The organism is Shewanella sp. OMA3-2, assembly GCF_021513195.1.
Classification (GTDB): domain Bacteria; phylum Pseudomonadota; class Gammaproteobacteria; order Enterobacterales; family Shewanellaceae; genus Shewanella.
On record NZ_CP090974.1, the window covers coordinates 115,343 to 230,685 of the forward strand.

The window sequence follows — 115,343 nt, forward strand, 5'->3', positions numbered from 1 at the left end:
TTCTATTAATGAAGGAAAAAAGACTCTGGCATCAACTTCATGTGCTGACACGTCAAACCGACGTTCTGCGGGCAGTGGAATTGAAGAGCCAATACTGTTTTGACTATTAAGCTCACGCTGTACATCGGCTGGCATTGCTGCGGGTGGTGGTAACACTAATTTTGGTGCTTGTGCTTGCGCTAATGACTCATTAATTGATTGTTTTGATTCAGTTGGATCTGGACGATTGGTGGTTTGACATGCCATCAAACTTAATGCCAACAGAGGGGTAATATAGTTAATCGCTTTCATTGTTATTATTGTCCTATCTCTCTGTTACCGACTGGAATAGTTGGAGTTTACGGCCATCAGACAAGCTCACCTGGCTTTTCCCTATGGCCACAATACGAACCCCTTGTACCCTATCACCTACTTTCATAATTTTATTATTTATCACCGCAAACGAAGATGCGCCGTTAATGACACTACTTAGCACTAAACTTTCTGCCGTATCCGTTATAGTGACGGCTTGATAGCTCGCGCTGGGTAAAGTCGGATCACGCAATGTCTGTCCATCAGCGGCAAACACCACCAATGAAAGTAAGCTGATCACGACGTAAGGATTAATCTTGTTTAGCAACACTGATAAAGTCCTTATTAATGCTTAACGTGTATAATTCTAATTCGACATGTGCTGTAGGATGCTTAGCAACTTGATAATCTAAACGCTTCCAATAAAGTTTATCTGGCATAGATTCAACCGCTTTAACAAAATTCAAAATAGCAAAATAGTCGCCTTCAATTTGCAGTTTAATCCCATGACTGTATAGATTCATCTGATGCTGCTCGTCGTCACCCACCTTTAAAAGTGCAATGGGTGCGATAGAGCTAAATGAAATAAGTTTGATCCCTTTATCATTCGATAACAGATTAGCCAATACCGTGGGCATATAATCTGCTGGCACCATATCAACCATTTGCGCATCTAGCTCTGCATCAACCTCATGCATTTGCTGATTAAGTAAAGCCAGCCTTTGCTGATAATCCGCATTGGGATCTAACATTAATCTTTGCTGATACAACTCAATCTGCTGTTCAACTATGGAGGTTTCTTGTGCAATGCTATGCAGTTGATTATCTAATTGGTTTATTTTTATCCACTTGGCATCAAGTGGCAAAAATGCCAGCATACCAATAACGATAAGCGTTGCCGCAGCAATTAATACTCGTTCACGTTGAGTTAAATTATTAAATTTTTGTTCAACTAGCTGCCATTGTTGGTTCATTGAGCCATCTCCTTACTCACCACTGGCGTGCTGGTAAGCTTAAAGGCTAAAGGCTGATCTTCGCCTCTATCCATCGTCATAGTGGCAAAGGCAAAACCTTTCAATGTATCAGCCGTATTAAGCCGCTCAATCCATCTGGGGATACTAGCAGGTTGCTGACCAAAACCTTCAAACTCAATCTGGGTTTGATTAAAATAAATTCGACTCAACCAAACTGATGCATCAGATACCGCAGCCAAATCAGTTAAAATAGGAGAATAGCCTTGGCTAATTAACGCAGTGCGTTGTGCTAGCTCATTTTTAAGTAGGCGTTTTAATGTTAAACGTTGCTCCTCAAGCTCAACACGGGCAACTAAATCACGATCGGGAACACGCTGAGTCACCTGCAGCTCTAGCGTGTTTTTGTTTTCTGTTAACATTTGCTGTTGAGCATTAGCCTGCTGCAACTCATACTGCTTATTATTCAATTGATACCAGCCAAGACCATACAAAAGCACGCTTACACTCAGTAACACTGCAAGGGCTGTCATTAACGCCTTAAAGCTTAACCTTTGCTTGGGGGGTAAAAGCGAAGCGGTATAGAGATTAATTCTACTTTTAATCACGCTTCACTCCTTGAAAGTTCTACAAAGGCTAATTTGGCTAAATAAGCGGCCACACCTTGATGTTCAACCATACTGACAGATTGATTAAAGTTAGCCGCAACCAACTTGGCCAATGCTGCTTGCTCACCCTCTGTCAGCAAGTTAATTGCCGAAACCGGTGCTTGGCGCAGCTGACTTTCAAAATAATCCATTGAACGCTGAATCTCTAAACTTAAGTTATCCGCTAATCCACTACTTAAATCTTGTTCTTTAACATCTTGCAACTCATTAAAACCACGTACACGACGTTGCATTAAAGACTCACCTGCTTTAATGACAGTAAACAGTAATTCCTGGTGAGGTAAATGTGTCACTAACATGTGCGCCATATTATCAGCATCAAATAAGTGAGTTAACACTAACTCTTCAATAGTAATACCCGCAATGGCCAAGCCAAGTTCTTCACATGCACTAGCAATGGCAACAAGTTTATCTCGAGCAACAATCACGACATTAATTTTAGTGCTGGCGGCAACAGATGATTCAAAATAATCAAGATGAATATTGGCCACAGGTTCGGACGCCATGTCCTTAACAGCCCAAATTAATGCCTGGTTAATTTCAGCGGCCTCAACATTGGGTTTGTCGGCTTGCAGTAATTGATAATGGCTGGCTGACATAACAATTTGCACAGTAGCGGCGCCAAATTTTTGTTTAATAGCGCTAAAAGTATTGTTCCAGCTTTTTTTTACTAATGGAAATTCGGTATACGATTCGGGTTGACCTGGCATTTCAGCTTGATAGACCCACACTGAGTCCACGTCGACAAACACGCCCAATTTACCGCAAACCTCTGCTGGGCGCCAAAAAGCCAATTTATTAACAAAACCACTATTCATCTAAAAACCTTTTTGCGTGTTAAATGGTGTCGATCCCCAAAATGCTTACTGAGCCTTAAAAAGGCTATCTAACTCAAATTAAGTGTTGGCATCTAATCGCGTGTTAACATCCATTCAAACTTTTGACTATACGGTTTGCCAGTACAAATATTAACCGTTAACATTAATTCAACAAAGACGCTAACTAAAACCGAAAACAGGGCGTTATTCATGGTGAACTTATTTGTTATGTTAGCAGCTAATATTTTCTATTTTATAGAAAAATTCACCAAATAGCCCTATTTAGATAAGATAGATTGCCACGCTAAGATAAACAAGTTTTTCACAACACCTGATAACATATAAGTTTACTGACTCATCACATTTACCAGGCAATAGCATCGCCAAGAAACTGCCCCTGAGCGGCGCTAACACCTAATATTTTCAATGTTTGCCACTCTTCAAACATTTCTACTCCTTCCGCTATCACCTGTGCTTTGGAACGTAACAGGCCACCAATAAGACTACGAATATACAGCTGATTTTCAGGACGTTCATGCACCTGGCGAATAATAGAACGGTCTAATTTTACAAAATCAAAATCTTGATTTTGAATATATTGTGTACCAACAACTTGCCTGCCTACGTGATCAACACTCAACTTTGCGCCCATTTTCGATAGCATAGTTAATGTTTTGGCTAATTGTGGATGTTGCTGATATTTGATAAAAATATCTTCTGACACTTCAAATATTAACCTTGCTGCCAGCGGTCTGTGCTCAAGTAAAGTCGACTGGATCCAGCGTATAAAAGCACGACTTGTTAGTGTGTCCATGCTTAAATTCACACTATAGGTGAGTGTATTGTTTTGCATTAAACCAAATAATACTTTCTCAATAACCTGCCTTTCTACCTGAGGCATTAAGCCACATTTGTTGGCCATTGGGATAAATAGTGTGGCTCTTACTTCATTATTTTTATTATCTCTAACACGGCTAAACACTTCATAATGTAGCGGAATGTCATCACTATCCACCACAGGCTGGGTCAAAACAACAAAGCGTTTATTAACTAATGCGTTTTCTAAAAAGCTGCGCCATCTTACCGAGCCTTTGGCAATTTCCTGATCCACAGCGCCTTTATCATACATAAACCATGTATTAATTCTTTGCAATTGAGCCGCTCGCAAGGCCATTTCGGCCTCTTCAATGATCAGTAATGGCTGCTCTCCGGTTTTATAGAATGCGCCGCCAAAATGGAGATAATTATCGTGGTTGACAATATGATGATGCTTAACCAATAAGCAGTTTCTTAACAACCTGTCGGCCAACAAATCTGCTTCATCTAATGATAATTGAGGAATAACAATAATAAACTGCAATGGGGTTTTACGGGCAAAAATAACATCACTATGTTCATTAATAAGCGGCGAAATAGTGGCAACGATTTGGGTTAAAAATATTCGATCAGCTTCAATATCAGCCTTAACATCCATTAATGCATCATCATTAAATTCAAGTAGAAATATCACCCCATGGGCCACCATTTTATTATCATGGCTTAATGCATCAAGACGATTTTCAAGATACAGCCTATTACCAATGTTCGTGATTGGGTCTAGAAAAGTATTGGCTCGAATAAATTGATCTAGCCTGCCACGCTCTTGTTTGGCATCATCTAACTCATCAAGTAAACGAGATATAGCGCGATTAATGAGCCGCGGGCGCCCATTAGTGGCTTGTGACTTTGCCGCTTTAATATCACCGTCTAGAATTAATTTACTGCGCAATGCAAGTTGCTCTACCCCCTCTAACTCATGGCCAATCCACTTTAAGCCGTATCGAACAAACACACCAATGGCACCAAGTCCGATTAACAGAATTAGCGTTTCATACCACCCCAATTGATATGCGCTAAAAGGGGGAGGCACCGCAAGCGTCATACTAAGGCCACTGTCTGCGTCAATAACATGTTGATATAAAGTAAGGTTTGAATGAGAAATACTGCGAACATCTGTTTGATAAGTAAATAAGACTTTATCAGCAACATTTAAGTGAAAACGCTGAGCATGATAAGCTTTTAATACGACTGGTAACCATGTATCTAACTGGCGCTCACCATGTTGTTGATAGTGAGCCACTATCATAGATTCGAGTTCAGTGACCTTACTTTGTTGAAACCTGTAGGTCAGCTGAATAAAGCTCATCAAGGCACAAAGTAAGAAAACAAAGGCAACGGCAGCCAAAGACACTAACCAAAAGCTGGTTAACTTTTTTGTGAGAATTTGAGTAAGCTTCATTTATCCGCTTTCCTGCTGGATTTTTATTCTTTTGTAAGTATACATAATCTAAAGAGAATATTGTCGCTTTATCCCTATGCATTGTTAAAAACAACAAAAAAGGGGCATAAGCCCCTTAATATAAAATAGTATTTACGTCTATTAACATTTTTATTAGATTAATTAATAGGCTGGTATTTTGTTAATTTTAGCCACACCTGAATCAATTGCAGCTTGTGCTACCGCGCGAGCAACATTAACCAACAATCTTGGGTCCATTGGTTTAGGTAAAACATATTCAGGCCCAAAGCTAAGTGATTTAACATTAGGGTATGCTGCTAACACTTCGCTAGGCACAGGCTCTTTGGCCAAATCAGCAATGGCATAAACCGCTGCCAGTTTCATCTCATCATTAATCACTGCCGCACGCACATCTAAAGCACCACGGAAAATAAATGGGAAACAAAGCACGTTATTAACTTGATTAGGATAATCACTGCGGCCTGTACCCATGATCAAATCTTGGCGGATATTGTGGGCAAGTTCCGGTTTAATTTCAGGATCTGGATTAGAACAAGCAAAAATTATTGGCTTAGGCGCCATCAGCTTAATATCTTCTTCAGTCAGCAAGTCAGCTCCAGATAAGCCTAAAAATGCATCAGCTCCCTCAATCACATCCTTCAAGGTGCGCTTGTCAGTGTTATTGGCGAATAATGCTTTATATTCATTTAAATCATCACGGCGAGTATGAATCACGCCCTGGCGATCCAACATATAGATGTTTTCACGTAACGCGCCACATTTTACAATCATGGTCATACAGGCAATCGCGGCTGCCCCAGCACCAAGGCAAACAAATACCGCATCTTTAATATTCTTGCCCTGAATTTCAAGCGAGTTCAGCATGCCTGCAGCTGTCACAATTGCAGTACCATGTTGGTCATCATGAAATACTGGAATATTACAGCGGGCAATCAGTTCTTTCTCAATTTCAAAACACTCAGGGGCTTTAATATCTTCTAGATTAATACCGCCAAAAGTATCTGCAATAGCCGCTACGGTATTAATAAATTCTGCTGATGTACGGTGAGTCACCTCAATATCAATAGAATCAATATTAGCAAAACGCTTAAACAATAACGATTTACCTTCCATTACAGGCTTTGAAGCCAAAGGGCCTAGATTTCCTAGCCCTAAAATAGCGGTGCCATTGGTAATAACCGCAACGGTATTTCCCTTGTTAGTATATCGATAAGCATTCTCAGGGTCGGCGGCAATTTCACGCACAGGTTCTGCAACACCAGGGCTGTATGCGAGTGCTAAATCATGGCTTGATTGTGCTGGTGTAGTTAAACAAACGGCAGTTTTGCCCGGTACGGGAAATTCATGATAATCGAGGGCTTGTTGGCGAATATCTGACATTTTATCAATCCTGATTGGCTATTATAGTGAACAGTTATCTTATAAATGATGGTTTACTCAACATCAAAGAACCTTAACAATACGCTAATATAAAGTGGATATAAATCAAAAAATCAAACTTTCACCACACATCTTACCATTACAGCATCTAAGCCATTTAATAATAACTTATCATTTATGAACTTTTAAAAATCAACAAGTTAAAAGTGTAGTAAAATAACAAACATTTATCCAATTAAACCTTAAATAGCCACTAAACCCACTAAAATATTGGTAAATATAACAACAATACCGGCCAGGCAAACTAAACTATTGTTTATCACAAAATGATCTTGAAGAAGGAGGTCGTCTGCGGAAAAATTATTTTCAAAAACAAAAAAGGCGCCTAAGGCGCCTTTATTATAATTGCATAAGCAATTACTTTTTACCAAGTGCGCCGAAACGCTTGTTGAACTTGTCAATGCGACCACCAGTATCAACAATTTTCTGAGTACCAGTGTAGAATGGGTGACATGCACCACATACGTCCAAGTGCAAGCTTTTGCCAGCAGTTGAATTGACTTTAATGATGTTGCCACAAGTACAAGTTGCGGTAATTTCTGCGTACTCTGGGTGAATACCTGTTTTCATGGGGGTTACCTTAAATTGAAGGCCATGTCGCTATCTCAACCCGAAGTTGGACACCACATGCAGTTAATAACAATATGTTTTAGGCGCAAGATAATACAGCTTCTACACTTTGCACACAAGCGGTTATTTTCACCACAGAGAACTGTCGACCAAACGCCGTTAATTTGTCGCTAGTTTGCTTGCTGTCTCGCCACCAGTTCATCAAATTTTAGTTTATCTGCTTGGACATTTTGATATTGCTTTAAAATCTCCACAGATGGGCAATCTAAGGTGGCATCGGCTTTTAATTGTTGAATATTCTGAGCTGCAAATGCCTTAGGGTTTACTTCATATATCGCCAATATGGCGCCAAATATATTCGTATTCCACTGTTTATGGTTTGCCGTTGCTATCCGCCACAGACTATCTTCTGGTAACTTATCGATGACACATTCAGATGCTGAGTATGCTTCATCAGCTATCCGTTCATGTTCATTCATCTCAACACTAATAATATTATCCTCAATAGTTTCAATAACTTTTGTGGTATTAGCCACTTCACTATCAATATTAACCCGCTGAGATTGTTGATGATTAAACTGTACTACTTCAACCGGATCCGCAGCATTTTTATGGTTTGTGGTCAGCACATTACCCGCGACTAGCGCATCAAAAGATAATTTATCTTGATTTGGACTTTGAAATTGCGCCAATGTCTCACCAGAGGGACAATTCAGTGTACTGTCAGCCTTTAACTTTTGAATATTATGATTAATAAAGGCATCTGGATTGGTTTCATAAATAGCAATCATGGCACCAAATACATTGGTTCCCCATGATTTAGCATGACTTGTACCCAACTTCCACAGGGTATCTTCGACCGATTTATTAATCGTACAGCCAGATTGACTAGCGTCTGCTGACGATGAATACCTATTATTTGTAGAGGAGTTGGTTACTGATGGGGGGGAACGACTATCCGACTTAGCTGAAACAATTTGATTACGCTGCTTGTAAGCTGTCGAAGACTTCATGGTTTTAATGGCTACTGGCTTATCAGCTTGATGACTGGCGGTATGGTGGCCTACACTGTCTTTAAACAAACTCACTGGTGAATATTGCTGCCACTTACCATTACGATACTCTGACACTATCAGTGAAGAGTTTGGGTCAATTATTTTTTCTTCACCGCGCAAAATAAAGGTATTTTGCTTATGGTCATCAACAATTAGCTTCTCTAATACTATGGTATTTTTATATTTTTGACGTATGTAGAAGGTAAGCAGTGAGAGGTCATTATGATCACTGATCACATTAACATTTAGTTTGGGTAATTCACCAGCTTCAAAGTCCATGGCTTCAATACCAATATGACTTACATCAGCGACTGCAGGTTGAGTGAATACGCTAGCTGCAAATGCCGCTAAAGCGATACATACCTGAAAGGCTTTCATTTATTAATCCTTTGTCTAACTATATTCATACACCAATATTATCGTTGTCATTGTTATCGATGCGTATCCATTATGGCTCTATCTCATTTTTATTATTGATACTTTTTTTTAACAAAGCCTTACAACTATATATAAAGACCCTGATCCGCTGCAACTAAATACTGATTTATTAATGTATTAAGCCCTATAGAGCTAGATGCCTGGCTTCAATCACTTCAAATACTCGACGATCGGCGGACTTATCATTATATTCCGTCAAAACTGCATTCGATGGGCAAGTTAATGGTACATCCTTTAACAATAAGTGAATCCGTTGTTTAGAGAATGCGATCAAATTCGATTCAAATATTGCCAGCATTGCTCCATATACACTGGTACTCCACTGCTCTTTGTAACGGTTCGCTATTTTCCACAGGGTATCACTATTATTACGCTCTATGGTGCAGTTCGCCGCAACATAAGGCTGAGTTTGTAGCGTATTGACTGAAACAGGCTTAATGGGAGTGGATGAAACTGAGTGAGCAATTACTGCTGTGCTATTTTTAGCTGCTGTAGCAGTTTGATTATCCTTAGTAGGTACTATACCTGTTGGCATTAAGGTCGCACTTTTATTTGAAATAGGTGCATCAAATAAGGCCAATGTCATGATGACAGTCCAATGATTATTTTGTAACTTTGACACAACTAACTCAGCATCTGTATCTGTAACCTCTTTATCCCCTTGAACATGCAACAAATAAGGATTCACGGTTTCAGCCGTCAACACCTGCATCACACTATGTTGGTCTTGTGTTTGTTTGATAGCAAACTGATATAAAGATAAATCAATATGTTTATCGATAAAGTTAACCTTTAATACAGGCGGCTGATCTAGTTCAAATTGACGACTATTAATACTTATATGTGATACTTGTGCAGATAGCACTTGGCTATATGTCAGCACTACAACTAGCAGGAATTTACTTATCAACTCCATCATATTCATAGCATCACCTTAGTTTTTATTGTGTTTGTTATATTTATTGCCAGTTAACGGTACACTAAGTACATCTATTGATGAATAACTTAAACTGTCTGTCTGGAAACCTATGCCTGTGTATGTTGAAGTCGCCTTACCTGTGCCCTTGCGAAGAAACTTCAGTTATCGCGTCCCTGAAAAATACCTAGCTGCATTAACCATTGGTTTACGCGTTAAAGTCCCTTTTGGACGACAACAGCTTATCGGCTTAATTACTGCCATTACAGATCAATGTGATTTAGCTGAAAACCAAATCAAAAATATCACCCAGGTACTCGACTCAGAGGCTATTTTACCAGAATCTTTATATAAGCTAACTTTATGGGCTGCACGATATTACTTTACAACCCAGGGACAAATGCTTAGCCAAGCGCTACCAGTAGCGCTTCGCAAAGGGGCGGACACAGCACCACAAGCCATCACTCTTTACGCCCTTAGCGAACAAGGTCAACAAGCTCAAGTCAGTTTACTCAACCGTGCACCCGCTCAAAAAAAGTTATTTGACGCGCTTAAATTACAGTCTATATCCCATGATGAGTTTTTAAGTTTAGAGTATAGTAAAGCCGCATTAAAAGCGCTTGAAGATAAAGGCTGGGTTGAGCAAAAAACACAAGCTATCACCATTGATTTAGCCTGGCGCCAGCAATTAGACATCACCGAAACACCCCATAAACTCAACAAGCAACAAGCCGTAGCGGTATCGATTTTAAATCAACAACAAGGCTTCCACTGTAGTTTGCTCGAAGGTATTACCGGCTCAGGCAAAACAGAAGTGTATTTAGCCGTACTTGAAACCGTATTAAAACAGGGTAAGCAGGCGCTTATTTTGGTGCCTGAAATTGGTTTAACACCACAAACAATTAATCGTTTTAAACGTCGATTTGCTGTCAATATTGCGGTCATTCATTCCGGGCTTACCGACAACCAACGCCTTGATGCCTGGCGGCAAGCTAGAAGCGGCCAAGCCGCAATTATTATTGGCACCCGCTCGGCATTATTTACCCCAATGCCTTTTCCTGGGGTCATTATTTTAGATGAAGAACATGATGCCAGCTTTAAGCAACAAGAAGGCGTGCGCTACCATGCGCGCGACTTAGCCGTTATGCGAGGGCACTATGAAGACATCCCTGTCATTTTAGGCACAGCTACGCCCTCTTTAGAGTCATTGCAAAATGCCATATCTGGCCGATATCATCATCTGACGTTAAGTGAACGAGCCGGTGCGGCGCAAAAGGTTAAGCAAGGGATTATTGATATCACTAACCAGCCGCTTAAGCATGGTATGTCGGCCTCATTGATTAATGAAATGCGCATGCATTTAGATGCCGGCAATCAAGTGTTATTGTTTTTAAATCGTCGTGGCTTCGCGCCAGCATTGTTATGCCACGAGTGTGGGCATTTGCACGAGTGTGATCGCTGCGATGCTTTTTTTACTGTCCACCAAGGGTTGAACGAAATTTGCTGTCACCATTGTGGCAATCAATACGCCATTCCTAAGCAGTGTCATAAATGTGGTAGCACTATGTTAATGGGCCATGGTTTAGGCACTGAACAACTCGAACAAGCATTGACCACATTGTTTCCCAAGTACCCGGTAGTGCGTATAGACCGCGATACCACAAGACGTAAAGGATCGTTAGAAAAACAACTCCACGGTATTCATAAAGGGGAATATAAAATTCTAGTCGGCACCCAAATGTTGGCTAAAGGTCACCACTTTCCAGATGTGACCTTAGTCGGCTTATTAGATGTAGACGGTGCATTATTCAGTGCCGACTTTCGCGCACCTGAGCGGTTTGGTCAGCTGTACACCCAAGTATCTGGCCGTGCTGGGCGTGCTGATAAACCTGGTAAAGTATTACTGCAAACCCACCAAAGCGATAACCCATTACTGCGCAGTTTATTGCGCCAAGGTTACGGTGAATTTGCCCGAGAACAACTCAAAGAGCGTCAACTAGCTTTACTGCCACCGGCTTGGCACATGGTGCTTATTCGAGCTGAAGCGCACTTAGCTGCTGATGCCGACAGTTTTCTTAATCAAGTCAGCCAACTGCTGCCGCAAGATAAAGATTTTGAAATTATAGGCCCTATTCCGGCGCCATTAGACAGAAAAGCAGGCAAATATCGCCGCCAGTTAATGTTTCAAGCTAAGTCACGGCAACGATTACAAATCGAATTTGAAAAAATTATTGAATTCATAGAGCAACTGCCACAAAACAAAAAGTGCCGTTGGAGCATAGATCGCGACCCACAAGACCTAATGTAACGGGTAATATGTAACGTATTTAGGGTAAACCAAATATCAATTCTGAAAAAATTCTGCCAAGTACATAGCAATTTACCCCCATAAGCGGCTAAAATATGCGGTTCTGTCGTGTCATTCATTTACGAATTTAGTGCAAGCAAAGGCCCATGAAATCACATATTGAATCTTTACTACAACAAACCATCGCCTCGTTTATAGAACAAGGTATTGTACCTGCTGATTTTCAAGCCCGTATTCAGGTGGATCGCACTAAAGATAAAAGCCATGGTGATCTGGCCAGCAACTTAGCAATGATGCTCACTAAAGTTATCGGCAAACCGCCTCGTGACGTAGCACAACTGATTATTGATACTCTGCCGAAATCATCTCATGTGGCAAAAGTGGAAATAGCAGGCCCAGGGTTTATTAACTTTTTTATTGATGACAATGCACTGGCGAATCAATTACAGCAAGCACTTAATGACACCCATTTAGGGGTAAAGCTGCCGGCCAAACAAACTATTGTTGTCGATTACTCCTCACCTAATTTAGCCAAAGAAATGCACGTAGGTCATCTGCGCTCAACCATTATTGGTGACAGTGTGGTGCGCGCATTGGAATTTTTAGGCCATAACGTTATTCGTCAAAACCATGTTGGCGACTGGGGCACCCAGTTCGGCATGCTATTAGCGTATATGGAAGAACTTCGTGCCGCCAACGGCGAACAAGCAACATTAGAATTATCCGACTTAGAAATTTTCTACCGTGCTGCCAAAGTCCGTTTTGATGAATCGACAGATTTTGCCACCCGCGCCCGCCAATTAGTGGTTAAGCTGCAATCAGGCGATGAATATTGTAATAAGCTATGGCGTGAGTTTAATGATATTTCATTAAGCCATTGTTTAGAGGTATACCAACGTTTAGGCGTAAGCTTAACCCGTAACGACGTACACGGTGAAAGTGCTTACAATGCTGATTTAGACCAAGTGGTTGCCGATTTAGATAGCCAGGGTTTATTGACCGAAAGTAATGGCGCTAAAGTTGTTTTTCAAAATGAATTCAAAACAAAAGAAGGTGAGCCACTGCCGGTTATTATTAAAAAAGCCGATGGCGGTTACCTGTATGCCACCACAGATTTAGCTGCAATGCGCTATCGTTCAAGTGTATTAAAAGCTGATCGCGCCCTCTATTTTGTTGATTTACGTCAAGCTCTTCACTTTCAACAAGTGTTCAAACTTGCTCGTTTAGCCAAATTCGTTCGCCCTGAAATGACCTTAGAGCACACAGGTTTTGGCACCATGAACGGTGAAGATGGTCGTCCATTTAAAACCCGTAGCGGCGGCGTGGTTAAATTAGTCGACTTACTTGATGAAGCCAACGTACGCGCCCTTGAGTTAGTGCGCAGCAAAAATCCAGACATGGACCAAGCCACATTAACTGAAATCGCTCGCGTGGTTGGAATTAGCGCGGTTAAATACGCTGATTTATCTAAAAACAGAACCAGTGATTACATCTTTAGCTTTGAGCAAATGTTAAGTTTTGAAGGTAATACAGCGCCTTACTTACTATACGCTTACACCCGTGTAGCGGGTATTTTTAAACGCGCTGACGACATAGACCTAAGCCAAGCTAAAGTTGTATTAGAGCATGAAAAAGAAAAAGATTTAGGTACCAAACTTGCCCAGTTTAATGAAGTACTAACACGCATGACAGACAAAGGTCAGCCACATGTGTTATGTGCTTATTTGTATGAATTAGCAAGCGAGTTTTCTAGCTTTTATGAAGCTTGCCCTGTACTTGCTGCAGACACAGATTCACAAAAACAAAGCCGCTTACTGTTAGCACAATTAACCGCTAACACCTTAAAAACAGGTTTGTCGTTATTAGGCATTGAAACCTTAGAGCGCATGTAAATATGAGCCGAGATTACGCTAACCGTAAACCTAAACCTGTGGCAAAAGCAGCTAAAAACACGCGGGCCTCAAAACGCAAAGACGCACGCACTATGCCAATCATCCCATGGTTATTGGCAATAGTATTAGTTTCCGGTTTTGGCTATTTTTTATGGACGATTAATGGCAGCTCTGCAACAGGCTCGTCAACGACTAATAAAGCTGACAAGCCAATGACTAAACCGGCTGCAGCAAAAAAAGATCCTAATGAACTGCCGCCTAAACCTCAAGAGGAATGGACCTATCTTGAAGAGTTAGAGAACAAACAGGTGGAGGTTGACGTACCAAACTCTGGGGTGGTGTCTAGCGGACTATATCAAATGCAATGTGGCTCATTCCGTCAAGAAAGCCAAGCAAATGAGATGAAGGCGCGTATTGCCTTTATGGGTATGGAAGCACTCGTTAAGCGTTCAGAAGGCGCTAACGGAATTTGGTATCGAGTCGTTTTAGGGCCTTTTGAAAGCAAACGTGATGGTGAGCGCGGTCGTCATAAAATGCAAAAAGGCGGCATAAATACCTGCCAAATTTGGTTATGGCAATAACGCTACCTTAACTGCCATTCTAATAGCCCGAGTCATCGGGCTTTTTCATAAATGAATGTTCATCTTCTTCACTTGAAAACCTTCATCTTCTACCCCATATCCTTTATATCAATCAGCGCCCTGTTTAAAGGTTGCTGAGTTTAGTGAAGAGGATTAACCGTGACTACAATCGTATCTGTTCGCCGCAATAACCAAGTTGTCATCGCAGGTGACGGCCAAGTTTCCTTAGGCAATACTGTAATGAAAGGTAATGCGCGTAAAGTGCGTCGTCTGTATCACAATAAAGTGCTGGCGGGTTTTGCTGGCGGCACCGCCGATGCATTCACCTTATTTGAGCGCTTTGAAACCAAGCTAGAAATGCATCAAGGCCACTTGCTTAAGTCTGCTGTCGAGTTAGCCAAAGATTGGCGTACCGACAAAATGCTGCGTAAATTAGAAGCCATGCTAGTGGTAGCCGATGAAAAAGAGTCATTAATCATCACAGGTAACGGCGATGTGGTGCAACCAGAATATGATTTAATTGCCATTGGCTCAGGCGGCAACTATGCCCACGCATCAGCACTTGCCCTATTACAGAATACCGAATTAAGCGCGCAAGACATCGCAGAAAAATCACTGACCATTGCTGGTGATATTTGTGTATTCACCAACCAATTCAAAACTATCGAAAAGCTAGATTACTAATTCGAGCGTTAATAAAGGAACAGTTATGTCTGAAATGACCCCTCGCGAAATTGTCCACGAACTCGATTCGCACATTATTGGCCAAAAAAATGCTAAACGCTCAGTCGCTGTTGCCCTTCGTAATCGCTGGCGCCGCATGCAACTTGAAGTGTCATTGCGCCAAGAAGTCACCCCAAAAAATATTTTAATGATCGGCCCTACCGGTGTCGGTAAAACCGAAATAGCCCGCCGTTTAGCTAAATTAGCTAACGCACCTTTTATTAAAGTTGAGGCAACTAAGTTTACCGAAGTCGGTTATGTCGGCAAAGAAGTCGAGCAAATCATTCGTGACTTAACCGACTCTGCGGTGAAAATGACCCGTGAACTGCAAATGAAAAAGTGCCGTTTTCGCGCGGAAGAATTAGCTGAAGAACGCATTTTAGATGCACTCCTGCCTAAGCCGAAAGAAGACTGGGAAGCTGACAAAAAAGAAGATTCGGGTACCCGTCAAATTTTCCGTAAAAAGTTACGCGAAGGTCAATTAGACGACAAAGAGATTGAGATAGATGTTACCGCGCCGCAAATTGGCGTGGAAATCATGTCACCACCAGGCATGGAAGAAATGACTAATCAGCTACAAGGGTTATTTCAAAATTTAGGTCAAAATACCTCAAAGCGTAAGAAGATGAAAATCAAAGACGCTTACAAACAGTTAATTGAAGATGAAGCCGCGAAACTGGTGAATCAAGAAGATTTAAAAGAACAAGCTATTGAATTGGTAGAACAACATGGCATTGTGTTTTTAGATGAAATTGACAAAATTTGTAAACGTGGCGAAACCTCAGGCCCGGACGTATCCCGTGAAGGTGTACAACGTGACTTACTGCCATTAGTTGAAGGCTGTACTGTTAGCACTAAACACGGCATGGTGAAAACAGATCACATTTTGTTTATTGCTTCTGGTGCATTCCAGATGTCAAAACCATCGGACCTTATTCCCGAACTACAAGGTCGTCTACCTATTCGCGTTGAGTTAGATGCGCTAACGGCCAATGATTTTAAACGTATTCTCACTGAACCTCATGCTTCATTGACCGAACAATATATCGCGTTGATGGGCACTGAAGGCGTTACAGTCGAGTTTGCTGAATCAGGTATTGAACGCATTGCCGAAGCCGCTTGGCAAGTTAACGAGCGCACAGAAAACATTGGTGCTCGCCGTTTACATACTGTGATGGAAAAACTGATGGAAGAGATCTCATACGAGGCATCTGAAATATCAGGTTCTAGCTTTGTCATTGATGCAGAATACGTTAATAAGCACCTAGATGCCTTCGTACAAGATGAAGATTTAAGCCGCTTTATTCTGTAATTGGCATCATCGATAACAGGTATAAATAGTGGCCTAAGCGAAGCACATCACGTTTAGACATGACAGAAATTGGATTAACGCTAAAATCGAGTATGATTAACATATTCGGTTTAACGTTAATCCTTTTTTATGGCTAAAGGGTTTATGGCTCAATATTTTTATAAGCCTACAATGGTTTTTTATGACGAGATTTTTTAAAAGGTAATCATATGTCAGCTGCCGCACCTGATGTCACGGGTATCAAACTTAAGCGTAAGTCCAAACTATTAGAAGTCAGCTTCGACAATGGCCAAACCCACAGTATTAGCTGTGAAATGCTACGTGTTCACTCACCATCGGCTGAAGTACAGCGCCATGGCAACCCAGTATTAGTGACTCATAAAAAAGAGGTTAACATTACTGCCATTGAACCTGTTGGTAATTATGCGGTAAAAATTATCTTTGATGATGGCCATGATACAGGCTTGTTTTCATGGCAGGTTTTATTTAATTTATGCACAAATCAGGTTGAACTTTGGCAACAGTATTTAGCCAGACTACGGGCAGAGAAAGGATCACGTGAAGCCTTGATTTCGATGAATATTAAGTATTCATAAGATTCTAGTAGGCCTGAACATTGAAGCTGCTTCTTGTATTAACAGGCCTGTTTTATTTCGAAACATTACCGTTAACTTAGCTTTGAATCAAAAACTGTAATAACAATATCACAGCTTTTTGAATTCAAGATTGATTAAAGCTGACAAACTGAAATATCAATTTCAGGTGTATAGGCAGGTTGAGCAACTGCTTTTCTTAACACTTCTGCTCCTGTTTCATGATCAATGCTGATAATTTCCCACTTTTTAAATTTCTCAGAACTTACTAGTACTCTTATTTCATTACCGCAAACCTGAGGCAAGATATCTGTACGAGTCCAATAAACTGGAATGTCCCAGCTATTGTTAACCTTATAACAGCTACCTAAACGGGAAGTCGCCGCCTTAAATTGATTGCCTTGGTTACAAGCGATGATATTTGGCTGGGTATCAATCACTAAGGAGTTTGGCTTTAATGTAAGGTCAGTTTCTATCAGACCTGAGCTTTTCACCAATAAAGATGAACCGGTTGAAAGCAATACATAAACGTCGTCATTCATTTCGAAAAATTGCGAAACATAGCCTTCCTTAATCGGCCAATATTGGGCTGGTGCATCTTTTTCTGGAATAAGCCCTACATACGGCTCATTATTACCTTCATCTGTTAATTTATAGCCACCAATTAATAGACCACGTTTAGTCATTAATCCTGCGGCACTAACACTGTCTAATTCGGTTGTAACAACAGCTCCTGAAGGTAGCTCAAACTCCACAGAAGAAACGCTAAAATTAACCAAAAACAGCATTGTTACTACTTGAAATGACATGCAAAACATATGCTTAATTTGCTTTATGTGTTTCATGATATTTATACACCGTAAATAATGTTCCGCGAGTAAAAGCGCCAATAGTAAACAACCGATCTCTATCATTGGGTTTTAAATGAATGCAACCATGTGAAGGTGCAAGCCGTACAGGTAAACCTAATGCTGTTTCAGCTTCATTATCAGGCGTCGTATGAAACATTTGACCAGAAAGAACCTCTTTACCATCTAATACTTTATTGCCATTTAAATCTTTGTACCAACGAATGGCTACAGGTCCAAAATCATTAAATACCCATCTGCTTGGTACAATCCTTTTACCATATAGCTGATGATTCATGTCCATAATGGCATCTCGAGTTACTGTATTAAACAGTTGATTTAAGCTGCCCCATTTTCCACTTGGTAATGCATACCATATATCCCTCTTCAAAGGCATATCCATTAACTCTGTTCCCCAAGTGAGTTTGGACATTGGCCAAGTGGGAGTTCTATATGCTTCAGCCTTATCAATTATGTATGTTCCTGGCCAAGTCGGTTCTTCTGCCATCTGAGGGTCATTACCCATTTTTGAGGGGCCGCCCATTGCTTCAAAACGAGCAATGTCTCTGCCATCTCGATTAATAATCAACAAATTTTGACCAGGGTAAAAATGAATATCCATATAATTCGAACTCCATTTGATGTTTCAAACAACTAATAATTTCAATTTATTACGGTAGTTATAACTTGATTTTATTACTTCAAAAGGTTTTTATCTATAATCACAAATAGCTATATAAAGTATAAATTGGGAGCGAGAAGTTGGGAGGCTTAAATTACCAGCGAGTCCAATTTATACTCCAACATTTAAACTCTATGCAAAATTTATTGCATTAACCTAAATCGATAATTATTTAAGTAAAGTGATGAGTCCATCTACAGAAGTTGGGGGATTAGCACCACAAAACAAAAATGCCAGCATTTCTGCTGGCATTCTTAATTCAACTATTAACTAGTTCAAGCTTAAACCGCTGATTGAATAATCACGCTGCCTGCTTTCTTAGTATAAGAGTCGATTTGATCGAAGTTCAAATAACGGTAAGTATCAGCTGCAGTAGCATCTAATTCTTTAGCGTAAGTTTGATACTCTTCAACCGAAGGTAAGCGACCTAACAAGGCTGCTACTGCGGCTAACTCAGCTGACGCTAAGTAGACGTTTGCACCTGTGCCTAAACGGTTAGGGAAGTTACGAGTAGAAGTTGAAACTACCGTTGCACCTTCAGCAACACGTGCTTGGTTACCCATACATAGAGAACAACCAGGGATCTCGATGCGAGCACCAACACGGCCGAAGATTGAGTAATAACCTTCTTCAGTTAACTGATCTCTGTCCATCTTAGTTGGTGGGGCAATCCATAAACGTGTTGGTAGTGTTTTAGCAAACTTGTCTAACATCTTACCGGTTGCACGGAAGTGACCGATGTTTGTCATACAAGAACCCACGAACACTTCGTCAATCTGAGTTTGTGCAACGCTTGATAATAATACGGCATCATCAGGATCATTTGGTGCACAAAGAATTGGTTCTTTGATGTCATTTAAATCGATTTCGATAATTTCAGCATATTCTGCGTCTTTATCAGCTTCCATTAACTCTGGGTTAGCAATCCACTCTTGCATCGCTGTAATACGACGCTCAATGGTACGACGATCGCCATAACCTTCACTGATCATCCACTTTAACATCACGATGTTAGAGTTTAGGTATTCAATGATAGGCTCTTTATCAAGCTTAATAGTACAACCTGCTGCACTACGTTCTGCCGATGCATCAGATAACTCAAATGCTTGCTCTACTTTTAAGTGCTCAAGACCTTCAATTTCTAATACGCGACCAGAGAAAGCATTGATTTTGCCTTTTTTCTCAACGGTTAACAAACCCATTTCTATCGCTTTTAACGGGATAGCATGTACTAGGTCACGTAATGTGATACCGGGTTGCATTTCACCTTTAAAGCGGACTAAAACTGATTCAGGCATATCAAGTGGCATTACACCAGTTGCTGCAGCAAACGCTACAAGGCCAGAACCCGCAGGGAAAGAAATACCAATAGGGAAGCGAGTATGCGAGTCACCACCAGTACCTACGGTATCAGGCAGTAGCATACGGTTTAACCACGAGTGAATAACCCCATCACCTGGACGCAATGCTACGCCGCCACGGTTCATGATGAAATCAGGTAACGTGTGGTGCGTGTCAACGTCAACCGGCTTAGGATAAGCCGCGGTATGACAGAATGACTGCATAGTTAAGTCAGCGCTGAAGCCTAAACAAGCTAAATCTTTTAGCTCGTCACGGGTCATTGGGCCAGTGGTGTCTTGTGAACCCACTGAGGTCATTTTAGGTTCGCAATATTGACCAGGACGAATCCCTTTAACGCCACATGCTTTACCGACCATTTTCTGTGCAAGGGTAAAACCCTTGTTTGTGACAACAACATCTTGTGGACGTACGAATACGTCTGACGCTGGTAATCCTAATGTTTCACGGGCACGGTCAGTTAAACCACGACCAATGATCAATGGAATACGGCCACCTGCACGAACTTCGTCTAATAGTACGTCTGTTTTCAGTTCAAACGTAGAGATGACTTCATCAGTGCCACCACGCTTAACAACGCCTTCGTATGGATAAATGTCGATTACATCGCCCATTTCCATATTATCAACGTTTAACTCGATCGGTAATGCACCCGCATCTTCCATAGTGTTGAAGAAAATCGGTGCAATCTTGTTACCTAAACAGAAGCCACCAGCACGCTTGTTAGGCACATAAGGGATATCATCGCCCATGAACCACAATACTGAGTTAGTTGCTGATTTACGTGAAGAGCCGGTACCTACAACGTCACCGACATAAACAAGCGGATGACCTTTTTGTTTTAGGGCTTCGATTTCTTTAATTGGACCCACTTCGCCAGACACATCAGGGACGATACCGTCACGGGCGTTTTTCAGCATAGCAAGTGCATGCAATGGGATATCTGGACGTGACCATGCATCTGGTGCAGGTGACAAGTCATCAGTGTTGGTTTCGCCAGCCACTTTAAATACCGTTAACGTCACTTTGTCAGCAAGTTTAGGACGGTTTAAGAACCAATCTGCATTTGCCCAAGCTTCTACAACTTGCTTTGCTGATGCGTTACCAGCTTGCATTTTCTCTACCACGTCGTGGTAAGAATCAAACATTAATAAGGTGTTTGATAATGCTTTAACTGATAATGGCGCTAATGCTGGGTTATCTAATTGAGCAATTAACGGCTCAATGTTATAACCACCCTGCATAGTACCAAGTAACTCTACGGCACGATCAGCTGATAATATAGGTGATTTTACAGTGCCTTTTGCCACTGCATCTAAGAATGCCGCTTTCACATAGGCAGCTTCATCAACACCTGGTGGAATACGGTTTTCTAATAAGTCGAGAATTAACGCCTCTTCACCCGCAAGTGGAGTCTCAACTAATTTTACTAATTCAGCCACTTGTTGTGCATCTAATGGCTTAGGGACTACACCCTCTGCAGCACGCTCTGCGACGTGTTTACGATATGCTTCTAGCACGGCAACATTCCTCTTTGTTTGACGCCTAACGGCGAAAGTCAGCGTACGTATTGTTACGCTGATAATTCCACAGGTTCGGGCTTGAAATCCGACATTTAGTATACTACAGCTTTATAAAAGTATGAATCTGCTCACCCTGTTACTAAGATGAAATCTACGTGATTTTTTTGCACTACCGATAATGTAAAGCCTAATTTAAACAATTAAAATTAGACAATAGTTTGAAAAAACAATAAAAAACATAAAACTCAAATACTTACACCTACACCACTGATTCAAATCATCTGTAATCTATCTCACACATTAAAAATAAATATTTTTAATAATTTGTATTTTTAATGAACTCATTTAGGGAAAGCGTTACCCTAATGGCTCTTTCTGACCAATATTGAGTTTTTTATGGCAAATGTTGATATCAAAGCGATCATTTTTGACATGGATGGTGTACTTATCGATTCCGAACCCGCATGGCAACAAGCTGAGATCGCGATTTTAAACGCACTCGGGCTATCACTTACGTTAGAAGATGTGGAAAGTACCACTGGGTTTCGCATTGATCAAGTCGTGCGTTATTGGCATCAGCGCTACCCTTGGAACAACTACGATAATGCCCATACAGCTAATGCTATCGTTGCAGAAGTGGTGAATATTATTCGCCAACAAGGTCAAGTGATGGACGGCATTATCGCCACGCTCAATTTTTGTCAGCAACAAGGGTTAAAAATAGGGCTAGCAACCTCTTCCCCAAGTCTTATTATTGATGCTGTGTTAGATAAGCTTGGTATTCAGCATTATTTTGAGGCGATTACCTCAGCGGAGTGTTTAGCAAGGGGCAAACCCCACCCTGAAGTATATTTAAATTGTGCTACCGCACTCAACATTGATGCAGAAAACTGCTTAGCAATTGAGGATTCATTTAATGGATTAATTGCCGCTAGAGCGGCCTCTATGCAAACGATTGCGATCCCTGCACCGCAATTAGCAACACAAGCTAAATGGGTTATTGCGCATCATCAAGTGGCTGATGCTAACGCAATTACTGATATACTCAAACAGCATTATCGATAAGTGTTTATCACTAATACAATCAAGGCAGCTTAAGCTGCCTTGATTAAATGCTTTTAGAAGTTCTTACCAATGAATAAGTAAAATGCTCGGTCACCGGTGTCACTAAAACCAAAGCCTAATGCCGCAGGCCCCCAAGAAGTATCCGTACCTAAGTATAGACTTCCTGAAAAAATAAGATCTTTAATATCAACATCGTCACGCACATACCAGACATTTCCCGCTTCAAAACTCGTGCCTAAATATAATGGCATATCGGTAATCAATACATCTCGGCCTAAATCATACTGGTAAATCACCGCGCCAAAAACTTTATGTGCTCCAGCAAGCGCACCTTTATGAAAACCGGATAAATTTAAAAAACCACCTAAATTACTTAAGTGAATTGAAAAATCACCGTCACTTTCTACTGTAGATAAAGCCATCTTACCCACAATCGCATGATGTCCTAAATTAAGTGCCCCTTTCCAATCGGCGTCGACTTGCCAGGTTTTATCACTCGCATCAGCAAAGCTTGAGGACATGTAGTTTTCGTGTCGATAGTAACCCGCTAAGGTAAAACGATTACCGTCTGTCGGAAAACTAATACTGTTTAAGGTGTCGTAAGCCATTTTTATATAGCCACCATAGGTTTCATAATCAAACTTGCCCGTAAACACGGCGTTATTGGTAATTTTCCCTAGCTCGCCTATGAAACCCAGCTCGATAACTCCTGATGAAGAATAGTTGTATCCTAAACCTGCTATAAGCGTGGATACGTCGTTATCTAATTTATAAAGCAACTGATTTTCATCATATAAGTCCCAGCTTTTCATCTCATATTGATATCGAGTAATAGCATAGGTATCTTGATCTCTATCCAATGGCTGATAAAATTCAGTCGCTATACGTTTTTGAAAGCCGAGCTCTAATTCATTACGCCATTCACCACCGTTCTCCGTTAAATCCGTCATTGCATAGGCTAAATTTAAGGTTACCGCTGAATCTAAGCTAAAATCATCTTCCCAATTGAAACCTGCATCAAAATAATTTGGCCCCCAAGATTTCGCTTTAGATTTAACCGTCAAAATACGGCCAAGTTCTGTATCCTTGAATTCGATGTCGACACTTTCAAAACGGTTTAGTGCATAAACACGTTTTACCGCCGCCTCTAATTCCTCTTTGGTAATTATCTGACCTGGCTTTATCTGTAAACTATCGTGGATCAATTTATCATTAACTTTAGATTCATTATTTAATACAACTTGATAAATCGGTTGTTTAATTGGATTATTCCAACGTAAACGTTTTTGCTGTTTGGCGTTGAGATAAGCCTTATATTCCGCATCAGACACTGACAATTTAGCCAGTTGATCATATTTCAACTGCGCGGCTTGCTCACCTATCACCAGAGCCTGGGGCATAATCGAAAAGTCTGTCGTGCTAAGATTATCAATCCAAGGTCTGATTAAAATATCGTTTTCTTTTAACAGCTGCTTTTGACGTGCGGTACTGGCTTGAGTCAAGATAGTTGACAATTGTTCAAGCACTGCAATAGTGCTGTTTAACTGGCTTTGTTGAGTTAAAGGCGAGCCAATATCAACCGCAATGATGATGTCTGCACCCATGCCTTGCACGACATCAATGGGCATATTGTTCGCTATACCGCCATCGACTAATAACATACCATCAATATTAGCAGGCTGCAGTGCACCTGGCACTGTGGCGGATGCTTGCATCGCTTTGGAAATACTGCCGTGAGCGATAACAACAGCTTCACTAGTGGCTAGATTTGTCGCAACGGCCCGGAAGGGAATAGCCAGATCATCAAAGTCACCAAATTGCTCAACTAAATCTGTTGAGTGGCGTAACAACTGCGACATAGTCTGACCCTGTAACAGTCCTGATGGCGAGGTAATTTTGCCGTTATTAAATCCTACACTCAGTGGAATATTGTATTTATCTCTTAATTGTTTATTACGATAGGATAAGTTTTCTCTAGGAATTGTATCTGAATAGCCGGTATCCCACGCGCCAGATAACATAATAGATTCGATTTCATCAGCACTAAAACCTAAAGCGTACATGCCTGCGACATAAGCGCCAATACTGGTTCCTGCCACATAATCTACAGGGATATTATTGGCTTCTAATACTTGTAACACACCAATATGGGCAGCGCCTTTAGCACCTCCACCACTGAGCACTAAGCCAATTGTAGGTCTTTCTTTAAATGTTTTTTGTGGTGCAACGTCAGCATGTGCCGAGCCGAAAACAAATAGCGCCATAACAGTGGCACTAATCAATCTAACCGGTAGTATTGACCTAAAAATGACCAACTTAGTTATCCTAAATACAATTAAAATCGTTAATATTCTAGCAAAGAATCACTACCTCCCCCTAATTCAATTCTGAAAAGTGAGCGCTTTTTCTTTGATGTTAATGCCAATAAAAGTATCGAAATCTGATCGAGGCATCGGCTTAGCAAAATAATAACCTTGGATAAGGTAACAACCACGACTAAATACTTGCTCTAATTGCTCTTGAGTTTCAACGCCTTCGGCAACAACTTGTAATTTAAGATTACGTGCCAATTCGATAATACTCGATACGATCGCTTGATCAGCCTGATTCTCAGCAATGTGAATTAAGAATGAACGGTCAATTTTAAGCGTATTAACCTCAAACGATCGCAAATAGGCCAACGATGAATATCCTGTACCAAAGTCATCAATCGCCACTTGTACACCTAGGACTTTTAATTGAGATAAATGTTGAGTAGCAACATGTATCTCTTTCATTAACACTCCTTCAGTAATTTCAAGACATAGGTTTGTTGCCGGAAAGCCCGTTTCAGCTAATGCTGTTTCAACTGACTCAATAAAGCCACTTTGCCTAAACTGTACCGCTGAAACATTGACTGATAATTTAAATTCTTGACCATAATGTTGATACCAATGGACACCGTCAAGACAAGCTTGCTTAAGTACCCAGGTATCAATATCGATGATTAATCCACACGATTCAGCTACGGGTATAAAAATGTCGGGACGAATATAACCACCCATTGGGTGCTTCCAACGAATTAACGCCTCCATCCCCATACAATGGTCATTATGCAGAATGTCTATTTGAGGTTGATAATGCAATTCAAACTCATCTCGTTCTATTGCTTTACGCAAATCAGATTCTAAGCGTAAATGGTAAAGAGCTTCAGAGTTTCGCTCTGCTGAATAATATTGAAAATTGCCTCGGCCTTCATCTTTAGCATGATACATGGCTAAGTCTGCATTTTTAATCAGCACTTCTGAATCTTGACAGTCTTCAGGCCAACAACTAATTCCTATACTGGTTGAAATAAAAAACTCACGTCCACATAGCTTAAATGGCTGTTCAATTTGCGCTAATAATTGACTAGCCAGACGATTAATTTGATCAATATCATCCACATCACGCAATAAAATAACAAACTCATCACCGCCAAAACGGCATAACAAATGGTCTGCATGTAGACAAGATTGAAGACGGTTTGCGGCCTCAATGAGTAATGCATCCCCCATACTGTGCCCAAAGGAATCATTAACTGATTTAAAGCGATCTAAATCTAAAAACATTAACGCTAACTTTTCATCACTACTTCTAGCATTTTCAATTACTTGATTCAATAAGGTGACAAATTGCGTACGATTTGCAAGGCCTGTAAGCGGATCGTTATTGGCTAATCGCTGTAATTTAAATTCACTTTGTTTTCGCTCAGTCATATCAGAAAACACCACCACATAATGCTGGGCCGCGCCGGTAAAATTAAGCATTTTAGAGATATTTAACCACACTGGGCAAGTTTGATTATCTGCACATAATAGTTCGCGCTCACCACTCCAAAACGTGTTCTGGCTAAACAATTTATCGACATTTAACGATTCTTGGCTAGATAAGACTAAGTCAGCGAATTGTTTACCTAATAATTCTGGCCCCCGTATAGCCAGAATTTTATTTGCAGCAAGATTACTAATTTTGACACATTTATCAGCATCAAGAATAAGCATACCTTCAGATGTATTTTCAAAAGCTTCAGCTAATAAATTCACTTCGCTTTCTAATTCACGCTGTAAGGTAATATCAGAGTAAATCCGGCTGCACGGCTTAATCGACCGTTAGCTAACCAGGATATAGCGCGCCCTCTTACTCTAAGCCAGCGCCAACCTTTCGACTCATGACGATATCGAAAATCCACATCAATCATCTCTGCTTTAGACTTTAGCAACTCGTACCAAGCTTGGGTAACACGGTCCATGTCTTCTGGATGAATTGGAATATCGATAAGTTTCGAAAAAATATTCGGCTTATCTCCCAGTAAACCACCACGATTCTCTAGGGAAAAGATCTTGCTATTGTCACACCATTCCCACAAATCGGAGCCACTGCCACGAAGTGCTTGAGACAATCTATCATCACTTTCTATTAATGCCTGATTCACTTTTTTAAAGCGCATCACTTGACGATGACGATATAAAGATAAAATAAATGCCAAAAACAGAATAATAAACAGCAGCATTCCCTTAAAAATCTGAGATTGCCACCAATACTCTTCTACTGTGAAACTAAATTGAAATGGATGCGTTGACCATATGCTATGTTTTTTATAATGCAACTCAAGAGTATATTCTCCTGCACTTAAACCGCTAACATTGATTTGGGACTGACCCTCCAACAATACAAAGCTGGATTTTTTTTGGCCACGTTGCAGTAAACGATATTTTAAGCTCATGGGACTTTCGTCAAGATAGTCTAGATTAGATATTTGAAAACTAACCAAACTTGCCCCAGGCTCGACTGTTTTGAGCTGTTCTGGTAATAAAAACAAATCCGTTTTATCACCGTAATAAATCGAAACAGACTCAAGAAACACTTCTTTATTAACGATGCGATTAACTAATAACTCAGGCGCAATGAGCATTACGCCATTAGGCGTACCAATGTATAAACCGACAGAGGGCTGGTAAAGCACTGCACCTTCATTAAGTTCATCTGAAATAAACCCATCATGTTGGGTAAATGACACTGGAAGTTGAGTCTGCTTGTTAACTTTAATGATTGCTCTTGAACAACCGATTAAGAAGTCATCTTCGGTTTCATTCAGAAACATCACCACGTTACATTCAATATGCCACTTATCATTGAAATTAGTCATCTGCGCGGTAGCAATATTATATTCAAATACCCCATTCTGCGCGGTACCAATCCATAATATATTGGGGCTAACCTCAATAAGATGAGTAATACTGGGTTGCATCTCTAAGGGCAAAAACGCATCTTTAATTGGGGTAAATTTGAAGCTACCATCTACATAACCAAAAATATCTCTACCACCTAACCATAATCTATTACTCGCATCACGGCTCATAGTTCGAAATAGAATTTTACCTTTCGGGGTTTGTAAGTCTGTCACTGGCACAGCCTGAATATCTGTCGCGCCATCTTGCCAGAAATAAAGTCCTTGATTAGTTGAAAACCATATGCGGCTTGGTATATCAGGATCAAAATAACTCATGTAAACGACACTTTGCCTCAATGACTTAGTACCGCCACTCCACTGATGAAAGTCTCGGGCTACATGGGTCTGTTTATTAACCACAAACAAACCATTTGTCGTTGATAACAATATATGATCAGTATCAAGGTCAGATATTTGATAAATACTATCATTCAGCTCAAAACTATCAGGCACTACTCTGACAGACTGCTTAGTCGCCGTATCAACCACTTCCAAACCACCATCAGTCCCTAGCCAAACTGTATTATCTTGTTGATGTATTGACCAAATCATTTCATTTTTAAGTTTATACGGTGGAGACTTATTAAACGTATCGACAATAAAACTAGGAGACAATGCAGCCAATGCAAGCCCATCTCCAGTACCGCCAATCCAGAAAAGATTATTATTATCAATAGCAAGTGCTTGAACATAATCAATATTGGCAAGACTTTTTAATGAGTCATGATAATTAATAGTTTCATCTGTATCGACATTCCATGAGATTAATCCAATGCGGCTACCGAGCCAGAGCAAGCCTTTACTGTCTTGTACAATTTTTTTAATATAGAAAGATTTTCCATTAACTGGAGCGATTGTTTTTTGCGCTAAATCAACCTTAAATAATCCCTTAGAACTAATAAGCCATATACGTTTTTGGGAATCTTGTATTAGACCCTTAATAAAGCCACGCTCCTTGCTCCACCCCAGATCAAACACTTCACCGTTGGCAAGGTGCCACTCTGCTTTATGATGTGAGGTATAAATACTCGTTTGGCTGTCTAACACCAGTTGGTACTGCCAATTCATATCAGGCTGTAATGGCCCTTTAGGATCAAGTAATAGAGTCTTGCTGGCTACATCAAATAAATAGCGCTGGCCATTATCAGCAAGTACTTCGAACTGGTTAAGTTGATTTTCTACAATAGAAACAATACGAAGGCTAGCCTTGCTTTGCGCTTCACCAGGAAGGATAGGATGGTATAACTGCGTAAATTGATTCTCGCGAGTACTGTATAAATAAAAAGCGCTGCGCGAAGCCAGAAGTACATATTCATCAGCGACAGATTGCACCAGATATAACATGACATCATTCAATACAGAGTCATTGCCTGCCTTATCCATACGTCTAGTTGAGTTATTACTAATACGGTAAAGCCCTTGTTCAGTAGCAAGCCATGCATATCCGTAACGATCAAAACTAATGTCACGGACTGTACTATTAGCAAGACCATCCTTGGTATTAAATACACGCTGAATAAAGTCGTCTCCCTTCACAGGCGCAACTGATATCAACATAATGGTTATTATAAGGATGTAAAGGCGATACATTTAAGGTGAGATGCTCCTATACCAATATGGTTTCACGGCTCATAAAATAACCAATGAACTGTCTTTGTGCTTATGTGATTTAGAAGTCCATTCCAATCTCAAAAATCATTTAACATAAAATATTAATCGTACACACTAACAGACTGTTAAAGATATATAAAACAGTCATTTCACTGCGTACAGCATATAGCTGAAAATCTTAGTTTTGCTTATCTACTCAATACTCAATTAATAAACTGATGTTTTGAAGAGGCTCAACGATATCAATTACCATTAAAATGAAGCTAACAATATGCGATAAGTGTAGACCAAAAAAAGCACCCAGTTGGGTGCTTTTTACAAATGATTATTAGATAATTACTTCTTCTTAACCGCTTTTGGGTTAGGTAAATCAGTAATTGAACCTTCATAGATTTCAGCAGCAAGACCCACTGATTCATGCAAGGTTGGGTGAGCGTGAATCGTTAATGCTAAATCTTCAGCATCACAGCCCATTTCAATTGCTAGGCCAATTTCACCTAGTAACTCACCACCGTTAACACCCACAACAGCACCACCGATAACACGATGAGTCTCTTTATCAAAAATTAACTTGGTCATACCTTCACTGCAATCAGAAGCAATTGCACGGCCACTTGCAGCCCAAGGGAAAGTCGCAGTTTCATAAGCAATACCTTGCTCTTTCGCTTCTTTCTCTGTTAGACCAACCCAAGCCACTTCCGGATTGGTATACGCTATCGAAGGAATAACTTTCGGGTCGAAGAAGTGCTTAAGACCAGAAATAACTTCAGCAGCCACATGACCTTCATGCACACCTTTATGCGCTAACATTGGTTGACCAACAATATCACCAATAGCAAAGATGTGTGGCACGTTAGTACGCAGTTGTTTATCAACATTGATAAAGCCACGCTCATCAACGTTAACGCCGGCTTTTTCTGCAGCCAATGACTTACCATTTGGTGCACGGCCAATCGCCACTAATACTGCATCATAACGAACAGGTTCTGTTGGTGCTTTTTTACCTTCCATTGTCACATAGATACCATCATCTTTTGCTTCAACAGCGGTCACTTTAGTTTCAAGAATTAAGTTAAACTTCTTCTTAATTTGCTTAGTGAATACGCGAACAATGTCTTTGTCAGCAGCCGGAATAACTTGGTCGAACATTTCAACCACGTCAATTTCACTGCCAAGAGCCTCGTAAACTGTACCCATTTCTAGGCCAATAATGCCGCCGCCCATAACAAGCAGTTTACCTGGTACTTCTTTCAATTCTAATGCATCAGTCGAATCCCAAATTCGTGGGTCGTCATGCGGAATGAAAGGCAATTTAATTGGGCGAGAACCCGCTGCAATAATAGCGTGCTCAAAGTTAACCACTTTAACGCTACCGTCTTCAGCTTTAACTTCTAAGGTGTTTGGGCCAGTAAATGTACCAAAGCCATTAACCACATCAACTTTACGCATTTTAGACATTCCGCCTAAGCCGCCTGTTAACTGGCCAATCACTTTCTCTTTAAAGCTACGTAATTTGTCTAGGTCGATTTTAGGTTCGCCAAAAACAACACCGTGATCAGCAACCATTTTGGCTTCTTCAATCACTTTTGCTACGTGTAATAATGCTTTAGATGGAATACAGCCGACGTTTAAACACACACCACCTAAGGTGCTGAAGCGTTCAACGATAATAGTATCTAAACCTAAATCTGCTGCGCGAAAAGCTGCAGAGTAACCTGCAGGACCAGCACCTAATACAACTACCTGAGTTTTAATTTCGTTACTCATGTTTTCCTCTATTCTTTTGCTTGAGTTGGCGGCAATACCGTCTTTACAATCATTGTGATCACATCATGTTAACTGGCAGCAGTTTACACTTTGTTGGATGACGATCACAATCCTAGGTTTTAGTAATTCTGTGTTCTATGACAGAGTATCGTTTAATCCAATTGTTACTTCAATTTAGTGGCTTAGGCTTAGTGCCCATCGTTGTGTAATCAAGTCTTTACTGATTCAACCATTTAAAGACAACACATTCCACTAACAAAATAGGCTACTTGAATCATCAAGCAGCCTATGAGTTACAACACTAAAGTACGAATATCTGATAAGCAGCTATTCAGATAAGTAATAAATCGCGCACCATCTGCACCATCGATAACTCGATGATCATACGACAATGACAACGGCAACATTAACCGTGGTACGAACTCTTTGCCATTCCAAACAGGCTTAAAGTCTGACTTAGACACACCCAGAATGGCAACCTCTGGCGCATTAACAATCGGCGTAAACGCCGTACCACCAATGCCACCTAAACTTGAGATAGTAAAACAACCACCTTGCATATCTGCCGCCGTTAGCTTACCGCCACGGGCTTTTTTAGACACTTCTTTCAGCTCGTCAGATAATTCATGGATACCTTTTTTGTTCACATCTTTGAACACAGGCACCACAAGACCATTTGGGGTATCAACCGCAATACCAATATTGACATACTTCTTCAAAATTAAGCTTTCGCCATCTTCTGATAATGAAGAATTAAACGTAGGGAATGCTTCAAGTGCTTTAGCGACTGCTTTCATGATAAACACTAATGGCGTGATCTTCATGCCTGAATCTTTTTTCGCTTCCAAGGCATTTTGTGCCTTACGGAAGTCTTCAAGCTCAGTAATATCCGCATCATCCCACTGAGTAACATGTGGAATTTTGACCCAGTTACGATGTAAGTTTGCACCAGAGATTTTTTGAATCCGCGATAATGGCTTCACTTCTGTTTCGCCAAACTTACTAAAATCAACTTTTGGCCATGCAAGTAGGTTTAACTCACCGCCTGCGCCACCAGCAGATTTCACACTGCCTGACTCAACTTGTTTAACCGCCGCTTTCACATAATTTTGAACATCGTCCTTCATTACGCGATTTTTACGGCCTGTGCCTTTCACATTTGCTAGGTTAACACCTAGCTCACGTGCCATACGGCGTATCACTGGTGATGCATGGGCATAAGCATTGTTTTCAACAAAGTCTTCTTTCGCAGCTGCTGCAGGGGTCGCTTGAGTAACAGCAGGTGCTGCAGTTGCGACAGGAGCCGTCACAGGTGCTGATGCAACAGGTGCACTACCTGCAACTTCAAAGGTCATAATCAACGAACCCGTTGATACCTTGTCGCCTTGCTTAATAGTAATGGCAGTTACTTTACCGGCAAAGGGTGCAGGCACTTCCATTGCGGCTTTATCACCCTCAACACTAATAAGTGCTTGCTCTTCAGTAACAGTGTCACCCACTTTTACCATGATTTCTGTGACTTCAACTTCGTCACCGCCAATATCAGGTACGTGGATATCTTGTACCGATGGCGCAGAAGAAACCGCAGGAGCCGCAACTTGGGCTGGAGCGGCTGAAGTGGCAGATGGTGCAGCAGAGCCTGCAACCTCAAATACCATGACAAATGATCCAGTAGAAACCTTGTCACCCACAGCGACTTTAATTTCTTTAAGCACACCCGCAAAAGGTGCAGGCACTTCCATCGCGGCTTTATCGCCTTCAACACTCAGCAGCGATTGATCTTCAGCAACACTGTCGCCAAGCTTAACCAAAATAGCGGTCACTTCGACTTCATCGTCACCAATATCAGGCACATGAACTTCTTTCAATGCTGCGGCTGAAGGAGCTTCCGCAGCAGGAGCAGCGGCTGGGGCAGATTTAACCTCAGCAGCTGAGTCCGACTCGAATATCATAATGGCTGAGCCAGTCGCGACTTTATCACCGACTTTGACTTTAATTTCTTTTACCACACCCGCCTCAGAGGCCGGTACTTCCATTGCGGCTTTATCGCCTTCAACAGAGATCAGTGACTGTTCTAGCTCAACCTTGTCGCCAACGCTAACAAGAATCTCAGTTACTTCAACCTCATCTGCACCTATGTCAGGTACACTAATTTCGATTGTCATGTTATTGCCTCTTACGCGTATAGCGGATTTGTCTTGTCAGCATCGATATTGAATTTCGCAATGGCTTTAACCACTACCGATTTATCAATATCACCACGTTTTGCGAGTTCACTTAATGCCGCTACAACGACATAACCAGCATTTACTTCAAAGTGACGACGTAAGTTTTCACGGCTATCAGAACGACCGAAACCATCAGTACCTAATACCTTGTATGATACAGAAGGCATAAATGCACGTACTTGTTCTGCGTAGTTCTTCATATAGTCTGTTGCTGCAATGGCAGGTTCAGTACCCAGTATGGTGGTAATATACGCTTGTTTTGGCTCAGCCTCTGGGTGCAACATGTTATAACGCTCGGCATCTTGGCCTTGACGCGTTAATTCATTAAACGACGTCACAGAGAACACGTCTGATCCAACATCGTATTCTTCACTCAATATTTGTGCTGCTTTACGCACTTCATTCATAATGGTGCCAGAGCTCATTAATTGAACTTTTTTGCTACCTTTATGCGACTCAAGTTTGTAAATACCTTTACGAATACCTTCCTCGCAGCCTGCTGGCATTGCTGGCATTGCATAGTTTTCATTCATTAAGGTTAAATAGTAGAACACGTTCTCTTGATCGCCATACATACGGCGAATACCGTCTTGCAAAATCACTGCAAGTTCGTACGCAAATGTTGGGTCATAAGAAATACAGTTTGGAATCGTGCTGGCTTGAACATGGCTGTGGCCATCTTCGTGCTGTAAACCTTCACCATTTAGTGTGGTACGACCCGCTGTGGCACCTAATAAGAAACCACGTGCCTGCTGATCGCCCGCCATCCAAGCCATGTCACCAACGCGTTGGAAACCAAACATTGAATAGTAGATATAGAATGGGATCATAGGTAAATCGTTAGTGCTGTATGACGTTGCCGCAGCAACCCATGAAGACATAGCACCTAACTCATTAATACCTTCTTGCAATACTTGACCTGATGTCGCTTCTTTATAGTAAGACACTACACTGCGGTCTTCTGGGGTATAAGCTTGGCCTTGAGGGTTATAAATACCCACTTGGCGGAATAAACCTTCCATACCAAAAGTACGTGCTTCATCTGCAATAATTGGCACAATATTTTTACCAATACCTTCATGCTTAAGTAAAGTATTTAAAGCACGAACAAACGACATTGTGGTAGAAATTTCACGCTTTTGCTCAACAAGCAATGCGCCAAATTCTTCTACAGTCGGTAACGATAATTTCTCACTGAAATTAGGCAAACGTTGTGGCGTATAACCATGTAAGGCTTTACGACGTGCATGCAAATATTCATATTCTGCTGAGCCAGGCTCAAGCTTTAAATATGGCAGCTCAGACACTTGCTCATCGCTCATTAGATCTTCAAGACCTAAACGATTACGCAATTGCAATACGTGCGTCATGTCCATCTTTTTCACGCCGTGTGCAATGTTTTTACCTTCTGCAGCTTCACCCATGCCATAACCTTTTACGGTTTTAGCTAAAATAACCGTAGGCTTGCCTTTAGTGTCTTGTGCATTTTTAAACGCGGCATATAGCTTAGAAGAGTCATGACCACCGCGTTTCAGTGCAAAGACTTGCGCATCGGTCATATCAGATACTAACGCCGCTGTTTCAGGATACTTACCGAAGAAATGCTCACGCACGTAAGCACCATCTTTTGACTTAAAGGTCTGATAATCACCATCAACAGTTTCGTTCATCAACTGAAGCAACTTACCACTGGTATCTTTCGCGATTAGCGAATCCCAGTTGTTGCCCCAAATCACTTTAACCACGTTCCAGCCAGCGCCTCTAAACAAGCCTTCGAGTTCTTGAATAATGCTGCCGTTGCCCATTACAGGGCCGTCTAAACGTTGTAAGTTACAGTTAATTAAAAAGCATAAGTTATCGAGTTTTTCACGCGAAGCAAAAGAGATAGCGCCACGAGACTCAGGCTCGTCCATCTCACCGTCACCTAAAAAGGCATAAACACGTTGGGCTGAGGTATTCTTTAAGCCTCGACCATCAAGGTACTTTAAAAAGCGTGCTTGATAAATCGCTGACATTGGGCCTAAACCCATTGATACAGTAGGGAATTGCCAAAATTCAGGCATTAACTTTGGATGCGGGTAGGACGGTAAACCTTTACCACCGACTTCTTGACGGAAGTTGTCTAACTGTTCTTCAGTTAAACGGCCTTCAACAAACGCACGAGAATAGATACCAGGAGAAATATGACCTTGGTAATAAACTAAATCGCCACCATCGACTTCGTTCGGAGCACGGAAGAAATGGTTAAAACACACTTCGTAAAATGATGCTGCCGACTGGAAAGAGGCCATGTGGCCACCAAGATCCAAATCTTTTTTCGATGCACGCAACACGATCATAATCGCGTTCCAACGAATAACAGAACGAATACGACGTTCAATTGTCGTATCGCCAGGATACGCCGGCTCTTGGGTCGTCGGGATAGTGTTGATATAGTTAGTATTAATCCCCGTTGCCATATCGACACCGTCTAAACGGGCTTTATCTAACACTTTCTCGAGTAAATACTGAGCGCGCTCTACGCCCTCTTCACGAACCACTGATTCAAGAGCAGACAACCACTCATTCGTTTCTAGCGGGTCAACATCATTTAGCATATGTTCAGACATTGCAGTCTTTTCCTATACGTTATACCTAAGACACCATTGAGAGTGTTTAGTGTATGTTAATAATAAAAATCTTGTTAGCGACAGGCTTGGGTCTTGTTTAACTCACCTATACGCCGCTTTTTAACCGGCGCAAACTACGCTGCAACCGACTATCTTCTTCTCTTACAGACAACATAACTTCTTCGATGTAGCTTAAATGTTCATTCGACGCTTCACGTGCCGCATCAGGGTCTCGACGCACAATCGCTGCCAATAATGCTCGGCGATGATCATTTGCCATAGTGGAAGCTTCTTCACAACGACTAAGAAGTTCCAAATTTTGCGCCACATTTTTGTGTAGCACAGGGGTTAAACTTAATACTAAATGAAGCATAGCCACGTTATGTGATGCTTCAGCTACGGCGCGATAAAAACGGACAATCGCATCAGCCTGTTCTTCAATGCTAGGGGCGTTTTCTACGTCCAAAATACTATTCTGAATATTTTGCATGTCGGCATCAGTGCCGCGCAGCGCAGCAAAATACGCCATCATGCCTTCAGTTGCATGACGAAATTCAAGTAAATCGTATTGGCTTTCAGAATCGTTATGCATTAACTCAACAATAGGGTCAGCAAGGCTTTGCCAGAGTTGTTCTTTAACATAAGTGCCACCGCCTTGACGGCGCATTAATAAGCCTTTGGCTTCAAGCTTTTGAATCGCTTCACGCAATGAAGGACGCGACACTTCAAACTGAACCGCAAGTTCACGCTCAGGAGGTAACTTCTGGCCAGGCTGCAAACTGCCCTCAAGGATCATGCGCTCAAGTTGCTCCATGATCACATCAGAAATTTTTGGCTGGTTAATCTTGCTGTAAGCCATAATTGCGCTCAAACTCCCTTAAAAGCCCTATTGTAAATTGGTCTTACCAATTTATGTGAGAGCGCGCACTTTATCAAATCATCCTATTGATGTCTAGCTTGTAGCTTAGCCAACAACTTTCACACTCAGATTAAGCAGCATAAACGAAAATAATCGTTAAGGGGTCAGACCATTTGACAAAAGCGTGAAAAGTATAATATTTAGCCTAACTAATGATGCCAAATATCGTCAAGACCGACACAAAAGTCAGCAACAAGGTAAAGTTACGCTTACTCAGCGCTAATAAGGCTAATGTTGGCTGTACGCTAACAGGTGCAGGGCCAGCTTCAGGTAAAGACTCAGCGGCTAACGCGGTTTCAGTGACCACCAATTTAGCACTGCAGCGGGTATCGAATGCTCGTTTTCGCCATGCTGTTAGCCCTTGAGAAAACTGCCCACTTAATACATATCCAAAACTGAATATTCTGCTAGGCAACCAATCAAATAATCGCTGCAGGTGATCAATTAGCGGTAAAGATAAGCTTTGTTTAATGTTTAAATCATAATAAAAACGAATGCTACAATACAATACTGCGCCGACTGGACCAAAACACACTAGAAACAAGGCTACAGCACCGTAATAACGATAATTAATCCATGCTACACTTTGGCCTACTTTAATGCCCAAATCACGCTCATCTACCGCATCAATACATTCACTGCAATCAAGCTCAGCGGCGTAGCGATAACACGCTTGTACATCGCCTCGACATGCCGCTTGCACGTATTTCTTAAAAATGTCGCGCAAATCCTGATGGCTAAAACACACTAAAGTTACGATTACCCATAGCAATAAACTCAGTAAATCGAACACCAAGCCATTCACTAACAACCCAATAGCAAACACCACAAAAGACGGCAAAACCACCGCTATCGCCACACCCAAATCGGTTGATAATGATTTTTTGTCCCAAAACTGTTTGTGATAACGCAACATCAAGGTGTCAAACTGTAGACTTACTGGAAGTAGTTTTAGTCGCTCGACTAAAATAGCGACCAGTAGTGCAAATAAAGCCATCTTGTATCCTTAGGGTATAAATAAAAGCATTTATCATTAGCTTGAAGCTAGTGAGGTTAACTCATTGCCTGAACCAAGCGCTTGCCGATACTTTAGCCAATCAAAACTTTTGCCTGGGTCAGTTTTACGACCTGGGCAATATCGCAATGCCCAACTATGCGTGCAGGGTTAATCATAGGGTATTGCGCCATAATCTCCAGTGTTAGTTGTTCAAGGCTAAGGTATTGCGCATCCGTATAAGCAATATCATCGGTACCCTCTAGTTCAATACCAATAGCAAAATCGTTACAATTGGTTCTACCATCAAACTCCGACACTCCCGCATGCCAGGCCCTGTCATCGCAACTAACATATTGAACAATCTCACCATCGCGACGAATTAAAAAATGTGCCGACACTTGCAAACCCGCTAAATCGACAAAAGAGTCGTCAGCATCAGTATCTAAGCAACCCTGAAATAATGCATCAATATAAGGTAAACCAAAACAGCCCGCTGGAAGACTAATATTATGAATAACCAATAAACTCACCTCATTATTAGGTCGTGCATTAAAATGCGGCGAAATACAGCGGCGCGCGCTAGGCAACCAACCGAAAGACAGACTTGTGTGTGATTTCATATTATATAATTGCCAATGTTAAGGGCTATTGCATTGCGCCAGGGTTCAGTATCATTCTAGTGAATAAGCCATTTAATCGTGTTACCGCTGATATTAAGTGATGCCATTCACAATACTGAAATGAGCAATGCCGTAAGCGAATAAATTAACAGTAAAATAGCCTTAATACCACGTCCGCAACACTCACAACCCATTCAAAGTTATGTTAATCTATTAGCTTATACAGTGTTTGTGTGACCTCTTGTCCAACACCTCGTAACCCAATATTCGCAAGGATTTAGCTTATGTTTGAAAATGATATCCGCCATGCAGTGAAAACAGCATTAAATGAAGACTTAGGGTATAGCGAACATCAAAATATTGAACAAATGCTCAAAGCCGATATTACTGCCCAGCTTATTCCCGCTGACAAACACGTCGAAGGTAGCCTAATCACTCGTGAAGAAGGTGTATTTTGTGGTAAAGCATGGGCGGAGCAAGTGTTTAATCAACTCGGTAGTGAAGTCGTGTTGCATTGGCACGTTGACGATGGCGACTTAGTCGTACCCAACCAAGTATTGTGTGACTTATCCGGCCCTGCACGCGCTATATTAACCGGCGAGCGCACCGCTATGAACTTTATTCAAACCCTATCAGGTGTTGCCAGCTTAACTAAATTATATGTAGATAAGCTAGCAGGCACCCATACTCGTTTACTTGACACCCGTAAAACGATTCCAGGGCTACGTACTGCACAAAAATATGCGGTAACCTGTGGCGGCGGTAAAAACCATCGCATAGGCTTGTTTGACGCCTTCTTAATTAAAGAAAATCACATCATGGCCTGTGGTGGCATTACCCAAGCAATTCAAGCTGCCCGCAAACTTCACAACGACAAACCGGTAGAAGTCGAAGTGGAATCTATTGCCGAGCTCACTCAAGCATTAGACGGCGGCAGCGACATCATCATGCTAGACAATTTTGATATCACCATGATGCTTGAAGCAGTCACTTTGAACCAAACTTACAAAGATGCAGGCAAAGGCGCAAAATTAGAAGTGTCTGGCAATGTCACCATTGACACCTTAGCCGACTTTGCTAAAACAGGGGTTGACTACATATCAGTAGGGGCACTGACTAAACATGTTAAAGCGTTAGATTTGTCATTACGACTCAAAGGGTAAAACCGCCACTTTAGCTCACCGCTTCGCTTAAGCGAGAAGCGGTGAGCTAAAGTGGCACCTTAAACTTCACAAACCATTTACTTGTGGTTAAATGTCGATAGTTAAATCTGATAGTTTACCAACCGCCTCTGACAGTTTGTGCGTCATTTTTATGACCTCGTACTTTCGACTGTCAAAAATCAGCCCGTATAATTCAATAGTCAAAAAACAGTTGCAACATTTCATCCTAAAAACTGCCAAGTACAGAATATTTAAACATTTATTTTACTTTCATCTGATAAAAGTATTCCATTTCAGGTCACTTTATACTAACGTTTGCATTAGGCGAGTGGCCTTTCGGCCAGAACTTGACTTATTGCGAGTGTATTTTGCAAATAAGGACCTATTTGTGGCAAAGTTTACTGATAAATAATGTTACAAAATTGTGTTTTTATGAAATAATTGCTCCAGAAATAAGCAAATCAGCCGAAAAGTCATGTGTAGTTGGCTGTAAATACTTATTGGCACTTTGTTAAAAAGTGGCATAGGCTTTAAAAGCCCTAAAAAATATTTACAGTCCAATTAAACTGATTTGAACGTTCACTGAACCAAAGTTGATTACAACAAAACTGAATTCATTACTTTCAATGACTTCAACAATAGCAAACTATATGTGCCCGTAAGGCTTCGGCAACGATGGATGCCACTGATATGTCACAAGCTGCAATGAGTTTAAATGCATTGTAGCTAGCCTCATTCAGTACCTAGGATTGGAATAGCTAAAGCACATTTACGGAGAAATAAAATGAAAAGCATTAACCAAATTAAAAACGCTAAGGGTTTCACCCTTATTGAATTAATGATCGTAGTAGCGATTATCGGTATTTTAGCAGCAATCGCATTGCCTGCTTATAAAGATTACGTGACATCTGCACAAGGTGGCGCGGCAATGAAAGGTATTACTTCTTTCTCAACTAAAGTCCAAACGTGTATCACCACAGGTATTGCTTGTAATGGCATTGCTGCTGAGGTTGCAAAGAACTCTAAATTTGACACAGTCGCAAATCCAACTCAAGATGCAGCCGCTGCCTATGTGCTCAAATGGACGGAACCCAAATGCGTCCTTTCGGCGTCATTTGATAAAGATGGTGGTGTTGCATTTACGATGGCCAAAGGTGCTGGCGCAACGGATGATGATTTAGCACTTTGTTATAAAGGCGCGAACTTGAAAAAACCTTAAGGTTTATTTTAGATTTTTAATATTTAAGTTGCTCAAATAACAAAAAAGGGTAGATACTAATTAGCATTTACCCTTTTTTATTGGTAACCAATAGCCATGTCAAATAATGCCCTGAATTTAGGTTTGTCGACTTTATTTATCCAAAAGCGTCTCTTAACTGAGGAGCAAATCACCACGGCGATTGCCAGTTCCAGAAAAAATAAAGCCTCCTTAGTCAGCTCAATTGTTTCGCATAAGTTATTGTCTGCCCGCGAGATAGCAGAGTTATGTTACGAAGAATATGGCACTCCGCTTCTTGACTTAAATGAATTTGATATTACCAGTATTGCTGAAGGGTTATTAAATAAGAAGCTAATCAGCAAACACAAATGTTTACCACTTTTTAAACGTGGTAATCGTCTGTATATCGCCACCTCTGACCCTACTAATATTACCGCATTAGAAGATTTTCAATTCAGTTTAGGTCTGCATGCAGAAGCTATACTAGTTGAGGATGATAAACTTGATGCTGCATTAGAAAAGGTGCTTGAAGAGGATCTCAATAGTTTAGGCTTAGAAGGCATTGATGAAGAGGCATTAGCAGGCATCGACGTTGCTGATACTGAACATCAAAATGAAGATCCAACAGGTGAGTCAAGTGACGATGCACCCATTGTAATTTACATCAATAAAATACTTACCGATGCCATTCGTAAAGGCGCATCTGATTTACATTTTGAACCCTATGAAAAACGCTACCGCATACGTTTTCGCATTGACGGCATCTTACATGAGGTATCACAACCGCCAGTCAATCTCTCTGCGCGTATATCTGCCCGTTTAAAAGTCATGTCAAAACTGGATATTGCTGAGCGCCAGGTGCCACAAGATGGCCGGATTAAAATGAAACTATCACGCACTAAATCTATCGATTTTCGTGTCAGTAGTTTGCCCACCATTTGGGGCGAAAAAATTGTAATGCGTATTTTAGACTCATCCTCTGCACAGCTGGGCATTGAAAAGCTCGGTTATGAAGATGACCAACGTCTATTATATGAAGAAATGCTCGCCAAACCCCAGGGGATGATTCTAGTTACCGGCCCTACAGGCTCAGGTAAAACGGTATCCTTGTATACTGGTCTTAATATATTAAACACCGAAGAAAGGAACATTTCTACCGCAGAAGACCCCGTAGAGATTAACCTGGAAGGGGTTAACCAGGTTCATATTAACCTTAAAGCAGGTTTAACCTTTGCTTCAGCGCTACGCTCATTCTTACGTCAAGACCCTGATGTGGTCATGGTCGGTGAAATACGCGATTTAGAAACCGCTGAAATTGCCATAAAAGCGGCACAAACAGGTCACTTAGTATTATCAACATTACACACTAACTCGGCAGCAGAAACCCTAACCCGTTTAATTAACATGGGCGTACCAGGCTATAACATCGCCAGCTCAGTGAATTTAATTATTGCTCAGCGTTTAGCCAGGCGTTTATGCCCTGAATGCAAGCAAGCTGAAGATGTACCCGTTGCGGAATTATTGCGCCTTGGCTTTAACCAACAAAACATTGATGATGGATTTACTGTTTATAAACCCTGTGGTTGTGATTTATGTTCTGGTGGTTATAAGGGGCGTGTCGGTATTTATGAAGTGATGAAAATATCAGATGCTATTGCGCGGACTATTATGGAAAGTGGTAACTCATTACAAATTGCTCAGCAAGCAAAATCTGAAGGCATGCGCGATTTACGTCAATCAGGATTATTAAAAGTTGTCCATGGTGTCACCAGTATTGCGGAAGTTAATCGCGTCACCAGTTTTAACTAAAGATACTGACTTGGTTTTAATTTAGATATTCGTTCACTACACGCTTACAATTAAACAAATAATCAATATGTGAGCCTAATTTCAAGGAATCGCTTTATGGCTACGGCAGCGGCGAAAAGAAAATCCCGTTCAAGTAAAAAGGCTGTTAAACACCAACCAAAGGTGTTTACCTTTGAGTGGAAAGGCACCAATAACGATGGTAAAAAGACTTCGGGTGAGCTTAGAGGTCACACAATAGCAGAAATAAGAAGTATTCTAAAAGGCCAGGGGAGTTTCCCCTAAGAGTGTTAGAAAGAAAGCTGCACCTCTATTTAAAACCGAGAAAAGTATTTCCGCAATGGACATTGCGATGATAACCCGTCAAATAGCCACCATGCTAGCCGCTGGTGTACCATTAGTGACCACCATAGAGTTACTTGGCCGTGGTCATGAAAAAGCAAAGGTGCGTGAGCTACTAGGCGGCATTCTATCTGATGTGCAATCAGGTATTCCATTGTCTGACGCACTTCGCCCTCATCGTCGATATTTTGATGAACTTTATGTTGATTTGGTTGGCGCAGGGGAACACTCTGGTTCTCTTGATGCGGTATTTGACCGCATTGCGACTTATCGTGAAAAGTCTGAAGCACTGAAATCAAAAATCAAAAAAGCCATGTTTTACCCCGCAGCTGTAATCATTGTTGCCATAGCAGTAACATCGTTACTACTACTGTTTGTGGTTCCACAATTTGAAGAGATTTTTAATGGCTTCGGCGCTGAACTACCGGCATTTACTCAATTTGTTTTAGGGATATCTAGAGCGCTGCAATCGTCTTGGTATATTATTGGTGCTATGATTTTTGCTGTGATTTTTTTGTTTATTAGAGCACACAGAAATTCGCAAATTGTGCGGGACAAGGTGGATGTATTAATTTTAAAAACCCCTGCTGTTGGCGATATTTTGCACAAGGGTGCCATGGCACGTTTTGCCCGGACCTTATCCACTACCTTTGCTGCCGGTGTACCACTGATTGATGGCCTGGAGTCATCAGCAGGTGCTTCAGGTAACGCTGTGTATCGTAAAGCCTTGCTAAATGTTCGCCAAGAAGTCATGTCTGGCATGCAAATGAATGTTGCTATGCGCACTACAGGGTTATTTCCTGACATGTTAATTCAAATGGTGATGATTGGCGAAGAATCCGGTGGCTTAGATGAAATGCTTAATAAAGTCGCTGATATTTATGAAATGCAAGTGGATGATGCCGTTGATGCTTTATCGAGCTTAATAGAACCCATTATGATGGTAGTGATTGGTACCGTTGTTGGTGGCTTGATTGTCGCTATGTATTTACCTATCTTCCAAATGGGTAAAGTGGTAGGTGGTTAAGCGATTAGCTCTGTCATTTATTTAAATTTGTTGCAACAAGACTAAGAAAAACATGACCGAATTTATTTCAACTTTCATTACCATAATGAGCCAATATCCTTGGCTCTTTGTGTGTATCAGCTTTATCTTTGCCGCCACTATTGGCAGCTTTCTCAATGTCGTTATCCACCGTTTACCGGTAATGATGAAACGTGAATGGCAAAGTGAATGTAACTTTTACTTAACTGAATATCATCCTGATATCGTCGAGCAAGTCGGTGAACAACGCTTAGCTAAGCCTATCGATGCATTCCCAGTAAAATATAATCTCATTGTCCCAGGTTCAGCTTGTCCGAAATGTAAGGCTAGTATCAAACCCTGGCATAATTTACCCGTTTTAGGTTGGTTAATCTTAAAAGGTCAGTGTGCCAGCTGTAAAACCGCTATTTCAGCTCGTTATCCAGTGATGGAATTTATCACTGGTGTAATGGTAGCAACCTTAGCCTTTTATTTTGGCCCTACAACTCAATTTCTGTTTGCCGCAATACTGACGTTTTTTCTGGTAGCGTTAACCGGCATTGATTTAGATGAAATGTTATTACCCGATCAACTCACCTTACCCTTACTCTGGCTAGGGCTGCTAATCAACTTGCAAGGGGTGTTTACCAGTTCTAGCGATGCATTAATTGGCGCAGCTGCCGGATACTTAAGTCTTTGGTCGGTATTTTGGCTATTTAAGCTAGCCACAGGCAAAGAAGGTATGGGTTATGGTGATTTTAAATTAATGGCGGTATTCGGTGCATGGCTAGGTTGGCAAATGCTACCACTGATCATTTTATTATCATCGTTAGTGGGCGCTATTATGGGTATCACTATGATAGCGACTAAAAAACTCCATGCAGGTAAACCGATTCCATTTGGGCCTTATATTGCCATAGCAGGCTGGATAGCACTTATTTGGGGTCACGATATTATTAACTGGTATTTGAGCACACTTATTTAATGTTAATTAATATGTCTAAACAGTCCCATGCCTAACTTTATTGTTGGTCTTACTGGCGGCATCGGCAGTGGTAAAACCACCGTTGCTAATTTATTTGCAGATTTAGGCATCACTTTAGTTGATGCTGACATTGTCGCCAGACAAGTCGTTGAACCCAACTCAAGCGGTTTGCAACACATTATCCAACATTTCGGTACTGAAATATGCTTGGCTGATGGTTCCTTAAATCGCAGCAAGTTAAGGGACATTATTTTTAACCAACCAGAACAGCGCGACTGGTTAAATGCCTTATTACACCCAATGATCCGTAATACTATGTTACAGCAGGTAGAAGAGGCTGTATCTGACTATGTCATTTTGGTTGCTCCCTTGCTATTTGAGAATGGGTTAGATAAGTTAGTCAATACAACTTTAGTTGTGGATATTTCGCCTGAGTTGCAAATTTCAAGGACGAAAAAACGTGATAGTGTGGCTTTTTCGCAAGTTGAAAAAATTATTCAAAGCCAAATATCGCGTCAACAGCGATTATCTCTAGCCGATGATATCATTGATAATCAAGGAGAGTTAAACGTGCTTCGGGACAAAGTCGCTTTGTTACATCACAAATATTTGAAATTGGCGAAAACATTCAACTCTGATGACTGAACTTATATACGAACAACCACTCAATGAAAAAATTCGTAGCTATCTACGGTTAGAATACCTGTCGACACAATTACAGCGTAATTTAACCCAAGATCATCAACATCGCTGTTTTTATCCCCTTTTTTCACTTTGTGAATTAACCGACCGTTGTGACTACCGTTCCGATATATTAAAAGATATCGACCGCCATATGGTTATGTTGTCAAAATGGCTCGAATTGTCCCATGTTGATAAATTACAAATTAATGAGTTGATTGATCGTTTAGTACAAGCAAAAGCACAATTACAAACCTCAGACCGCATTGGCACCCATCTTAAAAAGGATAAATTCATTTCTGCTTTACGACAGCGTTTTGGAATGCCCGGAGCTTGCTGTAATTTTGATTTACCTCAATTACACTTTTGGTTAGCGAAACCATGGAAAGAACGTCAAATTGATCTTCAATGTTGGATTGATCAATTTCAACCACTGCTTACCCCAATCAACTTATTGCTCGAACTTATTCGCAGTACTGCAGAGTTTTGTCCTACTGAAACCAAGGCAGGTTTTTATCAAGGTGATAGCGGCCAACCACTTGCGTTAATTCGCGTTAAAGTTGACGTATCTCAAGGATGCTATCCAACCATTAGTGGCCACCGTAACCGTTACGCCATTCACTTTGTTGATTTTGACCAACAGCGCCATACAGATAAAACAATTCAATTCTTGCTGGCTACTTGCAGCTAAACCTTTTAAGATCTTGCAGAATCTTACTTCATCATTCAAGTATCTAAATTATGCCACTGACTGTTAATTGCCCCATCTGTAAAACCCAAGTTGAATGGGTAGCGGAATCTAAATTTAAACCCTTTTGCAGTGAGCGCTGTAAATTGATCGACCTAGGTGACTGGGCTGATGAAAAACATGTGATTCCAGTTACGACGCCACTAGATCCAGATATGTATGATGACCTAGGTTATGACGAATTGGGTTTAAATGAATCCTCTTTCTTTAAAGAAGACTAACTCTACCTAAGCGATATTGGAATACACATTATGCAAAAGCGAATACATGTGGCCGTAGGTGTCATCATTAACCAAGATAATCATATTTTATTGGCTAAAAGGCTCGGACACCTTCACCAAGGCGGTAAATGGGAGTTTCCAGGGGTAAAGTGGAAACAAATGAAACAGTCACTGAAGCATTAATTAGAGAGCTTAAAGAAGAAGTCAATTTAGATATAACCACTTCAACTCCTTTCATGGATATTAGCCATGACTACCCCGACAAGCATGTCAGATTAGATATTCACTTAGTGACCGAGTTTTCGAACCAAGCTAAAGGTTTAGAAGGACAGCAGATACAGTGGGTGCCAATAAATCACATTCAACAATTTGATTTTCCAGAAGCGAATCAAGCAATTGTTGATAAAATTTTAGCTGAATTAATCTGATGTGATATATGGCCAGATGCTTTAAGATAAATTCTTCTTCTACTGGTTCGAAGTCATCCACACCTTCAATAATGTCGCTTTTTATAGCCTCGTTCACATTGACCTATTTAACCCGTTATAAATAACAGGCATAAAAAATGCCGGTCAAACCGGCATAATTAACTAGACTAAGTTGTGATTAATCTTGGTTACAAATCTAGCGCCAATATTTTTGAGCGACGTTGATAATTATACAACTGCTTTTTCTTACCGGTAATGCTTCCACTTCAACAATGTTGAAGCCATGCTCTAAAAACCAGTGAATACTACGAGTCGTTAAGGCAAATAGACGTGAATAACCACGTACACGTGCCTGGCCAATAATATTGTTTAACAACACACTACCACGGTCTGCATCACGATAATCAGGGTGAACAACTAAGCAGGCAAACTCACCGGCATTATCTTCTTCAAATGGGTATAACGCCGCACAGCCGATAACTAAGTTATCGCGTTCGATTAGCATAAACTGTTCAATTTCCATTTCTAATTGTTCGCGTGAGCGACGCACAAGAATGCCTTGCTCTTCTAATGGACGAATAAGGTTCAATACCCCACCAATGTCACTAATCGTCGCACGACGTAAACGCTCAGCACTTTCTGTGACTATTTGGGTACCTATACCTTCACGTGAGAACAACTCTTGTAGCAGGGCACCATCATCTAAATAACTGACTAAATGACAACGGGGTACGCCGTTACGGCAGGCATCAATGCTCGCTCTAATGAACGCAGTAGTTGCAGTGCATGATGAACCATTTTGTTCCATTAGCTCAAGCTGTTGTTGAGCTTGATTTGGCATCAATTCAGCGATCGCATTGCCGTTTTCATCTAACAACCCGTTTGTTTCGCTAAAACCAATAATTTTATCTGCTTTTAATTTTACAGCGACTTGAGTTGCCACTTCTTCTGCCGTTAAATTAAAACTTTCGCCAGTAACAGAAGCTGCTATCGGTCCCATTAAAATAATACAATTACTTTCTAACTGACGTTTCAAACCTTGGCTGTCGATACGGCGTACTTTGCCACTTAAACAAAAATCAACACCATCATCTACCCCTAAAGGCTGCGCAATCACAAAATTACCGCAGACTAAGTTGATTTGCGCATTTTGCATTGGCGTATTGCCAAGGCTCATAGATAGGCGCGCGATAATATCAAACTGCACTGCTCCGGCAACTTGTTTAATAACCTTTAGTGTATCTTCATCTGTGATACGCACACCATTGTGATACGCAGGCTCAATGCCCGCAGCCTGAAGGCCAATATCTATTTGCGGCCTAGCACCATAAACCAGAACAATTTTAATCCCGAGAGAATGTAATAGCGCCACATCATTCAAAATGCCGCGAAAATGATTATTCGCTAGCGCTTCCCCACCTAACATCACCACAAACGTTTTACCGCGGTGGGCATTAACATATGGAGCAGAATGACGAAATCCATCAACCAGTTCTGTAGTTCTCACAGGCAAATTCACCTCATTAAATAATTAAGTTTCGATATTGCGATGCAAAGTTATTCCTAGCCATCACACTTTATGCGATATTATTGCATTTTAATTCACTATAAAAGCATTTATTTTCACTTAGGGTAAAATAAAAATATGCTAACAAGTGTAAAAACTTTAAGACAGCAATTAAATTAAACCCTTTAAGTCATTAGTATAGCGTACTTTATTGCAGGCATAAAAAAAGCCCCAATAAAGGGGCTTTTTAAAAGAGTCACAAATCAATTACTTGATTTTAGCTTCTTTGTACATAACGTGCTGACGAATAACAGGATCAAATTTCATGATTTCCATTTTCTCAGGCATATTACGCTTATTTTTTTCAGTAGTGTAGAAGTGACCAGTTTTAGCACTAGAGACTAACTTGATCTTCTCACGATTACCTTTAGATTTAGCCATTTTCTATTATACCTTTTCGCCACGAGCACGAAGTTCTTTAACAACAACTTCAATGCCTCTTTTGTCGATAATACGGATACCTTTAGTAGATACACGTAGTTGCACGAAGCGTTTTTCTTCTTCTAACCAAAAACGGTGGTTTTGTAGGTTAGGTAAAAAACGACGACGAGTCGAATTTTTAGCGTGCGAACGGTTGTTACCAACCATAGGCTTCTTGCCAGTTACTTGGCATACTCTTGACATGTCAATCTTCTCCAAAACAAATTTTTAACGCTCGAGCATTAATGTGCCTCGTATGGCCGTCGCCCGAGGCACAAAGAGGGCGCATTTTATACACGATTAGCTATATAAGATCAAGTAGTGATTAACACATCCATCCTCGCTCAGCGAAGGATACTATCTCTTTATCACCCACAACCATATGATCTAACAAAGAAACATCGATAGTTTCTAATGCAATTTTTATTCGCTCAGTTATTCGCCGATCAGCTTGGCTGGGCTCTGCAATGCCTGATGGATGGTTGTGGCATACTATTACAGCCGCGGCGTTTTTTTCCAACACTAAGCTCACCACCTCACGGGGGTAAACCGAGGCTGCATTAATAGTGCCGCGGAATAATTCTACAAATTGAATGACTCTATGTTGGTTATCCAACAATAGTAAGGCGAACACTTCATAGGATCGGTCCGCTAATTGTCTCATTAAATAGTCTCGAGTTAAATCAGGATTTGTCAAAATTTGCCCTTTTTGTAGATTTTCTCGTGCAATTCGCTTAGAAATCTCCGCTGCGGCCTGTAATTGGGCATATTTTACCGGCCCAATACCGGCAATTTTACATATTTGCTGTTTAGGCGCTGAAAATAATTTACGCAACCCGCCAAATTGCGTAATCAATTGACGTGATAAATCCAATGCATTTTGCCCCGCTAAGCCATTACGTAAAATCACCGCTAATAATTCAGCATCAGTTAATTGACCTGCCCCATTAAGTAATAGTTTTTCTCGCGGTCCTTCACCTTGCGGCCAATCTTTAATCGCCATAAACAGTCCTTGTTTTTAATCGGATAAAATCTGTTCAAATAATTTATTGTCATCACAGTATGGTCGAATATTTTGATAATGGATCTTCACCCACTTTTGATTGCTTTGTGGTATCGTTAGCCGCATTACGATTTGAAGCGAATTTTATCCATGCTGACAGATAAGAAAGTGTTATTAGGTATTGGTGGTGGCATTGCGGCATATAAAAGTGCCGATCTTATTCGCCGCCTAAAAGAGCGTGGCGCTGATGTGCGCGTTATCATGACTCAAAGCGCAATGGAGTTTATCACTCCTTTAACCATTCAGGCTTTATCTGGCCATCCTGTAGCAGCCGATTTACTTGACCCTGCAGCAGAAGCCGCGATGGGGCATATTGAATTAGCGCGCTGGGCTGACGTTGTAATATTAGCACCTGCCACAGCAAATTTAATCGCCCGCATTAATGCCGGTATGGCGGATGATTTACTGACCACGACCTGCCTAGCAACAAGCGCACCGGTGATTATTTGCCCAGCGATGAATCAACAGATGTATCAAAATGTCGCCACCCAAGAAAATCTAGCGCATTTAACCAGAAAAGGCTTTACCCTTTGGGGACCAGCATCCGGAAGCCAGGCCTGCGGTGAAGTGGGTCCAGGGCGGATACTTGAGCCATTAGCAATAGCTGAGTTATTAGTGCAGTTTTTTGCCCCTAAATTACTTGCGGGTAAAAAACTGTTGTTAACGGCTGGCCCCACCCGTGAAGCCATTGATCCTGTAAGATACATTTCCAACCATAGCTCGGGGAAAATGGGCTTTGCTTTAGCGCAAGCAGCAACAGAAATGGGCGCTGAAGTGACCTTGGTTTCTGGGCCCGTTAATTTGACTACCCCAGCGAATGTTTGTCGTATTGATATAGAGTCAGCCGAGCAAATGCTCACTGCTGTTATGGCGAATCTTAGTCAGCAAGATATTTTTATTGGTTGTGCCGCGGTGGCGGACTATCGTATCGCTGATATCGCCACTGAGAAAATGAAAAAATCGGCTGATAAAATGCAACTGTCTATGGTGCAAAACCCCGATATACTCGCCAATGTAGCAGCTTTGCCAAACAAACCTTTTACCGTTGGTTTTGCGGCAGAAACAAGTAATGTTGAACAATATGCCCGTGGCAAGCTTGAGCGTAAAAAACTGGATATGATTGCCGCCAATGATGTGTCTATTCAAGGCTTAGGCTTTAATGCCGATAATAATGCACTACAGGTATTTTGGCATGATGGGCAACATTCATTACCCGCAACAGATAAACTCTCGTTAGCGCGCCAACTACTGACTTTAATCAATCAACAATTACCGACAACATGAAAACACCTATTGAACTAAAAATTTTAGATTCTCGTATTGGCAGTGAATTTCCACTGCCGGCCTATGCCACCCAGGCAGCGCTGGCATGGACTTACGTGCCATGATAGACACGACTATGGTGATTGCCGCGGGTGAAACCGTGTTAATTCCAACTGGTATAGCCATTCATGTTGCAGACCCAAGTCTGGCAGCAATGATATTGCCACGCTCAGGATTAGGTCATAAACATGGCATTGTATTAGGCAATTTAGTCGGTTTAATTGATTCTGATTACCAAGGCCCTTTGATGGTGTCTTGCTGGAATCGAAGTTCGACAGCTTTCACGATAGAAATCGGCGATCGTTTAGCACAATTAGTGTTTGTCCCTGTCGTACAGGCGCAATTTACGCTAGTAGATGAATTTAATCACTCAGATCGTGGTGAAGGCGGATTTGGTCATTCTGGCACCAAATAATCCACATTAGCAGTCACTGAGTCAAGGAACATAAGAATGGCGGAAAGCCCTAAAATCAATCGTCGTGAACACATTTTACAATGTTTAGCTCAGATGTTAGAAACCAGCCCAGGTCAACGCATTACCACAGCCAAACTGGCTGCTGAAGTCGGGGTGTCAGAAGCGGCACTTTATCGCCATTTCCCGAGTAAGGCGCGCATGTTTGAAGGCTTAATTGAGTTTATCGAAGATGCAATTTTATCACGTTTAAACATCATCATGGACGAAGAGAAAGACACCATGAAGCGCTGCCAATTGGTATTACACCTTTTATTGGTATTTTCTGAGCGCAACCCAGGCATTTCACGAGTGCTTAATGGTGATGCATTACTGGGCGAGAACGAGCGTCTACGCAGCAGAATAAGTGTGCTTTTCTCTAAGATAGAAACGCAAATTAAACAGATCCTCCGTGAAAAAACAGTGCGTGAAGGTCATGGGTTTAATTTAGATGAAGCCATTTTGGCCAATCTGCTGTTAGCTTTTGCTGAAGGGCGAATTTCGCAATTTGTGCGCAGTGAGTTTAAGCAAAAACCCACGTTACACTTTGACGAACAATGGACATTTATTCAGCAACAACTACTGCGTAGTTAAGTCACGACTTTTAATTTTAATCGTAATATAATGATAATATTAACGAATATTTATTGATGTACTGGGCATATGACATGTAAATATGCCTTAGTGATTTCAAGGACAAATACACACAAGGATGAATATGCAATATTATCGATTTTTTCTACTTTTTTTATGGTTACTCTCCCCCCTTACATACAGTAATACTGTTACTGAACTATTCAGTAAGAGTGCCCAATATGCTCAAGTAAAACTATCACCCACGGGTGAATTTCTTAGTGCTATCACTAGTTATGACGACAAAAGTGTCTTAGTGATTATGGAAAGTCAATCCAAAAAACTAATCCATATGGTCCACTTTGCTGACAACGCTCAAGTAGGCCATTACGAATGGGTTAATGATGAACGCATAGTCCTGCAAAAAGTTTACTTAAAAGGCTGGAGTGATCACCCGTTATATTATGGCGAATTATTTGCTGTAAACGCCGATGGTTCAAGGGAAGTGTATTTATTTGGTTACAACAGTGGTCAAATGCAAACAGGTTCTCATATTAAAAAAAATACAGCCATGAGCGCTTCTGCGTACATTCTTGACCCTTTGATTGATGATAAAAAGTACATGTTAGTCAATACCATTCCTTGGAATAGCACTCAAGGTATTGAAGCCTTCCAAACCGTCTACAGGGTCAATGTTTATAATGGCAAAAGAAAGCGTGAACTTGTTGCTCCTATAGGACGTACGCGCTTTCTAACTAATCACAATGGTGAGGTTAAATTTGCATCAGGTGAAGACCAAAATTATAAAACTAAGCTTTTTTATCGCAACAACGGTGATTGGATAGACAGCGATAAACTGAATATCGACTTAACCGACGTTAGCCCAATATCATTCGCTGAGAATGATAAAATCATTTATGCATTGGGCCGCGAAAGCGATCAAACTCAAGGTATCTATAAAATCAATCTTACTACAGGTGAAAGCCTAAAAGTGATACAAGATCCTAAAGTAGACCCTAATCAAGTTTGGATTAATAAATCAAATCATCAGTTATATGCTGTTGAGCTATTTGATGGCTATCCAACCTACGCCTTTGTTAATCCTGACGACAGTCACAGTAAGATCTTAAAACAGCTAATTGCAGCATTACCAGGCCATCATGTGCAGTTAGTCAGTGGAACCCGTGATGCCAGCAAATTCATTATTAAAGCATCAAATGATCGCAACCCAGGTGATTACTATCAGTTTGATAATAAATCCCTAAAGCTGGAATACTTAGTATCTAGTCGTTCATGGCTTAATCCGGATCTAATGGCAGAAGTTAAACCAATTTCTTTTACTAACCGAGATGGTCAGATCATTTCTGGCTACATCACCCTTCCCTATGGCAAACAAGCCAAAGACTTGCCATTAGTGGTTAACCCTCATGGTGGACCACATGGGGTGCGAGATTGGTGGGAGTTCGATCCTCAAAACCAAATGTTAGCCCACGAAGGCATAGCCGTACTACAAATTAACTTTAGAGGTTCAGGTGGTTATGGACTGGCTTTTGAAGAGGCTGGTTACCTGAAGTGGGGCTCAGATACTCAATATGACATTATTGATGGTACAAAGTATCTTATTGAACAAGGCATGGTAGATAAAGCTAGAATTTGTATTGTGGGCGGCAGTTTTGGTGGCTATAGCGCATTGCAAAGTTCTATACTCGCACCCGATTTATTCAAGTGTGCAATCGGTTTTGCTGGGGTATATGACCTCGAATTGATGTTTAACGAAGGCGATATTGCAGATACACGCTCAGGCACTAGCTATTTAAAACAAGTATTAGGCCAGGATCCTCAAGTATTAAAAGCAATGTCACCTGCGTTAAACGTGGATAAATTGACAGCAAAATTAATGCTAGTTCATGGTGGTAAGGATGATAGAGCACCTATTGAGCAACTTGAATCATTAGAAAATGGGTTAAAACAACTAAATTATCCCTATGAAAAACTAGTAATGGATGATGAAGGCCATGGTTTTTATAACGATAAACACCGTGCTAAGTATTACCAAAGAATGCTTAACTTCCTCAAAGAGAACCTAAACGTAAAATAGCAGAAACTTTAGCATTTACACACAACCAGCCGATACCTGACTAAAAGGGTCGGCTTTTTTATGCCAGCAATATTAATTTAGCTCAAACCACGTTATTATCGCCGTCCAGCTGCAGTTAGCAGCCCACTCACTTTTAGCGTACACTTTAGTGATACTTGTTGTAGGAGAATATGATGGCACTATCTGAAACCGCCAAGAAAGTTCAAGCCGCATTAGCTGACAGAGGGCTTGAAACCCCTATGCTGCCACAAACCTCTACACCAGAAGAGCGCAAAGTTAAAATTGAGCATCATATGCGTGAAATTCTAACCCTAATGTCGTTAGATTTAACCGATGACAGCCTAGCAGATACACCACGCCGTATCGCCAAAATGTATGTCGATGAGATTTTTTCAGGCCTTGATTACCAAAACTTTCCCAAAATCACTGTCATTGAAAATAAAATGGGCGTTGATGAAATGGTGCGCGTGCAAGACATCAGTTTAACCAGTACCTGTGAGCATCATTTAGTCACCATTGATGGCTTTGCAACTGTGGCCTATTTACCCCGAACTAAGATTATCGGCTTGTCCAAAATTAACCGTATAGTGCGATTTTTTGCACAGCGCCCGCAAGTACAAGAACGCCTAACTCAACAAGTATTAGTGGCATTACAAACCTTGCTTGAAACCAAAGATGTCGCGGTAAAAGTCGATGCGGTGCATTACTGCGTTAAATCCCGTGGCGTGATGGACTCAACCAGCTCAACCACCACTACAGCATTAGGGGGTATTTTCAAATCAAACCCTGCTACTCGCGCTGAGTTTTTACATCTAGTAAAATAGCTTTTAGCTTATTGCCAAGCGAATAAAAACGCAGCCAACTAGGGCTGCGTTTTTGTTTATAATCAATAGCAAAGATGCATAAGCAAAAAATTAAATCCCGTACTGCTGACGATAAGCACTCACTGATGCTAACTCGGTTTCCATGCCCGATTTTTCAGAGAGATAATTAATCAAATCAGCTAATTTAATAATCGACACAATCTGACAGCCAAAATCGCGTTCAACTTCTTGAATAGCAGACAATTCGCCCTTACCTTTCTCTTGACGATCAAGCGCAATCAATACCCCAGCAAGCTGTGCATTATGGGCATTAATGATTTCCATCGACTCACGAATAGCGGTACCAGCGGTGATCACATCATCAACCAACATCACCTTGCCTTTAAGCTCACTGCCTACCAAGCTGCCACCTTCGCCGTGAGTCTTTGCTTCTTTACGGTTAAAACAATAAGGAATATCAACATCATGGTGATCGCAAAGAGCAACGGCTGTAGTAGTCGCAATGGGAATGCCTTTATAAGCTGGGCCAAACAACAAATCAAACCCGATACCTGAATCAATTAAAGCGGCAGCGTAAAAACGTCCCAAACGGGCTAAATCTTTGCCGGTATTAAATAATCCAGCATTAAAAAAGTACGGACTAGTACGGCCAGATTTTAAGGTGAACTCGCCAAAGCGCAATACTTGGCGTTCTAGGGCAAATTCAATAAACTCACGTTGATAAGCTTTCACTTTCATTCCTCTATAATCAAATTTTAGATTAAAAAAAGGACCACAATAGGTCCTAATTTTTCGACAGCATATTAACTTAATGCGGCTTTCTGTACATCGACAATTTCACGAATACTGTTTTTAGCCAAACCAAGTAATTCTAGTAACTCTTCATGACTGAATGGCTCACCTTCTGCAGTCCCTTGAATTTCAATTATTTTACCTGTTTCTGTCATCACAACATTCATATCGGTTTCAGCAGCACTGTCTTCAATGTATTCTAAATCACTGATCGCTTCGCCCTTATAAATACCCACACTTACCGCAGCAATTAAAAACTTCAGTGGGTTAGCTTTAATAATGCCTTTACCACGTGCCCAATTAAGCGCATCAACTAATGCCACACAGGCCCCTGTAATAGCAGCGGTACGTGTACCGCCATCTGCTTGAATCACATCACAATCGATAACTAGAGTGTTTTCACCTAACAGCTTCATATCAACTGCAGCACGTAATGAACGACCGATTAGGCGTTGAATTTCTTGTGTACGACCTGATTGCTTACCACGTGCCGCTTCACGGTCCATACGGCTATGGGTTGAACGCGGTAACATGCCATATTCAGCCGTTACCCAACCTTGTCCCTGGCCTTTCAAAAAGCGCGGTACACCTTCAGTAAAACTGGCGGTACAAAGTACTTTAGTATCACCAAACTCAACCAACACAGAACCTTCCGCATGGGCAGTAAAGTTACGGGTAATAGTAATAGGGCGAGTTTGAGCGGGTGTACGATTGCTTGGGCGCATGAAAAGTCCTGTAGTCGAATTCGTATTTAATTTGGGACAATATTATAGTCGCATAAGCTTACATATGCCATGTAAAGGCATCATTGTGTGAACGAATCCTTTAACCCCTTGTGATAAAACGGCTATAATCGAAAATCAAATTGGTTAATATCATATAGGACACTTCATGATCCAAAGCATGACAGCCTACGCTCGTATCGAGCATAAAGCAGATTGGGGCACCGCCTCATGGGAAATTCGTTCGGTAAATCAGCGTTATTTAGAAACCTACTTACGCTTGCCAGAACAATTCCGTAGCTTCGAGCCCGTGCTACGTGATCGCCTGCGTAAACGTTTGAACCGCGGCAAAGTGGAAGTTAACCTACGTTATGAATTAGCCGACAGCAGCAGTAATGCTTTGCAGTTAAATCAAGATCTAGCCAAACAATTACTTGATGCAGCCAATTGGTTAAAGCAAGAAGCTGGACAAGGCGAATTGAGCCTTACCGACGTATTACGTTGGCCTGGTGTGTTAGCCTCAGCGGAACAAGACATGGACAGCATAGGCGCAGAGTTAATGAAAGCGTTTGACAGCGCCATCGATCAATTCATTGAAGCCCGCGGCCGTGAAGGTTCAGCTATTAAAGATATGCTATTAAGTCGTTTAGATGGCGTGACCGAACAAATCAAAGTAGTACGCGATCATATGCCTACCGTCATGCTATATCAGCGTGAGAAACTGACTAATCGCTTAGCCGAAATCTCTGGCGAACTCGATCCCGCTCGTATCGAGCAAGAAATGGTTCTACTGGCGCAAAAACAAGATGTGGCCGAAGAGATGGATCGCCTTGAAGCACACGTTACCGAAGCCTGCAGAATTCTTAAAAAAGGTGGCAGCGAAGGTCGTCGCTTAGACTTTATGATGCAAGAATTTAACCGTGAATCAAATACTTTAGCGTCTAAATCAATCAGTGCAGAAATCACTTCTGCTGCGGTTGAGCTAAAAGTGCTTATCGAACAAATGCGCGAGCAGATCCAAAACGTAGAATAAGGTCCATCTAGGTCCAGATATGCAGTATAACCATTGTTTTAAAAGGATTTATACTTAACCTCAATCCATAGAGGTTCCAAAGATACCCACCAATTTCTCGAACTAACTGGTGGGTAATATGGTGAGTATGCTAGTATCTAGTCAATGTGTAGTGGTGGGTAAAATACCCACCCTTATAATTGGCTGGAGAACTAGAGCTAATGGGGAAATTAACCGCAAAGGAAGTAGCAGCAAAATCCAAGGGAGAGCCTGGTCGATTCGCCGATGGTGAAGGTCTGTATTTTGTTGTACCCAAATCCGGCAAAGCGTTTTGGATGCTCCGCTACACGGCCAACAATAAACGCAAAGAAATGACACTAGCCAAATACAGTGATCTTTCTCTTGCTGATGCTCGTGCCGACGCTGCAATTAAAATGAAGCAGTTTCGAGATGGCTTAGATCCTCTTGTCGCTAAGAAACGCGCCGAACAAGCCGAAATTAAAACCGTCGATGACCTCTTCGCCGATTGGCATATCGGTAACGTTAAAAGACTCAAACACCACGAAATCCCCGAACGCATCTACCGCAAAGACATTGCGCCACATATAGGCACCTTTAACGTCAATAGCGTCAACGCTAGGGACATAAGAGAAGTATTGAAGGCCATTGCCGCTACTGGCCGTCCAGCGATCGCTAACGACGCTCTGATGTACTGTAAACAACTTTTCAATCACGGCATAAAACTGGATTTGCTTGGTGCAAATCCAGCGAGTGCATTCTCTGTTACTGATGCTGGTGGCGTGGAAAAAAGCAAAGACAGAGCATTAACCATCGAAGAGCTCACTCAGTTCTTTCATACGGCACGAGACAACAAAGACAGTTTTAGCCGTGACAATTATCTAGCTTGTGCATTACTGGTTACATTGGGTATTAGGAAGACTGAATTAGCAGAAGCGCCATGGAAGGAATTTGATTTAGAAAAGCAGGTTTGGAACTTATCGAAAGAGCGCAGTAAATCAGGTGTTGGCATTGTTATTCCATTACCTGAAGTTGTCATGAGCTGGATACAAGAGTTAAAGGTTAGAGCTTGTGGATCTGAGTATGTGTTTCCTAGCAGACGTTCAAGCAAGAACCCACACATGGGTAGAGATACTCTAAACCGTGCCATAACCAAACTATTCGGCCATGAACCTGGTAAGAAAAAGCAGCCGCCCAACGCGATGGGTGATATGGCCCACTTCACCGTTCACGACTTACGCCGCACTTGTCGTACTTTATTAGCCAAGCAAGGCACACTAGGGCATGTAGCAGAGCGTTGCCTGAATCATAAGCTTAAAGGTGTAGAAGGGATTTATAACCAGCATGATTATTTTGAAGAGCGAAAAGAAGCTATCAATACATTATCCAACTCATTACAGACTATGATTAACAACTAAAACTAATAATAATGAGAATTATTACAGATAATTAAGGAGATACTGATGTTATACAAAAACGAATTCGGTGCTGATTTTGACTTAGGATTTAACTTAAGCGATTACCCTTATCTTAAAGATAAAAGCTGGCACAACGATGTTAGTCCAAGCTTTTACTTTAGCATTGGGCCACAGCACTACGTCTTATGGGTTGATCATGCTTACCCTGCCGAACGTGAAGACTCAAACAGTCGTTACTTAATCCAAGAAGCCACAAACGAAGGTAATGAAACACATCCAGAAATATACAGCTCTGACGGTGACATAGTATTTGAAGGCGAACGGTTCATAGATGTGAGTAACTTTTTAAGAAGCCTTAAGTGTCATCAAGGCAATATTATTAGTTAAGGCATTGATTAAAAAATATCGTTGTGACTTATAGTCTGTGGATTTCTAAAGCAAGATATAAGAAGATCAAATCTGAACCAGTATAAAGGAGATACGAAATGAAAGAATTACAAATACAAGATCTTCCCTATGAAGAGTCTTACCTTGGGTTTGATATTTATATTGAGCCTAATCCAGATAATTATCGTGATGGTTTTTGTTGGTCAATCAGTAAAGTCGAACAAGAGCACAATTCTGGGCTCGAATTTGACATACATATTGCACTAAAAACCGCATACGAAGCCGTGGAAAATGAAATCAATGCAGAAACCTAATTTTTAGATACATCAATATTTAACTGAATTTGAAGTGATTCGATAAATTCTATTTGAGTAATTCCCAAAGCTAAAACTATCGTCTCCAATGAGTCTAAAGTAATATTTCGAATACCACGCTCTACGCCTGATATGTAAGTCCTATCTATACCAGACTGTCTCGCTAACTGCTCTTGGCTTAAACCGGCTTCAAGACGAAAATCTCTCAACACTAATGCAGTTGCCTGTCTCAAAATCAAATTTATACTCCTTATCTATATTAGCTGTAATCAACTACGTTGAACAATTCATCGGTTAACTCAGTCAATTGGTGATTTTTAACATAAGCTTCAAGTAACTTAATAGGATCTTGATAATGGCAATATATCGTTGGATACAGCTCACCAAGACAATCAGTCTCAGCCGTTACTATTACTCCCCGCTCAGCTACATGCGCGGCTTTGAGCTCTCCACTCCCACCCGGAAATACGAAATGATTAGATACAGAAGCATTTACACCTTCTAGAAGAGATACCGCTTTCTGATAATAAAATTGCTTCACAAGATCTGACCACCCAGGGGCTGTATTAGGTGAGTTCGCTTCATAGTACTTAGCATCTACAACAGCAAACCTATTAGACTCAGGAAATTTAAGTACAGTATCTGTTCTCTGGCCTTTCTGGGCTACAGGGATAAACTTATCATCTATTGTTTGATATACAGGAACTGGTAATTTATTATTTACGGCGTACTTTCCAACTAGGCACTCATCTAGCATCAACTCCCACATATGGTGAAATTTTCGAACACCAATTAACACCTTACTTGCATTAGAGCCTTTTTGAACACGAAGATATTGAATTAGACTTTTAATTAAAAACATATCTCGTTCAGAGTAGGTAACCTGAAGCTCACGCTGTAAGTAAGCAATTTGTACTTCAATACTACCTAACGGCTTTGATAAGAGCTCAAGTCGTTCATCAAAATAACTAGATACCCCTAGCCAAAGCACTCCGTAGTTACTGAATAATTCTTTGATGACTTGAGCATGAATCTTTGCTGTTTCACAATTTGAAATATAACGAGATCGAGAAGCAAAAAAGTCGAGATATATCGGACCATTTTCAGTTGGATAAGAAGTGCTTCGAGCAATTGTTCGTGCCCAATTAACTTTACCAGAATTAATAGTCTTTTCTTTTACACGACGAACATACAAGCCATTTGAACGATAATCATCGAGTAGCGAAGTAGCCAACGTGAATGATCTTCCCCCGATAACTTCATCGCCATTCTCTTGCGCGTAAATAGCACTGTCTTTATTCTGATAATATTTCAACAACGCTTGGATAAGTAGGTGACTAGATACGTCCAATTTTATATTTGAAGTATTATAATTTCGAGGAAAAAAAACAGCTAAACCATCGCAATAAGATACTACTCCACAAAAATTCACCTTGAGCATATCAGGTGCAATCAGACCTAAAGTGCGCATCTCATCCAATAGAGTTTTTGGAATATTTTTATCGGATAAAAAAATGCGGTCAGATAAATAAAGTATATTATTTTTCAGCATCTTGTGATGCCTCAGCTACCTCAACTTTCATGCCCTTTGCTTCGACTTCTCTTTCTATAGCAGAACTAAACACAGCAGAGCCTTGGATATAAGCTCGAGAAAGAGTTCCAAATGTTTTATAAGTTGAAGAAAATACTTTATGTGGCCCTAAGTGACGTAATACGTCATCCCAAAGATAAACAAATAACTTACTATTTAGCACTAATTTTGCTGAGTCTGAGTCAATCAGCTCTGTAGGGCTTAAGAAAAATGGTCCTATCAAGCGATCTTCTGTAACACCTGTTTCGATTAAAACATCATTAATGCTTTGAGCTAATTTAGGCCACTCAATTGAAAATTGGCCATTAGCAGTTTGAATATATATTAAAGTATTAGGAACAGCTGGATTTGCAAAATTAATTTCCAGATATTCAAAACTCCAACGTCGCTTGAATGCAGTATCCAATGGCATTACAGCCTGATCACTGCTGTTCATAGTTGCAAGAATTGATAAATTCGCGGGGATTTCTAACTGTTTTAACTCGGAAATGCCTGCAACTCGCAGTTGGTCGTTGATATGCGTAAGCATATCAGGATCTGCAGCATCAATTTTATAAGTACTTTCCCCTGTTGTATTTCTATCGAGTAACTGAAATAACTCACCAAATACAGCTGCTGCAGGAGCGCGATTGATTTCTTCGATAACTAAACAGATATGAGTATCTGGATGAGCTTTAGCTTTCACTAAGGCATTAGTAAATGGGCCAGGGCGAAAGAGATAAGTAACACCAGAATTACCTTCATTTTCTTTTAAAATATGAGGTTTTAAAGCACCAACAAAGTCGCTGTACTGCGTGTCAGGATGAAAAACAGTAACAATTTTTTCAGCAACTTTATATTCTTCTGTATGAATTCTGTGACTCTTACCAGTTCCAGGAGCACCATAGAAAATTTTATTAGTAGCCCCCTTAAAATCAGGTCCAATAGATAGTATGGATGACCTAAAAAATATCTCAGTGCCACTTCGAATAATAGACATCTTTGGCCACAGAGGTGCAATAAGCGCAGATAAAGCAACAATTGATGCATCTGTATCTAATAAGCCTTTCTTTATATGAACATATTGATTTAGCAACGTTGAGTAGTGAACAGGCTTTTCAATATATTGATTATTACCAGATACTGGCGTCTTACTCAGAAGAAATGCATCTACAATACTACCCCATCCAATGAATCTAACCGTCGACTTACTACCTAGTAATGAGTCAACTTTGCCTTTTAAAGCTAAGGTTAAAATAATCATGAAAAGTAGGTCATCTGCTGAAGAAGATCTAAATACATAAGGGAGCTTAGCACTATATTTATCGGCTAGTGTTTGGTATGCGGTAGGATTCCGTGAAAAAGCATAAATTAAGTCACCTAGCATACTAGAGCTAGCATCAGGAACAGGTAAGGCTTTTAATATAATGGAGCACATAAAATCATCATCCGAACGATATTTCTTCCCTTTTTTAGGGTCTTGATTAATTATGTTCTTCCCACCTAGTCGGTTTTTATCTGAACGGAAAACATCAAAAAAATTATCACGACTATAATGATCTAACACATCTAATACTGGATTCGATGGTGAACTACTGTTAATCAATTTATCGAAATCAACTGCTGAAGATGTAGAACTTTTTACTTGACGAAAAATATCCATATAGAGAGTAAGCAGCGAAACTAGAGGCTGAAGCTTTAATGCATATAAAAAGTAATGGCTTGGAATATAGCAATGATTGTTGTTGCCAGAAACATCAACTCGTGCTGAGTGCTCAAATACTTCAATATCTAAATCCAGCAATTCAAAAGCTCGTTTTGCCTCATCATCAAACTTAATCTCATCAAACCGCCATCCTGCTTCTGGTTCATTTTTAAACCAATTACCAACCATATTTAATACTGAAAGCATAATTATCTCTTGCCTTGATATAAAGTGTAACTGTTAAATGAGGGGCCGATTAATCGTGCTTAATCCATAAGCTGCGAGAAACGGTTTGACGAAGATTTTCTATTAGCTTCTTATTTGTTTCAGAAAACTGTCCATTCTCAAACTCGCCTAAAAAGAATAAGAACTCAGCCAATGGTTTAGACTCAACTTCGGATAGATGCCTAAGTAAAGGATGTTCATTATTTAATGTTATGTAATGGTCATCTTCATAACCAGGCTCCCAGAGCGATCCATCTGACGTTTTACCAATACGAATATCTATATTCTCAATCATAGGCGCAACAATACGGATTTTTTGCAAATGCTCTCCACGCCCTGAGCACAAGATACGAAACTCTAATAGCGCATTAAATATAATAGCCAATGCATCACTAAAACCTGCTCGATAGATGTTGTAACGATCAGAAATGACATTACCAAACATATCGGTATTGTCTTGACCAACATCTTCGCTGCCGGAAATGATATCAAACTCCTTTCTTACTTCACGCGGCATAAAAATTCGAGCATATTTTTTACCTTGATGCTGAAGCGCCTCTGCAACTTTATCACTAGAGAACTCAAAATTATCAAGCCCCAAAATATCTGCAATTTCATAGGTCATACGGCTGGTGGCCGAATTTCTTGTTAAGTGATTTTTAAGCCACTCTTCTAACACTGAAACCTGTTTTTTTAAATCTCCATTAGGAAGATTTTTAACCTCAATACCTAAAGTGTCTTCGAAAGATGCATACTCGAGAAATACGATTGAACTTGCCGCGACGTGATAAACATAATCTGTCACTATTTGATCAGACTCGTTAAAAATACGGTTAAACAAATCAATTGGCAGAGGGATTCGATTCTGCCAAAAAATCAGCCCATCAACTCGATACTTAGAACTCTTTTCATTCAAATAACGTTTAAAATCAGATAGATCGTATTGATAACTCATTAATCTTCCTCTGCATCTGGCAGTTCTATACTCAGGTAACGCAATGTTTGGCTTACTTTTTGTCTAAACCCCTTTAAGGTATGTTGATTGGTTTCTGAGAACTCACCGTGCTCTGCATTTGACAAGCTCCATAGAAGCATATCAAGAGCTTTCATAGCTTCAACATTATCCTTACAGACGTTATACATTTTATGAAAATATGGATGTGACTTACCTAGCGTTACACATGTATTACCTTCCTCATCACATGAAGGTTCCCATAAGTCACCACCAATTAAAGATTCTTCCTCATGAACTCGAACGGTTCTATCATCATAGACTCGGATACCCTCAATGACAGTAGGTTCCATTTGATTCTGATTGCGAATAGTAACAATGTCACCATCAACCTTAATATCCGAATTTTTAGTGCTCTTTTTATGTTTATCAATCGCCTTGTCTGCGGGTCCGTGAACACGGTTTGTTGACGCTGAGATTAAACGAACTTGGTCTTTAAGGAGCTCCTGTCTCCATGGAGAAATTAATCGTTTTAATTCATCTCGAATTTCAATAGGAATAATAACTCTACTCTTTCTAAAATCGATATTAAAAACATCATCAAGCTCATGGCTAAAATTTAGTTCTACTCGAAGCCGAGTTATCTTACTTTCCTTCTTATACATTCGATGCGGCCAGCCATCATGCCATATCAAGCGGCCCTCCCGATAGATGTAAAGCCCTTGATTATCAAGGCTATATCTCGCATAGTCTCTTTCGCTAGAATCAAGTTCATTCTGAGACGGGATAATGGCGCCTTTCACAGTAAAAGATAAAATTTTATTTGCTACCTCAATTGGAACCGTTTTCTCCCTTAACACCCGAGAACGAACCCCTTTAGTTGAGTTGTTTAATTCAGAACATAGTGGATCCCAACCTTTTAAGTTAAATACTGGTGCATCCACGACCTTCATTGAAATAGTAACGTCTCCAGAATTTAAAAATTTAAAGAATACTGCGCTAAGCTCTGAAGATAGTTCTTTACCTAGAGACTTTATCTCTTCTCGCATTTGTTTATCACTGCCCATTTTGACTAAACGATCGATATTCTCCCAAATAATCATCGTTCCATTGGGCTCTTTAAAATCAGTTAGCGCATCATAATCATCGTAATACAGGCTAGGGTCAGGGGTTTCAAGCTCCCAGCGATCAGACGTAATAATTTTATCTATATCCCAAGCGCGGCCTTCATTACGTCCATCTTGATGAGTCAACACTACTAGGCGACGGCAAAATGCTGTTGATGCTGTTTTAAGCCCCATTCCAAATTTGCCTAAAGACTTAGGGTTAGTTCGTCTTGGAGAGCCATAGCGCATAGCACTTTTCAACTGTTGTTGAGACATGCCATCCCCATTATCAGTGATTATTACCCTAAATTCCCCCATCAAATACTGAAGCTCAACTTCTACTTTGGTAGCGTTTGCTGCAATTGAATTATCAATGATGTCTGCAAATGCAGCTTCTTTTGTATAACCGGTATCTCGGAGGCTCTCGACCAATCTAGCCGCTGATGGACGAAAGTCATCTTCCTCTGGCAAATCTATCTTTTGATTCATGATTCTAACGCTTCCAAATATGCAAGCATGATTTGCTTGTCTGTTTCTTTATCATCAGTAACTGAAACGACTCGTTCACTAAGCTGCTGCTTTAAACGAAGACGCTCATCAATTTTTTCTTCTATGGTATTGGCATAGAACATGTAGTAGACATCTACAACTTGCTCTTGGCCATTTCTCCACGCCCTAGCAGTGGCTTGTTCTTCAAGGGCCGGATTCCACTGCCGACTGTAATGGATCACATTTGTTGCGGCCGTAATATTGAATCCCATTCCAGCTGTTTTAGGATGTAAAAGTAATACGTCGAAACCATCCGATGCAGAGAAGTCGTCGATTAAGGGTTGTCGCTCTTCATTAGGCGTTCTTCCATCAATAATGCCAGGTGAAACTTTATATCTTTCTTTGATAGCATCTTGGATTAAATCAATCGCCTTATGGAATGTCGCAAAGATGATCACTTTACCTTTAGCATTAGCAATTTTGTCGAGTTGAAGAATTAACAATTCAAATTTTGCACTATTGGCCTTGAGCGATCTCACATCACGGCTAATCGATGAATCAAGCAAAGCTGGATGAGCGGTAAACTGCTGCAGCTTATTAATCAAAGGCAGAATCCCACCAGCACCATTAGCTGCATCATTTTTCATTTCATCAATGATCAAGTCATAGCCGATAGTTTCTTTTTCGCTAAGCGATACTGCAGTATGGATATCTAACCTTTCAGGCAATTGTTTTAAGACATCTTTTTTCATTCGCCGTAATGTAATTTGTCGAAGACTATTTTCGAGTTCATCCAAATTTTTATTTAACGTGTCAGCTATATTTGAATCAACATAGGTACTTTTGAAATCTTTTTCAGTTCCAAGGAAACCAGTGAACACTAAGTCAGACAATGCCCATGCATCCATCAGACTGTTTTCAACAGGAGTTCCCGACATTGCAACAATAACACCGACGTCTAGACGCCTAGCTGAAAGTGAACGACCTGATTTAGGATTCTTTAACATGCTAGCTTCATCAAACAATGCAAGGTCGAAGTATATTTCTTCAAACATAGTAATGTCAGAAGACATAGTGCTGTATGGCGTAATAATCACGTTGTAATTATCGAATGCAGAAACGACACCTCTCCTTTGATTACCGTAATGAAGATATGGAGTAATACTAGGTGCAAAAAACCTAAATTCCCGAACCCAGTTATCGATAAGAGGATTTGGAACAACAATAAGAATTTTACTTTTAGGGTTCTTTTCTAACACATCGCAACATAAAGCAATGACTTGGGCTGTTTTCCCTAGCCCCATATCGTCTGCTAAAATTGTACCCACTGCATTTTCGGCACAAAAACTGAGCCAATTAACACCAGCTTCTTGGTATGGATAAAGTGATTGAACAAACAGTTTTTTGTGGTGAGATTCTTTTTGTTGATTAGTTCTTAGTTGCTCAATAAGATCAGAAGGAATTTCAATAATTAGCCCCTCTTGAAAAAGGGTGCGAAGAAGTTTAATTAGTTTAGATAAAGATAAATCACCGAATGCAGCTTCCAAGCATTCATTTATCCTTGAGCTAACAAAACAAACTCGGCCTTCGTCTGGAATAAAGTAGCCATACTTTACTAAAGCATTAGTTTGCTTCACATCCAAAGGTCGGTCTCTAAAATGTAGAGTAAAATTAGGTATAGGCGCAAGCTCAAACACAAATTGTATTTGAGCAGGACGTTTCGAAATAACAAATTCGGTATCGATTCCATCAGATAAAGCAGAGAATCTTCCAAGTCTAAATACAGCCTCTGGAGCTACCACCTTACCTTTTTCTTCAATTATGCCTTCATTGATCTTGTAGCTCATTTACAATCCCTATAAATGCCAGGTTAAAAACCGGATAAACCTTGCATTTAAACATGTATGAATATACAGTGCTTTAATTGCCAGGTCTAAAACCGGATACATTACAAGTAATATGGTGCTAACATTGAACACATCAAACTATATCAAAGAGTTACGAAATAATCTCGCATTAGGTCAACGTGAACTAGCAAATTTGATAGGTTTAGGAAAAGACGGTGAACGGACAGTTCGAGGCTGGGAAGCCGGAGAGCATAAACCTTCGCCACTAAAATGGGGGAAAATTGTAGATCTCGAAAAAGAAATGCAAAGTTTCTATGATAACGCCCCCTTAAAACAAGGAAAAATTGAAGACGCTGACTTTCGCTTTATTGACCTTTTTGCTGGCATCGGGGGAATCCGCTATCCTTTCCAGCAACTAGGTGGTCACTGTGTATTCACTTCTGAGTGGGATAAGTTTGCACAAAGAACCTATCTAGCTAATTACGGTGAAATGCCAAATGGAGATATCACTAAAATTGCAGCTAAGGATATTCCAGATCATGAGATTCTTCTTGGCGGTTTCCCATGCCAGGCATTTTCTCAAGCAGGTTTAAGACAAGGATTTAGCGATACTCGTGGAACGATGTTCTTCGAAGTTCAGCGTATTTTGACAGAAAAAAGACCAAAAGCTTTTTTACTTGAAAATGTGAAGCAACTTAGAGGACATGACAAAGGTCGCACGCTCAAAATGATCCTAGATATCTTACAAGGTCAAAATGAACAAGACATTCCAGAAGATATTCCGATGAGCGAAGAAGCACGTAATGCTCTAGCTGATAAGTTGAATTACTGGGTGGATGTTCGTGTATTAAGGGCAGGTGATTTTGGTGTGCCACAAAACAGAGAGCGAGTATTCATAATCGGTTTTGATAAGAACCAGTTTCCAAATGTTGATTTTGATAAAGCATTTTGTTGGCCAGAGCCACCAAAGACCCCTACATGTGTTGGAGAGATACTTCAAACCGAACTAGAACTAAAAACTGATCAAGAAAAATATGGAAAAGACCGTTTTACTATTTCAGAGAAACTCTGGGAGGGTCACCAAAAACGCAAAGCTGGACACAAAACAAAAGGAAATGGTTTTGGTTACTCATTAGTCAGTGGGTCTAGTGAGTACACTAACACCATTAGTGCACGATACTATAAAGATGGCTCTGAAATCCTTTTAGACCAAAGCCACTTAAACAAAAACCCTCGGATGTTAACACCACGCGAATGCGCTAGGCTTCAAGGGTTTCCAGAGAGCTTTAAAGTTGATGCAGTATCCCAAAACCAAGTTTATCAGCAGTTCGGGAACTCAGTATGTATGAAAGTGATTGAGGCAGTGGCTGAACAAATGGTAAATGCTTTATCTACCGCTGAAAGTTTAAGTCAAAATACCCCACAAACTAAAGCGGGTTAAATTATGAAGCCTCTAAAAATGTTCTTTTTTGACATGGAAGGAACCTTACTCAAAAAAAATAGCCATTTCGATAATGGAAAAGTAGCGCCAAGCGCATGGACCGTATTAGCAAAAATTATTAGCAACGAATGCTACTTAGAGGAAGAAGATAGTAAAGATAAATGGCTTAATGGTTACTATTCTAGCTACACATCTTGGATGATGGACACGATAAGGATTCAGATGAAACATGGAATGCGAAAAAACCATCTGGATCAAGTTATTCAAACAGCAGAGTTTCATCAAGGTGCATACGAGTTAATCGATTACCTAAAAAATCAAGGTATTGTAACAGTCCTTATTTCTGGAGGTTTTAAAGAGTTAGCAAATATTGCCCAAGTTGAGCTTAAAATAGATCATGCTTATAGCGCTTGCGAGTATTTTTTTGATAGTGATGGCAAAGTAAAACATTTTAACCTTTTGCCAACTGATGAAGAGGGAAAGTTGATTTTTATGCAACATCTAGCACAAGAATATAATGTTGCGTTGGATGAGTGCGCATTTATTGGAGATGGAAAAAATGATGTATACCTAGCAAAAGCTTGTGGTACGTCAATAGCCTTTAATGCTCAAAGCGAACTAAAGGCTGTTTGCAATATTGTTGTTGAACAGGAAACTCCTGATTTATATAAAGTGATAGACTTACTTTATAGCAGTTGATTTACTGATAGTTTCCTTCCTCGTCTATTTGAATAGCTTTTACTTGGTCAGGTGACGCCTGCATATTTTGTTTAGTTGCTGGCTGGGCATTAAGTTGATAAGTGGCTAAAGGAGTTTTATTGCTTTTTAGCCCTTCAATTTCACGCCTCAAAAGTTCAAGTTCCTTACCTAACGAATCAGTTTTATATTTATTTTCTGTTGTCTGCTCTGAAAACCTCTTCAAATCAAAGTTCCAAGTAAAAAACCAATCCCTTCCCATAGAAAGAAGACTAAATAAAAAACCTACAATAGCTACATAAATCAAAAGTCTTCCTAAGCTATACTCTTTAATTTTATCAGTAACGGCCTTCTTTACTCGTTCTTCAATTTCATTAGTATTTAAGAAGGTCTTAGGAAGAAATGCTAACTCCTGTATCCGATGGCTTATATAATCTTCATATTCATGCTTTTTTGTTGGGAATTTGAGATTAGTTAAAGCATCGGGTGTGTCATCTATTTTATGGAAGACGATACGGAAAAATGACAAGTCATGGGGAGAATCAGGATTAGGAATTTCAGTAACTTGATTAGATAAGTTAAGAATAAGTGTAGATACTGGCCCATAATAATTTTGATCTATGATACCGGTATTAAGAGCAAGCAGACCTCTTTGTGACATTCTATTCTTTAAAAAAACATAGGCAATATATCCCTCTGGGACACGAATATACTGCTTCGATATAAGGTATGCAGAGTTCTGAGGTTTAAGATTATCTATCGATGGCCTTCTCTTTACCTTATCGTTGTCATCTTTGTAGATAATCTCCTTGACCTCTACGTCAAAGCTAGATTTATTCATGTACGGTTTAGGATTTATTATGTTTTGATGTTCATCTAAAACGAAGCCCAATTCAACAGCTCTAAACGTAGTTAACTGCATATAAATCCTTTAATAAAAAATATCCATTCTTCTTAAAATTACAACATAACTAAATCTAGAGCAACAGAATGTAAGTTTAGTTTTTTTTATCAGACTCACATAGGTACCTAATCATCATCCCTTGCTTCTATCCTTTCTAAAATCCAATCTTGTACTTCACTATCTACCCAGGCTACCGCTCTTAAACCAAGGCTTACCGGTTTTGGAAAGGTTTTATCTGCAATGTAGTTATAAATAGTCGAACGCCCTAGCCCAGTGCAATCCATCACTTCTTTCAGTTTAATTAGTCTCATTGTGAATTCCTCATATTTGATTCACAACATGGGGAACTCTGGTAAATTTTAACTTTGCAGATCATCGTTCTCGAACGGATTTCAGGTATATATCACCTATGTGCATAAGCAAACTAACTCATCAAAGGAATCTCGTTATGCACAAAAAATCAAATACAAACTCGAGTGAAGCTTGGCCAAAAACCTCTTTAGAGATACTTCAGAGCGCTGCAAATATCATTGCAGAAAAGCTCAACTATCAAGACGCATACACCAATCCACAGACAACAAAAGACTTTCTGACATATAAGCTAGGCGGTTATGAAAGAGAGGTCTTTGGCGTAATGATGCTGAATGCACAACACCAGCTAATTGAATTTCGTGAGCTGTTTTTCGGCACGATTGATGCTGCTAGCGTATACCCTAGGGAAGTGGTGAAGGCTGTACTTGAAGTTAATGCTGCTGCAGTTATCTTTGCTCATAATCATCCCTCAGGTGAGCCAGAACCCTCACAGGCAGACAAACAGATAACAAAGAAGCTGACTGATGCTTTAGCGCTTATCGATGTCAGAGTATTGGATCACATCGTAGTGGGCACGACTCCAGTGTCTTTTGCCGAGCGAGGATTAATATAGCCATTGCCTTGCGCTCCCTGTGCTAACGACCGCTGATAACACGTCATTAGCAAACACATCTATATCTTTTCTACTCCCACAACTTACCCGCCACCAGCAAACAAAGGATTAAGAGCGCATGCCCTTAATCCTTTGCTGTGCCGTGTGTGTTATTTAAGGAACTCATATGACGATTTCAATTGATACCAATCAAAGACCAGCAATGCCGATACCGTTCTATCAATTGCTGACCCAAGAACTGCTGAACACCAGTCCAAAAGATGCAAATGCAATCACCTTATATTTTCGTGATCCTGACTATTCACCTGAACGAGGTGGATTTCATCCTGTTGAGGTAAGGCTTGAAAAGCAATTTGATCGTTGGCGTTTAGTCTATGTGACTGATTTTGCCTTTCACGGTTATGAATTAATTAAGGACATTGATATCTGCTTTAACAGCAAGCAGGTCTATAGCTCACTTGGTGGGTGGATAAACCATGATGAGGGTGAAGAGCTCATTGAGCTATTTAGCGACAATTTCATCAGTTATCACCATATGGATGTTTACCAAGTTCAAGTCGCATTGGGTTAAATATCAGATTCAAATCCAAGTTCCCATATTGGTAAAACGGGAACTTGGGAACCCAGCAATATCAAGGGGTGTAAGCAATATTACCTTTTGAAGTACTCAAATCGTCTTTATAGCCCAAATAAGGAACTTGAACATGGCGGAAGTACAAGCAATCAAAAAGCATGAAACCATTCAACTCATTGGCCATTTATTAGAAATGCGCTGTAGTAAGCAAATGGCCGATATTTGGAATATCGGCCTTAATCTTGCGCTACGGATTTCTGATTTATTGGCTATCCAATTTGATGATATCCAAGGAGAACGCCTCATTGTCAAAGAAATGAAGACAGGCAAGCAAGCTAACATCAAGCTCAACCACAAGGTGTTAATGCATATTCAAGATGTCAGGGCTGAATACCCACAACATATCTACCTCTTTCAGTCCTTCCGTAATCAACAGTCTAAAAATATTAAACCTAGGCCACTCACTCGACGTGCTGTTACCAAAGCATTTGCGTTAGTAGGTGAAGAACTAAAGCTAGCGCTTGGCACACACTCAATGAGAAAGACTAGAGGCTACCATCTTTACCAAAACACTAAAGATATTGGTCGTGTAATGAAGATGCTAAGACATAGCTCTGAGGGAGTAACACTGCGGTATATCGGCATTACTCAGGATGATGTTGATAAGGATTTTGTTGAACTGGAAATTTAAATATTTGTTATTACAACCACACTAACCATTAACTCACATCACTGACAAAAACCTTACAGCTAATAGCTCTGCCTCATGTGACTGAAGCCTAATATCTCCCCTCTAAAACTGATTAATAACTTCACTTGTACTACATGCGGTTATTGCTATTAGCTCATTAAACTTTTGATTAAGGAAAGCATATGAACTCATTTCAACCTGGCGATCACCTTGTCACTAATCTCGATACCCTTGGGTTAACAAAGCACCATGGTCTCTATATTGGTAACCATAGAATTATCCACCTAGCCAAGAGCGGCACCATAGAAGAGATAGACATTGGGTCCTTCTCCAATGGCAACTCTATCTGGGTGAAGAAATCGACTTATTTTCCAGATTTAGCAATCGAATATGCGCTAAGTAAACTAGGGTGTACTTCATATAATCTAGTCACTAATAATTGTGAACAATTCGTCAATGAATGCTTAGATGAACAAAGAACATCCAATCAAGTAAGTAATGTCTCGCATCTTGCCATTCAAACTGCTGCAAGGTCAGGATTACTAGGCAGAGCAGCATCAAAGGTGGCTAAAGGTACGATAGCAAACGTCACTTTAGCCTCTACTGCAGCTAAGATGACTGGTGAATACATAGGTCTACCCGATAACATCAATACGGTATTGGGTACGCCTGGTGACCTTGTGGGTAAGCCATTGGAATGTTTATTCACTGGTACAACTCGAACACTAGAAGATAGTTATGATTGTCTAACTAAAGGTGAGCTGTCGAACGCAGGTATTAAACTAGTCACTGGTGCGATAGAAACGGGTACCACAGCGTTGATATTTACCCCTGTTGTCGTCACTGTGACAGGAGCTAAAGCTGGTGTCGAATTAGTATCAGATGCCTGGCATTGGTTATGGGATTAATGTCTATATAACATTAAGAGAGAAAGTGGCTATAAGGCCACTTTCTCTCTATTTGGTTTCTTTTACTTCTGACTCAATAACTTGAAATATTGAGCTCTGTACTCAGTTACCAATGCCTTATATACGACTATAACCAAATGAACGAGTCCTATCACCATAATGCTTAGTCTCTAACTTGGCAAAATAACTCAATCGATAAAAGGCGGCATTAAATATCAGCGGGTAATCCAGTGCATTCTTATTAATATAGTAAACGGGCTTATCCCTGGGGAAGTGTACTAAACCTCTGGCATTGTATGCATCTAGGCCTAACGCACTGGCCCAGGCTTCAACTATCTTGGTACTCAAGTTTTGCCCACTATGATTGAAATCACCTAGATGATTATAAGCATCGTTATTAAGCAAGATAGCCACATGGTAATGGTCCGTATCAGCATCAGCTCGCTCCCTTGCCCAAATATGACGCAGAGTACAACGATGCACCCGCTTACCCTCACGTTGCTTGATAAGCCTATCATGTTGGATTTTAGCGTTCAGAGATTTAAAGAACTTGCTGATCACTGTTGAATCATAAACCGTTGGTGAGTCGTGAAAATTAAGCTGTGGTAGATGCAAATCAAACCGCACCATAAAAGTACGAGAGTGATCATTCTGAGCAGTCTGTAAGGTCTGTAGAATAACGCTTAAGTATTCAGCGCTTAGTGGCTTTGGATAAACATTGAGGCCTTGATATTGACCATTATTGATGACACTAAGGTTAGTGTTAGAGATGTGACGTGTTTGCATTTTGAAATTCCATATAGGTTATTGATTCATAACTTATATGGTTCGAGTATTTTTCAACCTGCTCGGCCTCTTTACATATTCTTCAGAACGTACGGTCTAGAACACTATGTAACTAGATAAGACAATAGTATTAACAAACCGACAAACCTAGTCCCTTAAACACAAGGCATGCTTGGACATTTGAGCATTCAAGACAAGGGATCTATGGGGTTACGTTACTCGACAATTAAACTAGGAAAGAATTATACGATATCTAGTCGACACGGGTACTTTTACTCGAATTAGAAAATGAAATATCAGATCTCAAGTAACTTTATTGAAACGAATTCTTTTTATCACCCAGTACTAATGAATCGTTATCGATTAGTTCATTATCAACAACAAGAGCTAAACGAGGGAGAGATTGGCTAGACTGACTAGCTATTTCGAAGATAGCGTTGCTGACATAAAAGCCACCAGTCTCGTTTACTTTACTAGATTTGTCTTTATCCTGAATATCTAAATTAGTGTCAATGTTGCTTAATCTCTTTTGCGCTATTAGGTATTTAGTAGGGCAATAAACTATATCAATAATTGTTGAGTTATATTCCTTCTTAAAAAATGCAAGTTGAGCAATGATCTCAATAAGTTGATAGGATATATTGCGAGCTAGCCGTGTATAGAATTCGTCCACAACAGCTAAATTTGCTTTATTCGTTGCCCATTTATTAAAGGCCTCAAAAGAAGTGGGCTCCTTGTCGTCCAAGATAGACGACTCTCCATTGTGAGATTTAACTGGAAGATATAATTTCAGAAATTCGACAATCTCCTTTGCTGACTTGGGCTGATCTTTGTAATGTGGGCCTGTAAATAACCTAATGATAAAGTGAAACAAAGAAATTAAGTGAGGTCTTAAAGTGTGATGATTTATAGCTGCATGACAAAAAGCACTCATCGAACATAAATCAGGCTCAATCCGTCCGCCATCAAATGCCTTTTTGACATTTTTAGAGTTACTTGTTAACAGCATGAATAAGTTAGCAGAACTGTACATATCTGGAGAGAACAACTGGTTTTCAAAGGATAATGGTGGTGGTAATGGTAAACCTATATGAGTAACTTGAATATTTCCATTAAATTGATTGATACAGTAAATAAATGGACTTTTCGCAAACAAACCACAACCACGATAAGGTCTTAGAGCAAAAACACCTGACAGCTTCAGGGCTTTAGAGGCATTTTTCTTAATAGAATTAGTATCCATACCCGTAAGCACTTTGAGCACTGATAAATGTCTAGTTAAATCAATATATGGTTCTTGGAGTAAAATACTAGCCAGTACCAATATTCGTGTATTAAGAGATTCGTTCAATTGCAATGGTTTCACTAGCCAAGCCTCAAAAAGTCCCAAGACCTCTGAATTTATTTGGCTAGCCAATTGCAGGTTTACAGTTGCCTGTGAAAGACGATAAGTGGGGGCTGAACTTGAGTTATAAAGGTGTGATGGCTTTAGGCTATTAATATACCCTTCATTCACAAGATAGGTTAGTGAGCGATTAAAAGTTGTTTTAGATACCCCTATCTGGAGCCAACTCTGATTTTGTTTTGGTACTATGACTTGTGCACCATAGCAAATGTACCATCGCAATAAAACAAAACGCGTACTAGGCGTAGCGCCCGTCATGCTATCAAGTAAATTTTTCAACATTCATCCCTAATTCAGCACGTATAACACTCTAAAACCCTATAAAAATGCACCTTACACACTTTTAAGACACTAGTAATTCTACTAGTAATTTTGTAAAGTATCAAAATTACTAGACGATATCACATAAGATTATGGAAAATAATTTACTTCATCAGGACTTCGGATCTCTATTTTATTTTCTAAATTCAGATACACCAAACGAAGTCGAGTGGCTAAAGAAATACATAAGAAAGCAAGGTTATAATGAATCTAATTATAACCTTACCAATGTTACTCAAATTATTGATTACTTACTTAAATCAGGAGTACCAACACACTGCAAAAACTGGCAAACTTTTGCAGATAAAATGAAAAAAGCTTATCGGACTCGCCAAACAAGAAAAGGCAAAAATAGAAAAAAAATGCTGAATGTAACATTAGAACCTAGTTTACTAAAGCATCTAGATACCGAATGCAAAAAGCATGAACTTTCTAGAAGCCAATTCATAGAAATAGTTCTCGAAGGGACAATACAAGATCTAATGAAGATTCAGGAACAGAAGCATATAGATAATGAAAGAAGAAAAAACATTCAAGAATACAAAAAAATAAGTGATTTAACTCTAGAATCACATAAAAAACAACTACGGATCAATGAGCTAACTTGCGAACTAGATAGAGTGAATAATTCATTAGAAAAAGTTCAAGAAACACTAAGCTACTTCTTTGAAACTATTCAACAACGCGCAATACATAATAATGAGTATGATATTAAAGCAATATGTGAACTTCAAGACCGCTATCTAAATGCAATTTCAATAAATATAAAGCAAACCTAAACGGTGGGTAATTTGGCGAGTAACAATCAACAACACAATAAAAACAAAAAATAAATTCATGTTTTATATCATATTTTTTAAAATTACAACATTCAGATCCAAAATGTGGAATAATGTTAAAACGATAAGCTATTAGAACAAAAAAACCTGCCGCGGCAGGTTTTTTATTAAGCTTGATAAATATTAGATATCCATACAGCTTTTAAGCTTATTCATGGCATTTTTTTCTAACTGTCTTATACGTTCAGCAGACACTTGATAAGTATTTGCTAGCTCTTGTAGCGTGGTCTTATCATCATCTAACCAGCGAGAACGCAGAATATGCTGGCTACGCTCGTCCAAGGTTTTAATCGCTGATAATAAACGGTCCTGCGAGTCTGACTCCCAGTTATCATCTTCAATGTTTTGGGCGATGTCTGAGGCGTGATCTTGCAAGTACAATGCGGGTGCATAATCGGTTGTGTCATCGTCACTGTCATTAATCAAATCAAATGCAGGATCCTGAGCCGCCATACGAGACTCCATCTCGGTCACGTCCGACTTAGACACACCTAAATTTTCGGCCACCATTGACACTTCGTCATCGCTGAACCAGCCTAAGCGTTTTTTAGATTTGCGAATATTGAAAAATAGTTTGCGTTGGGCTTTGGTTGTTGCAACTTTCACAATACGCCAGTTTTTGAGCACGTATTCATGAATTTCAGCTTTAATCCAATGCACTGCAAATGATACTAGACGAACGCCAACATCAGGATCAAAACGTTTTACCGCTTTCATCAAACCGACATTGCCTTCTTGAATTAAATCCGCTTGTGGCAGCCCATAACCAGAATAGCCTTTAGCTATGTGTGCAACAAAACGAAGATGCGACATAATAAGTTGTTTCGCCGCTTGAAGATCGCCAGTTTCTTGTAAACGCTTGGCGAGATCAAACTCAGTATTAGCATCTAACATTTCAATTTTAGATACTGACCGAATATAAGCTTCTATGCTACCACTGCTTTGGGGTAACGCTAGCGCCATTGATTGCGTTTGATTAGTCATTCGCTCTCCTACTGCTTTAATAAAACCATGCTACAAAATCTTTGAATACAATGAGATAAATTAAAAACTCACAAGATATTGGCGAATGAACTTTCTATTTTTAAGACATCTTATGTCAAATAAAGTTCATCCGAGCGGTTATTTAACCCGTTAATACACTACTTTGCAAGTAAACTAAGCTTCATTTACTCATTTTACATAGATTAACTTAATCGGTAAATTCTGTTAGCGCCTGATATCTGTGTTTATATTAATTAACTGTTACCACTCTATTTACGATGGAACTCTTTTGAATCAAGTTACTTGCCATAGGCAATTAACTACCGACGGTTTATGACGGTTCGATTTTACGCAAATGTTGACGCACAGATAAGTAAGAGCCTAACCAGCCTAAAAATGAAGCCAGTAAAACCAGCTGACCTAATTCGGCAAAAGTCAGTGACTCTAAACTTAGTTGACTACCATATAGCCCCATTAAGTCTGCTAATGCGCCATCTAAATACCAAACTAATAAATTAATAATGATCCATGCCAATAGCCCACCAATGACCCCGTACCATATACCAGTGTACAAAAATGGTCGCTGAATAAAGGCTTCTGTGGCGCCGACTAATTTCATAATTTCAATTTCGGTACGACGATTCATAATAGCCAGTCGAATGGTATTACCTATCACTAATACCACAGCCAGTACTAATAATGCCGCGATTGCCAGTACGGTTTTCTCAAGCAAACGTACCATGGCTTGTAAACGCTCTAACCATTCAATATCTAAACGGCCAAAACTAACCTCAGGTTCACGTTCAAGCTTACGTAATAATTCTCGCGCACCTGTTGGGCTTGAATACTTTAACGATGGTGTGACTGTGACCACTGCTGGTAATGGGTTTTCATCGAGGTAAGACAAGGCCTCACCAAAACCAGATAAGCGCTGAAACTCTTCTAAGGCTTGATCACGGCTAATATAGTCAACCGACTCGACTTCTCGAAACACTTTAATGCGTGAAATTAAACTTTGAATGGATTGCTCGCTACGCCCTTCGTTAATAAACAAGGATATCTCTGCAGCGCTATTCCAAGATTGGGTGATATTTTCGGCATTTTTAACTAATACTTGCAAGGCGGCAGGTAAGCTTAAACTGACCCCAAGTACTGCCATTGTCATCACTGAAGATAACGGATTACGCCACAACTCACCCATGCTCGACATGCCTTGTTGAACATGACGAATAAAAAACATCACTATTCGGCCACTCATAGGTAGTTTGCTTTGAGTAATATTATTGTGTTTAGCCATTAGCCTTCTCCCGCTAAACTGGAGTGCGACTCACCGCCAATCATTTTGCCCTGTTTAAGGGTAAAGGTTCGATATTTCATCCGCGCAATTAACCCTAAATCATGGGTGGCAATTAACACGCTAGTGCCAGCATCATGGAAGGTTTCAAATAACCTTAAAATATCCATAGACAATTTAGGGTCTAAGTTACCTGTGGGTTCATCGGCTAATAAAATAGGTGGCTTATTCACAATTGCGCGGGCAATACCCACCCTTTGTTGTTCACCACCAGACAACATAATAGGGCTATGTCGCTCTTTGCCATATAGCCCTACCATATCTAACGCGCCTGCAACACGCTTTTTAATTTCGCCATGGGAAAAGCCTTCAATCACTAATGGCAATGCCACATTATCGAAGACACTTTTGTCCATTAATAGGTGATGGTTTTGAAAAATCATCCCTATATTACGACGCAAATAAGGTACGTGTTTAGCACTGACATTGGCAATGTCATGCCCATTGATAGCCACTCGACCTGCTGATGCACGCTCAATAACAGTGATCAATTTAAGCAAGGTACTTTTACCTGCACCAGAGTGACCGGTTAAAAAAGCCATCTCACCTTGACGAAGATGAAAATTAACATCCAGTAAGGCTTTTTGCCCGCCTGGATAGACTTTACTGACCTGCTCAAATTGGATCATGTTTTGTTATTCTGCCTTTTCTTGACTAAATAATGCTTCGATAAAATCATTGGCATTAAAAGTACGTAAATCATCAATTTGTTCGCCAACACCAATGTGACGAATCGGAATATTAAACTTATCTGCTATGGCGAAGATAATGCCACCCTTTGCAGTACCGTCTAACTTGCTTAAGGTAATACCTGTCACGCCTACTGCTTCTTGAAATAACTGCGCCTGACTAATCGCATTTTGTCCCGTGCTAGCATCTAACGTTAACATGACTTCATGGGGAGCATTGATGTCGAGTTTTTTCATCACCCGAACCACTTTTTTCAACTCTTCCATTAAGTGGCTTTTATTCTGTAAACGGCCCGCAGTATCGGCAATTAGCACATCGACTTTACGCGCTTTAGCAGCTTGTAACGCATCAAAAATAACGGAAGCACTGTCGGCACCTGTGTGCTGTGCCACAACCGGAATATTATTGCGCTGTCCCCAAACTTGTAGTTGCTCAACAGCAGCGGCTCGAAAGGTATCACCAGCGGCTAACATGACAGATTTACCTTGTTTTTGATACTGTTTTGCCAATTTGCCTATAGTCGTTGTTTTGCCTACACCATTAACGCCTACCATTAAGATAACAAATGGACCGTCGACATTATCAGGCACTAAAGGAACGGCTACAGGGGCTAACATTTTGTGCATTTCATCACGCATAAGATCATACAGCGCTTCTGCATTTTTAAGCTGTTTACGCGATGCTTGCTCAGTTAAGCTTTTGATTAACTTGGTAGTTGTTTCAACACCCACATCGGCGATTAACAGTTGTTCTTCAAGCTCTTCAAATAAATCATCATCGATTTTTTTGCCGCTAAACAGACCAATGAATCCAGAACCGATATTTTCACTGGTACGCATCAAACCACGTTTTAATCGAGCAAACATGCCTTCTTTTTTTGGCTTTTCTTGAGGCTCTGGTTCAACTTGGGTAACCACACCTTGCGCACTATCCTCTGCAGCCTGAGCTTCAGCGGCAGCTAATACTCTAGCTTCTTCTGCAGCCTGAGCTTCAGCGGCAGCTAATACTTTAGCTTCTTCTGCTGCCTGAGCTTCAGCGGCAACTAATACTCTAGCCTCTTCTACTGCCTGAGCTTCAGCGGCAGCTAATACTCTAGCCTCTTCTGCTGCCTGAGCTTCAGCGGCAGCTAATACTTTAGCCTCTTCTGCTGCTTGAGCTTCAGCGGCAGCTATTACTTTAGCCTCTTCTGCTGCTTGAGCGTCAGCGGCGGCTATTACTCTAGCCTCTTCTACTGCCTGAGCTTCTGCGGCAGCTATTACTTTAGCCTCTTCTGCTGCCTGAGCTTCAGCGGCTGCTAATACTCTAGCGTCTTCTATTGCCTGAGCGTCAGCGGCTGCTAATACTCTAGCGTCTTCTATTGCCTGAGCGTCAGCGGCAATTTTTGCATCACTCGCTTGACTAGCGTTATTTTGAGTAAGATCTTGAGCAACGTCTTGGACAACTTCTTTGGAAGTTTCAACCCCCTCTTGCTCGTTCTTGTCTTTACGAAACCACGAGAAAAAACCTTTCTTTGCCATGTTTACTACCAGTGCTCAATATAAAATAAGTTCAATTACAGCGAATTTTTTACGCCAATAGCGGTTATTGGAGAATACTCAGTATTTTGGTTGAGTTTAATATAAAATATCAGCTGTTTAAGGTGAGCATAGTCTACCACTTTCTTTTTCTTTGTTCAGACAAAATCACGAGGAACACATGGCACGACAAAATAGCAGCAGTGGACAGGTCAGAATTATTTCTGGCCAATGGCGTTCTCGCAAGCTGCCGATCCATGATTTAGAAGGCTTACGCCCCACAACAGACCGCGTACGTGAAACCTTATTCAACTGGTTATCGGTAGATATTCGTGGCGCTAGAGTATTAGATTGTTTTGCCGGAAGCGGTGCATTAGGCCTAGAGTCGTTATCACGTTACGCCGAATTTGCGTTAATGTTTGAATTACAAAAAAGTGCTGCCAACCAACTGACTAAAAATCTGCACACACTTAACTGCACCAATGCCAAAGTGATTAATGGTGATAGCTTGCAGTTATTGACTAAAGGAACAGATCAAGGCTTTGATGTGGTTTATATTGACCCTCCCTTCCGTAAAGGTTTGGCAAAACAGACTATTGAGTTATTAATGACCCATGGCTGGTTAAATAACGATGCACTCATTTACCTTGAAACAGAAACAGATCTTACTGAGCTAGTTATTCCCGCAAGCTGGCTGCCCCTGAAACAAAAAACAGCCGGCCAAGTGAGCTACCGCTTATATACTTATCAACCAGAACCATAAACTAACTCAACATAGTTAACCGCACTTTAGCACTCATCCATAAAAAACCTCGTTCACTTGAACGAGGTTTTTTATTCAGTAGCCTAAATCAAGTTACTTTTTAGGGTACGGATGGGCGACACCTTTATGACAATCAACACAGGTTTTTCTGTCTTCGGGTGATTTTTTGAAATTATTGTCATGCATTTTTTTCGCCATTTTTTTCATGCCTTCTGGCTGGTTCTCATAAATGCGAGTATGGCAATGACGACAGTTGGCTGAGTCATTGGATTTAAAATACTTTAGCGCTAAATCTGCTTGTGCTTTACGGTTTTCATCTAACCATGCCTGGGTATTGAAATCATCAATCACCATAAAACCATATAAATCTTTAGAAACGATGATTTTCTTGATCAAGTAATCAACTGGACCATGGGGTAAGTGACAATCCTGACATTGCACTGTTACCCCTGCATTTCCTCCGCCATGAGCTGACGCTAACACTTCATCTTTTAAAGAATGGTTACTGTGACAAGACATACAGAAGGCATCTGTACTTGTTGCATGTAAGGTTTGTTGAGTTGCAAAGTAGCCAACTACCCCTAAAATCACACCGACAACAATCAGTACGATAATGGAATATTTTGCACTTGGTTTAAATAGGGTTCGCCAGTTCATCACACATCTCCGTTTTACAGCATTTTATACATTATTAATTTTGAGTAAGTGTAGAGTGTTGTGGTACGAAAAAAGCAGATATGCCTCTAGATTTAGATAAATAGATACAACTCATTACGTAAACTTTGAAGTTGATCCATAATCGACTCACTATGACCCATTCCAATCTTAAACTAAACTCAATACAACTGAGGTGACTTAACAACAAGACACAAAAAGTCAGCTGTATAATTGCAATACAGATCCCAAAACGAGCATAATCACATAAATTAACCTTGGGACAATTAATGTCTACCGCTTTGACTTAGCGCTAAAATTAATTATTATTTCATATTGATAGGGATTATCTTATTTGACAGGATTGTCGTGACCAGAAAGCGAAAAACAAAGCCGCCTCGACACAAGACTTGGCTAGTTTCAATATCGATATATTGCATATTCATCGCGATATGCTCAATCCCCAAAAACACCCTCAGGGTTATCAGCAATGTATTGAACAACTTATTTTACGTCGCAAAAATGGTGATTTTAGCCAATGGAATAAAGCGTGAAAAGCGACAATTCGACAAGAATATGGTCGTCATGGTGGGGGGCTATTTGGCTGGGACTTTAATAATCATCGTGATTTTTGCGACCAAACAGAAAACCCTTTAAGACTTATCTATTTGATCGCATTTTTTTGCATAAACTTAGCTGCTCTAGCGATATTGTTCAGTAACAATCAATATCTCAATAATTGTTAGCCTTTAGCCAAAATGTGCTGTTTTTCACGGGCAAGCTTAAACATACTTAAACCAGCCCAAAGCATAATGACACCGCCTACAGCGAGCATAGCGTAGATGATCTTTTGATCAGCAAGCATAGGTAAAAAGTTTTCATCAAAACCAGCAAATACGCCATATAAGCCTAAGCCAAACAGCAGACTGCCCGGTAAGTCGATAATCCCTACCATCAGCATTTTATGCTCAATGGCTTTAACTTGTGTTGGTTGTATATCTGACATCACGACCTCATCCTTGAATTAAAAAAGCTAACCTAACAACAGAAACCGTTTGTTATCAATATTTTACATCCACTCAAACTAGCTTACTGATAAACGGGTAAAATATCCGCCATGGCCAGTAAGTGACACGTTGCCGTTAGTGCACCAAATAACACCACAATAATGATCAACATATTGCCCCCAGGAACTTTAAAGCTTTGGCTATTAGGGTATAGCTGGCGGGTTTTATAAGCCAATAGGGCTGGCACAATAACCGCCCAAATCGTTGCAGCTAAAGCCGCAAAACCAATGGCCATCAAAAAACCATTAGGAAAAAGTAACCCTAATACGGTTGGCGGAATAAACGTAATTGCGGCGGTCTTTAATCGACCAGTTCGTGAATCATCAAAACCAAATAAATCAGCTAGATAATCGAATAAGCCTAAAGTCACACCTAAGAAAGATGAGGCAACCGCCAGGTTGGCAAATAAAGTCAGTACGCGTGATAAATTTTCACTGGCGATGGATTCAGATAACGCCGCCACTAGGACTCCCATATTACCGCCCTGGGCAATAATATCTGCGAACATAGCGCGTGAAATATTACCCATAGTAACCACTAACCAACAGGCGTATATCACCAAGGCAATGCTTGTGCCTAACACAATCGCTTTGACAATGGTTTTTGCATCTTTGCCATAATATTTAACCAAGCTTGGTACATTGCCATGATAACCAAAGCTGGCTAGGCCAAATGGCAATGCGGCTAACATATAAGGTAAATATCGCGCTTCACCATCAGGTTCGAACAATCGGCTAGGCTGTATTTCAATTAATAAATTACCCGTGGCTAAAAAGAAAGTAATCACCATACCACCAAGCATAACAGTGGTAATTCTATCAACCGCTTTGGTACTAATTAACACAATCAGCGCTAATACAAGTGCAAATACTAATCCGGCTAGACTTTGCGGCAAGGTAATACCAATGGCTTGCAAGCTATGATTAACAATCGAACCACCACCACTAATATAGGCATAGGTTAAAATATACAGCACAAAAGCAATTGATAAGCCATTGACTATTCGACCAAATTGGCCAAGCGTATCGCGCGTTAACGTATCAAAGCTGGCGCCAGGCTCGAAATGCAAATTGGCTTCAAGAAGCAGTAAACCAGACATCAGCATACAAAACCAAATGCCGATCAACATCAGTAAAGAATAACTAAACCACATGCCTGCCCCAACAACAGGTAACGAGAACATTCCCGCACCAACAGTTGTGCCAGCAATAATCATAGCCCCACCAATAAGGGACTTACTTTTGGGGCTATTTTTAGCCGCATTCATGTGGTTTGCCATTAATTTAAATGCTCCGCGTTGACGCTATCTTGAATGGTTTGTCGTACTGAAGGACGTAATAATCCATTCGCATGGTCGCGTATGCGGAACACATCATCTAATGGCTCGCGGCTGCATAAATACCCTAGCTCTTTTAACTTCACGCTGAGGGTGTTGTACAATTTTTTATCATAAAACTCTGGTGCGGTAATGCCGTGTAACGCCCCTAACCTTTGAGCCAATAAATGACTGTCTCGCTCAAGCTCTGCACGCTCTAGTTCAGGTTTAATACCCAGTAAATTAAAGATAATGGCGTAACGCTGTAATGTTTCACTAACCGTTTCAGCCAATAGCTCTAACTGGGTAATATTAGCCTCGACAACAACACAACGTTTATCACCACTGATTAGATTCTCCTCAACCATTTGATCAAGTACTAAATCAACATACGCTGGAAGATCAACAATACCCATGAATAATTCCGCTTTCATCAGCGGATAAAAGTCCTCGACCACTGCCAGAATTTGTTCACGGTTACACTCTTCATAACGCACTAAGCAGCTGGCAATTAATGAAGGTACAATCATGATATGAATAATATTATTACGGTAATAACTCAAAGTAATTGTATGGTTAGGATCTATGGCGACAATATCCCCAAGAAGATCTTTCTCTAAGGTAAATTTATTGAGTGATAAACAGTGCTTAACAATAGATTGACCATCACCTTCAGCAACAGATGTATAGTCTGAATAAGGTGCTTGCTTTAATAGCTTTAAATAGAAATTTAACTGACGCTCAAGCTGATGACGCTCCAACGCATTCTGCTCTGAGGCCAATAATACTAAACTGGTTAATGTCACTGAACTGGCTGCCGCGGCACCATTAATGTTGGTCATCACTTGATTGGCAAGTAAATTAACCGCTGGCGTGACCCATGATGGCTTTTGGTCAGGATCTTTGGCAATTTCTTCACGCCAGTCAGGAGATTGTTGTTTCAAAAAGTTCTGTAAATTAATTGGTTCACCAAAGTTTACGTAACCTTGACCAAAATTACCCAGTTTACGGATAGCGCCAAATACCTGCCAAAGCGATTCCTTCTCTTTTTTCTTACCACTCAATTCTTTATGGTAAGTAGCGACTTCCATTACATGGTCGTAACCCAGATAAACTGGCACCAAAGTCACTGGCCGCTCAATACCACGCAGCACACTGTTAATCGTCATGGCTAACATACCGGTTTTAGGCGCAAGTAATCTGCCAGTGCGTGAACGACCCCCTTCGGTAAAGTACTCGACGGCATAACCCTTGGCGAACAATTGATCTAAATACTCACGAAAAATAGCGGTATACAATTTATTGCCATTAAAACTACGACGAATGAAGAAAGCGCCGCCACGGCGGAACATAGGGCCAGCAGGCCAGAAGTTTAAGTTGATACCAGCTGCAATGTGCGGTGGCACCATACCTTGGTAATACAAAATATAAGACAGTAATAAATAGTCCATGTGGCTGCGATGACAAGGCACATAGACAATTTCATGGCCATCATGATGCAGTTGACGAACTTGCTCAGCACCTTTGATGTTAATACCACTGTATAGCTTATTCCATAGCCAGGTTAAAAAGCGCTCAGCAATGCGCACTAAACTATCTGAGTAGTCGGCCGCGATTTCGTCCAGATATTCAATCGCAGTTTCACGCGCTTTTTGTTTAGAAATCTTCTTGTTTGCCGCTTCTTCTTCAATCGCCTTATTAATTGACTCAGACTTTAATAACGAAGCAAACAGCGCTTGACGGTTAGGCAGTTGCGGGCCAGTCATGACTTTACGTTGACGACGAAAATGTACCCGTGCGACACGAATTAATTTATGGGCAATGGCTTCATCAGTCCCATGCTCATCGGCTAAATAACGTAATGACATTGCATTAGAAAACTGCACAAAATTATGCCGACCTAGAAACAGGATCATTAACCATTTACGTAACCAGGTTGGACTTTCACGTTCAAGCACAGCGGCTTTCATCGTGTCATCTTCTTTGCCTGGAGTACGGCCCCAGTATAGACTCACTGGCACTAGTTGAATGTCTAACCCAGGCTGCTGACGATGGAGAGCTAATAAACTGGTAAAACAGTTTAAAAACTTTTCGCCACCTTCACGCTTACCAATAATGGGTTTTCGCCCTTCTAAACAAACCACTCGTGGCACTTTCATACCATCAAGTTGTAATGGTGCATATGGACTTGGTAAGCCTAAGCCTTGGGTCATTTCGCTTAATGCGGCAGTGTCGCTAATTGACTCTGTCTTCATGACATAAACAATGGGCTTATCTGGATCGAAGTTTAGATCTGCAAATGGGTCATGTGGCACAACTATCGTTTGCACCATCAGCTTTTGGACCCTGCGCAACACTCTAAGCATGATTGAATCTGGTTTTGACATAATAATATTCGCAATAAAGCCCTTTTAATATGGGCGCATAGGATACCAGAAACTGGTTACCTTTCACTATATGCTGTACACATCCAGCAGCGCTTTTAAATTCAATAACAAATAAAGTAAAACATACAATTGATAAATATAGTAAAAAAATCATTTCCAATAATAAAATTAAAAAATAATTGGTGAATACTTGCGCAAACACAAACACTGTATATAATGACAGTTACTGTATAGAAAGACAGGAAATAACATGAGACCCTTAACACCACGCCAAGCTGAAATTTTAGAGCTTATTAAAAACAATATCTCTGAAACTGGTATGCCACCTACTCGTGCAGAAATCGCTACACGTCTAGGTTTTAAAAGCGCAAATGCCGCTGAAGAGCATTTAAAAGCCTTGGCTAAAAAAGGGTTTATTGAAATCATGCCGGGTACATCTCGCGGTATACGATTAACCCAAGAAGATGAGCCAGAAGAAACTGGTTTACCTTTGATTGGCCAAGTCGCAGCAGGTGAGCCTATTTTAGCGCAAGAGCATGTTGAACAATACTATCAAGTCGATCCGAATATGTTTAAACCTGTCGCAGACTTCTTATTAAGAGTTCGCGGTGACAGCATGAAAAACATCGGCATTTTAGAAGGTGATTTACTCGCCGTACATAAAATGCAGCAAGCCCGAAATGGTCAAGTCGTTGTTGCTCGTGTTGAAGATGACGTTACAGTGAAACGTTTTGAGAAAAAAGGCAATATCGTGTATTTGCATGCTGAAAATGAAGCATATGCACCTATTGAAGTAGATTTAAGTTACCAAAGCCTGACTATTGAAGGGCTTGCAGTTGGTGTAATTCGTAATGGAGAATGGTTATGAACAAACTAATGGGTACATCCCCGCGTCATCCTGGTTTATGGGTAGATATGCCAACTGCAGATATTAATTTAGTGCAGCCTATCACCACACTCCAAACTGAAACCAACGGTAAAATAGAACTCGGTCAATATGCTAGCCAATTAGCGCAATTAAGCCAACAAGGCCGCTGGATTGTGCTAATTAACCCCGCCAATATCAATTACAAACAGATGTTAGCTAGTGCAGGGGTTAGAATGGACCGCGTATTGTTAGTGCATGCGAAGGACGAAATTGAAACACTTTGGGCAATGGAAAAAGCATTAACCAGTGGTACATCTAGTGCAGTTATTTCATGGACTCAACCTTTAGATGCGCGCGACAGTCGCCGATTAGAGTTAGTTGCAAAAAGTGCCCGAGCATTAGGTGTCGTGATTGAGGATGTAAGCACTCACTTAGGCACTAGTTTGGCAACCAAAGCGCTTATTTCAAATCAAAATAATGCTGTTAAAACAATTAATTTCACTTCATTTCATTAATAGTAAATGGCGTGTTTACTGAGCCCTGTCTATGTACAGGGCTTTTTTATGCAAACTTTCAGCTAATTAGCAATAAAAGTGATCTTGATCAATGTTTAATCTACAAGTAATGTATTTAACAGGGTTGAAACATTTTTAACCTAATTAAAACGCTACAGTCTAGATTTTATCTGACAGATAAAAGCGTCAAATCAGAATTGATAAGTTCAGTTGTAGGTACCGGCGTGGTGCACATAAATACAAATCAGTAAGCCTTAACGCTTACAACCACCAAGGTACTTTGAGGTCATCAAGCTTTTTTGGGAACCGAAGAGTTTACATAGAGCAGAGACTTACTGTGTGGCTCTTCTTTGTAGTTGCTATTCGCAATTGGCAGAGGAGAAGTCTTGTGAAGCAATGGTTGTATTGTGTAATGGCGGTGTTACTGGCACCTCCACTTGGGGCAAAAGAAATGCCCCTCAACATGACAAAGGGTGTAACGGATATCAGTGGTCAGGTTTATGACCTCCATATGATCATTCTTTATATTTGTTGTGCTATTGGTGTTGTGGTGTTTGGGATCATGATTTACTCGATGATCTATCACCGTAAATCCAAAGGCGCTGTCGCGGCAAATTTTCATGAAAGTACCAAAGTAGAAATTGCTTGGACCATGATCCCATTTGTTATTCTAATTGGTATGGCCATTCCAGCCACTAAAACCTTGATCGCTATGGAAGATCCGTCAGATGCGGACTTAACCATTAAAATCACCGGTTCGCAGTGGAAATGGCATTACAGCTATTTTAATGAAGATGTCGAGTTCTATAGCATTTTATCCACCCCACGTACCCAAATTGAAGGTAATGAAACCAAAAGTGCAACCTACTTGTTAGAAGTCGATAAACCTTTGGTATTACCCCTTAATCGTAAAGTGCGTTTTTTAATGACATCCGATGATGTTATCCACTCTTGGTGGGTACCGGCATTTGCCGTTAAAAAAGATGCTAACCCAGGCTTTATTAATGAAGCATGGACACGAATCGACAAAGCTGGCATTTACCGTGGCCAATGTGCCGAATTATGCGGTAAAGACCATGGATTCATGCCCATCGTAGTACAGGCGCTGCCTGAAGCTGAGTACGATGCCTGGCTTATAGATCAGAAAAAACTTGCCAGTAATGCTGCTGCCGCTGCGCAAGCTGCATTATCAGAAACTCTTTCAAAAGAAGAGTTAATGACTAAAGGTGAGCAAATCTATCTATCTACTTGTGCAGCGTGTCACCAACCTAACGGTGCTGGCTTACCTGGTGTATTCCCTTCTCTTATTGGCAGCCCATTGATTAAAGGCCCTTCTGATGGTCATATTGACATTGTGCTCAATGGTAAGCCCGGAACGGCAATGCAATCATTTGCAAAACAGTTGAGCGCCAAAGATATTGCCGCTGTTGTCACTTATGAGCGTAATGCTTGGGGCAACAACACTGGTGATGTAATTCAGGCTGTTGATGTAAGCAATGTTGCCAGTGGTGCAGCCGCTAATACCACAGAGCCCAATGCACAAGATGCTAGCACTCCGCCCGTTGCACCTACCGATGTGGTAGAGCAAGTCAATGATGTGGTTGAAAAAGCCGTCGAGATTATCGCCGAGGTTAAAGAGATAGATTTATCAGAATTAACCCATGAGCAATTAATGACAGAAGGTTTACAGGTATACACATCCTCTTGTGCAGCTTGTCACCAAGCTACAGGTGCAGGTTTACCTGGTGCATTCCCATCATTGATTGGTAGCCCTATCATTACAGGCCCTGTTGATGCGCATATCAATATCGTTCATAACGGTAAGCCAGGTACTGCAATGCAAGCTTTCGCGAGTTCTTTGACACCACGCCAAATGGCTGCGGTGATCACTTACGAGCGTAATGCATGGGGTAACAACTCTGGCGATACGGTGCAAGCTGCCGATGTTAATAGCCATGGACAGTAGGGGATAATTAATGAGCACAACTACGCACGATACTGCAGTCCATGACGATCATCATCATGGTGCCCCTAAAGGCATTATGCGCTGGCTGCTAACCACTAACCATAAAGACATTGGTTCTTTGTATTTATGGTTCAGTTTTATAATGTTTTTAACCGGCGGCGCCATGGCAATGGTGATCCGCGCCGAGTTATTTCAACCTGGCTTACAGCTAGTTGAACCTAACTTTTTCAATCAGATGACCACAGTTCATGGTCTTATCATGGTATTTGGTGCTGTTATGCCAGCCTTTACAGGCTTAGCTAACTGGCTAATACCTATGATGATTGGTGCGCCAGATATGGCATTGCCTCGCATGAACAACTGGAGTTTTTGGATTTTACCCTTCGCCTTTGCCATGCTACTTAGCACATTATTCATGGAAGGCGGTGGGCCTAACTTTGGTTGGACATTCTACGCACCGTTGTCAACAACCTACAGCCCAGATAGCACTGCACTGTTTGTATTTTCGATACACATTATGGGGATAAGCTCGATTATGGGCGCAATCAACGTGATTGTGACCATAGTCAATATGCGTGCACCGGCATGACATGGATGAAGTTACCTTTATTCGTGTGGACATGGCTTATTACCGCATTCCTGCTGATTGCAGTAATGCCGGTACTGGCTGGCGCAGTCACTATGGTATTAACCGATAAATACTTCGGCACTAGCTTTTTTGATGCCGCGGGTGGTGGCGACCCTGTTATGTTCCAGCATATTTTCTGGTTCTTTGGTCATCCAGAAGTGTACATCATGATTTTACCTTCATTCGGTATTATCTCTGCCATTGTGCCCGCCTTTAGCCGTAAAAAGCTATTTGGGTATTCGTCAATGGTATATGCAACCGCCAGTATTGCGGTGCTGTCATTCTTAGTGTGGGCACATCATATGTTCACTACTGGTATGCCGGTATTTGCTGAACTGTTCTTTATGTATTGTACTATGCTGATTGCCGTACCAACGGGGGTGAAAATATTTAACTGGGTAGCAACCATGTGGCGTGGTTCTTTAACGTTTGAAACGCCTATGTTATTTGCTATCGCCTTTATTATTTTATTCACCATTGGCGGTTTCTCTGGACTCATGCTGGCCATTACACCAGCGGACTTCCAGTACCATGACACCTATTTTGTGGTGGCCCATTTCCATTATGTACTGGTCACTGGGGCAATATTCTCCATTATGGCCGCGGCTTACTATTGGCTGCCTAAATGGACCGGTCATATGTACAGCGAAACTTTAGGTAAATGGCATTTCTGGTGCTCGGTTATTTCGGTTAACGTACTGTTTTTCCCTATGCATTTCTTAGGACTTGCGGGTATGCCACGTCGAATTCCTGACTACGCTATTCAGTTTGCCGACGTTAACCAGATTGTCTCTATTGGTGGATTTGCCTTTGGATTATCTCAGCTTATTTTCTTAGCCGTAGTGCTTAAATGCATTAAAGGCGGTGAAAAAGCACCAGATAAACCATGGGAAGGTGCTGAAGGATTGGAATGGACTATTCCAAGCCCTGCTCCTTATCACTCATTTACCACTCCACCAGAGGTAAAATGAGATGACTCAGCCAACAAAATCGAATCGTAAATTACTGACCATGCTTGTTTTGGGCGCTGTGGGTATGTTTGGCTTTGGTTTTGCGTTGGTGCCTTTGTATGACGTGCTGTGTGATGCCTTGGGAATCAATGGAAAACCCCAAAACACCGCCAGCACTTATCAAGCGGTCGTTGTAGATAAAAGCCGCACCGTTACCATTGAATTTGTCGCGCAGGTGCAATCTGATATGTCGTGGGAATTTAAGCCTCAGGTCAATCGCATTACAGTACACCCTGGTGAGCTTACCCATGCGAAGTTTTATGCCAAAAACTTATCGACAAAAGACACGGTTGGCCAAGCGATACCTTCGGTATCGCCTGGTCAAGGTGCTGCTTATTTCAATAAAACAGAATGCTTTTGTTTTAATCAACAACCGTTAGCGGCATCAGCAAGTGCTGAACTTCCACTGGTTTTTTACGTGGATCCTGACTTACCAGAATCCATTAATACATTGACTCTCTCTTATACCCTTTATGACATTACCGACAAAGTCGGTGGTGGTATAAAGCAAGGAGCAGCAAAATGACCACAAAGCATGAAGCCTATTATGTGCCAGCACAAAGTGCCTGGCCTATCATTGGTGCAATTGGCCTGTTTTTGATCGCCTTTGGCGCAGGCAGCTACGTACAACAACTATCAACCGAATCTAGCTATGGCGGTTATATTTTAATAACCGGTATCGCTGTAATCATATTTATGATTTTTGGTTGGTTCAAAACCGTGATTGATGAATCGATGTCCGGCTTGTACTCGGCACAAATGGACCGCTCTTTTCGCCAAGGAATGAGCTGGTTTATTTTTTCTGAAATCATGTTCTTCGGGGCATTTTTTGGCGCGTTATTTTACGCCAGAATGATTGCAATGCCCTGGTTAGGTGGCGCATCAAATAATGCTATGACCCATGAAGTATTATGGCCAGCATTTGAAGCCGTATGGCCACTGGTTAAAACTCCAGACGGCACAACCACTGAAGCCATGCCGTGGACAGGTTTACCCCTTATCAATACGATATTGCTATTAACCTCTTCAGTGACATTACACTTTGCTCACACGAGTTTAGAAAAAGCGAAACGTACACCATTGAAAATTTGGTTAGGACTAACCATTCTTTTAGGGATCGCGTTCTTGTTTTTACAAGTGGAAGAATATAGCCATGCTTACCATGAAATGGGCTTAACGCTTGAGTCGGGTATTTATGGCAACACCTTCTTCTTGCTAACCGGTTTTCACGGCATGCACGTCACCTTAGGGACAGTGTTTTTAATTGTACTGTTTTTAAGGGTATTGAAGGGTCACTTCACCCAAGATAAACATTTTGCCTTTCAAGCAGGTAGCTGGTATTGGCACTTTGTTGATGTGGTTTGGTTATGTTTATTTGTGTTTGTTTACGTGTTGTAGCAACGAGTAAATAGCACATATTAGTAAGGCCGTGGGTTAGGATCGATAATGCCTAATCCCATGGCAATTAATAATAAAATAACCACTAATGCAGAAAACATCACCCTACGCCCTAAAAAGCGACTCATAGGCTGACTGTTTTCACCTCTCACCATAATAAATAATGCGCGAGCTAAATTAAATAGAATGAATACAAGCAGTAGCACTAATACTAATTTAACGAACAGAGGGGCTGTCACAGGCAATCCTTTGGCGGGTTTAGGTTGGGCCGCGTTTGTTTTTGTTGCTATTACTGTGAGCGTGTTTAGCATTTTGGTCAAGTTAGGTTTATGGCAGCTTGAACGAGCTGAATTCAAACAGGCTTGGGAACAAACGTTAATTGAAAGACAAAATCAGGCCGCCATTAACTTTAAGTCCTTACAGCATATTATTGCTTCGCAAATCGCCGATGCGTCTGAGACAAATATTTTAACCGGCTACCGTGTTGCCGTGTCAGCCTCACCGGTTTCTGACCAAGTATTATTACTCGACAATCAAGTATATCAAGGCCAGGTGGGTTACTTGGCCTACCAGGTATTTCAAGTAAAACCGACTGCGCCTAGATTATTAGTCGAACTTGGCTTTACACCTGCCAATAAAGATCGTCGTATTTTGCCCCAAATTAACCCTATCCCAGCTGGACGTTACAAATTACTCGGGCGAATTTATCAAAAACAAACTAATCCACTTAGCGACCATCTTATGGCTGAAAGTGGTAATCCTATGCGCTTTCAAAATATCGCCATAGAAGAGTTATCACAAACACTGGGGTATCCATTATTACCAGTGGTTTTACAACCTGACAATGTGCCCCATATGGATTTACCACAACCTTGGCAACCCATTCCGTTATCGGCAAACAAACACCAAGGATATGCACTGCAATGGTTCACTATGGCCGCTGTGTTTTTAGGATTAATGACTTGGTTGACGCTAAAAAAGTGGCGGCAATTAAGACGTTAAATATTTTCCCATTATATAACAAGTAATAAGAGGAGAGAGAATGAACTCCCAACCTAAAAAAAGTAATAAAACATTAATACTCTTGTTTGTAGTATTTCTAGTGCCAGTGGCATTAGCCAAGCTAGTGTTAAGTATGGATTGGTATCATGGCGGCGCAACCAACAAAGGTGCTCTGCTCAATACAGAGCTTAATTACAGCACTCTAGAGATGGACAACCCTAAACCGCATTTGTGGCAACTGGTGTATTTACTGCCAGAAAAGTGCAATGAGCAATGTGTAGACAGGTTATATATCATTAACCAAAGTCACATTGCCCTAGGGCGAGACCGCGACAGAATCGTTCCTATGATACTGCTGCAAGATAACAGTGATATCGACGCGCTTAAACAGTTACACATTCCTTTTGATACCGCCGCAATTAACAGCAAGATGGCTGAATTGTTAACATCACAACAAATGATTATCGTCGACCCCTTAGGTAGCCTAGTCATGCAATATGACGCGGTATTAGGGCGTGATGCTAATATCGTTCAAGGCAAAGCGATTATTGCCGACCTACGTAAAATGCTTAAGCTGTCGAGGGTGGGTTAATGCATATTCCTCAACTGATTAAATTCACCTTAGTATTTACCTTAATGGTGATTCTAATGGGCGCTTATACACGGCTTTCTGATGCGGGTTTAGGCTGTCCAGACTGGCCAGGCTGTTATGGTCATTTAACCGTACCCAGTGAAAGCCATGAATTAGCTAAAGTCGAAACCCACTTTCCTGAACACACTGTTGAACCAGAAAAAGCCTGGTTAGAAATGATCCATCGCTATATTGCCGGCACATTAGGCCTTATGGTGCTGGTGATTTTAATCATGTGCTTAAAGCAGCGCGAAGCACCAAAAAAGTTACCTATATTTATCTCAGCCTTAATCATTTTTCAAGCTGCGTTAGGCATGTGGACTGTCACCATGAAGCTCATGCCGATCGTGGTAATGTCCCACTTAATCGGTGGTTTTGCCCTCTTTTCACTATTATTCATTCTGTATTTACGTACTAAACCTTTGCGCATTCCTGGTGGTGATATTTATGCGCGTAAACTCGCGCCACTGGCAGCTTTAGGCTTAGTGATATTAATAGTGCAAATTATGCTGGGCGGTTGGACATCCTCTAACTATGCGGCGCTGGCCTGCACTAGCTTGCCTATTTGTGAAGGGAATTGGGTAGATAACCTGCGCTTTGCCGATGCATTTTCACCTTTTCAAGGTGAGCACCCCAGTTTTGAATATGGTGTATTAGATTACCCAACTAGAATGACAATTCACATTACTCACCGTATTTGGGGAGTATTCACCGCTGTAATGCTTGTTTGGTTAGCGTTCAAATTATTAAAAGCGCAATCATCCACCATGCGCAACAGCGCCTATTTACTGATGTTAATGGTAGTTGGGCAAGTGGCGTTAGGCATCAGTAATGTGGTGATGAATTTACCCTTAGGCATTGCAGTTTCACATAATGGCGGCGCAGCGTTATTGTTGATCACCATGGTATTTATTAACTACGCCCTATGGCGTAAAGCGTAACGAGAGGACATAACAATGACAAAACCGATCATCCTCAACGCCCCAAGTGCGGCTATCACATTACAGTGGCGAGCATACTTTGAAATGACTAAACCCAAAGTGGTAGCATTAATGCTACTAACGGTATTAGTCGGCATGTGTTTAGCATTACCGGGCGCGGTGCCACTGCAACCGTTAATTGTCGGCATGGTCGGCATAGGGTTAATGGCTGGCGCAGCCGCGGCTTTTAATCACCTTATTGACCGAAAAATTGATGGTCTAATGGCGCGAACCTATAACCGCCCACTGCCAAAAGGTAAAATATCTGGCGTAAAAGCGGCGATATTTGCAGTCTCTATTGGGGTACTAGGATTTGTTATGCTGTATGCCTGGGTTAACCCCCTTACAGCCTGGCTTACCTTTGCCAGTCTAATTGGTTACGCCTTGGTCTATACCACGTATTTGAAACGTGCCACATCACAAAATATTGTGATTGGCGGTTTAGCAGGGGCAATGCCGCCTTTACTAGGCTGGACAGCTGTCACCAATGAAATGCATGGTCATGCGTTATTGTTGGTGATTATTATTTTTACCTGGACCCCTCCTCATTTTTGGGCTCTAGCGATTCATCGACGTAAAGAGTACGCAAAAGTAGATATCCCTATGCTGCCGGTGACTCATGGGGTTGAGTTCACCAAAACCTGCATTTTGTTATACACAATCCTGCTCGCCATAGCGTGCTTATTACCTGTGTTAGTCGGTATGTGTGGCCCAGTATATTTAGTTGGTTCAACCGTACTCAGCTGTGGCTTTATCTATAAAGCTTGGCAACTTAAGTACCATGACTACCCAGGCTTAGCGATGAATGTGTTTAAGTTTTCTATTTATCACTTAATGGTTCTATTCATCGTGTTGTTAGTAGATCATTACTTGTGGGTCAATTAATCCATTGGCTTTAATTGTCATGTAAAGTGGCAATTAAAGCTAAACGGACAGTTAACATTCATATCTGGGGAAGTCGTAAATGGGTAAGCGCAGTATTATCGTCGCACTGGTGATTATGGCATTGGGGGGCATAGCCGCCAATCAATGGTTAAGTCCTGTCAGCAACATGCCTACAAAGTCACAGGCTAAGTCGCAATACGACTCAATAAATTTAGCCACCAGCTTTATTTATGACAACCCCCGTAAGCTAGCACCGTTTAGTTTAAGTGATCAGTATGGCAATACGTTTACCAATAACGATTTACAAGGTAAATGGAGCCTATTTTTTATCGGTTTTACCTCATGCCCTGATGTATGCCCAACAACCCTTAATAAATTAGCCGCTGCTTATCCAGCATTACAGCAAATATCTGACGCCATACAAGTGGTGTTTGTATCCGCAGACCCTGACCGTGACACACAAACCAAGCGTTTGGATTACATCAACTTTTTTAATAGTGACTTTAAAGCCATTTCCGCTGAACACGCCCAGCTATTTCCCTTTAGCCGCGATCTCGGTTTTGCTTATGCCATGGTAGGCGATGGTGATAATTATCAAGTCGACCACAGCGCATCATATGTGTTGGTCTCACCTACGGCGGAAAAAATAGCGGTATTTAAAGCCAAACCTAAGCCAGGTGAAATACCTCAAATACTCAATAATGAGTTAATTGCCGATTTTAAAAAGATAGTCGATAACACTTAACATCAATTAATTGCGTTTAAATGATTTTTACAGCAATTATAGTCACTGACTTAAAAACTCAAACACTTGATGCTGGTCATAAAGGCATCTACTCTTCAACAGAGCTTATTGTTTAACAGTGCTATAGGTTATTTGGATGAGTGCTCAAGCTGGCAGGTTGAAGCACGTGACTCACAGTTCGACAGGTATTATTTGAACGGCCTAGTACACGACTGATACTCAAATTATAGGCCGCCGACAACCTGTAATAATCTGAATGGAGGCTAGATGATTAAAGTGTTGGTTATAGATGATTCTGCCTTAATGCGTCAATTACTGACTCAGATGCTTGATGCTGACGATAATATTATCGTAGTAGGTGAAGCTGAAGACCCTCATCAAGCTCGCGAACTTATCAAGCAACTTTCACCCGATGTATTAACCCTTGATATTGAAATGCCCAACATGGATGGACTGGCTTTTCTGCGTAATGTAATGCGTCTAAGACCCATGCCAGTCGTTATAGTCGCTTCACTCACACAAAAAGGCGCAGATGCCAGCTTAGAAGCGTTATCCTTAGGCGCGATAGACTATGTTACTAAGCCGCAAAACCATCATCAAAATAGCTTGGCATTATTTCAAAATAATATCATCCAAACTGTCACTGCAGCGGGACAAGTGTTCTTTGATGCTCCGCCAACAACACGTTATCGCCTTGCTGACGCCCCTGCGGTGAATCATCAATTTAAAGATGGGATCATTGCGATAGGTGCATCGATGGGCGGTATTGAAGCGATTCAAACCATTCTGATGTCACTGCCAGCCAATATGCCACCTATTGTTATTACCCAACATATACAGCCTGTATTTAGCAGTGCATTTGCAGCTAAACTTACTAACAATTGTCACTTAAATGTGACTGAAGCACAGGGCGGTGAAACGCTTACCGCGGGTAACGTGTATATTGCTCCTGGATCTCAACATTTAGTCATCGAACCTGAAGGCGATCACTTTAAAACAAAACTGCTTAACGCTGAGCCGGTAAACCGTCATAAACCCTCGATAGACGTTTTATTTAATAGCGTGGCTAAACATGCTGCTAAAAACGCTATTGGTATTTTACTGACGGGCATGGGCGCCGATGGCAGCACCGCTCTGCTTGCCATGAAACAAAAAGGCGCTTATACCATTGCCCAAAATGAGGAGTCATCGATTGCTTGGCAAATGCCGGTGCAGCGGTTGCCATTGATGCCGCCAGTGACATTTTACCCCTGTCTCAAATTAGCCAAAAACTACTCACCTTACTCACCATCACTTAATCTATTTCTATTGATAGTCCCTTACTCTTCACGCCAGCTGCCATCGTTGTTTGGTCTTACCCAAGCTTGTGAAAACCAATAATAGCCAGCTTGGTTTTTGCTGGGCACAGTACAGTTGTAACGTTTTCTTCCTGCGGGTAAATCACGCTTCGCCTGCACCGAAAAAGTATTATCGTTAAGCCAAATAGCGGGCTGACTGCCCTCTCCTTGCACAAAACACATCATCTGGCTTTTATCTATATCAGTGGTGTCGACTGTCACCTCAAGTAAAGGACGCCACTGGCCATTTTTCAGCTGTGGATCGGTAACATTTTGCTTAATCACCGGCATATTCAAACTGGTAAATTTGGGCTTCAGCTGAGCCAGTTCGGCATAATCAAACGCCACCGGAAAACGCGGCAAAGCTGTTAACGATGAATACTGACCTGCGGCGCCTGATTGCTGGCCAAAACCAACAAAGCCTAGCTCATCTAGCAAGGCTGTTAACTCGGTATTATATTCACCGTATGGATAGGCCAACATTTTCACACTTTGACCTGTTTGCTGTTTAATTTTGACTTCTGTGGCTAACAAATTCTGCTTAATACGTTGGTGCCATTGTTGAGTCGTTTCATTGACAAGATATCGAATTAAATGCTCGTGGCCCCAACTATGATTAGCAATAGTCGCCCCTTGCTCAGTTAATGTTTTTATTTGCTGCCAGCTCATCATGCCCTTATAGCCAGCTTCAATCGGTTTTACCGAAATAAACACCGTAAAGGGAATTGATGCTTAGCTAGAATAGGCGCTGCATTATTAATAATGCTGTCATAACCATCATCAAAGGTAATAACAATTTGCTTTGGCGATTCAGCTTGCGGCGATTTTATTTGTGCGACGGCTTGAGCCAATGAAATCACTTTAAAGTCATTATCAGCTAAATATTGCATTTGTTCGGTAAATTGAGCGGGAGTCACCGAGGTACTTTTGGGTGTGCTGTCAGACACATGGTGGTATTGTAATATCACCACGGCATTGGCCAAAGGCGATATAAAGCCTGTTAATATTGCGCCTGCCACCAACATCACTTTTTTAAGCATAGTGTTTTTCCCAATATGTCTGTATTTCGTTTACTGTTAAATGGCGATAAAAACCGCCAATTGATGGCGCTCGCCATTCCAATGATTCTATCTAATATTACCGTACCACTATTAGGTTTAGTGGACACGGCAGTCATTGGCCATCTTGGTGAAGCGTATTACTTAGGTGGCGTCGCACTTGGCAGTACCATAATTACCTTAATCATATGGTTATTGGGCTTTCTACGCATGTCGACCACGGGGTTAGTGGCACAAGCCTTTGGCGCAAATGATCACCACACTCAGCAGCAATTACTGGTTCAAGGGGTCAGTTTAGCGCTTTTACTGGCCTTTTTCGCTCTGATATTCCAGCAGCCAATGCTGTCATTAGCATTACACCTCACCGAAGCAAGTGAACAAGTACAATTTTATTGTCGTCAGTATGTGGAGATTCGCATTTGGTCACTGCCCTTTGCACTAACCAATCTTGTTTTACTCGGTTGGTTACTTGGCAGGCAACAACCCAAAGCCGCTATGTGGCAGCTCATTATTGCTAATATCGCTAATATTATTTTGGATGTAGTCTTTGTTATCGGTTTTCAATGGAACGTGCAAGGTGCTGCGTTAGCATCAGTTATCGCCGATATGTGTGCGTTTAGCGTGGCAGTATTCATGGTGAAGCAACAATTGCAAAAACAGCCCAATTTTAGTTGGCCGCAGTTAGCACAACACTTCACTTTTACAGGTTTATCACGCTTACTCACGTTAAATCGTGACATTTTCATACGCAGTTTATGCTTGCAAGCGGCATTCAGTTTTATGGCTTTTTATGGTGCAGGATTAGGTGATAACACTTTAGCGGCTAATGCAGTATTACTGAATTTACTCATGCTAATTTCTTATGCGCTAGATGGCGTGGCTTATTATGCTGAAGCTGAAGTGGGCCGCGCTATAGGGCAAAATAACCCCAGCTTATTATTTGAATCTGTTAGCCTAGCATTTGCCTGGTCAGCTATTATCGCTGTTATTTTCAGTGTCTTCTTTTGGTTACTGGGTAATCACATTATCAATTTACTGACTAACATTGCCAGCGTGCAACAAACGGCGAGTACTTATCTTATTTGGCTTATCGTCATGCCTATTTTAGCCTTTGGCTGTTATCTATTTGATGGCGTATATATTGGTGCCGCCCAAGGTCACACTATGCGTAATAGCATGATACTCGCGACCTTTGGAGTTTACTTCCCCCTCTGGTGGAGCTTTCAATCTTTAGGTAATCACGCCTTATGGGGCGCATTATGTGCATTTATGTTATTTCGCAGCATAAGTTTAGGGTGGCATTATCACTACCGACTCAAGCGCAAATTAAGCTAGTTAGCGGTATAAAATAAGCCCTGCGGTTTTTCCTGAACTAAAGCTAACGGCTTTAATTATGTCCGTATCAACTGCTATGATATGAGCATATTTTTTGACTTTTCAGTCTACCGGCTAACATCGGGCGATCAACAAAACGATCAATAACATAACCAATCAATTAATAAGAACTCTATGACCTCACCAACATTGACCGAATTAATCATCAACGACACCCACATCGGCACAGGTAAAGCCGCTGAAAAAGGCGCATTAATCACATGCAAATATACTGGTAAGCTAGCCGATGGGACTGTATTTGATAGCTCAGAAGCGTTTCAAGTGGTGATCACCGCTAAACGCGTTATTCAAGGTTGGTATCAAGGCGTTATTGGTGATAACCCGATGAAGGTCGGTGGTAAGCGTCAACTGTCGGTTCCTGCAAACCTCGGTTACGGTGAACGTCAAATCGGCGATAACATCCCGCCTCATTCAGATTTGTTTTTCGACATTGAATTGCTTGAAGTATTAACCCGTGATGATTAAGCGCAGCCTTTAATGACATCGCCCTTTTCGCCTCAACAGTGGTTACAGATAAGCCTGCAACAGCAAGGCTTATTGCAACCATCAGGCTCAGTTGCGCAGGCCATACAACAGCTCAGTTATGTGCAAATTGACTCTATCAATGTGGTCGAACGGGCTCATCACCATGTTTTATACTCTCGCTTAGCCAATTATTCTTCCAACCAACTTGATAGCGCGATGGCCAGCCAAAGCATATTTGAATACTGGTCACATGCCGCGGCTTATCTGCATATCGACGATTATCGATTTAGCTTATACCGCAAACAACAACTGCTACAGGGCGATAAACATTGGTTTGAACCTGAACATAAAGTCATGCGTGACGTTAAAGCCCGTATTGCGGCTGAAGGCCCTTTAAAAGCCAGCCAATTTCAACACCAGTCGGATAATAAAAGTGGCACCTGGTGGGACTGGAAACCAGCTAAAAAAGCCCTTGAACAGTTGTTTATGCACGGCGAGTTGATGGTGGCTAGACGTGATAAGTTTCAAAAAGTTTATGACTTAACCGAACGGGTATTACCCCGCCACATCAATACAGTTATTCCAAGTGATGATGAGTTTGCCAGGCACTTGATCAACCGCTACTTATCCGCCCATGGATTTGGCAATTTGCAGCAAATTCAATACTTACGTAAAGGACTTAAACCTTTGCTCAGCAAAACATTGGCGCACATGGGCGAACACGGGGAAATATCACTCTTTTCAGAATCAAACCAAGATTATTACTATCTAACAAACTTATCGTTACCTGCTGAAATCCCCAATAAAGTCTGGCTGCTGAACCCGTTTGATAACTTAGTTATTCAACGTCAAAAACTAAAGCAATGGTTTGGTTTTGACTATCAAATAGAAGTCTACGTGCCTGAAGCAAAACGCCAATACGGTTATTACTCGCTCCCCATACTATGGCGCGACCGCTTTATCGGCCGAGTCGATGTCAAAGCTGATAGAAAACAACAATGCTTGTTACTGCAAAACCTTTGTTTTGAAGCGACTGCATTTGATGCATCAATCAGTGGGCTCAAAGCTAAAGAAGCGTTTATCGAGCCATTTATCGACGCAATTAACCATTACAGCCAGTTCAACCAATGCCAACATTGGAAGCTGATTCAGTGTAATGATAAATGGATAAAACAGCAGTTGGATAAATCGACTTAGAGCTAGAAAACCCAGATGAAAATGAGTGATTAAAGGTTTGTGAGTTAATCCGCCAACCACATCGTCCTCTGCAACACGCCATAAACCCATCCATGGAGGCTTGACGAAAACATCCTGTTTTCAACAGTTGCCGATGCCAATATGGTTAGCTACCCGACAGCTAATTTTGCAGTCTCATGCCACATAGAATCAGGCATCGGCTCATCAAGTTTCCATGTAATATTCATCGGTTGTGAGCCTGAATGTTTTACATATGTCACAAGACCAAAATTAACAAAACCCATGGTGCGGCCGTTTTCATCTTTAGCTTGTTCTCGTACAAACAAAATCAATTTTCGTCCCGTCTTTTCATGCTCAATATAACTTAAACCTTTACCATGATCTGGCCGTGCACTATTTTGAGATTGCCAGTGGAATAGCGATTCATTGATCGCATAATCATGGTACATAGTCGTTGGAGAAAACTGCTTAACTGATTTTTTCAAAGTCACAAAAAGGAGCTCTATATTAAGATCCCTTAAGACTAAGACACCTTCAAGTGCTATCGACCTTTTGTTGAAGGAACTGGCACCACTGGCTGCGAGTATCTGCTCTCTGGTATACCTTGAATGCACTTTTAAAGCAGATATGTCAGGGATATGCATCTCAATCTCACGATGATGGATCCGCTCGATAAGTAACGAGATGACATCAAGGAGTTCAGTTTGCAATTGAGCATGTCTCAAGGCCGCTAGGCTTTGTTTAAGGCTGGTAAAACCTAGCTCAGGGCCAGACTTATTCCAAAAATTATAATGGCACATTAATGCCAGTTGGCATTGAGCTGCACTCTGTTCATCAAAGTGGAAGTTATTGATAATTAATTGCTTTAAAAACTGTAAATATGAGATAGAACTGCAGGCGAATAAATGATTATTTATCGCGCGATAATATGCTTTCGCCAGACTTGTATCTAAATTTGGCTCATTTATTTGATTTCTATTTGCGCTCTCAACAAGCTCTAGCCAACTCATTTTTAGCTTATAAACATCTTCTAAACTCACATTCGGGTTAAAACATAAAAAATTAACTAAGGTCAGGCTTAACGTACTCTGATGCTCAAAATTATTAATCAGCTGTCGTAGCCTGCTAGCATTCATGGTTGCACGGCTAATATTTCTTAAAATCATTGCCTGCGTCTGTTCTTCTAGCTCAATTCGACAGCCTAATGGCAAATGCGGAAAATCATTGGTTATCTCATCTTTAATAGATTGATTCGTTTTTCCAACCAGTGCGCGAAACTTTTGTGAAAAGTCATATTCATCACGAGAATTACCCACAAAGTCCAATACAGTGCAGCACTGTTTATCATCGGTTAAACGCAATCCACGCCCTAACTGCTGCAAAAAGATGGTTAAGCTTTCGGTTGGACGTAAAAACAATAAGGTATCAACGTCTGGAATATCGACGCCTTCATTAAAGATATCAACCACACATAAAATCTGTAGCTTACCGCTCACCAAACTCTGGCGTTTTTGCTGTCGCTCATGGCTATTATCACTGGTGAGCACATCTGAACGGATGCCTGCTAGATTAAACTTCTTCGCCATGTATTCCGCATGCTCTTTACTGACACAAAACGCCAAAGATTTTATCTGACGAATATCAGTAACTGTGTCATTAAGGCTTCGAATAATGCGTGCAACTCTTTGTTCATTATGAGTATATAAATGGCTTAGCTCTGCGATGTCATATCGCCCTTGATGCCATTTTATACTCCTAAGATCTGTCGCATCATCAATAGCAAAGTATTGAAATGGACACAAATAGCGTTGATTGATTGCTTCAGGCAAACGAATTTCGGCCGCGATTACGCCACAAAAATCATCCAGAATGTTTTGTCCATCATGACGCTCTGGCGTTGCCGTTAAGCCTAGTAAAATGTGAGGAGAGAAATGTGCTAACAATCCGCGATAACTACTGGCAGCGATGTGATGTACTTCATCTATCACAATATAATCATAAAAGTCAGCTGTGAGCGGTAAACTGGATAATTGCAGATTCAAACTTTGTATTGAAGCGAATAAGTGTTGGTAGCTATTAGGTTTATGCTCAGCAACCCACAGCTCGCCAAATTGATTATTCTTCAATACACCACGGTACGCAGATAAAGCTTGCTTAAGAATTTCTTGACGATGAGCGACGAATAAAAAATTAGCTTCAGGATTCTGTTTATAAAAACGTGCAAAATCAAAGGCAGAAATCAATGTCTTGCCAGTGCCCGTAGCTGCAACCACTAGATTTTTATACCTTTGATGAACCGTGCGCTCAACATCCAACTGTTCAATAATTTCTCGCTGATGTGCAAAGGGCTTTATATCAAAATGGAATGCACTGCTTTCACTGTAACCCCCTTTAGCCTCCCTCAATGCCTCACGAAGCTTGTTTTTAGATTCAATATCACCTTTAAATAATTCAAATTCATTGGACTGCCAGTATGATTCGAAGGTATTGAGGGACTTATCTATAATGTGGGGAATTTCTTGGCTGGTTATTTTTAAATTCCATTCAAGGCCGCTTGTTAGCGCAGAATGAGACAAGTTCGATGACCCTATATATCCGGTGTGAAATCCCGTATTTCGCAGAAATAAGTAAGATTTTGCATGCAAGCGTTCGCGCTTGGTGTTGTAACTCAATTTAACTTCGGTGTTCGGTAAGCTAGCCAAAAACTCGACGGCCTTAGCATCTGTCGCCCCCATATAGGATGTGGTGATTATCCGCAGTTTTTTCCCACTTCGAGTGAACTCTTCAAGTTCATTTTTAAAAATTCGAATGCCTGCCCATTTAATAAAAGAGACTAACCAGTAAATTTTATCTGCCGAGCGGATCTCACGCTTAAGCTCTGTTTCAAGTGAAATGCCTGCGTTACTGCCACAAAACAATTCACTTTGGCTTAAGCCTGTTAGGGGATAAATGGCCTTCGTAAACTCTGGGAAGTCTGTCGATATTGGGTTGTTCTTTTCAAACAGCGCCGTCAAAATACGACCTTGACTATCAAGCAAGTTTTCAGATATCAACTGTTCATCACTGACATGATCTTTTAACCAAAAAACCAATTTGTTAGCAAGACTAATTTGATTAACTAACTGCTCATCGCCTTTTGGAACGGCTTCTATCGCATACTTAATGATGTTTGTTAAAAATCTTGATATCCATACACTTGCTTCAGCACTATCAAGCGGCCTTTCTCCTAAATAGAAAACATCACGATCTATGTTTTTATCAATAAGTTGAGTAATAAGCTTTTCATAAATGCCAACTTGCTCCATGTCGGATATGCCTTTTCAAAGTACAGAAGATAAAAATATACTATAACAACACTCTTGTATGAGTAATCTAAATTTTAATATTTATCAATTGAATACAGTAACGTATATCGAACTTACAATGCCAACACATACCTTGTACTTCTACCACCCGCGCCAGTCTTGACCAAACATTGTTGCTCAACAAGCTGGGGCAAATGTCGGGTAGCGGTGGCGCAGCTGACTTTGGTCACTACAGTTACAACAATGAAGTACGAGGCAGAGAATGAGGCTGAATCGATAACGGCTTTATCCATTGAAAAATGAAAAGATAGTTTCACTTACTCACTAAACGTTAAACGCAGATTGTTTCATGGCTAGCTCGGCTCGGCTGATCCCTATGTGCTTAGCAACGGCTTGCCATTGCTTAACCGCAATTAATACTTCATCGTAAATTTGCGTGGCTTGGGTTTGAGAAAGCCGAAAGAAGTCTTTTACGTCAAAGGCTAATTGGTAGTCTAAAGCATTGTCTGTATCCGTAATGTTCAGATGCAGTCCGTGCTTACCAACTATTGGGTTTAAGTCATAAGCTGGTGATAACTTCCAACCATTCTTTGTTAATAAAAACCCATGGTTACGCAGGTGATCATCTGTGTTGGACACCGCAATATTAAACACGATACGACGCCATAGCTGTGCTAAATCAGCTTCTGTTTGTGCACCAGAATTGGAAATAAATTCAGCAATCTCTAAGTAGCTGGCACCTTGAGATTGTTCACCATCATAGTATTGGAGCTGTGTCATGGCCGATGAAAAATGCAGCCGTTGATCGCCGTCGCGGTCAAACCGTTTTGTTAAAAAGGTATGGTGCTGTGAGGAAAACTGCCTAATCTCACTTGGAAACATGTCAACACCTGCCGCCAAAGCCAATTCATAACAGACCATCTCCCACGCCCCGACATCGTGGGTATCGTTTATATTAGGAAACTTGGCAATCCACAAGTGGCCTTGCTCATCTGTCACACAAGCCTTAGGCCTTGCACCACCTAATGATGAGCCAGGAGAAATCAGCATCTGCAACCAGCGGTAATACTCGTCACTGTCGATGTTATCGTCTTTTTCAATCTGCATTGCAGCGTGCTCTAACTCTCGTAGAGACGCCATTGGCGGCGCAGCAAATTCAGCATTGTTATCCAAAAAAGAGGGGGCTAATAAAGCATCAAAACCCGCTCGCTTAAATCGAATACCACCCATTCGGTAAGAATCATGTACGCCCAGCAGGTAATCCAACTCGTTTAATCGACTTGTTGCTCGAATGCCCTTGCGAGCCTCAATGGCCGCACGTCGTTGCATTAAAATACGTCCCCATCTATCAGGCGATGAATCGAGAAATGCACGAAAGTTTTTATCGGCTTCATCGTTGTAGAGTTCACCGGAGTGAAGCGTCAGGATTGGATCGATTTGCAAGCGATAGGCTGAGGTTAAAAACGCTTTATCGTAGGCAAAACTAAACACGCCCCCTCGGCTTGAGTCGCTATAAGTAAGCCTCCCTATTAGCAGTGGCGCTTCAATTGGTTTCCAGTCGGCATAGACTTCGACGATTTCACGGCTCATCTTGAACCTTCCAGCAATTTTATGTTTTGCAGCTTGATGCCAACTTCATCATGAGCGGCCATTTCCGCAAAGTTGCTTTCCATCCCAAGTACGGCCATTACTTTTAAGTAAGTGCCTATGGCGACGCCCGGATCACCTGCGAAGACTTTGTTCACGGTTTTATGATCAAAGCCAGTGCGCTCACACAGCAGCTTTTTAGTAAAACCACGTCGTTTCATCGCCAACAACAAGTCCTCTCCAAAATGAGTCAGGATTTTGCGCTGCTTTGGAAACAGTACATTGTGTAAATCACGCTTAGCCATATCACCAACCAAAGGGACTATGTTCCCATTATTCAATCATTACTGGGAATATAGTCCAACCCTAAAATTAAAACAACTCTAATGCACAATTAATGGGACTATATTCCCACTTTAATGATTATAGTTGGATTAATATCCCACTTTTAGGTTTGAATTGCGCGTTATCTAAGGCGATGATACCAGGCCCTGAATGCCAAACGCCACCAAATAACACTTTTATGCGCATAAAAATGATGAAAACAACACTTTTATGCGCATAAAAATGTAGGTTAAGTTATAGTATTGGTCAGTTAATTACCTTACAGGCAGGACAATACAATGCAGCGCACTTTACTCAATGCTTTAATGGCATGGAAAAACCAGCCTATGCGTAAGCCATTATTGATTGATGGTGCTAGGCAAACAGGTAAAACTTATCTGCTGCAAGAGTTGTTTGGTAACACCTTTGCCAACATCCTGCGTATCGACTTTCTAGAAAATCCTGCCTACAAAGAAGCGTTCGATGGCTCGCTTTCACCTAACGAACTGTTGATGAACATTGAGCTACTGACCAATCAGGTATTCAATCCAGAAACTGACTTGCTGATCTTAGATGAGATTGGCGAGTGTGAGCGCGCCGTTACCTCATTAAAGTATTTTGCCGAAAAAGCGCCGTTGTATTTTGTCGCGGCCAGTGGCTCAAATATTGGTTTGCTAAACACTTTCCCTGTTGGCAAGGTAGAACAATACAATTTACGGCCATTAACCTTTCAAGAATTTATTTATGCATCAAAGGAACAAGCTTTGATCAAAGCCTTTGATAACCAAGCGAACACACCAGCTGTACATACTAAATTGATGGATAAGCTGACAGACTATTTTTTTACTGGCGGCATGCCTGAAGCCGTTGCGGCTTGGTATCAATATAAAGAGTCGAGTATTTTAGAACGCGTTGAAAAGGTCTCTAAAATTCATGCTGATTTAGTCGAAGGTTATCGCCGCGATTTTGGTAAATATGCGGGCAAGGTCGATGCGACGCTGATTGAATCTGTCTTCAATAGCATTCCATCACAACTATCACTTGTGAGCGATGAGTCCGTTAAACGCTTTAAATTTAAACATGTGCATGAGCGTAAATCTCGTTATAGTGATTTTGAAACAGCCATTCACTGGTTAACCTGTTGCCGTTTGGCCTTGGCAAATTATCCTATTGAAGGACAGCCAAAATCGCCTCTAGCGGCTTATAAAAAAGAGAATATGGTCAAGCTTTTTCTGTTTGATGTAGGCCTGCTCAATCACATGTTGGGCAGTAGTTACAAAGAAATAAAACAGCAACGTTATGAGTATAAAGGGTATATTGCTGAAAACTTTGTCCAGCAAGAGCTGACTGCAATAGGTGTTGACCCGAGTTACTCTTGGAATGATGCCCGCGCTGAAATTGAATTTATCATGGCAACGGATGAAGGTGATATTGTCCCAGTTGAAGTTAAAAGCGGAAAACGCACACGAGCTAAATCACTGGCGTCCTACATTGAAAAGTGCGCACCAAACAAAACGTTTAAGTTAACAGGCACGCAAGGTTCTTCGCTATTAGAGCAAACACATGTAGTCATGCCGTTATATTACACTCAATATTTACCAACCAAGTGGTAGCGTTAGGTTACTACTCATAAATTGTGTAACCCGTAATTTATATGGCTGATTAATAAGTTTACCTTTCAATAACCCAATGCGATTGTAATTAATGACATCCAAGCTGACTGAAGTATCGACATCACCACAAGCCGCTTTGCCTAAACCCACTGTGACGAATAAGCGGACCCATAAAGTGTTTATTATCGGCCTACCGCGAACCGGCACGACGAGTGTGAGTGTGGCTTTGCTTGAACATGGCTTAACTGTGGCTCACCAGGCGTTTACTAAGCAGGCGTTTATGCTGGCCGATGTGGTGTCTGATGCGCCGTGTTTTAGTGATTATCAGCAACTTGATGCGCTATTTCCTGGCGCGCAATTTGTCTATTTAGACAGACCATTAGATAAATGGCTACCGTCGATGCAGATGTTATTAACCAAGATGATGCTGCATTTAGACAAAGACAATGGCCGTTTTCATCCGGTGATGAAGCGCAGTTTTAATCATTGTTTTGATATATGGCAGGTTGAAGATGTGCTTGATGAGGCACATTTAACAGGCTGTTATTTACGCCACCAGCAGCAAGTACACGACTACTTTGCAGGGCGGGATAACTTTATCAGTATTGATATTAGCCAAGCTAACAGTTTGCCAACCTTGCTGACCTTTTTAGACATAAAAGATGCCACAGCTATCGACTTCCCTATATTGAATGTGGGTCGCAACGTCGCCAGTTGGGATGAATATAAACACCCGAATAAAGTCAGTAGCAATGCAGCCGGTCCCGATAAGCGTAAGTTTTTTAACTACACCTTAAGCAAACCATAATAGTCATAGCTTAAGTCACTTCAGCTCAATGTATTATTCATCGGCATTTTTATGCGGTTTTCGCTTTACGATTCTCTTTGTCACCGTAAGCCAGTCTAAACTCACCCCTGATATGGCGCTAAAGCCCTTAATGCGGAATATCAGTTGTAAAAACTGTGGTCTTGGCCGAATTTTAGGTTCAATAGAGCGTGGAATAAACCACAGCGTAACCATACAGCGCATAACGGTAGACACAATAAACACCACAAATATTGGGCTAGACAACCATTGATTAAGTCCGGTAAATACTAGAAAGTCATTCGCGTATGTGGCAATAAACCCGCCGACCATGGCGCCCACAAACACAAAACCGGCACTTAATGATGCTTGTAATGCAGCATAGGTTGCAAAGTCACTGCGAAAAGGTCGTATGTCGTATAAGTAATTAGCGGTACAAAGGGTAAAGCCGCTCCAGGCTAAGCCTGAAAAAACTTGTAAGCCAATAATGTAGCCGTAATCATCAGAAAAAATCCACAGCAGTGGCAAACACGGGATCAAACAGCTAGTGATTATCATCACGATTCTGTTGCCATATAAGTCACTAAAGCGCCCCCAAAATCGTAAGGTAATAAATTGAGTGAAAATTGAAGCGACACTGGCAAACACAAATTCCAAATAGGTAAAATGTAAATCCTCTAGCATATACACTGCAAAAAATGGTGCTGATATGGCCACCATGCATTGCATACCAGCCACAAACAAACTGTATTGGCGGAAGACTTTATCTGCCCAAGCGCGGCGAAAGTTCACCAGCGTCTGGGTAAAATAGCCTTTTTCTTTCGCGCAGCAAGGTTCGGGGTCATGCATTTGCAATAATAGCCATGCTGATACTAAACGCCCCATAAAGGCGATTGAAAACAGTAAGCTAAATCCTAGCCAGGCCATTTGATAACTGTCGGTAAGACTTAAAATACCGCCGCCAACAAAAAAAACACTCAGTGAGGCTGCCATGGTTAATCTGGTGCGGGCAGCAAAAAATGCTCCTCGACGTTTGTCGGGCACGATTGCCCCCATCCACGCGCGCCAATGGGGCTGAATAAGATTAATAAAGCCGTGATATAACACAGCTAAGCCAATAAACATCCAGACCGCATTGTCAGGTCGAAGGGCGGCAACCAATCCCATTGCCAACACGACCAGCGCTTGTAATATGGCTGATACAACAATAAAAAATTTACGGCTAAAGTGACTGGCTAACCACACTGACAATAACTGCGACACCGCACCAAATAGCTGTGGCAGCCTGGTTACAAAACCCATTTGTCCCATGCTTGCGCCTAGAAATATGGCATAGGCATTAAAAAAGTTATCACTGGTGGCAGTCATGGTAGAAGACGCTATGGCTTCTTGCTGAGAGCGACGCAAAGTCCGTCGCAGCCACGACAATCTATCGCGACTACGTGAGCAAGGTTGATGAGTGTTTGGTGAATGCGCTGCTGCCATAAAATGTATTAATACATGCCCTTGATAAATTATTTCTATTATAAAAAGTAAATCATTACTGAATCGATTAACTTACCTTTTTATGCCAGCTTGATGCAACAAGGTTATGGTAACAAGGAATGATATCTGTAATGGCCGACGTCGGTCATTACCTTAATATGGCATAGAACAAGTGTTGTAAATCGAATAAGGAGGACGACTTACCTTACGAGTAGCGCTATCAATTTTGAAAGCATAGTATTGCTGAAATTATTATTTCTGTTAAAAAGTCTTGCTAACGTTCACCAGCAAGACCTTACTCAGGGGTCAGGAATCACATCAAACGATTTTCTGTCGTTCAAGTTAGAATCTGACTATCCAGTTTACTGTAAAATAAGCTAAATCTGTTTAATTTAGCTTATTGCATCTCATCACCCAAATAGAGCCTAGTTTACATAAATAATCGCTTAGGTGCTGCATGCATCAAAAAATGTTGATGTGATATGTTCCATGCATACGCTCCCGCATGGGTAAATACTAAGTAATCGCCCACAGCGAGCTTTTGTACATATTGCTGCTTGGCTAGCACATCTTTGGGGGTACACAATTGTCCCACAAGTGTCACCTGTTGATTATTCAGTGTTGGTGTATTTACGTCATTCAAAGTTGATGCCGTGGTCGAACTACACCCTTGCTTGTTCGCCGCCAACACATCTTGGTTGAGTATAAAAAAAGGATGATTATGGTCTTGCGCCGCTGGCGTTCTGAAATGATGGGTTCCACCATGACCAATTGCAAACCACTGGCCATGATTTTTTTTAATATCCAATACTTGCATCACATAGTACCCCATGGCAGCGGTAACAAAACGGCCACATTCGAACCTGATTTTCACCTTATTCATGTGCATCTTAGTGATTAGCTGCTCCAGTTCAATACAAAAACGTGACCAGTCAAATACCTGTTGTGGATCGGCATAATTAACCCCAATACCACCACCCACATTCAATAGCGATAAATTGAGATCGTACTGCTGGCACCAAGTGTTAAACGTCGAAAAATATAATGCCATCAATGCAAGATGACGATCAACATCCAGCTGGTGCGACATTAAATGGAAGTGAAAACCCACCAGTTCAACTAAAGGTTGGTTAGATAAGCGAGGTTGCTGACGTAATAAATCAATTGCGCTATCCAACTCACATACATCAATGCCAAATGGCGTCGGCTTGCCACCCATGGTCAGGCGGGTTTCTTCAATGCCCTCTAATGCGATATTCATCCGCAATAAAATACGGCAATGACGCTGCTTTTGCTGACACAGTAATAGTATCCGCCTAAGCTCAGTTAAACTCTCGACATGAATAGCATCAATATTAAGATCAATTGCTTGCGATAACTCTGACATCAGTTTCCCTGGGCCGCCAAAAATCAATGGCACCTGAGGCTGACACTCATGCAACCAGTTAAGTTCGCCGCCAGAGGCAGCTTCAAAACCTTGCACTATGGGCGCTAATGCCTCAAGCACTTCGGCTTCAGGATTAGCTTTAGCAGCATAATACAGCTCACAATTACTGGGTAGTGCGTTGACCATAGCACTCGCATGTGACTTAAGTTGTTGCAGATCATAAATATAAGCACATAAAGGGCTATGCGGATCTTGATCTGAGGTCAATGTCGAAATAGCAGAAATGATATTATCCACAGTAAGCTCCTGTCGGTGTCTGAGATGGCGTCTTGCCCGATGTGTTAATATTGACTGCACTGCGGTTTAATCTCATTGCCTCTGGTCTATTATTGCAATGACCCAGTGGACTCGCTAACTGGGTATAGCTAGATAATTTGTCAGCTTTCATAAACAGGCGTGTACTTAAATTATTTTTTGAAGGGATTCTATCCCCTTGCAGTAAGCCGACAAGCTCGGGTTGCAGCCCTTCAATTTGCTGCCATTGATGAATCACATTCGCCAGTATTTGCCACAGCTTCGCCTCTAAAACCTGATCTCCAGCCGCGAGATGAAACATGGCTTCGCTGACATTATTAATCAATCCACAATAAGCGACTCTGCTCCAACCTTGCTCTCGACTATAATAAACAGAA

General features: G+C 41.0%; 98 protein-coding genes and 8 pseudogenes (2 of these 106 running past the window's edge). 51 read left to right on the forward strand and 55 right to left on the reverse strand.

Annotated elements, in window-relative coordinates:
- From mshL to L0B17_RS00555, 10 genes are all read right to left on the reverse strand, one after another.
- A protein-coding gene (gene mshL, locus L0B17_RS00510; protein WP_235086852.1) for a pilus (MSHA type) biogenesis protein MshL crosses the window boundary here: on the reverse strand, positions 1-291 show its 5' end (the start). Its footprint begins 1,380 nt before the window's first position; the window shows 291 of its 1,671 coding nt (coding positions 1-291); the start codon lies at positions 289-291; its stop codon lies beyond the left edge, outside the window.
- A gap of 13 nt (positions 292-304) precedes the next feature.
- A complete protein-coding gene (locus L0B17_RS00515) occupies positions 305-622 on the reverse strand; it encodes an MSHA biogenesis protein MshK (RefSeq protein WP_235086853.1) in 318 nt (105 codons plus the stop codon).
- On the reverse strand, positions 603-1,265 hold the full coding sequence (locus L0B17_RS00520; protein WP_235086855.1) for an MSHA biogenesis protein MshJ: 663 nt from the start codon (positions 1,263-1,265) through the stop codon (positions 603-605). The genes L0B17_RS00515 and L0B17_RS00520 overlap by 20 nt, the downstream gene beginning before the upstream one ends.
- A complete protein-coding gene (locus L0B17_RS00525) occupies positions 1,262-1,870 on the reverse strand; it encodes a PilN domain-containing protein (RefSeq protein ID WP_235086857.1) in 609 nt (202 codons plus the stop codon). The genes L0B17_RS00520 and L0B17_RS00525 overlap by 4 nt, the downstream gene beginning before the upstream one ends.
- Positions 1,867-2,748: a biogenesis protein MshI gene (locus L0B17_RS00530; RefSeq protein WP_235086859.1), complete on the reverse strand. Its 882-nt coding sequence runs from the start codon at positions 2,746-2,748 to the stop codon at positions 1,867-1,869. The genes L0B17_RS00525 and L0B17_RS00530 overlap by 4 nt, the downstream gene beginning before the upstream one ends.
- A gap of 364 nt (positions 2,749-3,112) precedes the next feature.
- Positions 3,113-5,026 (reverse strand): RNase E specificity factor CsrD, encoded by a 1,914-nt coding sequence (gene csrD, locus L0B17_RS00535; RefSeq protein ID WP_235086861.1) that lies wholly within the window; start codon positions 5,024-5,026, stop codon positions 3,113-3,115.
- A gap of 162 nt (positions 5,027-5,188) precedes the next feature.
- Positions 5,189-6,427: a malic enzyme-like NAD(P)-binding protein gene (locus L0B17_RS00540; protein ID WP_235086863.1), complete on the reverse strand. Its 1,239-nt coding sequence runs from the start codon at positions 6,425-6,427 to the stop codon at positions 5,189-5,191.
- A gap of 417 nt (positions 6,428-6,844) precedes the next feature.
- On the reverse strand, positions 6,845-7,057 hold the full coding sequence (gene rpmE / locus L0B17_RS00545) for a 50S ribosomal protein L31 (RefSeq protein WP_235086865.1): 213 nt from the start codon (positions 7,055-7,057) through the stop codon (positions 6,845-6,847).
- A 170-nt stretch (positions 7,058-7,227) separates the two neighbouring features.
- Complete coding sequence (locus L0B17_RS00550) at positions 7,228-8,490, reverse strand: hypothetical protein (protein WP_235086866.1); 1,263 nt, start codon at positions 8,488-8,490, stop codon at positions 7,228-7,230.
- Positions 8,491-8,674: 184 nt separating this feature from the next.
- Complete coding sequence (locus tag L0B17_RS00555; RefSeq protein WP_235086868.1) at positions 8,675-9,475, reverse strand: FimV/HubP family polar landmark protein; 801 nt, start codon at positions 9,473-9,475, stop codon at positions 8,675-8,677.
- Positions 9,476-9,578: 103 nt separating this feature from the next.
- On the opposite strand from L0B17_RS00555, the gene priA reads away from it, so the two are divergent.
- The 6 genes from priA to L0B17_RS00585 all read left to right on the forward strand — a co-directional run bounded on the left by priA (position 9,579) and on the right by L0B17_RS00585 (position 16,878).
- Positions 9,579-11,774, forward strand: coding sequence for a primosomal protein N' (gene priA / locus L0B17_RS00560; RefSeq protein WP_235086870.1), 2,196 nt, complete (start codon positions 9,579-9,581; stop codon positions 11,772-11,774).
- Between the two features lie 146 nt (positions 11,775-11,920).
- On the forward strand, positions 11,921-13,666 hold the full coding sequence (gene argS / locus L0B17_RS00565; protein WP_235086872.1) for an arginine--tRNA ligase: 1,746 nt from the start codon (positions 11,921-11,923) through the stop codon (positions 13,664-13,666).
- A gap of 2 nt (positions 13,667-13,668) precedes the next feature.
- Entirely contained in the window at positions 13,669-14,247 is a 579-nt protein-coding gene (locus tag L0B17_RS00570) for an SPOR domain-containing protein (protein ID WP_235086874.1), read from the forward strand.
- Positions 14,248-14,406: 159 nt separating this feature from the next.
- The gene (hslV, locus tag L0B17_RS00575) at positions 14,407-14,931 is read left to right on the forward strand and encodes an ATP-dependent protease subunit HslV (RefSeq protein ID WP_235086876.1); all 525 of its coding nucleotides are present in this window, start codon (positions 14,407-14,409) and stop codon (positions 14,929-14,931) included.
- Positions 14,932-14,956: 25 nt separating this feature from the next.
- Entirely contained in the window at positions 14,957-16,282 is a 1,326-nt protein-coding gene (hslU, locus tag L0B17_RS00580) for an HslU--HslV peptidase ATPase subunit (RefSeq protein ID WP_235086878.1), read from the forward strand.
- A gap of 209 nt (positions 16,283-16,491) precedes the next feature.
- Positions 16,492-16,878 carry a gamma-butyrobetaine hydroxylase-like domain-containing protein gene (locus L0B17_RS00585; RefSeq protein ID WP_235086880.1) on the forward strand — a complete coding sequence of 129 codons (387 nt, stop codon included), beginning with the start codon at positions 16,492-16,494 and terminating at the stop codon, positions 16,876-16,878.
- A 134-nt stretch (positions 16,879-17,012) separates the two neighbouring features.
- Here the strand turns inward: L0B17_RS00585 and L0B17_RS00590 are convergent, their stop codons facing one another.
- From L0B17_RS00590 to acnB, 3 genes are all read right to left on the reverse strand, one after another.
- Entirely contained in the window at positions 17,013-17,684 is a 672-nt protein-coding gene (locus L0B17_RS00590) for a hypothetical protein (protein WP_235086882.1), read from the reverse strand.
- A 13-nt stretch (positions 17,685-17,697) separates the two neighbouring features.
- A complete protein-coding gene (locus L0B17_RS00595; protein WP_235086883.1) occupies positions 17,698-18,345 on the reverse strand; it encodes a L,D-transpeptidase family protein in 648 nt (215 codons plus the stop codon).
- Positions 18,346-18,686: 341 nt separating this feature from the next.
- Positions 18,687-21,284: a bifunctional aconitate hydratase 2/2-methylisocitrate dehydratase gene (gene acnB, locus L0B17_RS00600; RefSeq protein ID WP_235086885.1), complete on the reverse strand. Its 2,598-nt coding sequence runs from the start codon at positions 21,282-21,284 to the stop codon at positions 18,687-18,689.
- A 399-nt stretch (positions 21,285-21,683) separates the two neighbouring features.
- On the opposite strand from acnB, the gene hxpB reads away from it, so the two are divergent.
- A complete protein-coding gene (gene hxpB, locus L0B17_RS00605; protein ID WP_235086886.1) occupies positions 21,684-22,352 on the forward strand; it encodes a hexitol phosphatase HxpB in 669 nt (222 codons plus the stop codon).
- Between the two features lie 53 nt (positions 22,353-22,405).
- Here hxpB and L0B17_RS00610 read toward each other — a convergent pair whose 3' ends face one another.
- The 9 genes and pseudogenes from L0B17_RS00610 to ampD all read right to left on the reverse strand — a co-directional run bounded on the left by L0B17_RS00610 (position 22,406) and on the right by ampD (position 38,354).
- Positions 22,406-24,616 (reverse strand): patatin-like phospholipase family protein, encoded by a 2,211-nt coding sequence (locus tag L0B17_RS00610; protein ID WP_235086887.1) that lies wholly within the window; start codon positions 24,614-24,616, stop codon positions 22,406-22,408.
- A gap of 117 nt (positions 24,617-24,733) precedes the next feature.
- Entirely contained in the window at positions 24,734-26,416 is a 1,683-nt protein-coding gene (locus L0B17_RS00615) for a sensor domain-containing protein (protein WP_235086888.1), read from the reverse strand.
- An 8-nt stretch (positions 26,417-26,424) separates the two neighbouring features.
- The gene (locus L0B17_RS00620; RefSeq protein ID WP_235086889.1) at positions 26,425-29,160 is read right to left on the reverse strand and encodes a PAS domain-containing protein; all 2,736 of its coding nucleotides are present in this window, start codon (positions 29,158-29,160) and stop codon (positions 26,425-26,427) included.
- 390 nt (positions 29,161-29,550) lie between these two features.
- The gene (gene lpdA / locus L0B17_RS00625) at positions 29,551-30,981 is read right to left on the reverse strand and encodes a dihydrolipoyl dehydrogenase (protein ID WP_235086890.1); all 1,431 of its coding nucleotides are present in this window, start codon (positions 30,979-30,981) and stop codon (positions 29,551-29,553) included.
- A 293-nt stretch (positions 30,982-31,274) separates the two neighbouring features.
- Positions 31,275-33,146: a pyruvate dehydrogenase complex dihydrolipoyllysine-residue acetyltransferase gene (gene aceF, locus L0B17_RS00630; RefSeq protein ID WP_235086892.1), complete on the reverse strand. Its 1,872-nt coding sequence runs from the start codon at positions 33,144-33,146 to the stop codon at positions 31,275-31,277.
- Between the two features lie 11 nt (positions 33,147-33,157).
- Entirely contained in the window at positions 33,158-35,818 is a 2,661-nt protein-coding gene (aceE, locus tag L0B17_RS00635; RefSeq protein WP_235086893.1) for a pyruvate dehydrogenase (acetyl-transferring), homodimeric type, read from the reverse strand.
- A 106-nt stretch (positions 35,819-35,924) separates the two neighbouring features.
- Entirely contained in the window at positions 35,925-36,677 is a 753-nt protein-coding gene (pdhR, locus tag L0B17_RS00640) for a pyruvate dehydrogenase complex transcriptional repressor PdhR (protein ID WP_235086895.1), read from the reverse strand.
- A 205-nt stretch (positions 36,678-36,882) separates the two neighbouring features.
- Positions 36,883-37,734: a beta-lactamase regulator AmpE gene (gene ampE / locus L0B17_RS00645; protein ID WP_235086897.1), complete on the reverse strand. Its 852-nt coding sequence runs from the start codon at positions 37,732-37,734 to the stop codon at positions 36,883-36,885.
- A 36-nt stretch (positions 37,735-37,770) separates the two neighbouring features.
- Positions 37,771-38,354 (reverse strand): annotated as a pseudogene (gene ampD / locus L0B17_RS00650) (1,6-anhydro-N-acetylmuramyl-L-alanine amidase AmpD).
- A 284-nt stretch (positions 38,355-38,638) separates the two neighbouring features.
- Between ampD and nadC the strand changes: the two are divergent.
- The 9 genes and pseudogenes from nadC to mutT all read left to right on the forward strand — a co-directional run bounded on the left by nadC (position 38,639) and on the right by mutT (position 46,971).
- Positions 38,639-39,517 (forward strand): carboxylating nicotinate-nucleotide diphosphorylase, encoded by an 879-nt coding sequence (gene nadC / locus L0B17_RS00655; RefSeq protein ID WP_235086899.1) that lies wholly within the window; start codon positions 38,639-38,641, stop codon positions 39,515-39,517.
- 784 nt (positions 39,518-40,301) lie between these two features.
- Complete coding sequence (locus tag L0B17_RS18145; protein ID WP_272491878.1) at positions 40,302-40,736, forward strand: prepilin-type N-terminal cleavage/methylation domain-containing protein; 435 nt, start codon at positions 40,302-40,304, stop codon at positions 40,734-40,736.
- 96 nt (positions 40,737-40,832) lie between these two features.
- Entirely contained in the window at positions 40,833-42,545 is a 1,713-nt protein-coding gene (gene pilB, locus L0B17_RS00665) for a type IV-A pilus assembly ATPase PilB (RefSeq protein WP_235086901.1), read from the forward strand.
- A gap of 96 nt (positions 42,546-42,641) precedes the next feature.
- Positions 42,642-43,911: pseudogene (locus L0B17_RS00670) on the forward strand (type II secretion system F family protein).
- A gap of 52 nt (positions 43,912-43,963) precedes the next feature.
- Complete coding sequence (locus L0B17_RS00675) at positions 43,964-44,893, forward strand: prepilin peptidase (RefSeq protein ID WP_235086903.1); 930 nt, start codon at positions 43,964-43,966, stop codon at positions 44,891-44,893.
- A gap of 27 nt (positions 44,894-44,920) precedes the next feature.
- Positions 44,921-45,538, forward strand: a complete 618-nt coding sequence (gene coaE, locus L0B17_RS00680; protein ID WP_235086904.1) for a dephospho-CoA kinase — start codon at positions 44,921-44,923, stop codon at positions 45,536-45,538.
- Positions 45,531-46,265 carry a cell division protein ZapD gene (gene zapD, locus L0B17_RS00685; RefSeq protein ID WP_235086906.1) on the forward strand — a complete coding sequence of 245 codons (735 nt, stop codon included), beginning with the start codon at positions 45,531-45,533 and terminating at the stop codon, positions 46,263-46,265. Before coaE ends, zapD begins: the two co-directional genes overlap by 8 nt.
- Before the next feature lie 50 nt (positions 46,266-46,315).
- Positions 46,316-46,543, forward strand: coding sequence for a DNA gyrase inhibitor YacG (gene yacG / locus L0B17_RS00690; protein WP_235086908.1), 228 nt, complete (start codon positions 46,316-46,318; stop codon positions 46,541-46,543).
- A 30-nt stretch (positions 46,544-46,573) separates the two neighbouring features.
- A pseudogene (mutT, locus tag L0B17_RS00695) lies at positions 46,574-46,971 on the forward strand (8-oxo-dGTP diphosphatase MutT).
- Positions 46,972-47,159: 188 nt separating this feature from the next.
- Here mutT and argA read toward each other — a convergent pair.
- From argA to radC (L0B17_RS00715), 4 genes and pseudogenes are all read right to left on the reverse strand, one after another.
- Positions 47,160-48,478 (reverse strand): annotated as a pseudogene (argA, locus tag L0B17_RS00700) (amino-acid N-acetyltransferase).
- A 267-nt stretch (positions 48,479-48,745) separates the two neighbouring features.
- Positions 48,746-48,919, reverse strand: coding sequence for a 50S ribosomal protein L33 (gene rpmG, locus L0B17_RS00705; RefSeq protein ID WP_226411801.1), 174 nt, complete (start codon positions 48,917-48,919; stop codon positions 48,746-48,748).
- A gap of 6 nt (positions 48,920-48,925) precedes the next feature.
- Positions 48,926-49,162 (reverse strand): 50S ribosomal protein L28, encoded by a 237-nt coding sequence (gene rpmB / locus L0B17_RS00710; protein WP_235086910.1) that lies wholly within the window; start codon positions 49,160-49,162, stop codon positions 48,926-48,928.
- Between the two features lie 121 nt (positions 49,163-49,283).
- Entirely contained in the window at positions 49,284-49,961 is a 678-nt protein-coding gene (radC, locus tag L0B17_RS00715; RefSeq protein ID WP_235086911.1) for a RadC family protein, read from the reverse strand.
- Between the two features lie 150 nt (positions 49,962-50,111).
- Here radC (L0B17_RS00715) and coaBC point away from each other — a divergent pair, with 150 nt between their 5' ends.
- The 5 genes and pseudogenes from coaBC to folE all read left to right on the forward strand — a co-directional run bounded on the left by coaBC (position 50,112) and on the right by folE (position 55,290).
- Positions 50,112-51,305, forward strand: coding sequence for a bifunctional phosphopantothenoylcysteine decarboxylase/phosphopantothenate--cysteine ligase CoaBC (gene coaBC, locus L0B17_RS00720; protein WP_235086913.1), 1,194 nt, complete (start codon positions 50,112-50,114; stop codon positions 51,303-51,305).
- Positions 51,302-51,759 (forward strand): annotated as a pseudogene (dut, locus tag L0B17_RS00725) (dUTP diphosphatase). The gene coaBC and the pseudogene dut overlap by 4 nt, the downstream one beginning before the upstream one ends.
- Positions 51,760-51,795: 36 nt before the next feature.
- A complete protein-coding gene (gene slmA / locus L0B17_RS00730) occupies positions 51,796-52,389 on the forward strand; it encodes a nucleoid occlusion factor SlmA (RefSeq protein ID WP_235086915.1) in 594 nt (197 codons plus the stop codon).
- A 124-nt stretch (positions 52,390-52,513) separates the two neighbouring features.
- The gene (locus L0B17_RS00735; protein WP_235086917.1) at positions 52,514-54,466 is read left to right on the forward strand and encodes an alpha/beta hydrolase family protein; all 1,953 of its coding nucleotides are present in this window, start codon (positions 52,514-52,516) and stop codon (positions 54,464-54,466) included.
- Between the two features lie 173 nt (positions 54,467-54,639).
- Positions 54,640-55,290, forward strand: coding sequence for a GTP cyclohydrolase I FolE (folE, locus tag L0B17_RS00740; protein WP_235089949.1), 651 nt, complete (start codon positions 54,640-54,642; stop codon positions 55,288-55,290).
- A 90-nt stretch (positions 55,291-55,380) separates the two neighbouring features.
- Here the strand turns inward: folE and pyrE are convergent, their stop codons facing one another.
- Both pyrE and rph read right to left on the reverse strand, forming a co-directional pair.
- Positions 55,381-56,022 (reverse strand): orotate phosphoribosyltransferase, encoded by a 642-nt coding sequence (pyrE, locus tag L0B17_RS00745; RefSeq protein ID WP_235086918.1) that lies wholly within the window; start codon positions 56,020-56,022, stop codon positions 55,381-55,383.
- 71 nt (positions 56,023-56,093) lie between these two features.
- The gene (rph, locus tag L0B17_RS00750; RefSeq protein WP_226411819.1) at positions 56,094-56,807 is read right to left on the reverse strand and encodes a ribonuclease PH; all 714 of its coding nucleotides are present in this window, start codon (positions 56,805-56,807) and stop codon (positions 56,094-56,096) included.
- A gap of 166 nt (positions 56,808-56,973) precedes the next feature.
- Here rph and L0B17_RS00755 point away from each other — a divergent pair, with 166 nt between their 5' ends.
- The 4 genes from L0B17_RS00755 (at position 56,974) to L0B17_RS00770 (ending at position 59,953) form a co-directional block, all read left to right on the forward strand.
- Positions 56,974-57,837 carry a YicC/YloC family endoribonuclease gene (locus tag L0B17_RS00755; RefSeq protein ID WP_235086920.1) on the forward strand — a complete coding sequence of 288 codons (864 nt, stop codon included), beginning with the start codon at positions 56,974-56,976 and terminating at the stop codon, positions 57,835-57,837.
- Positions 57,838-58,037: 200 nt separating this feature from the next.
- Entirely contained in the window at positions 58,038-59,252 is a 1,215-nt protein-coding gene (locus L0B17_RS00760) for a tyrosine-type recombinase/integrase (protein ID WP_235086922.1), read from the forward strand.
- A 45-nt stretch (positions 59,253-59,297) separates the two neighbouring features.
- The gene (locus L0B17_RS00765) at positions 59,298-59,639 is read left to right on the forward strand and encodes a hypothetical protein (protein ID WP_235086924.1); all 342 of its coding nucleotides are present in this window, start codon (positions 59,298-59,300) and stop codon (positions 59,637-59,639) included.
- Between the two features lie 98 nt (positions 59,640-59,737).
- Entirely contained in the window at positions 59,738-59,953 is a 216-nt protein-coding gene (locus tag L0B17_RS00770; protein ID WP_235086926.1) for a hypothetical protein, read from the forward strand.
- Here the strand turns inward: L0B17_RS00770 and L0B17_RS00775 are convergent.
- Genes L0B17_RS00775 through L0B17_RS00800 form a run of 6 tightly spaced genes read right to left on the reverse strand, consistent with a single transcriptional unit; the run spans position 59,950 to position 67,847 of the window.
- Positions 59,950-60,192 (reverse strand): helix-turn-helix domain-containing protein, encoded by a 243-nt coding sequence (locus tag L0B17_RS00775; RefSeq protein WP_235086927.1) that lies wholly within the window; start codon positions 60,190-60,192, stop codon positions 59,950-59,952. The genes L0B17_RS00770 and L0B17_RS00775 overlap by 4 nt on opposite strands.
- A 20-nt stretch (positions 60,193-60,212) precedes the next feature.
- A complete protein-coding gene (locus L0B17_RS00780) occupies positions 60,213-61,505 on the reverse strand; it encodes an LlaJI family restriction endonuclease (RefSeq protein ID WP_235086928.1) in 1,293 nt (430 codons plus the stop codon).
- On the reverse strand, positions 61,492-63,435 hold the full coding sequence (locus L0B17_RS00785) for an AAA family ATPase (RefSeq protein ID WP_235086930.1): 1,944 nt from the start codon (positions 63,433-63,435) through the stop codon (positions 61,492-61,494). The genes L0B17_RS00780 and L0B17_RS00785 overlap by 14 nt, the downstream gene beginning before the upstream one ends.
- A 49-nt stretch (positions 63,436-63,484) precedes the next feature.
- A complete protein-coding gene (locus L0B17_RS00790; protein WP_235086931.1) occupies positions 63,485-64,408 on the reverse strand; it encodes a hypothetical protein in 924 nt (307 codons plus the stop codon).
- On the reverse strand, positions 64,408-66,000 hold the full coding sequence (locus L0B17_RS00795) for an ATP-binding protein (RefSeq protein ID WP_235086932.1): 1,593 nt from the start codon (positions 65,998-66,000) through the stop codon (positions 64,408-64,410). The genes L0B17_RS00790 and L0B17_RS00795 overlap by 1 nt, the downstream gene beginning before the upstream one ends.
- Positions 65,997-67,847 (reverse strand): DEAD/DEAH box helicase, encoded by a 1,851-nt coding sequence (locus L0B17_RS00800; RefSeq protein ID WP_235086933.1) that lies wholly within the window; start codon positions 67,845-67,847, stop codon positions 65,997-65,999. Before L0B17_RS00800 ends, L0B17_RS00795 begins: the two co-directional genes overlap by 4 nt.
- A 124-nt stretch (positions 67,848-67,971) precedes the next feature.
- On the opposite strand from L0B17_RS00800, the gene dcm reads away from it, so the two are divergent.
- The gene (gene dcm, locus L0B17_RS00805; RefSeq protein ID WP_443019913.1) at positions 67,972-69,288 is read left to right on the forward strand and encodes a DNA (cytosine-5-)-methyltransferase; all 1,317 of its coding nucleotides are present in this window, start codon (positions 67,972-67,974) and stop codon (positions 69,286-69,288) included.
- 3 nt (positions 69,289-69,291) lie between these two features.
- Positions 69,292-69,987: an HAD family hydrolase gene (locus L0B17_RS00810; RefSeq protein ID WP_235086935.1), complete on the forward strand. Its 696-nt coding sequence runs from the start codon at positions 69,292-69,294 to the stop codon at positions 69,985-69,987.
- Position 69,988: 1 nt separating this feature from the next.
- Here L0B17_RS00810 and L0B17_RS00815 read toward each other — a convergent pair whose 3' ends face one another.
- The gene (locus tag L0B17_RS00815; protein WP_235086936.1) at positions 69,989-70,906 is read right to left on the reverse strand and encodes a hypothetical protein; all 918 of its coding nucleotides are present in this window, start codon (positions 70,904-70,906) and stop codon (positions 69,989-69,991) included.
- A 107-nt stretch (positions 70,907-71,013) separates the two neighbouring features.
- Positions 71,014-71,199 carry an AlpA family transcriptional regulator gene (locus L0B17_RS00820; protein WP_235086938.1) on the reverse strand — a complete coding sequence of 62 codons (186 nt, stop codon included), beginning with the start codon at positions 71,197-71,199 and terminating at the stop codon, positions 71,014-71,016.
- Between the two features lie 137 nt (positions 71,200-71,336).
- On the opposite strand from L0B17_RS00820, the gene radC (L0B17_RS00825) reads away from it, so the two are divergent.
- The 4 genes from radC (L0B17_RS00825) (at position 71,337) to L0B17_RS00840 (ending at position 73,986) form a co-directional block, all read left to right on the forward strand.
- Positions 71,337-71,813: a RadC family protein gene (radC, locus tag L0B17_RS00825; RefSeq protein WP_235086940.1), complete on the forward strand. Its 477-nt coding sequence runs from the start codon at positions 71,337-71,339 to the stop codon at positions 71,811-71,813.
- 166 nt (positions 71,814-71,979) lie between these two features.
- Complete coding sequence (locus tag L0B17_RS00830) at positions 71,980-72,384, forward strand: DUF2787 domain-containing protein (protein ID WP_235086941.1); 405 nt, start codon at positions 71,980-71,982, stop codon at positions 72,382-72,384.
- Between the two features lie 133 nt (positions 72,385-72,517).
- Positions 72,518-73,078, forward strand: coding sequence for a tyrosine-type recombinase/integrase (locus tag L0B17_RS00835; RefSeq protein WP_160054406.1), 561 nt, complete (start codon positions 72,518-72,520; stop codon positions 73,076-73,078).
- Positions 73,079-73,260: 182 nt separating this feature from the next.
- Entirely contained in the window at positions 73,261-73,986 is a 726-nt protein-coding gene (locus tag L0B17_RS00840; RefSeq protein WP_235086943.1) for a lecithin retinol acyltransferase family protein, read from the forward strand.
- A 117-nt stretch (positions 73,987-74,103) separates the two neighbouring features.
- On the opposite strand, the gene L0B17_RS00845 is transcribed toward L0B17_RS00840, so the two are convergent.
- Both L0B17_RS00845 and L0B17_RS00850 read right to left on the reverse strand, forming a co-directional pair.
- On the reverse strand, positions 74,104-74,772 hold the full coding sequence (locus tag L0B17_RS00845) for an inovirus Gp2 family protein (protein ID WP_235086945.1): 669 nt from the start codon (positions 74,770-74,772) through the stop codon (positions 74,104-74,106).
- Positions 74,773-75,085: 313 nt separating this feature from the next.
- Entirely contained in the window at positions 75,086-76,459 is a 1,374-nt protein-coding gene (locus tag L0B17_RS00850) for a hypothetical protein (RefSeq protein WP_235086946.1), read from the reverse strand.
- Between the two features lie 131 nt (positions 76,460-76,590).
- On the opposite strand from L0B17_RS00850, the gene L0B17_RS00855 reads away from it, so the two are divergent.
- A complete protein-coding gene (locus L0B17_RS00855; RefSeq protein WP_235086947.1) occupies positions 76,591-77,277 on the forward strand; it encodes a hypothetical protein in 687 nt (228 codons plus the stop codon).
- Positions 77,278-77,460: 183 nt separating this feature from the next.
- Here L0B17_RS00855 and rpoH read toward each other — a convergent pair whose 3' ends face one another.
- The 4 genes from rpoH to ftsY all read right to left on the reverse strand — a co-directional run bounded on the left by rpoH (position 77,461) and on the right by ftsY (position 81,882).
- Entirely contained in the window at positions 77,461-78,321 is an 861-nt protein-coding gene (gene rpoH / locus L0B17_RS00860) for an RNA polymerase sigma factor RpoH (RefSeq protein WP_235086949.1), read from the reverse strand.
- A 331-nt stretch (positions 78,322-78,652) separates the two neighbouring features.
- Complete coding sequence (gene ftsX / locus L0B17_RS00865; protein ID WP_235086951.1) at positions 78,653-79,618, reverse strand: permease-like cell division protein FtsX; 966 nt, start codon at positions 79,616-79,618, stop codon at positions 78,653-78,655.
- The gene (gene ftsE / locus L0B17_RS00870) at positions 79,618-80,304 is read right to left on the reverse strand and encodes a cell division ATP-binding protein FtsE (RefSeq protein ID WP_235086953.1); all 687 of its coding nucleotides are present in this window, start codon (positions 80,302-80,304) and stop codon (positions 79,618-79,620) included. The genes ftsX and ftsE overlap by 1 nt, the downstream gene beginning before the upstream one ends.
- 6 nt (positions 80,305-80,310) lie before the next feature.
- Positions 80,311-81,882 (reverse strand): signal recognition particle-docking protein FtsY, encoded by a 1,572-nt coding sequence (gene ftsY, locus L0B17_RS00875; RefSeq protein ID WP_235086955.1) that lies wholly within the window; start codon positions 81,880-81,882, stop codon positions 80,311-80,313.
- Positions 81,883-82,060: 178 nt separating this feature from the next.
- Between ftsY and rsmD the strand changes: the two genes are divergently transcribed.
- A complete protein-coding gene (gene rsmD / locus L0B17_RS00880) occupies positions 82,061-82,642 on the forward strand; it encodes a 16S rRNA (guanine(966)-N(2))-methyltransferase RsmD (RefSeq protein WP_235086957.1) in 582 nt (193 codons plus the stop codon).
- Positions 82,643-82,735: 93 nt separating this feature from the next.
- Here rsmD and L0B17_RS00885 read toward each other — a convergent pair whose 3' ends face one another.
- The gene (locus tag L0B17_RS00885; protein WP_235086958.1) at positions 82,736-83,299 is read right to left on the reverse strand and encodes a NapC/NirT family cytochrome c; all 564 of its coding nucleotides are present in this window, start codon (positions 83,297-83,299) and stop codon (positions 82,736-82,738) included.
- 407 nt (positions 83,300-83,706) lie between these two features.
- On the opposite strand from L0B17_RS00885, the gene L0B17_RS00890 reads away from it, so the two are divergent.
- Positions 83,707-83,850: a hypothetical protein gene (locus L0B17_RS00890; protein WP_235086960.1), complete on the forward strand. Its 144-nt coding sequence runs from the start codon at positions 83,707-83,709 to the stop codon at positions 83,848-83,850.
- 188 nt (positions 83,851-84,038) lie between these two features.
- On the opposite strand, the gene L0B17_RS00895 is transcribed toward L0B17_RS00890, so the two are convergent.
- The 3 genes from L0B17_RS00895 to plsB form a co-directional block, all read right to left on the reverse strand.
- Positions 84,039-84,302 carry a hypothetical protein gene (locus L0B17_RS00895; RefSeq protein WP_235086961.1) on the reverse strand — a complete coding sequence of 88 codons (264 nt, stop codon included), beginning with the start codon at positions 84,300-84,302 and terminating at the stop codon, positions 84,039-84,041.
- A gap of 83 nt (positions 84,303-84,385) precedes the next feature.
- A complete protein-coding gene (gene mtr / locus L0B17_RS00900; protein ID WP_235086963.1) occupies positions 84,386-85,642 on the reverse strand; it encodes a tryptophan permease in 1,257 nt (418 codons plus the stop codon).
- On the reverse strand, positions 85,642-88,065 hold the full coding sequence (gene plsB / locus L0B17_RS00905; protein ID WP_235086964.1) for a glycerol-3-phosphate 1-O-acyltransferase PlsB: 2,424 nt from the start codon (positions 88,063-88,065) through the stop codon (positions 85,642-85,644). Before plsB ends, mtr begins: the two co-directional genes overlap by 1 nt.
- A gap of 250 nt (positions 88,066-88,315) precedes the next feature.
- Between plsB and lexA the strand changes: the two genes are divergently transcribed.
- The 6 genes and pseudogenes from lexA to L0B17_RS00935 all read left to right on the forward strand — a co-directional run bounded on the left by lexA (position 88,316) and on the right by L0B17_RS00935 (position 94,450).
- Positions 88,316-88,933 carry a transcriptional repressor LexA gene (gene lexA, locus L0B17_RS00910; RefSeq protein ID WP_235086966.1) on the forward strand — a complete coding sequence of 206 codons (618 nt, stop codon included), beginning with the start codon at positions 88,316-88,318 and terminating at the stop codon, positions 88,931-88,933.
- Positions 88,930-89,448, forward strand: a complete 519-nt coding sequence (locus L0B17_RS00915) for a cell division inhibitor SulA (RefSeq protein ID WP_235086968.1) — start codon at positions 88,930-88,932, stop codon at positions 89,446-89,448. The genes lexA and L0B17_RS00915 overlap by 4 nt, the downstream gene beginning before the upstream one ends.
- Positions 89,449-89,836: 388 nt before the next feature.
- The gene (gene coxB / locus L0B17_RS00920; protein WP_235086970.1) at positions 89,837-91,414 is read left to right on the forward strand and encodes a cytochrome c oxidase subunit II; all 1,578 of its coding nucleotides are present in this window, start codon (positions 89,837-89,839) and stop codon (positions 91,412-91,414) included.
- A 10-nt stretch (positions 91,415-91,424) separates the two neighbouring features.
- Positions 91,425-93,013 (forward strand): annotated as a pseudogene (gene ctaD, locus L0B17_RS00925) (cytochrome c oxidase subunit I).
- A 1-nt stretch (position 93,014) separates the two neighbouring features.
- Positions 93,015-93,578 carry a cytochrome c oxidase assembly protein gene (locus L0B17_RS00930; RefSeq protein WP_235086971.1) on the forward strand — a complete coding sequence of 188 codons (564 nt, stop codon included), beginning with the start codon at positions 93,015-93,017 and terminating at the stop codon, positions 93,576-93,578.
- Entirely contained in the window at positions 93,575-94,450 is an 876-nt protein-coding gene (locus L0B17_RS00935; protein ID WP_235086973.1) for a cytochrome c oxidase subunit 3, read from the forward strand. Before L0B17_RS00930 ends, L0B17_RS00935 begins: the two co-directional genes overlap by 4 nt.
- 20 nt (positions 94,451-94,470) lie before the next feature.
- Here the strand turns inward: L0B17_RS00935 and L0B17_RS00940 are convergent, their stop codons facing one another.
- On the reverse strand, positions 94,471-94,689 hold the full coding sequence (locus tag L0B17_RS00940) for a DUF2909 domain-containing protein (RefSeq protein ID WP_235086974.1): 219 nt from the start codon (positions 94,687-94,689) through the stop codon (positions 94,471-94,473).
- Positions 94,690-94,699: 10 nt separating this feature from the next.
- Here L0B17_RS00940 and L0B17_RS00945 point away from each other — a divergent pair, with 10 nt between their 5' ends.
- The 6 genes from L0B17_RS00945 to L0B17_RS00970 all read left to right on the forward strand — a co-directional run bounded on the left by L0B17_RS00945 (position 94,700) and on the right by L0B17_RS00970 (position 100,073).
- Entirely contained in the window at positions 94,700-95,452 is a 753-nt protein-coding gene (locus L0B17_RS00945; RefSeq protein ID WP_235086976.1) for an SURF1 family protein, read from the forward strand.
- A 40-nt stretch (positions 95,453-95,492) separates the two neighbouring features.
- Positions 95,493-96,044, forward strand: a complete 552-nt coding sequence (locus tag L0B17_RS00950; RefSeq protein WP_235086978.1) for a hypothetical protein — start codon at positions 95,493-95,495, stop codon at positions 96,042-96,044.
- On the forward strand, positions 96,044-97,024 hold the full coding sequence (locus L0B17_RS00955) for a COX15/CtaA family protein (protein ID WP_235086979.1): 981 nt from the start codon (positions 96,044-96,046) through the stop codon (positions 97,022-97,024). Before L0B17_RS00950 ends, L0B17_RS00955 begins: the two co-directional genes overlap by 1 nt.
- 15 nt (positions 97,025-97,039) lie before the next feature.
- The gene (cyoE, locus tag L0B17_RS00960) at positions 97,040-97,948 is read left to right on the forward strand and encodes a heme o synthase (protein WP_235086980.1); all 909 of its coding nucleotides are present in this window, start codon (positions 97,040-97,042) and stop codon (positions 97,946-97,948) included.
- A 79-nt stretch (positions 97,949-98,027) separates the two neighbouring features.
- Positions 98,028-98,693: an SCO family protein gene (locus L0B17_RS00965; RefSeq protein ID WP_235086981.1), complete on the forward strand. Its 666-nt coding sequence runs from the start codon at positions 98,028-98,030 to the stop codon at positions 98,691-98,693.
- Positions 98,694-98,960: 267 nt separating this feature from the next.
- Positions 98,961-100,073: a protein-glutamate methylesterase/protein-glutamine glutaminase gene (locus L0B17_RS00970; protein WP_336246483.1), complete on the forward strand. Its 1,113-nt coding sequence runs from the start codon at positions 98,961-98,963 to the stop codon at positions 100,071-100,073.
- On the opposite strand, the pseudogene L0B17_RS00975 reads toward L0B17_RS00970, so the two are convergent.
- Positions 100,013-101,070, reverse strand: a pseudogene (locus L0B17_RS00975) (polysaccharide deacetylase family protein). The gene L0B17_RS00970 and the pseudogene L0B17_RS00975 overlap by 61 nt on opposite strands.
- Before the next feature lie 15 nt (positions 101,071-101,085).
- Between L0B17_RS00975 and dinF the strand changes: the two are divergent.
- From dinF to L0B17_RS00990, 3 genes are all read left to right on the forward strand, one after another.
- Positions 101,086-102,423 carry an MATE family efflux transporter DinF gene (gene dinF / locus L0B17_RS00980; RefSeq protein WP_235086982.1) on the forward strand — a complete coding sequence of 446 codons (1,338 nt, stop codon included), beginning with the start codon at positions 101,086-101,088 and terminating at the stop codon, positions 102,421-102,423.
- A 189-nt stretch (positions 102,424-102,612) separates the two neighbouring features.
- A complete protein-coding gene (locus L0B17_RS00985; RefSeq protein WP_235089952.1) occupies positions 102,613-102,948 on the forward strand; it encodes an FKBP-type peptidyl-prolyl cis-trans isomerase in 336 nt (111 codons plus the stop codon).
- A gap of 12 nt (positions 102,949-102,960) precedes the next feature.
- A complete protein-coding gene (locus L0B17_RS00990) occupies positions 102,961-104,145 on the forward strand; it encodes a winged helix-turn-helix domain-containing protein (RefSeq protein WP_235086983.1) in 1,185 nt (394 codons plus the stop codon).
- Between the two features lie 149 nt (positions 104,146-104,294).
- On the opposite strand, the gene L0B17_RS00995 is transcribed toward L0B17_RS00990, so the two are convergent.
- From L0B17_RS00995 to L0B17_RS01010, 4 genes and pseudogenes are all read right to left on the reverse strand, one after another.
- Positions 104,295-107,450, reverse strand: coding sequence for a DUF3427 domain-containing protein (locus L0B17_RS00995; protein WP_235086984.1), 3,156 nt, complete (start codon positions 107,448-107,450; stop codon positions 104,295-104,297).
- Between the two features lie 113 nt (positions 107,451-107,563).
- Positions 107,564-107,680 (reverse strand): annotated as a pseudogene (locus tag L0B17_RS01000) (DUF4172 domain-containing protein); the annotation flags it as partial.
- 94 nt (positions 107,681-107,774) lie between these two features.
- A complete protein-coding gene (locus L0B17_RS01005; RefSeq protein WP_235086985.1) occupies positions 107,775-109,040 on the reverse strand; it encodes a type II toxin-antitoxin system HipA family toxin in 1,266 nt (421 codons plus the stop codon).
- Positions 109,037-109,342 carry a helix-turn-helix domain-containing protein gene (locus L0B17_RS01010; protein ID WP_004249763.1) on the reverse strand — a complete coding sequence of 102 codons (306 nt, stop codon included), beginning with the start codon at positions 109,340-109,342 and terminating at the stop codon, positions 109,037-109,039. Before L0B17_RS01010 ends, L0B17_RS01005 begins: the two co-directional genes overlap by 4 nt.
- 318 nt (positions 109,343-109,660) lie before the next feature.
- On the opposite strand from L0B17_RS01010, the gene L0B17_RS01015 reads away from it, so the two are divergent.
- Both L0B17_RS01015 and L0B17_RS01020 read left to right on the forward strand, forming a co-directional pair.
- Positions 109,661-110,974 carry an ATP-binding protein gene (locus L0B17_RS01015; RefSeq protein WP_235086986.1) on the forward strand — a complete coding sequence of 438 codons (1,314 nt, stop codon included), beginning with the start codon at positions 109,661-109,663 and terminating at the stop codon, positions 110,972-110,974.
- Positions 110,975-111,065: 91 nt separating this feature from the next.
- Positions 111,066-111,782 (forward strand): sulfotransferase, encoded by a 717-nt coding sequence (locus L0B17_RS01020; protein WP_235086987.1) that lies wholly within the window; start codon positions 111,066-111,068, stop codon positions 111,780-111,782.
- A 33-nt stretch (positions 111,783-111,815) separates the two neighbouring features.
- On the opposite strand, the gene L0B17_RS01025 is transcribed toward L0B17_RS01020, so the two are convergent.
- From L0B17_RS01025 to L0B17_RS01035, 3 genes are all read right to left on the reverse strand, one after another.
- Positions 111,816-113,264: an MFS transporter gene (locus L0B17_RS01025; protein ID WP_235086988.1), complete on the reverse strand. Its 1,449-nt coding sequence runs from the start codon at positions 113,262-113,264 to the stop codon at positions 111,816-111,818.
- A 430-nt stretch (positions 113,265-113,694) separates the two neighbouring features.
- Entirely contained in the window at positions 113,695-114,948 is a 1,254-nt protein-coding gene (locus tag L0B17_RS01030) for a type III PLP-dependent enzyme (protein WP_235086989.1), read from the reverse strand.
- Positions 114,941-115,343, reverse strand: the 3' end of a protein-coding gene (locus L0B17_RS01035) for an IucA/IucC family protein (protein ID WP_235086990.1). The gene runs 1,541 nt beyond the window's last position; 403 of the gene's 1,944 nt are visible here — the last part of the coding sequence; its start codon lies beyond the right edge, outside the window; the stop codon is at positions 114,941-114,943. Before L0B17_RS01035 ends, L0B17_RS01030 begins: the two co-directional genes overlap by 8 nt.

What these genes read in the sequence shown, in the direction of transcription:
- slmA (WP_235086915.1), top strand. Translation starts at nt 51,796, where the DNA reads ATGGCGGAAAGCCCTAAAATCAATCGTCGTGAACACATTTTACAATGT.
- folE (WP_235089949.1), top strand. Translation starts at nt 54,640, where the DNA reads ATGGCACTATCTGAAACCGCCAAGAAAGTTCAAGCCGCATTAGCTGAC.
- L0B17_RS00780 (WP_235086928.1), bottom strand. Translation starts at nt 61,505, where the DNA reads ATGCTGAAAAATAATATACTTTATTTATCTGACCGCATTTTTTTATCC.
- hxpB (WP_235086886.1), top strand. Translation starts at nt 21,684, where the DNA reads ATGGCAAATGTTGATATCAAAGCGATCATTTTTGACATGGATGGTGTA.
- ftsX (WP_235086951.1), bottom strand. Translation starts at nt 79,618, where the DNA reads ATGGCTAAACACAATAATATTACTCAAAGCAAACTACCTATGAGTGGC.
- L0B17_RS00555 (WP_235086868.1), bottom strand. Translation starts at nt 9,475, where the DNA reads ATGAATATGATGGAGTTGATAAGTAAATTCCTGCTAGTTGTAGTGCTG.
- ftsE (WP_235086953.1), bottom strand. Translation starts at nt 80,304, where the DNA reads ATGATCCAATTTGAGCAGGTCAGTAAAGTCTATCCAGGCGGGCAAAAA.
- L0B17_RS00540 (WP_235086863.1), bottom strand. Translation starts at nt 6,427, where the DNA reads ATGTCAGATATTCGCCAACAAGCCCTCGATTATCATGAATTTCCCGTA.
- ampE (WP_235086897.1), bottom strand. Translation starts at nt 37,734, where the DNA reads ATGGCTTTATTTGCACTACTGGTCGCTATTTTAGTCGAGCGACTAAAA.
- radC (WP_235086940.1), top strand. Translation starts at nt 71,337, where the DNA reads ATGCACAAAAAATCAAATACAAACTCGAGTGAAGCTTGGCCAAAAACC.
- L0B17_RS00610 (WP_235086887.1), bottom strand. Translation starts at nt 24,616, where the DNA reads ATGGCGCTATTTGTTTTCGGCTCGGCACATGCTGACGTTGCACCACAA.
- L0B17_RS01010 (WP_004249763.1), bottom strand. Translation starts at nt 109,342, where the DNA reads ATGGCTAAGCGTGATTTACACAATGTACTGTTTCCAAAGCAGCGCAAA.
- aceE (WP_235086893.1), bottom strand. Translation starts at nt 35,818, where the DNA reads ATGTCTGAACATATGCTAAATGATGTTGACCCGCTAGAAACGAATGAG.
- L0B17_RS00520 (WP_235086855.1), bottom strand. Translation starts at nt 1,265, where the DNA reads ATGAACCAACAATGGCAGCTAGTTGAACAAAAATTTAATAATTTAACT.
- hslU (WP_235086878.1), top strand. Translation starts at nt 14,957, where the DNA reads ATGTCTGAAATGACCCCTCGCGAAATTGTCCACGAACTCGATTCGCAC.
- argS (WP_235086872.1), top strand. Translation starts at nt 11,921, where the DNA reads ATGAAATCACATATTGAATCTTTACTACAACAAACCATCGCCTCGTTT.
- pdhR (WP_235086895.1), bottom strand. Translation starts at nt 36,677, where the DNA reads ATGGCTTACAGCAAGATTAACCAGCCAAAAATTTCTGATGTGATCATG.
- lexA (WP_235086966.1), top strand. Translation starts at nt 88,316, where the DNA reads ATGAGACCCTTAACACCACGCCAAGCTGAAATTTTAGAGCTTATTAAA.
- L0B17_RS00895 (WP_235086961.1), bottom strand. Translation starts at nt 84,302, where the DNA reads ATGTCAGATATACAACCAACACAAGTTAAAGCCATTGAGCATAAAATG.
- csrD (WP_235086861.1), bottom strand. Translation starts at nt 5,026, where the DNA reads ATGAAGCTTACTCAAATTCTCACAAAAAAGTTAACCAGCTTTTGGTTA.
- L0B17_RS00675 (WP_235086903.1), top strand. Translation starts at nt 43,964, where the DNA reads ATGACCGAATTTATTTCAACTTTCATTACCATAATGAGCCAATATCCT.
- L0B17_RS00930 (WP_235086971.1), top strand. Translation starts at nt 93,015, where the DNA reads ATGACTCAGCCAACAAAATCGAATCGTAAATTACTGACCATGCTTGTT.
- L0B17_RS00795 (WP_235086932.1), bottom strand. Translation starts at nt 66,000, where the DNA reads ATGAATCAAAAGATAGATTTGCCAGAGGAAGATGACTTTCGTCCATCA.
- L0B17_RS00785 (WP_235086930.1), bottom strand. Translation starts at nt 63,435, where the DNA reads ATGCTTTCAGTATTAAATATGGTTGGTAATTGGTTTAAAAATGAACCA.
- L0B17_RS00790 (WP_235086931.1), bottom strand. Translation starts at nt 64,408, where the DNA reads ATGAGTTATCAATACGATCTATCTGATTTTAAACGTTATTTGAATGAA.
- rpmG (WP_226411801.1), bottom strand. Translation starts at nt 48,919, where the DNA reads ATGGCTAAATCTAAAGGTAATCGTGAGAAGATCAAGTTAGTCTCTAGT.
- L0B17_RS00770 (WP_235086926.1), top strand. Translation starts at nt 59,738, where the DNA reads ATGAAAGAATTACAAATACAAGATCTTCCCTATGAAGAGTCTTACCTT.
- L0B17_RS00885 (WP_235086958.1), bottom strand. Translation starts at nt 83,299, where the DNA reads ATGAACTGGCGAACCCTATTTAAACCAAGTGCAAAATATTCCATTATC.
- L0B17_RS00820 (WP_235086938.1), bottom strand. Translation starts at nt 71,199, where the DNA reads ATGAGACTAATTAAACTGAAAGAAGTGATGGATTGCACTGGGCTAGGG.
- coaBC (WP_235086913.1), top strand. Translation starts at nt 50,112, where the DNA reads ATGCTGACAGATAAGAAAGTGTTATTAGGTATTGGTGGTGGCATTGCG.
- rpmE (WP_235086865.1), bottom strand. Translation starts at nt 7,057, where the DNA reads ATGAAAACAGGTATTCACCCAGAGTACGCAGAAATTACCGCAACTTGT.
- ftsY (WP_235086955.1), bottom strand. Translation starts at nt 81,882, where the DNA reads ATGGCAAAGAAAGGTTTTTTCTCGTGGTTTCGTAAAGACAAGAACGAG.
- L0B17_RS18145 (WP_272491878.1), top strand. Translation starts at nt 40,302, where the DNA reads ATGAAAAGCATTAACCAAATTAAAAACGCTAAGGGTTTCACCCTTATT.
- L0B17_RS00840 (WP_235086943.1), top strand. Translation starts at nt 73,261, where the DNA reads ATGAACTCATTTCAACCTGGCGATCACCTTGTCACTAATCTCGATACC.
- L0B17_RS00970 (WP_336246483.1), top strand. Translation starts at nt 98,961, where the DNA reads ATGATTAAAGTGTTGGTTATAGATGATTCTGCCTTAATGCGTCAATTA.
- nadC (WP_235086899.1), top strand. Translation starts at nt 38,639, where the DNA reads ATGTTTGAAAATGATATCCGCCATGCAGTGAAAACAGCATTAAATGAA.
- L0B17_RS00845 (WP_235086945.1), bottom strand. Translation starts at nt 74,772, where the DNA reads ATGCAAACACGTCACATCTCTAACACTAACCTTAGTGTCATCAATAAT.
- L0B17_RS00590 (WP_235086882.1), bottom strand. Translation starts at nt 17,684, where the DNA reads ATGTCATTTCAAGTAGTAACAATGCTGTTTTTGGTTAATTTTAGCGTT.
- L0B17_RS00800 (WP_235086933.1), bottom strand. Translation starts at nt 67,847, where the DNA reads ATGAGCTACAAGATCAATGAAGGCATAATTGAAGAAAAAGGTAAGGTG.
- radC (WP_235086911.1), bottom strand. Translation starts at nt 49,961, where the DNA reads ATGGCGATTAAAGATTGGCCGCAAGGTGAAGGACCGCGAGAAAAACTA.
- L0B17_RS00830 (WP_235086941.1), top strand. Translation starts at nt 71,980, where the DNA reads ATGACGATTTCAATTGATACCAATCAAAGACCAGCAATGCCGATACCG.
- L0B17_RS00990 (WP_235086983.1), top strand. Translation starts at nt 102,961, where the DNA reads ATGACATCGCCCTTTTCGCCTCAACAGTGGTTACAGATAAGCCTGCAA.
- L0B17_RS00995 (WP_235086984.1), bottom strand. Translation starts at nt 107,450, where the DNA reads ATGGAGCAAGTTGGCATTTATGAAAAGCTTATTACTCAACTTATTGAT.
- rpmB (WP_235086910.1), bottom strand. Translation starts at nt 49,162, where the DNA reads ATGTCAAGAGTATGCCAAGTAACTGGCAAGAAGCCTATGGTTGGTAAC.
- plsB (WP_235086964.1), bottom strand. Translation starts at nt 88,065, where the DNA reads ATGTCAAAACCAGATTCAATCATGCTTAGAGTGTTGCGCAGGGTCCAA.
- L0B17_RS00935 (WP_235086973.1), top strand. Translation starts at nt 93,575, where the DNA reads ATGACCACAAAGCATGAAGCCTATTATGTGCCAGCACAAAGTGCCTGG.
- rph (WP_226411819.1), bottom strand. Translation starts at nt 56,807, where the DNA reads ATGCGCCCAAGCAATCGTACACCCGCTCAAACTCGCCCTATTACTATT.
- L0B17_RS00815 (WP_235086936.1), bottom strand. Translation starts at nt 70,906, where the DNA reads ATGCAGTTAACTACGTTTAGAGCTGTTGAATTGGGCTTCGTTTTAGAT.
- L0B17_RS00620 (WP_235086889.1), bottom strand. Translation starts at nt 29,160, where the DNA reads ATGTTGATATCAGTTGCGCCTGTGAAGGGAGACGACTTTATTCAGCGT.
- yacG (WP_235086908.1), top strand. Translation starts at nt 46,316, where the DNA reads ATGCCACTGACTGTTAATTGCCCCATCTGTAAAACCCAAGTTGAATGG.
- zapD (WP_235086906.1), top strand. Translation starts at nt 45,531, where the DNA reads ATGACTGAACTTATATACGAACAACCACTCAATGAAAAAATTCGTAGC.
- cyoE (WP_235086980.1), top strand. Translation starts at nt 97,040, where the DNA reads ATGACAAAACCGATCATCCTCAACGCCCCAAGTGCGGCTATCACATTA.
- L0B17_RS00965 (WP_235086981.1), top strand. Translation starts at nt 98,028, where the DNA reads ATGGGTAAGCGCAGTATTATCGTCGCACTGGTGATTATGGCATTGGGG.
- aceF (WP_235086892.1), bottom strand. Translation starts at nt 33,146, where the DNA reads ATGACAATCGAAATTAGTGTACCTGACATAGGTGCAGATGAGGTTGAA.
- rsmD (WP_235086957.1), top strand. Translation starts at nt 82,061, where the DNA reads ATGGCACGACAAAATAGCAGCAGTGGACAGGTCAGAATTATTTCTGGC.
- L0B17_RS00855 (WP_235086947.1), top strand. Translation starts at nt 76,591, where the DNA reads ATGGAAAATAATTTACTTCATCAGGACTTCGGATCTCTATTTTATTTT.
- L0B17_RS01020 (WP_235086987.1), top strand. Translation starts at nt 111,066, where the DNA reads ATGACATCCAAGCTGACTGAAGTATCGACATCACCACAAGCCGCTTTG.
- L0B17_RS00850 (WP_235086946.1), bottom strand. Translation starts at nt 76,459, where the DNA reads ATGTTGAAAAATTTACTTGATAGCATGACGGGCGCTACGCCTAGTACG.
- pilB (WP_235086901.1), top strand. Translation starts at nt 40,833, where the DNA reads ATGTCAAATAATGCCCTGAATTTAGGTTTGTCGACTTTATTTATCCAA.
- L0B17_RS00915 (WP_235086968.1), top strand. Translation starts at nt 88,930, where the DNA reads ATGAACAAACTAATGGGTACATCCCCGCGTCATCCTGGTTTATGGGTA.
- L0B17_RS01015 (WP_235086986.1), top strand. Translation starts at nt 109,661, where the DNA reads ATGCAGCGCACTTTACTCAATGCTTTAATGGCATGGAAAAACCAGCCT.
- priA (WP_235086870.1), top strand. Translation starts at nt 9,579, where the DNA reads ATGCCTGTGTATGTTGAAGTCGCCTTACCTGTGCCCTTGCGAAGAAAC.
- L0B17_RS00810 (WP_235086935.1), top strand. Translation starts at nt 69,292, where the DNA reads ATGAAGCCTCTAAAAATGTTCTTTTTTGACATGGAAGGAACCTTACTC.
- dinF (WP_235086982.1), top strand. Translation starts at nt 101,086, where the DNA reads ATGTCTGTATTTCGTTTACTGTTAAATGGCGATAAAAACCGCCAATTG.
- lpdA (WP_235086890.1), bottom strand. Translation starts at nt 30,981, where the DNA reads ATGAGTAACGAAATTAAAACTCAGGTAGTTGTATTAGGTGCTGGTCCT.
- coaE (WP_235086904.1), top strand. Translation starts at nt 44,921, where the DNA reads ATGCCTAACTTTATTGTTGGTCTTACTGGCGGCATCGGCAGTGGTAAA.
- L0B17_RS00550 (WP_235086866.1), bottom strand. Translation starts at nt 8,490, where the DNA reads ATGAAAGCCTTTCAGGTATGTATCGCTTTAGCGGCATTTGCAGCTAGC.
- rpoH (WP_235086949.1), bottom strand. Translation starts at nt 78,321, where the DNA reads ATGACTAATCAAACGCAATCAATGGCGCTAGCGTTACCCCAAAGCAGT.
- L0B17_RS00755 (WP_235086920.1), top strand. Translation starts at nt 56,974, where the DNA reads ATGATCCAAAGCATGACAGCCTACGCTCGTATCGAGCATAAAGCAGAT.
- L0B17_RS00760 (WP_235086922.1), top strand. Translation starts at nt 58,038, where the DNA reads ATGGGGAAATTAACCGCAAAGGAAGTAGCAGCAAAATCCAAGGGAGAG.
- L0B17_RS00950 (WP_235086978.1), top strand. Translation starts at nt 95,493, where the DNA reads ATGAACTCCCAACCTAAAAAAAGTAATAAAACATTAATACTCTTGTTT.
- L0B17_RS01005 (WP_235086985.1), bottom strand. Translation starts at nt 109,040, where the DNA reads ATGAGCCGTGAAATCGTCGAAGTCTATGCCGACTGGAAACCAATTGAA.
- L0B17_RS00955 (WP_235086979.1), top strand. Translation starts at nt 96,044, where the DNA reads ATGCATATTCCTCAACTGATTAAATTCACCTTAGTATTTACCTTAATG.
- mtr (WP_235086963.1), bottom strand. Translation starts at nt 85,642, where the DNA reads ATGGCAAACCACATGAATGCGGCTAAAAATAGCCCCAAAAGTAAGTCC.
- L0B17_RS00835 (WP_160054406.1), top strand. Translation starts at nt 72,518, where the DNA reads ATGGCGGAAGTACAAGCAATCAAAAAGCATGAAACCATTCAACTCATT.
- L0B17_RS00585 (WP_235086880.1), top strand. Translation starts at nt 16,492, where the DNA reads ATGTCAGCTGCCGCACCTGATGTCACGGGTATCAAACTTAAGCGTAAG.
- L0B17_RS00735 (WP_235086917.1), top strand. Translation starts at nt 52,514, where the DNA reads ATGCAATATTATCGATTTTTTCTACTTTTTTTATGGTTACTCTCCCCC.
- L0B17_RS00530 (WP_235086859.1), bottom strand. Translation starts at nt 2,748, where the DNA reads ATGAATAGTGGTTTTGTTAATAAATTGGCTTTTTGGCGCCCAGCAGAG.
- L0B17_RS00570 (WP_235086874.1), top strand. Translation starts at nt 13,669, where the DNA reads ATGAGCCGAGATTACGCTAACCGTAAACCTAAACCTGTGGCAAAAGCA.
- L0B17_RS00595 (WP_235086883.1), bottom strand. Translation starts at nt 18,345, where the DNA reads ATGGATATTCATTTTTACCCTGGTCAAAATTTGTTGATTATTAATCGA.
- L0B17_RS00765 (WP_235086924.1), top strand. Translation starts at nt 59,298, where the DNA reads ATGTTATACAAAAACGAATTCGGTGCTGATTTTGACTTAGGATTTAAC.
- L0B17_RS01025 (WP_235086988.1), bottom strand. Translation starts at nt 113,264, where the DNA reads ATGGCAGCAGCGCATTCACCAAACACTCATCAACCTTGCTCACGTAGT.